The organism is Pseudomonas sp. TE3895 (assembly GCF_056278855.1).
In genome coordinates, this window is sequence record NZ_JBWBQE010000001.1 from 2845833 (window position 1) to 2961175 (window position 115343).

A 115343-nucleotide genomic window follows, 5' to 3' on the forward strand; every position below is an offset into this window, starting at 1 on the left:
AGCTGCTGCTTGGCCAGGGTCAGGCTGTAGGGGTCGAACTCGGTCGCACGGGCAGGGTAGTCCTTGCGCAGCGGGTGACCTTCCCAGGTCGGCGGCATCATGATGCGGCTGAGGTGCGGGTGGCCGGCAAAGTCGATGCCGAACATGTCCCAGACTTCGCGCTCGTACCAGTTGGCGTTTGGCCAGATGCCCGTCACGGTCGGCAGGTTCAGGTCGCCTTCGCTGAGCGACACCTTGATCATCACATCGCTGTTACGCTCGATCGACAACAGGTGGTAGAACACGCTGAAATCGGCGGCTGGCAGGCCGCGGCGCTGGGTGCGCAGGCGCTCGTCGACGCCATGCAGGTCGTACAGCATGCTGTAAGGCTTGGCGACGCCGCGCAGGAAGCTGAGCACCTCTTTGAGCTGGGCGCGTTTTACCCACAGCACGGGCATGCCGGTGCGGGTCTCCTGGGCGACGAATGCTTCGGCGCCAAAACGGTTGTTCAGTTCGACGACCACATCCTGGTCGTCAGCCTTGTAGGGCGGAATGAAAATAGCGTTGTCCGCTGTCATGGTCTCGGTCGCTTTGGGTCAACGTTAAGAATGAAGCCAGGCCGCCGGCTCCTTCGGGAGCGGGCGGCAGGTCGCTGGATCAGACTTCGTCGGGGCTGCGCAGGTTGGTTACTGCAATGCGCTGCTCACGACGCAGGTCTTTCTGGGCTGGCATCTCGGCACGGTAAATACCTTGATCACCAACAACCCAGGAAAGCGGGCGTCGTTCTTGGCCGATCGACTCCTGCAACAGCATCAAGCCTTGCAGGAAAGCCTCAGGGCGTGGCGGGCAGCCAGGCACATAGACGTCCACGGGGAGGAACTTGTCGACCCCCTGAACGACCGAGTAGATGTCGTACATGCCACCGGAGTTGGCGCACGAGCCCATGGAAATGACCCATTTTGGTTCGAGCATCTGCTCGTACAGGCGCTGGATGATCGGCGCCATCTTCACGAAGCAGGTACCGGCGATGACCATGAAGTCGGCCTGACGCGGCGAGGCCCGGATGACTTCGGCGCCGAAGCGGGCGATGTCGTGGGGTGCCGTGAAGGCCGTGGTCATTTCCACGTAGCAGCAGGACAGGCCGAAGTTGTACGGCCAGAGGGAGTTCTTGCGGCCCCAATTGACCGCGCCACGCAGCACATCTTCAAGTTTGCCCATGAAGATGTTCTTGTGGACCTGGTCCTCTAGCAGTTGATCGGTGACGGTTTCCCGTTCACCGACCGGGTACTGCTCGTTGGGCGCATCCGGATCGATTCTGGTGAGATTGTATTGCATGCCAAAGCCTCATTGTTTCAGCTTCGCTTGCCGCTTGCGGCGACCTTCGGGAGCCCAATCAAGTGCCCCGACGCGCCATAGGTAGACAAGACCTGCCAACAGAATTGCTATGAAAACGAGTGCTTCGACGAATCCGGTCCAGCCGCTTTCGCGGACGGACACAGACCATGCAAAGAGAAAGAGGGCTTCGATATCGAAGATCACGAACAGCATCGCGACCAGATAGAATTTGGCGGACAGGCGCAGGCGCGCGCTGCCGACGGGCAGCATGCCGGATTCGAAGGGTTCGTTCTTGGCGCGGCCCCAAGCCTTGCTACCGAGCAGGCTGGACAGGCCGAGCATGAAGGCGCACAGGCCGACGACACCCAGGAGGAAGATGGCAAAGCCCCAGTTGTGGGCGATGAGTCCTGCCGAATCGGACATGCTAGAAATCCTTATACAGAGACCCAGCTCTGCAGTCTGAAATAAGTGTAGAGCGGCGACTTGGCGTCGCACATGCAGTGACCAAATGTCGCAGCCGGATCAATCGCGCTGATTTTATGGGTAAACCTGGTGCAAGTAAAATTTCTGTCGCAAATTTATTCGTAGGATTAAGTACAAAAACCGTTCGTAACTGGCTGAGAGCCTTGAAATTCGGGCATTACGCGCGGTTTTGTTAATTATGTTTCTTGCTGCAGGTAACGAATTGCAAGTCCTGTAATGATAATTAATATCATTTGAGCTGCTGCCGTTGAATTTGGCTCTTCTGTGCCTTGTAAAGTTCACCTGGCGATTCCCCCTACTTGCAATTGCAAAAAACCCTTGTTCTAGCAGCTCTCGGTCCTGCGCGCACCGCTCTGGGTCAATACTTTATCGGTTGAGCGATGACCGACTGATGAAGCGATGGCCCATTGGCCGAGCCAGTAGGCGAGGATGATCAGGTACGGTGCGGCGGCGAACGGGCTGACGAAGCGGTCGATGCCGATCAGGCTGTCGGAGAACACGAACAGGCCGGCACCCAGTGCTGCCACTCCCCCGCAGGCCAGTGCGCGCCAGAGCATGGCGCTGATGGCCAGGGCGTAGAGTGCTACCGGGATCAGCAACGGGCCGAGGCCGTGGCTGGCCAGTACACCGAGCAGCGCGATGCCTGTGATTGCGCTGAAGATCAGTGCGGGCAGGGCGGGGCGCAGGGTAATGCCGCAATAGCCGCGCAGGTAAGCAAGGTGGGCACAAAGGAAAGCAGCCAAGCCGAATACGAACAGGTCGGCGGGGATGGCCAGCAGGATGTCGCCGAGTACCGAGAAGGCCAGGCCGATCGAGATCCATGTGCGATAAGGCGAAACCGGGGTGCTGCGCAGCCAGGCAATCAAGGCCAGCACCGGGATGGGTTTGGTCATGAGGGCGAGCAGGGTGTTGTCGCTGGCCAGTGCATATAGATAGAGGGCAGCGGCGGTCAGGGCGAGAATCATCAGGTGGCTTGGACGAGGCATGGGTGGTCCTTGCTGCTGGGCTGCCACAAGCATAGCCCTGATCCGGGGTTTTGTTGTGGCCTGTACCGGCCCTTTCGCGGGTGAACCCGTTCCTGCAGCGGCCTGCGCCCAATCGCCGATGTGTGTCTCCTCCCGATCAGCGTAGGAGCGGGTTTACCCGCGAATACGGTAGCGGCGGCAACGGTGAACGGCTGGTAAAAATTGGCCAGCAGGCCCGGCCCTTGCTCGGGTAAAAACAAAGGCCCGGAGCTTTTACAAGTCCCGGGCCTTTGTTCAACCGCAACCCGCTATCAGTGGAACTGCTCTTCCTCGGTCGAGCCGGTCAGTGCAGTCACCGACGAAGCGCCGCCCTGGATCACGGTGGTCATGTCGTCGAAGTAGCCAGTGCCCACTTCCTGCTGGTGCGCCACGAAGGTGTAGCCCTTGCTGGCGTCAGCGAATTCCTGCTCCTGCAGCTTCACGTAGGCGGTCATGTCGTTGCGGGCGTAGTCGTGCGCCAGGTTGAACATGCCGTGCCACATGTTGTGGATGCCAGCCAGGGTGATGAACTGATGCTTGTAACCCATGGCCGACAATTCGCGCTGGAACTTGGCGATGGTGGCGTCGTCCAGGTTTTTCTTCCAGTTGAAGGAAGGCGAGCAGTTGTACGACAGGATCTGGTCCGGGTACTCCTTCTTGATCGCCTCGGCGAAGCGGCGGGCTTCGTCCAGGTCTGGCTTGGCAGTTTCGCACCAGATCAGGTCGGCGTACGGGGCGTAGGCCAGGCCGCGGGCAATGGCCTGATCGAGGCCGGCGCGTACCTTGTAGAAGCCTTCGCGGGTGCGCTCGCCAACCACGAACGGCTGGTCGTACGGGTCGCAGTCGCTGGTCAGCAGGTCGGCGGCGTTGGCGTCGGTACGAGCCAGGATGATGGTCGGCACGCCCGATACGTCAGCGGCCAGGCGCGCTGCTACCAGCTTCTGTACGGCTTCCTGAGTTGGCACCAGCACCTTGCCGCCCATGTGGCCGCATTTTTTCACCGAGGCCAGCTGGTCTTCGAAGTGCACGCCGGCGGCGCCTGCTTCGATCATGTTCTTCATCAGCTCGTAGGCGTTCAGTACGCCACCGAAACCGGCTTCGGCGTCGGCCACGATGGGCGCGAAGTAGTCGATGTAGCCTTCGTCGCCCGGGTTTTTGCCGGCTTTCCACTGGATCTGGTCGGCGCGGCGGAATGCGTTGTTGATGCGCTTGACCACGGTCGGTACCGAGTCGACCGGGTACAGCGACTGGTCAGGGTACATCGACTCGGCCGAGTTGTTGTCGGCGGCAACCTGCCAGCCGGACAGGTAGATGGCCTGGATGCCGGCCTTGACCTGTTGTACAGCCTGGCCGCCAGTCAGGGCGCCCATGCAGTTGACGAAATCTTTTTCGGGGCGGAAGGACGGGTGGGCACCTTCGGTGACCAGCTTCCACAGTTTTTCTGCGCCCTGACGCGCAAAGGTGTGCTCAGGTTGCACGGAGCCACGCAGGCGAACGACATCAGCGGCGGTGTAGGTACGGGTCACGCCTTTCCAGCGCGGGTTTTCGGCCCAGTCTTTCTCGAGGGCTGCAATTTGCTGTTCGCGTGTCAGTGCCATGGAAATAAACCTCGTCGCATCGATCTTGGGTTAATTGTGCTGATGCTCGGAGCAGATCAGGTGCCTGGCGGCTGTCCTGTTCGCAGGAATGCGGCGGCGAACGCGAAGGCTCGAAGGGGAAGGGTGGGCAGACCAGGCGAAGGTGTGCTCCGGCAGGTCGGCTCGTGGTTGCCTTGCTGCGGTGCGACGCGATTGCCAGTACTGCGGTGATGCGCTTCCGTCCCTCGGGACAACTTCTTCGTTGCAGTCGCAATCCCGTCGAACCGCCTTGTGGGCCGTATAGACACGAGGCGCCTCCAGGGGTGGGAGGAGTACGCCTCGAAGGCCCTTGCCAGGGCCCCTGATTAGCGGGAGCGAGGCCATCATGCCCTTGGGAAAAAGACCCTGTCAAATGTTTTGTAGTGCTTTTTTGTACTTACTACATCTTTGGTCTAATGCGACTTGGCAGTCAGTTTCAAGGCCTTTGGTCGAGGCCTTGAATTGCCTGGTATCAGTCGACAAGGTCGACTTTGACCCGCAATGTCATGTTTTCACCCCGTTGGGTGCTGTACGTATGGCTTGATGCGCTGCGATCGGCTTGGCTCTGCTGGTTGAACCCCGCCAGGGTGATCCACTCGCCGAGCTTGCCCGTGACTGTCGTGTCGGTACTTTGTACTTTCACTACATCTGCACGTTCGTGGCTGATGCGGTCATTATTACTGCTTATTTGCAGACGAACCGTTTCGCCGCTCAGGCTGGGGGTCACGTAGAAGCCTTGGGTCACGTTGCGGTATTCGGTGTTGCTCTGAATGCGCCCATAGCCGTCTGTGCTGGTGCTGGTAATGGGGATGCTCTGGCCCACCTGGATCAGTGCCGGTTGCCCTTCGCTGGCTTGTACCTGCTGCATGCCGCCGTCGCGGTTGCTGGTGCCGTAGTGAATGACGCGTGCGTTGCCGCGGTTGTCCTGGAAGTTGCTGTCGTTGTTGTCGACGCTGATCAGCAGGCGCTTGGGCGCGGTATCCAGCTGTTGCAGCAGGGCGCGCAGGTCGTCGATGCGCTCGGGGCTGGCGTTGACGATCAGTTTGTTCTCGAAGGCGCTGACCGTGCCGTCCTTGCCGATGAACGCCTGCAGGGCGGGCAGCAGTTCGGCGCTGCTGCGATGCTGAAGTGGCACCACCTCGGTGGCGGCATGGGCGGTGAGGCTGGCGACCAGCAACAGGGAGGTGAAAAGGGGGCGTAGCGGCATGTCCATGATCTCCGCAGGTGGAATCAACATGATGGCAAATTTGCTGACTTTTTGCCGGATCTGGATCACGCCGGCACTGTTGCTGACGGTCGTATTATCCTGGTTTATCTTGTAGGCTATAAATTATAGTAGGCAAGATAATTGAGGTTAATTGCATGTCTCCCGTTCGCCCGCTCCTACGCCGTCATCAGTTGGCCACCGCACTGGCCCAAGACCTGGCCGGCGAGTCGTTGGTCGATTACAGCTCGGGCATGTTCCTGGCCGCGCCCCGGCGTACGGGCAAGAGCACCTTCCTCAACAACGACTTCATACCGGAATGCGTACAGCGCGGCTGGCTACCGGTTTACGTCGACCTGTGGTCGGATCGCGACGCCGCCCCTGCGCAGCTCATCAGTGGCGCCATCGGTACTGCGCTGGCCAGATTCGAAGGTGCGCTGGCCAGGACGGCGAAAAAGGCCGGTGTCGACAAGATCAACCTGCTGCGCACCCTGAGCTGGGATTTCACCCGCCCGCAACTGCCTGCGGGTACTACCCTGGCCCAGGCGCTTGCCGTGTTGCATCAAGTGTCAGGGCAGTTGGTAGTACTGATCATCGACGAGGCTCAGCACGCCCTTAACAGCGAAGATGGCCTCAATGCGATGTTCGCGCTGAAAGCCGCGCGTGACCACCTTAACCGTGGCGACCGTCCGGACGGTTTGCGCCTGGTGTTCACGGGCTCTAGTCGCGACAAGCTGGCCAACCTGGTACTCAAGAGCAAGCAGCCATTCTTTGGTGCCAGCATCACGCCTTTTCCGTTGCTGGGGCGTGAATATGTCGAATTCATCACCGCCTTGTGGAACCGTCGCCTGGCCGACAGTAACCAGTTCAAGGTAGAGGACCTGGCATACGCGTTCGAATTGGTCGGCCGGCGCCCGGAAATGCTCAACAAACTGTTGGCCGAAGTCAGTGTCGGCCTGGGGGAGGCGGGCAACCTGGGTGAACTGCTGCGCAATGGGGCGCTGAACCATCAAGCCGGGGTGTGGAGCGACTACGAAAGCGCTTGGAACGAACTTACGCCGTTGCAGCAGGCAGTGCTAGAGGTCATGGCTGAGCGCACGCTGGGCCGGCAGCCGTTTTCCCCGTTTACCGAGCAAACCCTGGTTGAGCTCAGCCGCAAGCTGGAGCAGGCCCAGGCGGTAGCCAACGTCAACACGGCAAACGTACAGAAGGCCCTCGATGCCCTGCGCGACAAGGAGCTGGTATGGAAGGCCAATCGTGGCGAGTACGCGTTGGAGGATACTGCCATGGCCGAATGGCTCGCCCGCGACCAGGCAGTCGCCGGCCACAGGTGAACTTTGAGGTGCCCCGTAAGTCGCACTCACAGGGAGCGCGTGGGGTGATTGCATGAAGGGTGTCCTGATCTTGCTGTTATGGCTTTGCAGTCTGGGTGCACAGGCTGCAGCGGACACGCTGCGCATCAAGCAGCTGCAGCGTTGCGGCGACTTGTTCAGCGATAGCCAGCAGCGATGGTGCCTGCGTGCCGAAGGGCTCCGGGCAAATCTGCCAACGGTATGGCTCGGCGGTGCGCGGCTGTCAGAAGCCGATATCGAGCGCCAAGGTGACCGGCTAACGCTGAAACTGGCGAGACAAGCCCAGCGCAGTGCCCCGCTCTGGCTGGCCGATGGCGGCCGCACCAGCAACCCGGTATGGCTGAGCCGCCAACGCAGTCATGTGATCGCCGCAGGGCCCGATGAAGTGGCGAAGAACATGGATGGCCTGATCACCTATGTCGATCTGGTCAGCCTGTTGATCGAAGAAAAATACGACGGCCTCGGCGAGGCCCGGCGCATCGCCGGCAAATACGGCGCCCAGGTTGTCGGTGCCATACCGCCGCTGAATGTCTACCAGTTGCGCTTGCCGGTAGATGACCTGGTGCAGCGCGATGCGATGGTCCTGCGCATGGGCAGTGAAGTCAGCGTGGATGCTGTGATTGTCGAAGAGTCCGCCCCCGAGCGCGGGGAGGAGGGCAATGGGCGCAGCACCCGGGCCATCGACCAGGCGGACGAATGGGCCGCCAACCGCTTCATGGACGCGCTGTATTTCTACCGGCGCCGGATTGCCGCATCTGGCTTGCCGGTGAAGCCCGTGCGGGTCGGGGTAATCGAGCGCGAAGTGGACTTTGACGCCCCGGGGTTCAGCCATTATCGAGGGGGCTGCGAACAAGGCCAGACATGCCTCTACGCTCGCGACGGTAATCGCCCGGCAAGCCACGGCAGCCATGTCGCAGGCATTCTCGCTGCGCAGGGTGAGGGCTTTTTGCCAGGGCTGGGCAAGCACAGCCCTGGCTTCGAGGTGGTGGTAGAGCGCAACTCGGATGCCGGTATCACCGCCAACATCGCTGCCTCGGTGAACCTGGTCGAAGATGGCGTGCGGGTGCTGAACTGGAGCTGGGGCATTCACCGGGTCGGGGCACGCAATGTGAAGGGTGATGAGGTCGATTCGCTGGTGCGCTCCGGGCTGGCAATGAGTGGCTACGAGGAGTTACTTGAGGAGTTCTTCCTCTGGCTGCGCAAGGAGCACCCTGATGTGGTGGTGGTGAATTCGGCGGGCAATGGTGCGTCCTGGTCGGGGACCGATGAATATCGCCTGCCTTCGTCGTTTATCACCGAGCAATTGCTGGTAGTAGGCGGGCATCAGCGCAGTGACAAGGCTACGGCAGTTGAAGCCCACGATCACGTGCGCAAGCGTCACAGTTCCAATATCGACATGCGCGTGGACGTCAGTGCTGCTGCCTGCATACGCCCAGTGTCTGCCGAGGCTGCGCATTGCGGCACGTCGTACGCAACACCCTTGGTGACTGCCACTGTGGCGACGATGCTGTCGATCAACCCGGCACTTACCCCGGAACAGGTGCGCATGCTGTTGCGGCGCAGTGCCTTGACCCTGGGCGCCGAACAGGATTTTGAAGCGATGGATGCCGAAGACCTGACGGCGCCGATCCTGCCCTCAGAGCGTGGTGGCCGCCTGAACGACCCGGACCTGGGCCGTTCGGCGCGCCTGGACATGCAGCGTGCGCTGGACCTGGCCGTGCAGAGCCTGGAACGGGTGCGTTGAGCGGTGGCCGCTGTCAGACAAATTCCGTAACATCGCGCCCCTCGTTTTTCTATCGTCCGTCAGGACTGCACCACAGGAAGCCCATGAAGCCCGCCCGACTACGCGCCGACCTGCTCGCCGGCCTCACCACCTCGTTTGCCTTGGTCCCCGAGTGCATCGCCTTTGCTCTGGTGGCCCATCTCAACCCGCTGATGGGCCTGTATGGCGCGTTCATCATTTGTACCCTGACGGCGCTGTTCGGCGGGCGGCCGGGGATGATCTCAGGCGCTGCCGGCTCGATGGCGGTGGTGATCGTCGCCTTGGTGGTGCAGCACGGCGTGCAGTACCTGCTGGCCACGGTGCTGCTGGGCGGTGTGGTGATGATCCTGTTCGGCCTGCTGCGTCTGGGCAAACTGGTGCGCCTGGTGCCATACCCGGTCATGCTTGGCTTCGTGAACGGCCTGGCCATCGTCATCGCCATGGCTCAGCTGGAGCATTTCAAGGACGGCGAACACTGGCTCAGTGGCACGCCGCTGTACCTGATGATCGGCCTGGTCGCGCTGACCATGGCGGTGGTTTATGTGCTGCCGAAACTGACCCGTGCGGTGCCGCCGGCCCTGGTGGCGATCCTCGGTGTTGGCCTGCTGGTGTACGTGCTCGGGCTGCCTACCCGCACCCTGGGCGACATGGCGCACATCGCCGGTGGCCTGCCGGGGCTGGCACTGCCGGATGTGCCCTGGAATCTGGAAACCCTGAAGATCATCGCCCCCTACGCGGTGCTGATGGCCATGGTCGGCCTGCTGGAAACCCTGCTCACCCTCAACCTGACCGATGAGATCACCGAGAGCCGTGGCTTCCCGGACCGCGAGTGTGTGGCATTGGGCGCTGCGAACATGGTGTCGGGCCTGTGCGGCGGCATGGGCGGCTGCGCGATGATCGGGCAGACGGTGATCAACCTCAGCTCCAATGGCCGGGGCCGGTTGTCGGGGGTAGTGGCCGGGGTGATGATTCTGCTGTTCGTGCTGTTCCTGTCGCCGCTGATCGAGCGCATTCCCCTGGCGGCGCTGGTTGGGGTGATGTTCGTGGTGGCCCAGCAGACCTTTGCCTGGGCGTCGTTGCGGGTGTTGCACAAGGTGCCGGTGAATGATGTGCTGGCGATCGTTGCGGTGACTGTGGTCACGGTGCTCACCGACCTGGCCATGGCAGTGCTGTTCGGTATCATCATCGCGGCGCTCAACTTTGCCTGGCAGCATGCGCGGGAGCTGTATGCCGACACCCATGAGGACGCGGAGGGCGGCAAGCGTTATCAACTGCATGGCACGCTGTTCTTTGCCTCGACCACCTCGTTCCTCAACCAGTTCGACACGGCCGGGGACCCGGCCCAGGTCACGCTGGATTGCCAGCATTTGAGCTTTGTCGACTATTCGGCGGTTGCGGCGCTGAAAACCCTGCGCGAGCGCTATGCCAAGGCGGGCAAGCATTTGCGCGTGGTGCATTTGTCCGAGCGGTGCAAGAAGCTGTTGAAGCGGGCGGGCGAGCAGCACTGAAAACTGTTGGTGTCTGTGTCGGTTTCTTCGCGGGTAAACCCGCGCCTACGGGGGATCGCATACCCCTGTAGGCGCGGGTTTACCCGCGAAGAGGCCGGCACAGGAGAACCACTTACTCTCCGCGGCTCTTCTTGACGATGCCATCGGCAATGCTCGCCGGGGCCTCGGCATAGCGGGTGAATTCCATCGAGAAGCTGGCCCGGCCCTGGGTCATCGAGCGCATCGAGGTGGCGTAGCCGAACATTTCACCCAGCGGCACTTCGGCACGTATCACCTTGCCAGCCGGTGTTTCATCACCGTCCTGGATCATGCCGCGACGTCGGCTCAAGTCGCCGAGGATGTCGCCCTGATATTCCTCGGGCGTCACCACCTCTACCTTCATCACCGGCTCCAGCAACACTGCGCCGCCTTTCTGCGACAACTGCTTGGTGGCCATTGACGCGGCGATCTTGTAGGCCATCTCGTTGGAGTCGACATCGTGGTACGAGCCATCGAACACGGCGGCCTTGAGGTTGATCAGGGGGTAGCCGGCAAGCACGCCGTTCTTCATTTGCTCTTCGATACCCTTCTGGATTGCCGGGATGTACTCGCGGGGTACCACGCCGCCGACGATCTCGTTGATGAACTCCAGGCCTTCTTTGCCTTCATCACCGGGGGCGAAACGGATCCAGCAATGGCCGTATTGGCCACGGCCACCGGACTGGCGCACGAAACGCCCCTCGATCTCGCAGGTATTGCGGATTTTTTCCCGGTAGGCCACCTGCGGCTTACCGATGTTGGCCTCGACGTTGAACTCGCGGCGCATGCGGTCGACGATGATATCCAGGTGCAGCTCGCCCATGCCCGAGATGATGGTCTGGCCAGTCTCTTCATCGGTACGCACGCGGAATGAGGGGTCTTCCTGGGCCAGCTTGCCCAGCGCGATCCCCATTTTTTCCTGGTCGGCCTTGGTTTTCGGCTCTACTGCGACGGAAATCACCGGGTCGGGGAAGTCCATGCGTTCGAGAATGATCGGCTTGTCCATGTCGCACAGGGTGTCACCGGTGGTCACGTCTTTCATGCCGATCAGCGCGGCGATATCGCCGGCACACACGTCCTTGATTTCTGCGCGCTGGTTGGCGTGCATCTGCACCATGCGGCCGATGCGTTCCTTCTTGCCTTTGACCGAGTTGAGTACCGCATTGCCTGAACTGAGCACGCCGGAATAAACGCGGGCGAAGGTGAGGGTGCCGACGAACGGGTCGGTGGCGATCTTGAAAGCCAGTGCCGAGAACGGCTCTTTGTCGTCGGCGTGCCGTTCCAGGTGCTTTTCTTCATCATCCGGGTCGGTGCCGCGGATGGCAGGAATTTCCGACGGGGCGGGCAGGTAGTCGATCACCGCGTCGAGCATCAGCGGCACGCCCTTGTTCTTGAACGATGAGCCGAGGATGGTCGGCACGATTTCGTTGGCGATGGTGCGCTGGCGCAACCCGGCCTTGATCTCTTCGATGCTCAGCTCCTCGCCATCGAGAAACTTCATGGTCAGCTCGTCATTGGCCTCGGCCGCAGCTTCGATCATGTGCGCGCGCCATTCGTCGGCAAGCTTCTGCAGATCGGCGGGAATATCTTCTTCGCGGTAACTGGTGCCCTGGTCGGCATCGTTCCAGTAGATGGCCTTCATCTTCACCAGGTCGATCTGGCCCATGAAGTTTTCTTCGCTGCCGATGGCCAGCTGGATGGGTACCGGGTGGTGCCCCAGGCGCTGATCGATTTGCTTGACCACGCGCAGGAAGTCGGCCCCCTGGCGGTCCATCTTGTTGATGTAGGCCAAGCGTGGCACGTGGTACTTGTTGGCCTGGCGCCAGACTGTCTCGGACTGCGGCTCGACGCCGTCAGCGCCGCTGAATACCACGACCGCGCCATCGAGCACGCGCAATGAACGCTCCACCTCGATGGTGAAATCGACGTGGCCTGGGGTGTCGATGATGTTGAAACGGTACTTGTGGGCGAACTGCTTGGTCGAGCCTTGCCAGAACGCTGTGGTCGCCGCCGAGGTGATGGTGATGCCGCGTTCCTGCTCCTGGGCCATCCAGTCCATGGTCGCCGCGCCATCGTGCACTTCGCCCATCTTGTGGTTGACCCCGGTGTAGAACAGGATCCGCTCGGTGGTCGTGGTCTTGCCGGCATCCACGTGGGCGACGATGCCGATATTGCGGTACAGCTCGATGGGCGTTGTGCGGGCCATGGCGGACTACCTGTGGGTGGACGGATTCCACCAAGTTAGCAGACCGGTGGAATCCTGCCCTGCCACCGGGCCGTCAGTCGGCCTGGGCTTGCAGCATCCACTGGCCATCCACTTCACGGGCCAGGCCGCTGGCCGGCAGCAAGGCTAGCAGGCGCGTGTGCAGGGCGGCCTCGGTGAAGGTCTTGAGGGTGGTCAGGTCCAGCGCGCCGACCAGGTTGAGATCAGCCTTGGTGTACGACAGCCAGGCTTTTTTCAACACCTGGGCGACGTCGCTGCCGGCGGTAGTGGCGAACCGGCGGTGCCACTGGCGGCCTTCGAAGGTGAAGTTGTGCGCGTGGCTGTAGGTGCTTTGGTCGGCGCCTTCTACGCAGCGGTGGCAGCGGCATGGGCCCTCGCCGAAGGCATTGCGCAGGTAGCTGTTGAAGTCCACGACGGGCTTGAGGGACAGGCGTTTGTCGACTTCGAACAGGTCGGCGATCAGGGGTTCTTCGGCGCTCACTCGGGATCCTCGTGTGGTGTGGCGTGCATCGGCCGGCACCCTAACAGATCGGGGCATTCAGATCACCTGTTGCAGGCCCGGCTCTTCCCAGGCAGACCCGCCCCGCACAGGTACCCTGCATACCCCAAGCAACATGCGATCCCTGTGGGAGCGGGCGTGCCCGCGAAGAGGCCAGTAGAGACAACAGAGACGGCCTGCCGTACTCTACGCGCCCGTACGCCTATACACCCACCGAGGTAACCCCGTTTGAGCATCAAGTACCCGTACATCGCCACCGTGACCATCAGCGCTGAAGACCGTGGCGGAGATACCGAGGCTTCGGAAAACCCCAGGATGCGCGTGGGCCTGGAAGCGGTGACCGAAACCCTGAAGAAGGTGCATTTCGTCGGTACGCTCGCGGCCCCTGAGAAACCGGCCACGCACATTTGCGTAACCCTGGAGAACGGCCTGACCTATTACGGCCCGATCGTCAACGGCCATGCCGAACTGGAAGGCGGCTGGATCGCCTTCGAGTCCGACATGCTTACCCCGGAAGAACTCGGCCTGTAAGCCTCAGTTCAGTTCTGCCAGGCACTGCTCGAGGATATCCAGCCCTTCCTCGAGCACCTCGGCCTCGATGGTCAACGGTGCCAGCAGGCGAATGATGTGCCGCGCCTTGCCGCTGGGCATCAGCAGCAGGCCCTTGGCGCGGGCCGCTTCCATCACCTTGGCCAGTTGTGCCGGTGCCGGGCTGCCATCTGCATTGGCGAACTCGATCCCTCGCATGGCGCCCACGCCGGTCAGGCGGCCGATGTACGGGCTCAGGCCCGAAGCCTTCCAGCGCTCATAACGGCTGACGATGGCCTGTTCCTGCCGTTCACCCCAGGTTGCAACGTTTTCGTCGGTCATCTGCGCCAGGCTGGCCAAGGCCGCCGCACAGGCAATCGGGTTGCCCGAATAGGTGCCACCCAGGCCGCCCTTGGGCAGCGCCGCCATCAATTCCTTGCGCCCGACCACTGCACCCAGCGGCATACCGCCAGCGATGCTCTTGGCCAGCAGCAGCAGGTCGGGCTCGATGCCCAGGCGCGGAAACGCGAAGCGCTGGCCGGTGCGGCCGAAGCCCGACTGGATCTCGTCGATGATGATCAGGATGCCACGCTCGTCGCAGAAGCGGCGCAGGGCCTGGGCGAAGGCCGGGTCCAGGGCAAGGAAGCCGCCTTCACCCTGCACCGGCTCGAAGATGAACGCCGCGACGTCCTCCACCGCCAGCTCGACGCTGAACAGGCGGTCCATGGCCTTGAGCGCTTGCTCGCAGGTAACTCCGGTATCCGCGCTGGGGTAGGGCAGGTGATACACCGGCCCGGGCAGTTCGCCGACCCGCTGCTTGTAGGGGGCGACCTTGCCATTGAGGTTCAGGGTGGCCAGGGTGCGGCCATGGAAGCCGCCGTCGAACGCGATGATGGCGCGTTTGCCGGTGGCGCCGCGGGCCACTTTCAGGGCGTTTTCCGCCGCTTCCGCGCCGCTGTTGGTGAGCATGCCGGCCAGTGGGTAGCTGACTGGCACAAACTGGCTCAGTTGCTCCATCAGGGCCAGGTACGGGCCGTGAGGGGCCGCGTTGAAGGCGTAGTGGGTCAGGCGGGTGGCCTGAGCCTGGATGGCCTCGACCACAGCGGGGTTGCAGTGGCCCAGGTTGAGCACGCCGATACCGCCGACGAAGTCGATGTAACGTTTGCCGTCAGTGTCCCAGACTTCGGCATTACGGCCATGGGAAAGTGTGATCGGGTGAACGATGGCAATGGATTGGCTGATACTTTCCTGGTTCATGGGGCACGCGGACCTTGTTCGAGTTTCTTATTATCCAAGCGTGTCGGCGGGTTATTCCGCAAACGAATTATTCGATTGCGATCATTCCATGGATTCGTGATCTGGGCGGTTTTTTGGGTCGGCTGTGCCGGCCTCTTCGCGGGCAAGCCCGCTCCTACGGAGGGCGCATGACATCAGGGCTGTGGCAGGTCTGCAGGAGCGGGCGTGTTTGCGAGAAGGCCGGGGCAGGTCAAATCAGTCCCCTTCAGCCACCCGTTCCCGAATCCACTGCACGAAGGCCCTGATCTTGGGCACTTCGGCCGCATGCTCGGCATGCGCAATGAAGTGCCTCCCGTTGCTTGCCACAGGGTGGTCCCAGGCCACCACCAGCTTGCCTTCGCTCAGCTCTTCGGCCACCAGATAGCGGGGAATCAGGGCTATGCCGCAGCCGGAGATGGCCGCGCGGATACACAGGTAGAACGTGTCGAAGCGCGGCCCGTGGTAGCTGTTCTGGCTATGCAAGCCAAGCCCCAGGAACCACTCATGCCAGGCCTCCGGCCGTGACACGCATTGCAACAGGCGGTGCTCAGTCAGCGCCTGGGCGCTGTCGAAACGGTGACTGGCCAGCAGCTGCGGGCTGCACACCGGCACCACTTCTTCGCTGAACAACTCGATGCAGGTCGCCCCGGGCCAGGTGCCCTGGCCGAAGAAAAAGGCGACGTCAGCCTTGGCCTGTACCAGGTCGAATGGCTCCAGCTCGTTGCGCACATCCAGGTGAATGCGTGGGTAGCGGTCACCAAAACCCTTGAGCCTGGGCACCAGCCAGCGGGCGCCGAAGGTCGGCTGGGTGGCGATGCGCAGCACTTCGGTTTCGTCGCCGTAGCTGAGGATGTAGCGGCTGGATATGTCGATCTGGGTGAGGATCTTGTTCACTTCGGTGAGGTACAGCGCGCCGGCCGGGGTCAGGTGCAGGCGCCGGCGAATGCGCTGGAACAGCGAGTGCGAAAGCATGTCCTCAAGCTGCGCGACCTGCTTGCTGACGGCGCTCTGGGTCAGGTGCAGTTCCTGGGCCGCGCGGGTGAAGCTGAGGTGGCGAGCGGCCGCTTCGAAGCACTGAAGGGCGGTGGTCGAAGGCATCAGGCGTTTGGACATGACGGGCGAATACCGAGCAAAAAAGGAAGGAGTTCATTCCATAAAGGAATTATGTGGTTCGAAAAGGTCGTTTGTTGACCCCGGCCTATAGATTAATACTGACCTGGATCAACGATTACAACCGGTCATGCGAAGAGGAGGTCAATACCCGCTTCGGTCATCTGCAAAACAACAACAACACACATCAGAAATTTATAAGAATTCTGCTCAGACCTTCAGCCGCTTTGCTGCGGCCGACCCATTCGAGGGTTCTTCATGGCTTCGCAAGACAACAAGAAACAGCGCTCACTGCAGCACGGCCTGACTTCCCGTCAGGTTTCCATGATCTCCATTGCCGGCATCATCGGCGCCGGGCTGTTCATCGGGTCCTCCAACGCCATTGCCACCGCCGGCCCGGCCATCCTCATCTCCTACGCCATGACTGGCCTGCTGGTCTTGCTGGTGATGCGCATGCTGGGTGAAATGGCCATCGCAAACCCCAACAGCGGCTCTTTTTCCACCTACGCCTCGGAGGCCATCGGGCCTTGGGCGGGCTTTACCATTGGCTGGCTGTACTGGTGGTTCTGGGTGTTGATCATTCCGGTGGAAGCCATTGCCGGTGCTGACATCCTGCATGCCTACTTCCCTGGCGTGCCGTCCTGGCTGTTCGCCTTCCTGATCATGCTGGTGCTGTCGGGCACCAACCTGGTCAGCGTGAAGAACTTCGGTGCTTTCGAGTACTGGTTCGCGTTGGTCAAGGTGGTCGCGATTATTGGCTTCATCGGGGTGTGCACCTTGGCGGTGTTCGGTTTCTGGCCGCTGGCCGAGGTCTCCGGGGTCAGCCGACTGTGGGACAGCGGTGGTTTCATGCCCAATGGGTTCGGGACGGTGCTTGGGGGCGTGCTGATCACCATCTTCTCGTTCTTCGGTGCCGAAATCGTCACCATCGCGGCGGACGAAACCGCCAACCCGAAAGACAAGATTCGCCGCGCCACCAACCTGGTGGTGTACCGCATCGCCATTTTCTACCTGGCGTCGATCTTCCTGGTGGTGTCGCTGGTGGCCTGGAACGACCCCGGGCTGAAAGCAGTAGGGTCGTTCCAGCGTGTACTGGAAGTGCTGAACGTGCCGGGCGCCAAGTTGCTGGTTGACCTGGTGGTGCTGGTGGCGGTGACAAGTTGCATGAACTCGGGGCTGTACACGGCGTCGCGCATGCTCTATTCGCTTGGCGCGCGTGGCCAGGCGCTGAGCGTGACCAAGCGCATCTCCGGTTCCGGCGTGCCGACCGTGGCAGTGATCTTCTCGACCCTGGCGGGTTTCGCTGGCTGCCTCGTCAACTATGTGTTCCCGGGCAAGGTGTTTGGCTTCCTGCTGTCGACCACTGGCGCCATCGCTTTGCTGGTGTACCTGGTCATTGCCGTGTCGCAGCTGCGCATGCGTGCCCGTGCCGAGCGTGAAGGGCGCCCGCTGGAACTGAAGATGTGGCTGTTCCCATGGCTGACCTGGCTGGTGATCGGCACCATCGTCATGGTGCTGGGCTACATGCTGTTCAGCGATGCCTACCGCTATGAGACGCTGATGACTGCCGGGGTGACCGCGTTCATCCTGCTGGTTTCGCTGACCCAGCGGCGTACGAAGATGGTTGCCCAGACGGTCTGATGTTTCTGCTTTAATGGGGGCGTTGCGCGCCCCCATTCCAACAAGCACAGGAAGCGTATGACTGATCACACACTTTCCCTTCAAGCCCTCGCGGCCCCTGAGGGTACTTGCTATGGCTGCGGCTGTTCCCACCCCAGCGGCCTGCACCTGCAAAGCCACTGGGACGCCGACGGTGTTCACCTGGTGTGCCGGCACTCGCCCGACAGCACCTTCATTGGCTGGCCTGGCCTGGTTTACGGTGGCCTGCTGGCGATGCTGGTCGACTGCCACTCCAACTGGACGGCGATGGCCTACCACTACCGTAACGAAGGCCGAGAACCGGGCAGCCTGCCGCGTATCGACTGCGTTACCGGCACGCTCAACCTGACCTACCTGAAACCTACGCCGATGGGTGTCGAGCTGTTGCTCAAGGCGCGTGTCGAAGGCGAAGTGGGGCGCAAGAGCCGGGTCATCTGCGAAGTCTGGGCAGAGGATGTACTGACGGTGACGGCCGACTCCGTGTTTGTCCGCGTCGATACCGAAAAGCTCAAGCTCAAGGCCCACGGCCAGGCCTGAGCTGCCAACGCTGATGAGTGGTCGGTGATGGTCAGCGGCTGGGGATGTCTCTAGAGTGACAGGTTCATTCCCTTGGCAAGGTTGATCATGACCGAACTCAGTGCTTTCCCCATTACCCGCAAATGGCCCGCCAAACATCCCGAACGCCTGCAGTTGTACTCGCTGCCGACGCCCAACGGGGTGAAGGTGTCGATCATGCTCGAAGAGATTGGCTTGGCTTACGAGGCGCACAAGGTCAGCTTCGACAACGATGACCAATTGAGCCCCGAGTTCATCTCGCTCAGCGCGAACAACAAGATCCCCGCCATCCTCGACCCGAACGGGCCGGGCGGTCAGCCGCTGCCGCTGTTCGAGTCGGGGGCGATCTTGCAGTACCTGGCGGAGAAGAGCGGCCAGCTGCTCAGCCAGGACCCCGCCCAGCGCTACCAGACCCTGCAGTGGCTGATGTTCCAGATGGGCGGCATCGGGCCGATGTTCGGCCAGGTCGGGTTCTTCCATTTCTTTGCGGGCAAGGAATATGAAGACAAGCGCCCGCGCGACCGCTATGTCAACGAGTCCAAGCGGCTGCTGGGCGTGCTGGATCGGCATTTGAAAGGTCGGCAGTGGATGGCTGAGGAATACAGCATCGCCGACATCGCCATCTTCCCTTGGGTGCGTAACCTGGTGGAGCGCTACAACGCCCGTGACCTGGTGGGCTTCGACCAGTTCAAGGAAGTGCAGCGCGTGCTGGCGAATTTCCTCGAACGGCCAGCCGTGCAGCGTGGCCTGAAAATCCCGGGCTGATCAACCTGTGTAGGGACAACTGCCTTGTGCAAACGTTGAAAGGCCTGCGCGGTCGCCCGTAGGCGCGGGTTCGCCCGCGAAAGGGCCGGGCCTGCTGGCCAATCTCCACCCGCCGTTCACCGGTGCCGCCGCTACCGTATTCGCGGGTAAACCCGCTCCTACGCAGATCGGTGGTGGACACGCATCTGGGGTCGGACTCAGGTCGTCGTAGGAGCGGGTTCACCCGCGAAAGGGCCGGGCCTGCAGGCCAATCTCCACCCGCCGTTCACGGTTGCCGCCGCTACCGTATTCGCGGGTAAACCCGCTCCTACCACGGTGGCGGACACATGCCGGAGATTGGGCGCAGGTCGTCGTAGGAGCGGGTTTGCCCGCGAAAGGGCCGGGCCTGCTGGCCAATCTCCACCCGCCGTTCACGGTTGTCGCCGCTCCCGTATTCGCGGGTAAGCCCGCTCCTACCACGGTGGCGGACACATGCCGGAGATTGGACGCAGGTCGTCGTAGGAGCGGGTTTACCCGCGAAAGGGCCGGGCCTGCTGGCCGATCTCCACCCGCCGTTCACCGTTGCCGCCGCTACCGTATTCGCGGGTAAACCCGCTCCTACAGAAGGCGGCGTACAGATTTAGAAGATGTGGTTCAGCAACCAGTACAGGCTGCCAGCCAACAGCATTGCCGCTGGCAGGGTCAGCACCCAGGCCATCAGCAGATTGAACAACGTGCGTTTCTGAATCCCCGACCCATTGGCGACCATGGCGCCGGCCACCCCCGAACTCAGCACATGCGTGGTCGACACCGGCAACCCGAACATATCCGCCGCGCCAATGGTGCACATCGCCACCACTTCAGCCGATGCGCCTTGGGCATAGCTGAGGTGGGTCTTGCCGATCTTCTCGCCAACGGTGACCACAATACGCCGCCAGCCAACCATGGTCCCCAGCCCGAGCGCGATGGCTACAGCCACCTTCACCCACAACGGAATATAGCGGGTGGCGTCGTCCAGCTGGGCCTTGAACAACAGCACTTGGCTGCGGGTGTCGGCATCGAATGTCACCAGGTGGTTTTTCTCCATGAGGCGGATGGCTTCACTGGTCAGGTACATGTCGTTGCGCACGTTGGCCATGGCTGCAGCCGGTACGCGTTTGAGCGAGCCATAGCCTTTGACCTCTTCGCCGATCATCCCGGTCAGCGCCGCCAATGCCGGTACCAGGTGCGGGCTGGCCTTGGGCTGGGCAATGAACAGGGTAAGCACCTGGCGCGGGTCATCCGGGGCCGCTTGCGGGTTGCTGCGCACCAGTGCCTGGCGGGTCACCTCGGCGACGGCGGAAAACTGCAGGGCCTGCGCGTTGGGCATGGTCTTGTTCAGCGCATAGGCCATCGGCAGGGTGCCGACCAGAATCAGCATGATCAGCCCCATGCCTTTCTGGCCATCGTTGGAGCCGTGGGCAAAAGAGACCCCGGTGCACGTCAGAATCAGTAGGCTGCGGATCCACCACGGTGGCGGTGTTTGGCCTTCCGGTGCCTGGTAAAGCGCCTTGCGTTTGACCAGCGCGCGCAGGGCCAGCAGCAGCAGGGCTGCACAAGCAAAACCGATCAGCGGTGAGAACAGCAGGGCATAACCCACCTTGCTGGCCTGGGCCCAGTCCACGCCGCTGGTGCCGTCACGCCCATGCATCAGCGCATTGGCCACGCCCACGCCGATGATCGAGCCGATCAGGGTGTGCGAGGACGATGCCGGCAGGCCCAGCCACCAAGTGCCAAGGTTCCAAATGATCGCCGCCAGCAGCAGGGCGAAGACCATGGCGAAGCCGGCCGAAGAACCCACCTGTAGAATCAGTTCTACCGGTAGCAAGGCGATGATGCCGAAGGCCACCGCGCCACTGGAAAAAAGCACGCCCAGGAAATTGCACAGCCCAGACCACACCACTGCGACCGGCGCCGGCAATGAATGGGTGTATATCACGGTGGCTACCGCGTTGGCGGTGTCGTGGAAGCCGTTGACGAACTCGAAGCCCAGGGCAATCACCAGCGCCAGGCCCAGCAGAAGGAACGGTGTGGCTGTGGTGATGACCGTACCGCTTGCGGTCACATCCTGCTTGAGGCTCCAGGCGGTGTAGGCGATACCCGCCAGCAGCAGGCTGAAGAACAACGTTAAGGTGGCACGCCCAGGTTTGTGGGAGAGCTGCGGGCGAGCGTCGTGTTTGGCCAGTAGTGGGCCGCTGGCCACTGACGGGGTTGCCATGGGGGCTCCGGTTGGCGTTGGGCGAAAGTGCCGAAGGCCTTGAGCATAGAAACAATTCGTAACCCGGCCGTGACCTCGATCAATGAATTATCTAGGCTCAAGACGGACGGTAATGGCAGGAGACGCCCATGATTCGCTGCAAACGTGTCTATGATGCGGTTGAGGATGAAGATGGCCAGCGTGTGCTGGTCGACCGCCTTTGGCCGCGCAACAAGCGCAAGGAAGACCTCCATGGGCAGTGGTTGCGCGAAGTGGCACCTTCGAATGAATTGCGTAAGGCGTTCCATCAGGGTGAAGTGGATTTCGCCGGTTTTACCCAGCGGTACCAGCAAGCGCTGGCGGCCCACCCCGAACACTGGTACCCGCTGCTGGACATGGCCAGGAAGGGGACGCTGACATTGCTTTATGCCGGCAAGGACAGCGAGCACAACAATGCCCGGGTGCTGGCCGACTGGTTGGAAAACGAACTGGACAGGAGTGGCCCTGGCAGTTCGCCAGTTTGTTATGCCCAATGAGCGCGATGCGATGCCCTTACAGTTGATTCCCGCCCAAGACATCCACTGCACCTTCGCCCGTAACCTTACGCGCCGCGCCATGTTGCCCTACTACCGTGAATTCGACCTGCTGTGGATCGAGGACGCCTTCGACGCGGCCTGGGGCTGGCGCGAGCAGTGGCTGGTGATCGAAGGCGACACGCTGTTGGGTTTTTGCAGCCTCAGCCAGGACCGCCAGGCGCTGTTCATCCGCGAGTTGCACCTGTTGCCTGAGTACCGTGGGCGAGGGGTCGGTAGCTGGGTGCTGGAAGAACTGGCGCTGTGGGCCAGGCAGCGGCGCCTTCCCCTGTTGCGGCTGATGGTGTTCCGCAGCAACCCGGCCCGCCTGCTGTACCAGCGCCATGGCTTCATCGAAATGGGTGAAGACGAATGCTTTGTGCGGATGCAGCGGGATATCAACGTAGTAGCTAAATGATGGCTTGTCGCGACCGCAGAGCATGGGCATAGTGGATCCACACCTTTACGGCTGCCTGCAGGCGGGCAGGCCGTACTTGAGAGGATAAGGGAAAAGGAGAAGCCCCTATGAACGGAATCGGTCCACGGCTGCGGGAAGAGCGTGAGCGGCTGGGTATGACCCAGCGTGTATTTGGCGATATCGGTGGCGTCGAGCCCAACGCTCAGGGCAAGTACGAAAGCGGTGAGCGCACGCCGCGGCTAGATTACCTGGCGGCATTGGCGACCCGGGGCGTGGATGCGTTGTATGTCCTCAGCGGCCTGCGCACCCCGGCAGCGCACGAAGGTTTGAACACGGATGAGTCCGGTTTGCTGGGGGCTTTTCGGAAATTGCGGTCGGATGATCAGGCGGCGCTCTTGCACCTTTTGGGGCGGTTGGCCAACGACGCCAAGCCCCGGCAAATAGTGCGGCCGCTTACTGTCGAACGTCAGTCGTTTCTGAAGGAAGCAATGCGTTAGGCCCACCGTGAAAAATTTTGTTAAGGTGGCGGGATCCAATCGCCCTGCTGACGAGGTGTGTGCTTGATTAGGGTCTTAGTGGTCGATGATCACGATCTGGTACGAACCGGTATTACACGCATGTTGGCCGACATCGACGGCCTGCAGGTGGTGGGTGAGGGAGATTCCGGCGAGTCGGCGCTGAAACTGGCCCGGGAGCTGAAACCGGACGTTGTGCTGATGGATGTGAAAATGCCCGGCATCGGCGGCCTGGAGGCCACCCGCAAGCTGCTGCGCAGCCACCCTGACATCAAGGTAGTGGCGGTGACGGTGTGCGAGGAGGACCCGTTCCCCACACGCTTGTTGCAGGCCGGCGCTGCCGGCTACCTGACCAAGGGTGCAGGCCTTGACGAAATGGTCCAGGCCATTCGTCTGGCCTTTGCCGGCCAGCGCTATATCAGCCCGCAGATCGCCCAGCAGTTGGCGCTGAAACCGTTCCAGCCGCAGGGCTCGCCGTTCGACGCGCTGTCCGAGCGGGAAATCCAGATTGCCCTGATGATTGTCGGCTGCCAGAAAGTGCAGATCATCTCCGACAAGTTGTGCCTCTCGCCCAAGACCGTCAATACTTACCGTTATCGGATCTTTGAAAAACTCTCGGTCACCAGCGACGTCGAATTGACCTTGCTGGCCGTTCGCCACGGTATGGTTGACGCAAGCCTGTAAAACCTCATGTCCCAAGTCTTTGATGCCAGCGCATTCCTGGCGACCTGCAGCGGTCGCCCGGGCGTTTACCGGATGTTCGACGGCGAAGCCCGGCTACTTTACGTGGGCAAGGCCAAGAACCTGAAGAAGCGCCTGGCCAGCTATTTCCGCAAGGCTGGCCTTGCGCCCAAGACCGCCGCGCTGGTTGCGCGCATCGCCCAGGTTGAAACCACCATCACCGCCAACGAAACCGAGGCGTTGCTGCTGGAGCAGAACCTGATCAAGGAGTGGCGGCCGCCTTACAACATCCTGCTGCGCGACGATAAGTCCTACCCCTACGTGTTTCTGTCCGATGGCGAGTTCCCGCGCCTGGGCATTCACCGTGGGGCGAAAAAGGCCAAGGGCCGTTACTTTGGCCCGTACCCCAGCGCCGGGGCCATTCGCGAAAGCCTCAGCCTGCTGCAAAAGGCTTTTTCTGTGCGTCAATGCGAAGACAGCTACTACGCCAACCGCACCCGGCCATGCCTGCAGTACCAGATAAAGCGCTGCAAAGGGCCCTGCACCGACCTGGTGACTGCCGAGGAATACGCAGAAGACGTGCGTCATTCGGTGATGTTTCTGGAAGGGCGTAGCCAGCAACTGGGCAATGAGTTGAACGCCGAGATGGAAAAGGCCGCCATGGCCCTCGATTTCGAAAAAGCCGCCGAGCTGCGCGACCAGATCGCCTTGTTGCGCCGCGTGCAGGACCAGCAGTACATCGAGGGCGGCAGCGGCGATGTCGACGTCATTGCCGCCTTCGTCAACCCGGGTGGTGCCTGTGTGCACCTGATCAGCGTGCGCGGCGGGCGAGTACTGGGCAGCAAGAACTTCTTCCCGCAGGTGGGCATCGAGGAGGAGGTGGCCGAGGTCATGGCCGCATTCCTGTCCCAGTACTATCTGGGCAACGCAGAGCGCGAGCTGCCCGGTGAGTTGATCGTCAACGTTGTTCACGAAGACTTCAACGCCATCACCGAAGCGCTGCACACGCTGCGTGGCCGCGAACTGACCATCAGCCACCGGGTGCGCGGCACCCGCGCCCGCTGGCAGCAACTGGCCGTGACCAATGCCGAGCAGGCGCTGAATGCCCGCCTGGCCAACCGCCAGCACATGGCTGCGCGCTTCGAAGCCCTGGCCGAAGTGCTGGGCCTGGATGAAGTGCCGCAACGCCTGGAATGCTACGACATCAGCCACTCCAGTGGTGAAGCTACCGTGGCCAGTTGCGTGGTGTTCGGCCCCGAAGGGCCGATCAAGTCCGACTACCGCCGCTTCAACATCGAAGGCGTCACCGCAGGTGACGATTACGCGGCCATGCATCAGGCCCTGACCCGCCGCTATGGGCGCATCAAGGACGGCGAGGGCAAGCTGCCCGATGTGCTGCTGGTGGACGGCGGCAAGGGCCAGCTGAACATGGCCCGCGATGTGATGCAGGAGCTGGGGTTCACCGACCTGACCCTGCTGGGTGTGGCCAAGGGCGTCACACGCAAGGCGGGTTTCGAAACCCTGTACCTGAACGATGTGCATCACGAATTCACCCTCAAGGGCGATTCATCGGCGTTGCACCTGATCCAGCAGATCCGCGACGAAGCCCACCGCTTCGCTATCACCGGCCACCGCGCCCGCCGTGGCAAGGCCCGTCGAGTCTCCAGCCTTGAAGATGTGGCCGGGGTAGGGCCCAAGCGCCGCCGCGACCTGCTGAAACATTTCGGCGGCCTGCAGGAGCTCAACCGCGCCAGTATCGATGAAATCGCCAAAGCCCCCGGCATCAGTAAAAAGCTTGCCGAGTCGATTTATGCCAGCCTGCATAGCGAGTAGAATGCCGGGCTCAACTTGCAGCCAGTCGTACCGATGAATATTCCAAACCTGCTCACCGTTCTACGCGTCCTGCTCATTCCGTGCTTCATTCTGCTGTTCTACATGCCCTATCAGTGGAGTTACATGGCCGCCAGCAGCGTATTCGCCGTAGCCGCCGCCACCGATTGGCTGGACGGCTACCTGGCGCGTCGACTGCAGCAGAGCACGCCGTTCGGCGCCTTCCTCGACCCGGTGGCCGACAAGCTGATGGTGGCAGTGGCCCTGGTGCTGCTGGTGCAGACCCACGCCAACTTTTGGCTGACCCTGCCCGCCGCGGTCATCATCGGCCGCGAGATCGTGGTGTCTGCGCTGCGCGAGTGGATGGCTGAGCTAGGCGCGCGGGCGCATGTGGCGGTGTCCAACCTCGGTAAGTGGAAGACTGCGGCGCAGATGCTGGCGCTGGTGATCCTGCTGGGCAACCCACCGGCGGTGACCTTCTGGGTGATCCTGGGCTACGGGCTGCTGCTGGTGGCAGCGGGGCTGACGCTGTGGTCGATGGTGCACTACCTGTTGGCCGCCTGGCCGCACCTGCGCGAAGGCTCGGAAAAAAAATAAAAGTTTTTTGAATCAAGGGGTTGACGCTGTTTTAGAAATCGCTAGAATGGCACCCATCACGACGCGGGAATAGCTCAGTTGGTAGAGCACGACCTTGCCAAGGTCGGGGTCGCGAGTTCGAGTCTCGTTTCCCGCTCCAAATAAAGATCTACAGGTTTCAGTCGAAGTCTGTAAGTCGTTGAAAAAAGGCCCTTCGGGGCCTTTTTTCGTTCGAATGCATTCTGCCTCAATCCCCTCCCTCCACGAAATTCAAGTACAAACACCACAACGCGGCGCCCTGGCCGTGACGCCGTGGGCTACCTGGACATATCGCTGATCACGTCAGCGGGCATTTCAAAAATCTCGGGTGCGCTCAACAGGTCCACTGCGGACAGCAAGGCATCGGGATCGATTGGGTCTTCCAGGATCAGGGTGTGCTGGGTGTGATTGTCGGTCAGGCGCAGCGTGGGGGTGGCGTTGAATCCGTTCTCCAAGGTTTGCGCTTTTTGCGTGTCCACGACTTGGGCAGCCCGTTCGCCGGCCAGGCAGCGTTGCAGGGACGGGCCGATGTCCGGATAGTCGTGTCCAGCAGCCAACCCACGGCCGTTGCCTTGAGTATGCAGGTAGACCCAGAGCACCGCCCCCCAAACGCCTTCGCGCCCCTCACGCTGGCCCATGCATTCGATCAGTCGCGCTTCCCGACTGGCGGCCGGTTCATGCTGGGGGAGGGGCAGGTGATGCCAGGCCAGGTTGACGTGATCGTTGGTGACGATCCAGCGCTGCAATTGCGGCAGGTAGGCCTGGCAGTGCGGGCATTCGAGGTCGGCGTAGAGGGTGAGGGTGAAGCGCGCTTTGGGGTTGCCGTAGATCCGCGGCGGGCCATCATCGGCGGTGGAACGAAAAGGTAGCGGCAGCCACCAGCACAATGCCAAAACCGCGGCTGCGAGCCAGCCGCAGGCCCACTTTAGGTTGGTTGCACTCATCCGTTTGCGCATGTTGTTGCTCCTGGCAATTCCAGATCGAACGGCTCGAAACCGGTGCGCCGTTTCCATCCTGAGTCATGCGGAGGGCGGCATCGAGTCCACTGATGCCGAGTTGCTGCATGAGGCTATGACGCTGGCTTCCTCTACAGGTTCCGTCCTTGCCAGTGCCAGATATGAACGGGTGGCACGGTGCGGAACAACGGCTCCACCTTTGTTTCAACGATGGACGCCGCGGGGTTAAACGCTTTCGATCGAAGTGGCGCCGCGGCGGTTTGGAAGTAAATTCACACAATGTCCCTCTACCCCTTGAAACGCATAGCCTGCAGGCAGCATGCGTCAGCGCAGGTGCAAGCCTGAACCTGGAAGCCCTGCTCAATCAGCTAGCTTTTCTGAGCTTCGGTTTTGCTCGCGAGGGGATTCGCGGTTTGATTCCTCAGGTAGGCCAAGGCGAATCGGGCAAGCGGCTGAAGCGTTACTCTCTGGTCCTGGGCCCTTGTCTTGCGTATCTGGATTGACGCACGAATCAACGGATTTTCCAGGCGATGACGGCGAGCAGATGATTGTGCAGGTTCTTAAGGAGCATGGCATTCTCGCTGACGTTTGCCATTTCCACTTTGGACCGCCCCCCTATCCTGAACGAGTTTACTGGATGCAGTACGGAGAGTCCGACTTGCCTAAGCGCTGATCAAGCCCAGAACCCAACCAGCACCAACGCCGCCACACCCAGCCCGACCGCAACCGAGCAGCCACCCAGCGACAGCGCCGCCCGGCCTTGCCGATACCAGCCGTCATGGCCCAGTTGCCGTGCCGGCGCCAGCAGGCTGCGCCACCGCAGTTCCGTATCGTGAAACGCCTGCAAGTTCGCTGTATCGGCATCCAGCCAGCGGCGGAAGTCGATACGCTCGCACGCCGTCACCTGCGGGCTCTGCAAGCGCACATACCATTGCCCGGCCACGCTCGCCAGCACATCCCGGCGCGAGCGGCCAGCCTGCAGCGCCTGGCCCATGTTGCGCTCGATACTCGCCAGTGGCAGGTCAAGGCGCACAGCAATGCTGGCGAAGTCCATCTGATCGAGGCGGTTAAGCAAAAATACTTGCTGTACGCGCCGTGGTAGCCGCTTCAGTGCATGCAGCAGGGCATCGTCGGCATCGTGCTCGGCAGCAGGAGTGGGGTGCTCAAGGGGCAGCAGCAGACGGGTCATGGACAGCTCCTTGCTCTATAAAGGGGATGAGGGGGCATCTTCCTTGATGCGGAAACAGCGTAGGCGAAACGAGATTGATTCTCAAGTGCTGATTCCGCAAAGTTTTGTAACGAGCGTTCACGCCCTGAAACACCTTTGCTATCATGCGCGCCATCACGATCTTCATTAGCCTGAAGAGCCAAAAAAAAGACCCGGCAAAAAAGCCGGGTCAAAAACCGTGATTAGCCTGATGAGGAGATAATCTGAGAGCGACCTAAGCTTTCAGGTTATCCAGCGGATCTCGCGATCAGCTGAGTGCAATAATAATCGTTATCATTTGCCAGTCAAATGAATTTTCGCTAATCCGGTAAAAAAGTTTTACCGGCGCGCTTCCTTGTCCCGGCAATCGGGGCCTTTGCCGTTACCTGGCCATCACGTTCTCTCCCTTCTTTTTTGTCTATAAACCCGCTCACTCGGTGCGTTTGTGCTCCAGCAGTGCGCGAGCCATGTCCATCATGTGCATCAACGCGAACGTCAGTTCGCGCTGGCTGCCGTGCTGGTGGGTGGCGGTTTCCTGGGCGGTGGCCGCAGCGCAGCGCAGCAGGGCGATGGCGTGTTCCTGGGCCTGGTCGCCGGTTACGCCTTCGTGCAGGGTCCAGATTCTGTTGTCCAGGGTGGGCCGCGGTGGGTTGGGGTTGAGGTAATAGTCGAGCGCGCGGCGTGCGGCTTCGCTGTCGAGATCTGTTTCGTCGTTTTTCGATGGTTTCATGGCAATACCTGCTGATTTCCCTTCAAGCACACTGGAATCACAGAATAGGTCAAGCTGTACTATGTAGTGCCAAATAAATAATTCAGATTGTGTATTGCAGCGGTTAATACAGTCCGTATTGTTGCCGCTCATGGAAAACTGGAACGCATTTCTCAAGCGCTACAAGCGCGAACATAACCTCAGTCAGCTCCAACTGGCCGAGCGCCTGGGCATGACGCAGGGGGGCGTGGGGCATTGGCTGCGTGGCACGCGTCGGCCGACGCTGGAAACCATCAATGAAAAGCTGGAGAAGCTTGGGCTGGTGTTTCTGGAAGCCCAGGTCATGGTGGTCGAGCGCGACATCGTGCGTGAAGCGCAAGGGCTCTATACGGCCGAGCAGCCGGTTTCAGCCGAGGCGCTGCTCTATGCCAGCTTCCGCTTCCCGGTGCTGAGTTGGGCTGACCTGCAGGGGCCATTGCCTGAAACGAGCACGTCCCATGAGCAGACGGACTATATGCCCGCCGGCAATGCGTTCTGGCTGGTGGTGGAAAACGACTCGATGAACGCGGCCAGTGGTAAGAGCGTGCCCGAGGGCATGCGCGTGCTGGTGGATACCGGGTTGGAGGCACAGCCCGGCAGGTTGGTCATTGCACGGCAGCCGGGGCGCCCGGCGGTATTGCGGCAGTTGGTCGAAGAGGGTGGAGACAAGATGCTCAGGCCACTGAATACGCGCTATCCGACGGTTTTGTGTGAAGAAGGCTGCGCGTTTCTGGGAGTGGTGGTGCGGGTACATGGGGCCTTCTAGGCTGCCGGGTTGCTGCGAAGCTGTGTCACGCCACAAGGCCGCTATACGTGAGGGGCATGCCAGCCATGAACATGGATAAGTGGATTGCCCTCGTTCGCGACCGGATGGAGGAATTAGGGCTTACCCAAGAGCAGCTTGCCGAGCGCGTAGGCGTGTCGCAAGGCAGTGTAGGACATTGGGTGAACAAGCGGCGTCAGCCGAAAATCGAATCGATGAACCGCACGTTCGTCGAGATTGGCATGCCTCATTACAATGTCAGCCTGCAGCTGCGTATCCAGGGGCAGGTTGGCGAGGAGCGTAGTGTTTACGAGATAGCAGACGATGATGAACTCGACCTCATGCGGTACATCGTTTGCTTCCGTTACCCGGTGCTGGGTTGGAGTGAGTTAGAGGCTGCGACGGCTGTAGAGCCTGCTGTTTTCGAGCAGACTGACTACCTGGCACAGGGCAAGGCGTTCTGGCTAACCGTGGAAAACGATGCCATGAGCGCTGTCAGTGGCCGCAGTGTGCCGCAGGGCATGCGGATGCTGGTGGACCCAGGTGTAGAGGCTGAGGCGGGGCGTTTGGTTATCGCTCGTCAGCCGGGCAAGCCGGCGATTTTCCGCGAGCTGGCCGAGGAAGGTGGGCAGCGTTATCTGAAGGCATTGAACAGTAACTACCCGGCGCTGTTGTGCGAAGAGGGTTGCGAATTTCTTGGGGTGGTCGTGCGGGTGCATGGGGCCTTTTGAAAGGGTTTGAGTAGCGGCGGCAACGGTGAACGGCGGATGGAGATTGGCCAGCAGTCACGGCCTCTTCGCGGGTGAACCCGCTCCTACAGGACGGGCTGTGTCCAACCTCCGGTGTGTGTCCACCACCAATCTGCGTAGGAGCGGGTTTACCCGCGAATACGGTAGCGGCGGCAACCGTGAACGGCGGGTGGAAATTGGCCAGCAGGCACGGCCTCTTCGCGGGTGAACCCGCTCCTACGTGCTGTTGCAGGGGCGGCCTTGTGTTGTGTTAGGGCCGCAAAGCGGCCCTACGGCACCGTTATTCCACCAGTTCGACCAGCACAGTCCCTTCGCTGACCATGTCCCCCTCCAGGCAGAACAGCGCCTTCACTGTGCCGGCATGCGGCGCACGAATGCTGTGCTCCATCTTCATGGCCTCCAGTACCACCAGCGCAGTACCGGCTTCCACCACCTGCCCAGGTTCGACCAGCACCCGCACGATACTGCCGTTCATGGGCGCACCCAGCCCACCCTGATGGCTGTGGCTGGCTTCGGCCTCGGCAATCGGGTCGAAGGCTTCGATGGCATGCATTTCGCCATCCCAGTGCAGGTACAGCGTGCCACCCCGACGGATTGCCAGATGCTGGCGACGCACGCCGTTCTGGTCATGCACCAACTGCTCACCTTGCAGCTGCCAGGTAGAAGCAGCGCTGCGTTCCAGGGCCACTGCCTGATCGTGCCCAGCACTCACCAGATGCAAGCTGCTGCGTGCCGGCAGGCCCAAGCGCAGTCCATTACGCCCGCTCCACGGCGAATGGCGATCGTCTTCGCGCTGATGCCCCGCCTGGCCCTGCAGCCAGGCTTCGGCTGCCGCCTCCCAAAAGCCAGCCGGCAGCGCACGTGCCGCCGGCAGCAGCACATCCTGGTGGCGGGGAATGAAGCCGGTGTCCAGCTCTGCCGCCGCGAACGCAGGGTGCGCGAGAATGCGGCGCAGGAAGGCGATGTTGGTCTTTAGCCCGCCAATGGCAAACTCGTCGAGCATGGCCAGCAAGCGCAGGCGTGCCTGTTCGCGGTCTTCACCCCAGGCAATCAGCTTGCCCAGCATCGGGTCGTAGAACGGCGACACCACATCGCCTTCGCTGACCCCGCTGTCCACCCGCCGACCTTCGCCAGGTGCCGATTCACGGTACAGCGCCAATTTGCCGGTCGCGGGTAAAAAATCGTTGGCCGGGTCTTCGGCATACAGGCGTACTTCGATGGCATGGCCGATCAGCGGCACCTGTTCCTGTGTGATCGGCAGGGCATCGCCGCAGGCTACGCGAATTTGCCAGGCAACAAGGTCCAGGCCGGTTATGGCCTCGGTGACCGGGTGTTCCACTTGCAGGCGAGTGTTCATCTCCATGAAGAAGAATTCGCCACGGGCATCGAGCAGAAACTCCACGGTGCCAGCACCCACGTAACCGATAGCCTGGGCGGCACGCACCGCCGCTTCGCCCATGGCCCGGCGCAGTTCGGGCGACAGGCCGGGGGCCGGGGCCTCTTCCACCACCTTCTGGTGGCGGCGCTGAATGGAACAGTCGCGCTCGTTGAGGTATAGGCAGTTGCCGTGCTGGTCGGCGAACACCTGAATCTCCACGTGGCGTGGCTTGAGCACGTACTTTTCCACCAGCATGCGCGCATCGCCGAACGACGACTGTGCCTCACGCTGGGCCGAAGCCAGGGCGTCGGCCAACTGGCTTTCTTCCTCGACCACTTTCATGCCCTTGCCGCCGCCGCCAGCGCTGGCCTTGAGCAGCACCGGGTAGCCGATGCGCTCGGCCGCGGCGCGGAAGGTGTCCAAGTCTTGGGCCTCGCCATGGTAGCCCGGTACCAACGGCACGCCGGCGGCCTCCATCAGCGCCTTGGCTGCCGATTTGCTGCCCATGGCGTCGATGGCGCTGGCCGGTGGGCCGAGGAATATCAGCCCGGCCTGCTCGATGGCGCGGGCGAAACCTGCGTTCTCGGACAGAAAGCCATAACCTGGGTGGATGGCCTGGGCGCCGCTGGCCTTGGCGGCGGCCAGCAGCTTGTCGACCAGCAGGTAGCTTTCGGCAGCCTTGGTGCCGCCCAGGTCGACGCGGATGTCGGCTTCGCGGCTGTGACGGGCGTCACGGTCGGTGGCGCTGTGCACGGCGACAGTGGTCAGGCCCATGGCCTTGGCGGTGCGCATCACCCGGCAGGCGATTTCGCCGCGGTTGGCGACCAGCAGGGTGGTCAAAGCGGGGCGGCTCATGGGCGCGGCTCCTTCTTGTCAACGGTTTGCCAGGCGGGACGGCGTTTTTCCAGGAAAGCGCGCAGGCCCTCCTGGCCTTCGGCGCTGACGCGGATGCGGGCGATGGTGTTTTCGCAGTAACGGCGCAGGGCCGGGCTGAGTTCGCCGTCGTCCACTTCGCGCAGCAAGTCCTTGGTGGCGCGCAATGCTTGTGGGCTGTTCTGCAGCAGGTTGCTTATCCAGGCTTCCACGTGGTCGTCCAGTTCGCTGGCCGGGTATACCTCGGCCAACAGGCCCAGCTCGCGGGCGCGCACGCCAGTGAAACGCTCGGCGGTGAGGGCGTAGCGGCGCGCGGCGCGTTCGCCAATGGCCTTGACCACGAACGGGCTGATCACCGCCGGGGCCAGGCCGATGCGTACTTCCGACAGGCACAGCTGGGCGTCTTCGGCGCCGATGGCCATGTCGCAGCAACTGATCAGGCCCAGCGCGCCGCCGAAGGCTGCGCCTTGCACCACGGCCAGGGTCGGGGCCTTGAGGCGGTGCAGGGCGTACATCAGCTCACCCAGTTCGTGGGCGTCATCCAGGTTGGTGTTGAAGTCCAGTTGTGCCGACTGCTGCATCCAGGCCAGGTCGGCACCGGCGCTGAAGTGCCGGCCACGGCCGCGCAGCAGCACAAAGCGCAGGCTGGCGTCTTCGGCCAACTGGTCGATGGCCACGATCAGCTCGCGGATCATCTGCGCGTTGAAGGCGTTGTTCTTGTCCTCGCGGCTTAACCACAGGGTGGCGAAGCCGCGTGGGTCGCGGATCACTTCGAGGGTGCTGAAATCGCTCATGGGTCACATCCGGAAAATGCCGAAGCGGCTCTGTTCGATCGGCGCGTTCAGCGCGGCAGACAACGCCAGGCCGAGGACGTCGCGGGTCTGTGCCGGGTCGATGACGCCGTCGTCCCACAAGCGGGCACTGGAATAATAGGGGTGGCCCTGACGCTCGTACTGGTCGAGGATCGGCTGCTTGAGCCTGGCTTCGTCTTCGGCACTGAATGGCTGGCCGCTGCGTTCGCTCTGCTCGCGCTTGACCTGGGCCAGCACCCCGGCGGCCTGTTCGGCGCCCATCACGCCAATCCGTGCGTTGGGCCACATCCACAGGAAGCGCGGGTCGTAGGCGCGGCCGCACATGCCGTAGTTGCCGGCACCAAAGCTCCCGCCGATGATCACCGTGAACTTCGGCACCTGGGCGCAGGCCACGGCGGTGACCAGCTTGGCGCCGTGCTTGGCGATGCCGCCTTCTTCGTACTTCTTGCCGACCATGAAACCGGTAATGTTCTGCAGGAACAGCAGCGGGATGCCGCGTTGGCAGGCCAGTTCGATGAAGTGCGCACCTTTTTGCGCGGCTTCGGCGAACAGGATGCCGTTGTTGGCCAGAATCGCCACCGGGTAGCCATGCAGGTGGGCGAAGCCGCACACCAGGGTGGTACCGAACAGCGCCTTGAACTCATCGAACACCGAGCCATCGACCAGGCGGGCGATCACCTCGCGCACGTCGAACGGTTGCTTGGCATCGGCCGGCACCACGCCGTACAGCTCATCGGCCGCATACAGCGGTGCCACCGGTGCCAGGCGTTGTAGCTTGCCCTGCTTGTGCCAGTTGAGGTTGGCCACGCTGCGCCGGGCCAGGGCCAGGGCATGTTCGTCGTTGTCGGCATAGTGGTCGGCGACGCCGCTGGTGCGGCAATGCACATCGGCGCCGCCGAGGTCTTCGGCGCTCACCACTTCGCCGGTGGCGGCTTTCACCAGCGGCGGGCCGGCGAGGAAGATGGTCGCCTGCTGGCGCACCATGATCGCTTCGTCGGCCATGGCCGGCACGTAGGCGCCGCCAGCGGTGCACGAGCCCATCACCACGGCGATCTGCGGGATGCCTTGCGCGCTCATGTTGGCCTGGTTGAAGAAGATGCGCCCGAAATGCTCGCGGTCGGGGAACACTTCGTCCTGGCGTGGCAAGTTGGCGCCGCCGGAGTCCACCAGATAGATGCACGGCAGGCGGTTCTGCAGGGCGATGGTTTGTGCACGCAGGTGCTTCTTCACCGTCAGCGGGTAGTACGAACCGCCTTTTACCGTGGCGTCGTTGGCCACGATCATGCATTCCACGCCTTCCACGCGGCCGATGCCGGCAATCACGCCCGCCGCTGGCACGTCTTCGCCGTACACCTCATGGGCGGCCAACTGGCCGATTTCGAGGAACGGCGAGCCCGGGTCCAGCAGGCGGTCGATACGCTCGCGCGGCAGCAGTTTGCCACGCGAGGTATGCCGTTCCTGGGCCTTGGGCCCGCCGCCCTGGGCAACCTGGGCGAGCAAGCCGCGCAGGGCCTGGACCTGTTCGAGCATGGCCGCGCTGTTGACGGCAAATTCTGCCGAACGCGGGTTGATCTGGGTGTGCAAGGTAGCCATGTGCGCCCGTCCCTTATGTTCAGCGGGTTTCGTTGAACAGTTCGCGGCCGATCAGCATCCGGCGGATTTCGCTGGTGCCGGCACCGATTTCGTACAGTTTGGCGTCGCGCAACAGGCGCCCAGCCGGGAATTCGTTGATATAGCCGTTGCCGCCAAGAATCTGGATCGCCTCCAGGGCCATTTGCGTGGCGCGCTCGGCGGTGTACAGGATCACCCCGGCAGCATCCTTGCGGGTGGTCTCGCCACGGTCGCAGGCCTGGGCCACGGCATACAGGTAGGCGCGGCTGGCGTTCAGCTGGGTGTACATGTCGGCAATCTTGCCCTGGATCAGCTGGAACTCGCCGATGCTCTGGCCGAATTGCTTGCGGTCGTGGATATACGGCACCACCAGGTCCATGCAGCTTTGCATGATGCCGGTCGGGCCGCCGGACAGCACCACACGTTCGTAGTCCAGGCCGCTCATCAGGACGCGCACGCCGCCGTTAAGCTGGCCCAGAATGTTCTCTGCCGGCACTTCCACGCCGTCGAAGAACAGCTCGCAGGTGTTGGACCCACGCATGCCCAGCTTGTCGAACTTGTTGCTGCGGCTGAAGCCTTTCCAGTCACGCTCGACGATGAACGCGGTGATGCCGTGCGCACCCTTGTCCAGGTCGGTCTTGGCGTAAATCACGTAGGTGTTGGCGTCGGGACCGTTGGTGATCCAGGTCTTGCTGCCGTTGAGCACGTAGTGATCGCCGCGTTTTTCTGCGCGCAGTTTCATCGACACCACGTCGGAGCCGGCATTGGGCTCGCTCATGGCCAAGGCGCCGATGTGCTCGCCGCTGATCAGCTTGGGCAAGTACTTGAGCTTCTGCTCGTGGGTGCCGTTGCGGTTGATCTGGTTGACGCACAGGTTGGAATGGGCGCCGTAGGACAGCGCCACCGAGGCGGAGCCCCGGCTGATTTCTTCCATCGACACCACATGGGCCAGGTAGCCCAGGCCAGCGCCACCGTACTCTTCCGGTACGGTGATGCCCAGCAGGCCCATGTCACCGAACTTGCGCCACATGTCGGCGGGGAACAGGTTGTCGTGGTCGATCTGCGCGGCACGCGGGGCCAGTTCGGCGGCGACGAAGGTGCGCACCTGGTCGCGGAGCATGTCGATGGTCTCGCCCAGGGCGAAGTTCAGGGAGGGGTAATGCATGCTGGGGCACCTTCTTGTTCTTGGAAATTGGGTAACACCGTAGCTCAAAGGCTAACCGCTGACCCCTGTAGGAGCGGGCTTGCCCGCGAATGCGTCAGCAGGACCACCGTCATTGCCTGGGTGATCGCATTCGCGGGCAAGCCCGCTCCTGCAAGGGTCGGCGTCATGCCGGAGGTTCCGGTATCGTTCATCACCTTTACGTTAACGTAAACCTGCGGGAAGGCACTGTCAATCCACTCGTCACCTTTACGTAAACGTAAATCTGCGCCAGAGTATTCCCGCTTGCTTCAGCCGTGCCCAAAACAACCACAAGAAGGGACACCCATGAGTCAACCGAGCTATACCCGCGGTCGCCAGGACCGACCCTTGCTGACCCAGACCATCGGCCAGGCCTTCGATGCCACCGTGGCCCGCTGTTGCGACAGCGAGGCCCTGGTGTCCCGCCACCAGGGCCTGCGTTACAGCTGGCGGCAGTTGGCTGAACAGGTCGAAATATACGCCCGCGCCCTGATCGCACTGGGCGTGAACACCGGCGACCGTGTTGGCATCTGGTCGCCCAACTGCGCCCAGTGGTGCATCTTGCAGCTGGCCAGTGCCAAGGTCGGCGCCATCCTGGTCAACATCAACCCGGCCTACCGTGTGGGTGAGCTGGAATACGTGTTGCGCCAGTCCGGCTGCCGCTGGCTGGTCTGCGCTGAAGCCTTCAAGACGTCTGATTACCACGCCATGGTGCAGGCGCTGGTGCCTGAACTGGCCAGCGCCCGGCCTGGTGAGCTGGCCAGCGAATGCCTGCCCGAGTTGCGTGGTGTCATCAGCCTGGCCGCCAACCCGCCTGCCGGCTTCCTGCCCTGGCACGCCTTGGCCGAGCGGGCAGGGCAGACGTCTGTTGAGGCCTGCACAGCCCGTCAGCAAAGCCTGCAATTCGACCAGCCGGTGAACATCCAGTACACCTCCGGCACCACCGGTGCGCCCAAAGGTGCCACGCTCAGTCACTACAACATCCTCAACAACGGTTTCATGGTGGGTGAAAGCCTTGGCCTGACGGCCCGCGACCGTATGGTGATCCCGGTGCCGCTGTACCATTGCTTCGGCATGGTCATGGCCAACCTCGGCTGCATCACCCACGGCAGCACCATGATTTACCCCAACGACGCTTTTGACGCCGAACTCACCCTGCGCGCCGTGGCCGAGGAGCGCGCCACCATCCTCTATGGCGTGCCGACCATGTTCATCGCGATGCTCGATCACCCCTCGCGTGCGCAGATGGACCTGTCGACCCTGCGCAGCGGCATCATGGCCGGCGCCACCTGCCCGATCGAGGTGATGCGCCGGGTCATCGACCAGATGCACATGGCTGAAGTGCAGATCGCCTACGGCATGACCGAAACCAGCCCGGTGTCGCTGCAGACCGGCCCGGACGATGACCTGGAGCTGCGCGTGACCACCGTCGGCCGCACCCAGCCTCAGCTGGAAAACAAACTGGTGGACACTGATGGCTGCATCGTCGCGCGCGGTGAGATCGGCGAGCTGTGTACCCGCGGCTACAGCGTGATGCTTGGCTACTGGGACAACCCCCAGGCCACGGCGGATGCCATCGACCCGGCCGGCTGGATGCATTCGGGTGACCTGGCGGTGATGGACGAGCAGGGCTATGTGCGCATCGTCGGGCGCAACAAGGACATGATCATTCGCGGCGGCGAGAACATTTACCCGCGTGAGCTGGAAGAGTTTTTCTACACCCACCCGGCAGTGGCCGATGCGCAGGTGATCGGCATCCCGTGTAGCCGCTATGGCGAAGAGATCGTCGCCTGGATCAAGCTGCACCCGGGGCATAGCGCCACGGTCGAGGAGCTGCAGGGCTGGTGCAAGGCACGCATCGCACACTTCAAGGTGCCGCGGTATATCCGTTTTGTCGACGAGTACCCGATGACCGTGACCGGCAAGGTGCAGAAGTTCCGCATGCGCGAGATCAGTGTGGCGGAGATTGCGGCTGCATCTGCGGGTTGATGTGCGGGCGCGGCCGGCCTCTTCGCGGGTAAACCCGCTCCTACACAGGGACAGCGCCGCATTCAAGGCCGGCACGGTCCCTGGCAGGAGCGGGTTTACCCGCGAAGAGGCCGGCCCGATCAATGCAAGATCTTCACCTTGCCAAGCACCCGGTCATCAACCTTTCAATGGAGCAGCGGAGATCAGCTGTTCATGCCGGTGCCGTGGTCTACCCTTAAGCCTTCACCGGTGGCTCCTGGCTCGGCGGGTCGCCCACTGTCGGCGGCACGGTCGGCTTGATCGGCAGCTCGTCCGGGTCTTCTTCCGGTACGGGTGGCGGCAAGCTCGGGTCGTCGATGTTGGGATCGGGTGTCTCCGGTGGAATGGGAATGTTCATGGCCTGACCTCGCGTGGGTGGGTGAAGAGGTGCTGTAGGCTCTGACCGCTGGCAGCTGCCGTTCGCTCAATTATTTTGAACCCCCCGCCTGTGCCCGGCTCTGAACCCTTACCGCCACCAGCCTGAGGGAGCAAGGTCGATGTCACGAAACGAGCCCTTTGAAAGCGTGCCCATGGCGAACGATCACCCCGACCAGGCCATTAGCCTGGCCCAGGCGCTGCTGGCGCCACGCATCGTGATCGAAGACACCCAACCCGTGCTCGACGCCGGCAGCTTCGCCGCCAAGGCCGTCAGCGGCCAGCCTGTGGCAGTCAGCACCAAGGCCTACAGCGACGGCCACGACCGCCTGGCGGTGATGCTCAACTGGCGCCAGGCCCACAGCAGGCGCTGGCATTGCGTGCCGATGCAGGCGGCGGGCAACGACCTGTGGCAGGCCGAATTCACCCCCACCGAGCTGGGCCCGCACCGGTTCAGTATCGAGGCCTGGATCGACCCGTTTGCCACCTATTGCCACGATCTGGAGAAGAAGTACCACGCCGGCGTCGAGGTGAAACTGGAGCTGGAAGAAGGCCGTTTGATGCTGGGCAAAGGCATCGAGCTGTGCAGCGGCGCCCTGCGCGAAGAGCTCGAGGCCGTGCAACACCGCCTGGCCACCCTCAGTACCGATGACCAGGTAGCCGTCTTTCTCGACCCGACCACCGCCCGCTTGATGGGCGAAGCCGAACACCGCAGCTACCTGACCCGCAGCCCTGAGTTTCCCCTTGATGTCGACCGCCCGGCCGCCCTGTTCGCCAGCTGGTACGAGCTGTTCCCGCGCTCGATGACCGACGACCCGCAGCGCCACGGCACCTTCAACGACGTGCACGAACGGCTGCCGATGATCCGCGACATGGGCTTCGACGTACTGTACTTCCCGCCCATCCACCCCATCGGCATGCAGCATCGCAAGGGCCGCAACAACGCCCTCAAGGCCGAGCCGGGCGACCCGGGCAGCCCTTATGCCATCGGCAGCCCGGAAGGCGGCCACGAGGCCATTCACCCGCAACTGGGCAGCCGCGATGACTTCCGCCGTCTGGTGGCCGCAGCGGCGGAACACGGCCTGGAAATTGCCCTCGATTTCGCCATCCAGTGCTCCCAGGACCACCCTTGGCTCAAGGAGCACCCGGGCTGGTTCAGCTGGCGCCCGGACGGCACCATCCGCTACGCCGAAAACCCGCCGAAAAAGTACCAGGACATCGTCAACGTCGATTTCTATGCGCCAGAGGCCGTGCCTTCGCTGTGGCTCGCCCTGCGCGATGTGGTGGTCGGCTGGGTCGAGGAGGGCGTCAAGACCTTCCGCGTCGACAACCCGCACACCAAGCCGTTGCCGTTCTGGCAATGGCTGATCACCAATGTGCGCAGCCAGCACCCCGACGTCATCTTCCTCGCCGAAGCCTTTACCAAGCCGGCGATGATGGCGCGCCTGGGCAAGGTCGGCTACGCACAGAGCTATACCTATTTCACCTGGCGCAACCACAAGCAGGAGCTGCGCGAATATTTCGAGCAGCTCAACCAGCCACCGTGGAGCCAGTGCTACCGGCCCAACTTCTTCGTCAATACACCGGATATCAACCCGTTTTTCCTGCACACCTCAGGCCGCGCAGGTTTCCTGATCCGTGCCGCGCTGGCGACCATGGGCTCAGGCTTATGGGGCATGTATTCGGGCTTCGAGCTGTGCGAGGGCACGCCGTTGCCGGGCAAGGAGGAGTACCTGGATTCGGAGAAGTACGAAATCCGCCCACGCGATTTCACCCAGCCCGGCAACATCATCGCCGAGATCGCCCAGCTCAACCGTATTCGCCGGCAGAACCGCGCCTTGCAAACGCATCTGGGCGTTGCCTTCTTCAATTGCTGGAACGACAACATTCTGTACTTCGCCAAGCGTACGCCCGAGCGTGACAACTACATCCTGGTGGCCGTCAGCCTCGACCCACACAACGCCCAGGAGGCGCACTTCGAGTTGCCGCTGTGGGAGTTGGGGCTGGACGACAACGCCGAAACCCAGGGTGAAGACCTGATGAACGGCCACCGCTGGTCGTGGTACGGCAAGACCCAGTGGATGCGCATAGAGCCCTGGCACCTGCCGTTCGGCATCTGGCGCATCGAAAAAGCCCGTTAACAAGGCTCAGACTGTGCCCCTGTAGGAGCGGGTTTACCCGCGAACACCGGCGAAGCCGGTGCCATGCACCTCGGCACCGCGGTGTCATCTTCGCGGGTAAACCCGCTCCTACGGGGGATCGAGCAAGCTCGGATGTCTGTGCATGCAATTGAAAGGAGTCGCACATGGCCAAGCGTTCCCGCCCGGCAGCCTTCATCGACGACCCGCTGTGGTACAAGGACGCCGTCATCTACCAGCTGCACATCAAGTCGTTCTTCGACTCGAACAATGACGGCATCGGCGACTTCGCCGGCCTGATCAGCAAGCTCGACTACATCGCCGAGCTGGGCGTCAACACCCTGTGGCTGCTGCCGTTCTACCCCTCGCCACGCCGTGACGACGGCTACGACATCGCCGAATACAAGGCCGTGCACCCCGACTACGGCAGCATGGCCGACGCCCGCCGTTTCATCGCCGAGGCCCACAAGCGCGGCCTGCGGGTGATCACCGAGCTGGTCATCAACCACACCAGCGACCAGCACCCGTGGTTCCAGCGCGCCCGCCACGCCAAGCGCGGCAGCAAGGCGCGCGAGTTCTACGTGTGGTCGGACGACGACCAGAAGTACGACGGCACGCGCATCATCTTCCTCGACACCGAGAAGTCCAACTGGACCTGGGACCCGGTCGCCGGCCAGTACTTCTGGCACCGGTTCTACTCGCACCAGCCGGACCTCAACTTCGACAACCCGCAGGTGCTCAAGGCGGTGATCGGCGTCATGCGCTTCTGGCTCGACCTGGGTGTAGATGGCCTGCGGCTGGACGCGATCCCTTACCTGATCGAGCGCGACGGCACCAACAACGAAAACCTCGCCGAAACCCACGACGTGCTCAAGGCGATCCGCGCCGAGATCGACGCCAACTACCCCGATCGCATGCTGCTGGCAGAAGCCAACCAGTGGCCGGAAGACACGCGCCCGTACTTCGGCGAAGGCGACGGCGACGAATGCCATATGGCCTTCCACTTTCCGTTGATGCCGCGCATGTACATGGCCCTGGCCATGGAAGACCGCTTCCCGATCACCGATATCCTGCGCCAGACCCCGGAAATCCCGGCCAACTGCCAGTGGGCGATCTTTTTGCGCAACCATGATGAACTGACCCTGGAAATGGTCCACCGACCGCGAGCGCGACTACCTGTGGAACTACTACGCCGAAGACCGCCGCGCGCGCATCAACCTGGGTATTCGCCGGCGCCTGGCGCCCCTGTTGCAGCGTGACCGTCGGCGCATAGAGCTGCTGACCAGCCTGCTGTTGTCGATGCCCGGCACGCCAACCCTGTATTACGGCGACGAACTGGGCATGGGCGACAATATCTATCTGGGTGACCGTGATGGCGTTCGCACACCCATGCAGTGGTCGCCAGACCGCAACGGCGGTTTTTCCCGCGCCGACCCGCAGCGCCTGGTGCTGCCGCCGATCATGGACCCGCTCTACGGTTACCAGACCGTCAACGTCGAGGCGCAAAGCCACGACCCGCATTCACTGCTGAACTGGACCCGGCGCATGCTGGCGGTGCGCAAGCAGCAGAAGGCCTTTGGCCGCGGCAGCCTGCGCACCCTCACGCCCAGCAACCGGCGCATCCTTGCCTATATCCGCGAGTACACCGATGCCGACGGCAATACCGAGGTCATCCTCTGCGTGGCCAACGTGTCCCGCGCCGCCCAGGCTGCCGAACTCGAATTGTCACAATACGCCGACAAAGTACCGGTGGAGATGCTTGGCGGCAGCGCGTTCCCGCCAATCGGCCAACTGCCGTTTCTGCTGACCTTGCCACCTTATGCGTTCTACTGGTTCCTGCTGGCCAGCCGCGATCGCATGCCCAGCTGGCACATCCAGCCCACCGAGGGGTTACCCGAATTGACCACATTGGTACTGCGCAAGCGCATGGAAGAACTGCTGCAAGCCCCCGCAAGCGATACGCTGCAAAGCACCATCCTGCCGCAGTACCTGCCCAAGCGCCGCTGGTTCGCCGGCAAGGAAGGGCCGATTGATGCCGTGCGCCTGTGTTACGGCGTGCGTTTCGGCACCGCCACCACGCCGGTGTTGCTCAGCGAAATCGAGGTACACAGCGACGGCACGGCCACCCGCTATCAGCTGCCTTTCGGCCTGCTGCGTGAGGAACAGATCCATACCGCGCTGCCGCAGCAGCTGGCGTTGTCGCGGGTGCGCCGTACCCACCAGGTTGGCTTGATCACAGACGCCTTCGTCCTCGAGCCGTTCATTCACGCCGTGATGCAAGCCTGCCAGGATGGCCTGCGTCTGCCGTGTGGCGACGCTGAGGGTGAATTGCGCTTCGAATGCACAGAGCAGCTGGCCGGCCTGGCGCTCGACGAGGAGAGCGAAGTGCGCTACCTCAGCGCCGAGCAGTCCAACAGTTCGGTGGTCATTGGCGACCGCGTGGTGCTCAAGCTGATCCGCCGGGTCAACCCGGGCATCCATCCAGAGCTGGAAATGAGTGCCTACCTGACCGCCGCCGGCTTTGCCAACATCTCGCCGCTGCTGGCCTGGGTCAGCCGGGTGGACGAACAACACGCGCCGCACCTGCTGATGATTGCCCAGGGTTACCTGAGCAACCAGGGCGATGCCTGGGGTTGGACCCAGAACACGCTGGAAAGGGCCATCCGCGACCAGATGGAGCCCACCCGCAACGACGCCGAAGCGCACACTGACGCATTGGCCGAACTCAGCGGCTTTGCGGCCTTGCTTGGCCAGCGCCTGGGCGAGATGCACCTGCTGCTGGCCGCACCCACCGAAGACCCGGCCTTCCAGCCGCGCCCCAGCGATGCGCAGGACAGCGAGCGCTGGCGTGCACAGATCAGCACTGAACTGACCCACGCCCTCGACCTGCTGGTCCAGCACCGTGACACCTTAGACCGCGACAGCCAGGCCTTGGTCGACGACCTGCAGCAACAGCGTGACGGCCTGGCCCAGCACATCGACAACCTCGCCGAGCAGGCTCAGGGTGGCCTGCTGATGCGTGTGCACGGCGACCTGCATCTGGGCCAGGTGCTGGTGGTGCAGGGGGATGCCTACCTCATCGATTTTGAAGGCGAACCCGCCCGGTCCCTTGAAGAGCGCCGGGCAAAACACAGCCCCTACAAGGATGTCAGCGGCGTGCTGCGATCCTTCGACTATGCTGCTGCGATGATCTTGCGCAGCGCGTCTGCGGTGGACCTTTCCGAGCCGGCGCGGCAAGCCCGGCAGCGGGTTGCCCGGCAGTACCTGCACCAGTCCCGGCATGCCTTTGTCGAAGCCTATGGCCTGGCCACCGCCGCCATGCCACACGCCTGGCAGCACGCCGAGGGCGAGCGCGCGGCGCTGGAACTGTTCTGCCTGGAAAAAGCCGCCTACGAGATTACATACGAAGCCGAAAACCGTCCGAGCTGGCTGGCCGTGCCTTTGCATGGTCTGCATGGACTGATCAGTACCTGGGGAGAGTCAGAATGAACGTTACAACGCGTGAAAACGGTGGCCTTCGGCAACGGGACCTCGACGCCCTGGCCCGCGCCGAACACGCCGATCCTTTTGCGGTACTCGGCCCCCACGGCGACGGCGCAGGCGGGCAGGTGGTCCGCGCCTTTCTGCCCAATGCCCTGAAAGTGCGCATTCAGGCCCGGGATGACGGGCGGGTCCTTGCCGAAATGGAGCAGGGCAGCCTGCCTGGGTTGTTCAGTGCGCACCTCGATGAGGCACAGCCCTACCAGTTTCATATCGTCTGGGCCGGTGGCGAACAGGTTACCGAAGACCCCTACAGCTTTGGCCCGCAACTGGGTGACATGGACCTTCACTTGTTCGCGGAAGGCAATCACCGCGATTTGTCCGGGCGCTTCGGTGCCCAGCCGACTCAGGTCGATGGCATCGACGGCGTGTGTTTCTCGGTCTGGGCGCCGAATGCCCGGCGGGTGTCGGTGGTGGGTGATTTCAACAACTGGGATGGCCGCCGCCACCCCATGCGCCTGCGGCATGGCGCGGGGGTGTGGGAGCTGTTCATTCCGCGCCTGGGCGTGGGCGAAACCTACAAGTTCGAAGTGCTTGGCAAGGACGGCATACTGCCGCTGAAGGCCGACCCGCTGGCCCGTGCCACCGAGCTGCCGCCGAGCACGGCGTCCAAGGTAGCCGGTGAACTCAGCCACGCCTGGCAGGATCATGACTGGATGGCGCAACGCGCCCAGCGCCATGCCTACAACGCGCCGTTGTCGATCTACGAGCTGCACCCAGGGTCATGGCGCTGCGAGCTGGACGAAGCGGGCGAAGTCGGGCGTTTCTACAACTGGCGCGAACTGGCCGAACGGCTGGTGCCCTATGTGCAGGAACTGGGCTTTACCCACATCGAACTGCTGCCGATCATGGAACACCCGTTCGGCGGCTCCTGGGGCTATCAACCACTGTCGATGTTCGCGCCCACCTCGCGCTATGGCAGTGCCGAGGATTTCGCCGCGTTCATCGACGCCTGCCACCAGGGAGGCATTGGTGTGCTGCTGGACTGGGTGCCGGCGCATTTTCCCACCGACGAACATGGCCTGGCGCGCTTCGATGGCACTGCGCTGTACGAATACGACAACCCCCTGGAGGGCTACCACCAGGACTGGAACACGCTGATCTACAACCTCGGGCGCAATGAAGTGCGCGGCTTCATGATGGCTTCGGCGCTGCACTGGTTGAAGCATTTCCACATCGACGGCCTGCGCGTCGATGCGGTGGCCTCGATGCTGTACCGCGACTACTCGCGCAAGGCTGGCGAATGGGTACCCAATCGCCACGGCGGGCGCGAGAACCTGGAAGCCATCGACTTCATCCGCCACCTTAACGGCGTGGCTGCCCACGAGGCCCCGGGTGCGCTGATCATCGCCGAAGAGTCCACCGCCTGGCCTGGGGTCAGCCAGCCTACCCAACAGGGCGGCCTGGGTTTTGCCTACAAGTGGAACATGGGCTGGATGCACGACACCCTGCACTACATCCAGAACGACCCGGTGCACCGCACCTACCACCACAACGAGATGAGTTTCGGGCTGATCTATGCCTATTCCGAGCACTTCATCCTGCCCATTTCCCATGATGAGGTGGTGCACGGCAAGCATTCGCTGATCGACAAGATGCCCGGCGACCGCTGGCAGAAGTTCGCCAACCTACGTGCCTATCTCACCTTCATGTGGGCACACCCGGGCAAGAAGCTGCTGTTCATGGGCTGCGAGTTCGGCCAGTGGCGTGAGTGGAACCACGACAGCGAACTGGACTGGTACCTGCTGCAGTATCCCGAGCACCAGGGCGTGCAGCGCCTGGTGGGCGACCTCAACCGCCTGTACCGCGAAGAGCCGGCGTTGCACGAGCAGGATTGCCAGCCGCAGGGCTTCCAGTGGCTGATCGGTGACGACGCGCAGAACAGCGTGTACGCCTGGCTGCGCTGGAGCAGCAGCGGCGAGCCGGTGCTGGTGGTGGCCAACTTCACACCGGTACCCCGTGAGGGTTACCGCATTGGCGTGCCGTTCGGCGAGCGTTGGCAGGAGCTGCTGAACAGTGATGCCGAGCTGTATGCCGGGTCGAACGTGGGTAATCTGGGGGCGGTGGCCAGTGAGGCAGTGGCCAGCCACGGGCAGCCATTATCGCTGGCCCTGAACCTGCCGCCGCTGGGGGTGTTGATCATGAAGCCCGCCTGATCGGTTGGCTGTACTGGCCCTTTCGCGGGTAAACCCGCTCCTACGCAGGTACCGCACCCGGCGGTGATCGTTGTAGGAGCGGGTTTACCCGCGAAGAGGCCGGCCCTGCCTACCACCGCATCCGCACCCCAAGGCTGCCAATCAACCCGTTCAGGTCATTGTCATCCACATCGCTGCTGTAATCGGCGCTGACGAACATGGCCACCGAAGGCGTCACCCGCGCCACCAACCCCAACCCTAACTCCACGGTAGTCGAGTAGCGCGAGCTGGAAATCTTGTCGACCTGGTCCAGCTTCACCTCATCGGCATTGCTGAAGTCATACCACACGTTGGTCCGCACATAGGGTTCGATGGGCATGCCGCGCACTTCGTAGCGCCCGGACAACTTGGCACCGACCCGGCCGCTCCAGCTCGGCTGGCTGTCAAAGGCTTGCAAGGTCTCCTCCTGCACCTGGTTGCCAGGGAAGAATTGCTGGTTGATCAACTGTGCCTGGGGCTCGATGACCCAGTTGCCACCCAGGCGGATCGGGTAACCGCCCTCTACCGAGAAGGTCATTGCGTGGCCACTGTCGTCCAGGCGCTGGCCGTTTTCGCCACGGCCCATCACGTCGATCCGCGAGCCCATGGCCACGGCATCCAGGTGCCAACCCTGTTCATGGGTCATGCTCCAGTACACCCCCAGGCTTTCTCCGCTCAAGTTCACCGCTTTGCGCTGCTTGTCGCCCAGCAGAGGGCGCGCGCCTTTGAAGCTGCTTTGCAGGTTGTTGTGCCCCACGAAAATCCCTGCGCGGTGCACATCGCCCGCTGCAGTTTCACGCACGAACAGGTCCGGGCCGATCATCAGTTGCTGGCTGGGCGCCTCCAGCTGTGCCGGGGGCAGCGCGCGGCCGCGCGCACTGGTGGGGAAGAACTGCGCCCACTGACTGGCAATCAGGTCCGGTGCCGGCTGCTGGTGGCGTTCGCTCATCTGCTGCGAAAACGCATTGAGGGTGCCGAGGCTCAACCCACTGGCACTGAGCGGGTCGAGCGACAGTTGCGCCGCCACGGGTTGCTGCAGAAAGCCGGGGGAGGTGGGGTCACCCTGCAGTTCGTACGCGATCGTTTCCACTGGGGTTGCCAGAAGCAGCGACGTGGAAACCGCGTAGAAAATGCTTTCGAAGCGCAAGGGGTTCGAGGTGCTTTTCATGGCGGATCTCCTTTGTTTTTGTGGTGCAGCCCGAGAACCTGGCCTGTTGTCACGAGCTGTACGACAAAAACAGTGGGCGACCCAAACCAGCACGCCAGTTATCGCAAGCGCGCAAGAAGGCGCGAGCTAGAGGCCCGGCGCAAGTTTTTTACAGCTTGGTACTGTTCAGCTAAGGAGAGGTCGCCGCTTGCGTCAAGAAAGCGTGAAGGAAGTGTTCAAGGTGCGTCGTAACGCTCAACCTGTTGTTTTATCGGTAAAAACAGCAGGGTATAGCGGGGATCGCTATTTGCCGTGCCGTGGCTATGAAGAATGATTGCTAAAGTCGCACTTCAACAGCCAACGGCAGGTGATCTGACAGGTGTGACCAAGGTTTGTGCCCCAGAATCCGCGGCCCATGGCTTTCGGCATTACGCAGGTAGATGCGGTCCAGGCGCAGCAGGGGCAGGCGGGCCGGGTAGGTGCGAGCAAGGTGGCCGTGGTGGCGCTCGAAGGCTTCGTGCAGGTCGCGTTGCAGGCCAAGGGTGCGGTTGCCATGGCTTTTCCAGTCGTTGAAGTCGCCGGCGATGATCACCGGGGCGTTGGCCGGCAGGGCGTCCAGCAGTTTACGCAGCAACTGCAGCTGCTTTTGCCGGTGGCTTTCCAGCAACGACAGGTGCACGCAGACCGCATGCACCTGGCCTTGCCCCGGCACCTCCAGCACACAGTGCAACAGGCCGCGGCGTTCGGGGCCGGTGATCGACACGTCCAGGTTGCGGTGCTCGATGATCGGGTATTTGGACAGCAGCGCATTGCCGTGGTGGCCGTCAGGGTAGACCGCGTTGCGGCCATAGGCAAAGTCGCTCCACATGCTGTCGGCGAGGAATTCGTACTGCGAAGTCTGTGGCCAGCCGGGGTAGCGCGCGGCGTGGCGGTCGTGGCTGCCGAGCACTTCCTGAAGGAAGACAATGTCGGCCTGTGTGCTGCGCACGGCCTCGCGCAGCTCCGGCAAGATAAAGCGCCGGTTGAAGGCGGTGAAGCCCTTGTGGGTGTTCACCGTCAGTACCCGCAGGCGTTTCACGGCCGGGGCCTGGCTGACGCTGGCGAAACCATTACTGCCGGCTTCGAGGCTCACGATTCCTCCTGAAGTTAACCCTGCCTCACTGTCGCCGCCAAACCCTGTGGGGGCCGATACACCGTTCCCACCGGGTTTGGCGTGGCGATTACAACGTAGGACCTGCCTGGGCTATCACCGTTCACTCCTCGTCGTACTGCAACACCATCAGCAGCATCGACCGACCCTTCACCTCGAAGGTACTGTCGAACTGCAGGTGCTGCCCCTTGCGCAACTCTGGCCGGTCGGTATCGACCAGGCAGCTCCAGTAATCGCCTTCGGGCACGGCCGGTAGCTTGAATGGCACGATGTCATGGTGGGCATTGACGATCAGCAACACGGTGGCCTCGGCACCTGGCCGGGCGATACCGCTGACCTGCGCGCGGCCATCTATCAGCATGCCCAGGCAGCGCCCGTGCGGGTCTTCCCATTGCTCAACGCTCATCTCGCTGCCATCGGGTGCCAGCCAAGTCACGTCCTTGACCCCAATTGCCTCATTGTAGTCACCCACCAGAAAGCGCGAGCGGCGCAGCACCGGGTAGGCCAGGCGCAGACGCGTCAGGCGCTTGACGAAGGCCAGCAGCTCTTGGCCTTCCTCGTCCAGGTCCCAGTTCACCCAGCCGATCTCGCTGTCCTGGCAGTAAGCGTTGTTGTTGCCGTGCTGGGTGCGGCTGAACTCGTCGCCGGCAACGATCATTGGCGTGCCCTGGGCCAGCAGCAAGGTGGCGAAATAGTTGCGCATCTGGCGCATGCGCAGGGCATTGATCGCCGGGTCGTCGGTCGGCCCTTCGACGCCGCAGTTCCACGACAGGTTGTTGTCGGTGCCGTCCTGGTTGTTTTCGTCGTTGTCTTCATTGTGCTTGTGGTTGTAGGACACCAGGTCGCGCAGGGTGAAACCGTCGTGGGCGGTGATGAAGTTGACCGAGGAATAGGGCCGGCGCCCGCGGTTGTTGAACATGTCGCCCGAGGCGGTCAAGCGTGCGGCAAAATCGGCCAGCTGGCCTTCGTCGCCTTTCCAGAAGGCGCGTGCGGTATCGCGGAAGCGGTCGTTCCATTCTGCCCAGCCCGGGGCGAAGTTGCCCACCTGGTAGCCGCCGGGGCCGCAATCCCACGGTTCGGCAATCAGCTTGACCTGGCTCAGCATCGGGTCCTGGCGGCAGGCGACCAGGAAGCCATGACGCTCGCTGTAGCCATCGTGGTAACGGCCAAGGATGGTCGCCAGGTCGAAGCGAAAGCCGTCCACGTGCATTTCGCCGGCCCAGTAGCGAAGCGAGTCGGTGACCAACTGCAGCACGCAGGGGTGGCTCAGGTCCAAGGTGTTGCCGGTGCCGGAGTCGTTGATGTAGTAGCGCTTGTCGTCCGGCATCAGGCGGTAGTACGAGGCGTTGTCGATGCCGCGCATCGACAGGGTCGGGCCGCGCTCGTTGCCTTCGGCGGTGTGGTTGTAGACCACGTCCAGGATCACCTCGAGCCCGGCGTCGTGCAGGTGCGCGACCATCTCCTTGAACTCGGCGATCTTGCCGCTGGCCAGGTAGCGCGGGTGCGGGGCGAAAAACGCGATGCTGTTGTAGCCCCAGTAGTTGTTCAGCCCTTTGTCCAGCAGGTGTTGGTCGTTGACGAAGGCGTGAATCGGCAGCAGCTCGATGCTCGACACGCCAAGGTCCTTGATGTGTTTGAGCAACTCGTCGTTGGCCAGGCCGGCGAAGGTGCCGCGCAGTTCTTCAGGCACTGCCGGGTGGCGCATGCTGATGCCGCGGGCATGCGCTTCATAGATGATCGTGCGCTCCCATGGGATCTGCACGCGCTGGTCGCGGCCCCAGGTGAACGCCGGGTCGATGACCTTGCATTTGGGCACGAAAGGCGCGCTGTCGCGCTCGTCGAACGACAGGTCACCATCGGGGTGGCCGATGGTGTAACCGAACAGCGCCTCGGACCATTTCAGGCTGCCGACCAGTTGCTTGGCATACGGATCGATCAGCAGTTTGTTGGGGTTGAAGCGGTGGCCGTTTTCCGGCTCGTAGGGGCCATACACCCGGTAGCCATAGACCAGGCCGGGGTGAGCGTCGGGGAGGTAGCCATGGTAGATCTCATCGGTGTATTCGGGCAGCTCTATGCGCTCGAGTTCCTGCTCGCCGGTGGAGTCGAACAGGCACAGCTCAACCTTGGTGGCGTTGGCCGAGAAGAGAGCGAAGTTGACCCCAAGGCCATCCCAGGTGGCGCCGAGGGGGAAGGGCATGCCTTCGCGGATGCGCGATGGTGCGACCGAGCGGGTTTTCTTTGGGGTGCGGGGGCTCATGACGATCCTCGAGTGGCCGTGATGGAAGGGGAATTGTGCTGTCCTGCATTGGCCTCTTCGCGGGTAAACCCGCTCCTACAGGCACCTGTGATGAACCTGTAGGAGCGGGTTTACCCGCGAAGAGGCCCGGACAGGCTTAACCGGCAGTAGGCTTTTTCACCGCCCGGGGCTTTTTCGCTGCAGCGGGTTTAACCCCCGGCAGGGCAGCCGCCTTGGGTTCTGCAGGCGCCTTCGGTTTGGCCGCTGCTTTCTTGCGCGGGGCTGCCTTGGGCGCCAGTGCTTCGGCCTCGGCCAGCTTGCGGGCCATTTCCCAGTGGCGTTCTTCCTCTCCTACGGGCTTACCTTCGGATTCCCAGATCTGGTAGGCAAATTCGCGAATACGCTTTTCATCGACACTCATCATGACGCTCCTGATGCTCAAGATTGTTGTATCAACACGTTGACCGGAAACTCCGCCAGCACGGCGCTCAACAGCAACTCCTTTGAAGAGCTGACCGCCGCACAGGCGAAAAGTCCCGTCGAGTTGGCAGGTGACAAGGCAAACGGCAATACCAGCCGGGTGTCGTCCCAGTTCTGTGCCGGGATCAACGGTGTAGCGGCACCTCCGAGCAGGCTGCTGGCCAGGCGCGGGGCGACGACGATGGCGTGCTCGCCTTCCCCCAGGCGAGCAAAGGCAATGACTTTGTCAGCGTGCCGGCCCTGTACGGTCAGTGGCAGGTAGGCACCGCGGCGGAACAGCTCGGCATGGGCCTGGCGGCAGTCCAGCACGCGGGCGATCAAGGCCTGTTTGACGCGGCCGTCGCGCCAGTGCGCCAGCAGCTCGGCTGCTGGCGTGGCGTCGTCCAGCGTGCGACGCCTCGAAGCGTAGTCCACGGCGCGGCGGTTGTCCGGGTCGACCAGGCTGAAGTCCCAGTATTCGTTACCCTGGTACAGGTCGGGCACACCGGGTGTGGTCATGCGCAACAGGGCCTGGACCAAGCCGTTGAGTGCGCCGGGGCAGGCCAGCAGCTGCGCCGCGTCGGCCAGCGACTTGCGCAGTTGCTGGTTCTCGCTGTCCAGCAGCAGGCCGTCGAGGTAATGAGCGCAGGCGCCTTCGTAGGCTTCGTTCGGCGCGCTCCAGCTACTGCGTAGCTTGGCCTCGCGCAGGGCCTTCTGCTGCCACTGGCGAACACGTTCGGCGTATTGACGCAGGGCATTGTCGTCGTTCAGGTCGAGGTCCAAGGGCCAACTGCCGAGCAGGGTCTGTAGCAGCATCAACTCGTCGCCGGGGCTGGGTGCCAGCCCGTCGTCCAACTGCGCGCGCAGGGGGGCGGCCAGCTCACGCCAGTGCTCTACCCGGCTGGCCAGCCACGTGCCGCGCTCGCTGAGTACAGCCAGGCGTGCACGCGTGTCTTCGCCGCGCTTGTGGTCGTGGGTGGCGGTGGCCAGCAGGTTGTCGGGGAAATCGCGCAGGCGCCGCTGGGCCTCATTGTGGAAATGCATGGGTGGGGCGCTGAAGCGCTCGGCCTCGAAACCCACGTCGTTACGCGACAGCAGCCGCGCGCTGCGGTAGAAGGCGGTGTCTTCCACGGCTTTGGCGGCGCTGGGCGCAGTCAGTTGCTGGAAGCGCACGCAGGCGTGGCGCAGTTGCTTGCGGGCGCGCCCCGGTGGCAGATGCCGCCAGGCTTGCCCGCCCAGCCACCGTTCAAGTTGGTCCAGTAGCGGCCAGTCGGCTTCGGCAAGGTCTTGCCGGGCGTTGGTCAAGGCCTGCTGGAAGAACGTTTCGTCCTGCGCCGGGCGCCCGCAGGCATTGAAGTAGGTTCGGTAAACCGGGTAATGCGCCACCAACGCCTGCAAGGCCCGGCGAATCGCGCCCAGGGTCAGGTCACGGGTCATCAGGTCGTTGCGCGCCACCTGCAACAGTGCCTGGGCCACCGACTCGCAGTCACCGGCCAGGCTGGCGTTGAGCACCAGGTGACGGGCCTGGCGCACTTCTTCGGTGAACGCCGGGCGCTCGCTGACGTTGCTCCACAGTTCGCTCAGCGGCGCTTCGCCGGCCGGATCATGCTGCAGCAGCGACACCTGGTTCATGAACTCGTAGCCGGTGGTGCCGTCGGTAAGCCAGTCGCGGTGCAAGTGCTCGTCGGCACCCAGGATCTTTTCCACGTACAGGGGGAAGTGCTCCAGCCCTGCATTCAGCGGCCGCCGCGCCAGCAGGCCATCAACCCGCCGGCGCAGTTTGCGGCAGTAGCCACGCGGGTCGGCAAGGCCGTCGATATGGTCGATGCGCAGGCCGTCCACCAGGCCGCGCTCGATCAGTTCGAACAGCTTGGCATGGGTGGCTTCGAACACCACGGCGCGCTCCACGCGCAGGCCGCCCAGCTCGTTGATGTCGAAGAAGCGCCGCCAGTTGATGTCGTCGGCGGCGGTGCGCCAGCTGGCCAGGCGGTAGGTCTGGCGCTCCAGCAGCAGGTGCAGGCGCTTGAAACCGGCCTCGCTGCGGCTGTCGAAGGCCACCAGGGCCGATTCGAGGTCGGCACCTTCGCGCACCAGGCGTGCCAGTTCGGCTTGTAGCGGCAGGCTATCGGCCAGCGGGGTGGCCGAGTCGCCCAATGCCGTGAAACGCTCGGCCAACACCTTGAGCGCAGGCTCTGGGCTGAGCGCGAGAATCCAGCCGTAATCGACCGGGCAGATCGGAAAACGATGCGCGTAATGGGCCACCTGCAGCAGCCCCTGCTGTTTGTCGAACTGCAGCGGTATCTCGCCATTCCTGAGCGCCACGCCATAGTCGCTGCCGAGGAACGGCAACAGCAGTTGCCCGGCCAGCAGTGGGTCGCTGGAGTGCCACTGGATGTCGAAGAACGCTGCATACGGGCTGCGCCGTCCCCAGGCCAGCAGGCTTTGCCACCAGGGGTTGTCGGCACCGCCCACGGCCATGTGGTTGGACACCGTGTCGAGGATCAGCCCCATGCCATGCTGGCGCAGGGCGGCAACCAGGCGCTCCAGCGCGGCCTCGCCGCCCAGCTCCGGGTTTACGCAGGTAGGATCGACCACGTCGTAGCCATGGCGCGAGCCAGCGCGGGCCTTGAGGATGGGCGAGGCATACAGGTGGCTGATGCCCAGCTGGGCGAAATACGGCACCAGCGGTACGGCGTGATCGAGGGTGAAGTCGCTGTGAAATTGCAGGCGCAGGGTCGCGGTCAGTGGCTTCATCGGTCACGCTCCCACGCCTGTTCGCGGGCCTGGGCCAGCAGCTCCAGGCGCCGTGCGGCGTCCTCATCGTCGAGCAGTTCGCGTACTGGAAGGGCAAAGCGCCGCCGCCAGTTGGGATGGCCATTGGTGGTGCCCGGCAGGTTGGGTTGCTCGTCGCAGCCCAGCAGGTCTTCCAGCGGTACCAGCACCAGCGGCGCACGGGTATGGCCAACGAAGCGGATGGCCGCATCGATCAGCGCGTCGTTGTCCTTCAGTTCGCCGTAGTTGGCCTCCAGAATGCGGTGCAGGCCGTCGCGTTCTTTCTGACGCTCGTGGCGCCAGTGCAATTCGGTCGCTGCGTCGATCAGTTGCAAACGGTGTCTCCAGTCGATGTCGCGGTTTGCCAGCCAGCCGGCCAGTGGCGCCAGGTCGTGGGTACCGGTTGTGGCCAGGGCATTGTCCGGCCAGTCGAGAATGGGCTTGAACTGGCCCGGCTGGGTCTGCTCGAACGGCAGCACGCGCATGCCCAGCACCGCTTTCTCGGCCAGCTTTTCGCGCAGGCTGTCGGGCACGGTGCCCAGGTCTTCGCCGAGGATGATCGCCTGGTGACGCACCGACTCCAGCGCCAACAGGCGCAACAGGTCGTCTAGCGGGTAATCGAGGTAGGCGCCTTCGCTGGGTTTGGCCCCCTGCGGGATCAGCCATAGCCGGCGCAGGCCCATCACATGGTCGATGCGCAGGCCGCCAGCGTGGGCGAGGTTGGCCCGCAGCATCTCGATGAAGGCGCGATAGCCATTGCGCTTGAGACCCTCGGGCGAGAAGGCGCAAATGCCCCAGTCTTGCCCGACGTGGTTGAGGATGTCGGGCGGCGCACCCACGCTCAGGCCGGCCAGCAGTTCGTCCTGGCGGCTCCAGGCCTGGCTGCCGGCACCGTCGGCGCCCACCGCCAGGTCGGCGATCAGGCCCACGGCCATGCCATTGCTGCGGGCCGCTTCGTGAGCACGTTGCAGGCCACGTTCGGTCAGCCACTGGCAGAACGCGTGGAACTCGACCTTGGCCGGGTAGGCATTGGCTAAAGCCTCCACTTCCGGGTGGTAGGGGTCATGCCAGGCTTTGGGCCAGTTGCGCCAGTCGGCACCAAGGCCGTGCTCCACCGCCTGGGCCTGCAGCACCTCGAAGCGGCAGTGGTGCTCCAGGGTCTGGCCGCCGGCTTCGCGGAAGCTGTCAAAATCAGTGCGTAGTGGGTGGTCGCCTTGGCTGAAGCCTTGGTAAAGCGCCTCAAGCAAGCGCAGCCGGGCGCTGGCGGCGCGTGGCCAGTCGACCAGAGGGCGCTGCTCCAGCTCTTCGAGTTGTTGCTCCAGCCCGCAGGCTTCGATGGCCATGCGCACCTCCCGTTCACCCAGCAGGGCTGCGGGGCTGGTATACAGGGTGTTGAGCAGCAGGCGACTGGAAGGTGAGTAGGGGCTGTAGTGTTCCTGGTCGATGGCCGACAGGGCGTGAATCGGGCTGATAGCCAAGGCATCGGCGCCGCGCTCGGCGGCCGAGCGGGCCAACTGCTCCAGCGCCAGGCAGTCGCCGAAGCCACCATCGCCGGGGCGGCGCAGGCTGTACAGCTGCACTGCCAGGCCCCAGTAGCGTGGTGGCGGCTGTTGCACCTTGTCTTCCAGGCTGTGGCAGCGTGTTGGCGCCACCGCCACGGTGAAGCGGCGGCTGTCGATTTCCACCTGGTGATAGCCGATGGGCAGCTCGCCGGGCAGGCGCGCCTGGTCATCGAGGCTGAGGGTGACCGAGGTGTGATCTTCCAGGGTGCAGTGGGCCACGCTGGCGGCACTGAAGTAGCGCGCCAGCGCTAGCGGCTGGCCTAGGTCGGCGGTCAGTAAAGGCGGCAGGTGTTCGCTGTCTTCGGCGGTTTCCACCGCACGCAGGCTGGCGGCAACGGCCGCGTCATCGCCGGCCGGGTGGCCAAGGCCTTCAAGGACGTTGCGCAGCACGTCGTCGCTGACACGCTGGGGCCTGGCATTGGCGTCAATCCAGTCGCGGTTCAGCCCGACGCTGGTTGCCAGACGGTGCAGGGCGGTTTCGCTCATGGGCGCTCCTGGGCAGGGGGAAGCAGGCTGACCACGCAGCTGTAGGCAGCCAGGTGGGTTTCCGGGTGGCGGGTGTCGCTGCTGTCGAACAGCCGTGTGGTTGGCGCGGGCAGTTCGACTGCCTGCGGGGTGTCGGCCAGGTTCAGGTCGATGCGCAGTGTGTTGCCATTGCCCAGCCGCCAGCGCGCGGTCAGCGCTTTGTCTGCGTGCACCTCGGCGCCCAGCGCACGGCTGCCGGGCAAGTGCGGGATGACGTGGCGGCGGCGCAGGTCGAGCAGTTGCTGGTAAAGGCCGTGCCAGCCGGCGATCACCGCCTTGTTTTGCGGGCGTGAGGACGCGAACGTCTGTTCGGCGTTTGGGTCGGGAATGTGCTCACGCTGCGTGGGGTCGGCGAACGCGGTGAAATGGGCGAACTCGCCACGACGGCCTTCGCGGACGGCGTCGGCCAACGCGTCATGGAAGTCGGTAAAGAACAGGAACGGCTGGCAGCTGCCGGCTTCGTCGCCCATGAACAGCAGCGGAATCATGGGGGCCAGCAGCAACAGGCCGGTGGCTGCACGCAAAGCTGGCGCGGGGCATAGGCGGGTCAGGCGCTCACCCAGCGCGCGGTTGCCGACCTGGTCGTGGTTCTGCAGGAACAACACGAAGGCGCTGGGCGGCAAATGCCCGCTGGGTTCGCCGCGTGGTTTGCCATGCCGGTTGGCCTGGCCCTGGAACACGAAACCTTCGCCAAGGCACCGGGCCAGTTGGTCGATAGGGCGATGCTGGTAGTCGGCGTAGTAACCTTCGGTTTCACCGGTCAGCAGCACGTGCAGGGCATTGTGGCCGTCATCGTTCCACTGGGCGTCGTAACCCTGTTCCAGCAGGCCTGCCTGGTTGTGCTCGTTCTCCAGCACCAGCCACACGTGCCGGCCCGGTTCTACGGCGGCGCGCACCCGTTGGGCCAGCTCGATCAGGAAGTCGGGCTGGTCGATGGCATGCACGGCATCCAGGCGCAGGCCGTCGCAGCGGTAGTCGCACAGCCACATCAGGGCATTCTGGATAAAGTACTCGCGCACCTGCGGGCGGCGAAAGTCGATGGCCGCGCCCCAGGGTGTCTGCCGGTCTTCACGGAAGAAGGGGCTGGCGTACTGGTGCAGGTAATTGCCGTCGGGGCCGAAGTGGTTGTACACCACATCGACCAGCACCATCAGCCCGTGGCCGTGGGCCTGGTCGACCAGTGCACACAGCTGCTCGGGGCTGCCGTAGGTATTCTGTGGGGCGTATGGCAGTACGCCGTCGTAGCCCCAGTTGCGTTCGCCGGGGAACTGCCCCAGCGGCATCAGCTCGATCGCGCTGATGCCCAGTTCGGCCAGGCGCGGCAGTTGCCGGGCAACCCCGGCGTAACCCTCGAGCAGGCCGACATGTACCTCCTGGATCACGGCCTCATGCCAAGGCCGGCCCAGCCACGGGTGTTGCCAGGCATAACCGGCCACATCCACTACCTGGCTTGGCCCGTGTACGCCGTCGGGCTGGTAGCGCGAGGCCGGGTCGGCCACCTGCAGCTCACCGTCGATACGGTAGTGGTAACGGTCACCGGCCTGGCATGGCACCACGCCGCTGTACCAACCCTCATCATCCGGCAGCAGTTCGATGGCTGGCTGCCGCTCCAGTTCCACGCTCACGCTGCGCGCATCCGGCGCCCAGAGGGCGAAGCGCGCCGACGTGGCGTCCAGCAAGTGTGCGCCATGTCTGTGCATCTTCTGACCCCCGCTCAGTAGTGGCTCAGTTGTGTCTGCTTGACCAGGTCCTCGTACAGGCGGGCATAGGGTTCAACCGCCTGGCACCAGTTGAACGGCTGGGTCATCGACAGGCAGCGCATGGCGTTCAGCAGGTCCTTCTTGCCGTAAACATAGAAGGCGCGGCTGAGTGCCTCGCGGTAGCTCTCGACGGTAGACTCGTTGAACAGGAAGCCCGTTACGCCGCACTCGATGGTGTCGGCCAGGCCGCCGGTATTACGTGCTACCGGCAGCGAGCCGAAGCGTTGCGCGTACATCTGGCTGAGGCCGCACGGCTCGTAGCGCGATGGCATCAGCAGGAAATCGCTGCCGGCGAACATGCGCCGAGCATCGGTTTCATTGAAGCCGATACGCACACCGATGCGGCCCGGGTGGCGCAGCGCCAGCTCGCGCATGGCCTGTTCCTCTTCCGGCTCGCCGCGGCCGATGATCGCGATCTGCCCGCCTTGCTCGACGATGTAGTCGGCCACGCCCAGGGTCAGGTCCAGGCCCTTTTGATAGACCAGCCGCGACACCACGGCGAATAGTGGGCCATCGGAATCGTCCAGGCCGAACAGTTCGCGCACCTCCTGGGTGTTACGCGCTTTGCCCTCCCAGTCGTTGATGCTGAAGTTGTGCTGCAGGTGCTTGTCGGTAGCCGAGTCCCAGCTTTCGTCGATGCCGTTGGGGATGCCACCGAGCAGGCCTTGCTGGGCCTTGCTGGCGAGGAAACCGTCCAGGCCGCAGCCGAATTCCGGGGTGGTGATTTCCCGGGCATAGGTGGCGCTGACTGTGGTGATGTGGCTGGAGTAGGCCAGGCCGGCCTTGAGGAACGACAGCTTGCCGTAGAACTCCATGCCTTCTTGCTGCATGGCATGTTCGGGTATCGCCAGCTCCGGGCTGCAACCGCGGCTGTACACACCTTGGTACGCCAGGTTGTGGATGGTGAACAGCGTGGGCGTATTCAGGCCGCGCCAGTGCATGTAGGCCGGGGCCAGGCCGGCGGGCCAGTCATGCGCGTGCACCACTTCCGGCGTCCAGTGGATCTTGCCTTCGCCGGCAGCGATTTCGGCGGCAGCCAGGCCCAGGCGGGCGAAGCGGATGTGGTTGTCGGGCCAGTCGCGGCCATTGTTGGCACCATAGGGTGTGCCGTCGCGCTGGTACAGTTCGGGGCAGATCAACACGTAGATGACCAGGCCGTCGGCCATGTCCATGCGGCCGATCTTGCAGGGCGGCAGGGCCGCATGGCCGCCCAGTTCACCCACGATATGTATAGGGTTGTCGCTTTCCATCACCTGGCGGTAGCCGGGGATGAGGACCCGCACATCGTGCAGGTGCGCCAGGGCACGGGGCAGGGCAGCGGACACGTCACCCAGGCCGCCGGTTTTCACCAGATCAGCGATTTCCGAGGTCACGAACAGAATCTTGCGCATGTTCGGGTTTTGCTGGCGCTGGGCGCCGGGTGCCTTGCCTGTCGTGGCGAAGTCCGGGGTGAGCGGCTCGCGGTTATCCGGTTTGAAAGCGTCTACGTGAGGCTCGACAGCGGCACTGATCATACTTCTCTCCGTCCCTATGCTTGGTCGGGTGCTGGCACCCGTGGCGATGTTTCGTGCTGGTTCTCTCTAGTTTGAATCTGCTTAGTGCGTTCCATGCCCCAGGGTCGTGCGCGCAGGCACTACGCGATCAGCATTCCGGCCGAAAGCGCTTGGACTGGTTGGGGTGTGTGGGCCGAGGATCGGGAATAGCCCGATGCGTCTGGCCTACTTATGTTCATGACCTGCCGGGTTTCCTGAAAGTTCGACTTTTTTGGGGTCACTCTTCCATTGAGCAAATGGCGGGCCGAAAACTGAGTGTAGGAGAGAAAGTGCTAAAAAGGTGACCCACTGGTCACTATTGTTATGTGCGCAATAGACGCAAACGTTGGCGTTTGTGACGGGTTGCGAAAAGGGGTGGGCGAGTGTGGGGCAGAGGGGTTTCGAGCTGCGCCAAATTGTGGCTCGTTACGCGCAATGCACCGTTTGGGTGCGTAGGCGTAAGCGTGGCTTTAGGCTGCGAAGAGGTGGGTATGGGCGGAGGATTCTGCTTTCAGTGCTGGCCCTTTTTGGGCACAAGGCTTCTTCGGTTGCCCGATAGGGTTCAAAGACGGCGACTGGATTCAGGATCGGGTGGGAGCCATGCAGCCCCCACAGGCGAAAAAGGAATCGATCAGAGGCTGACCGCTTTATCGCCAGCGCGCTGTTGCGCCAACAGCAGGTTCAACTGGGCGACCTGCTGACGCAGCTGGTCACGTTCGTCTTTAAGTTTACGCAGCTCATCACGGCGCACGGAGACATAGAGGGTCTGGGGTGGGGTTGCAGGCATCAATGTACCCATGAGCACACCTCGCGGTTTTGGCTGGTGACAAGTCAAAGCGTAGACGCTTCACGCGGGGCGCATTCTGAATTCTTTCACCGGGCTTGGGAACTTTTTTGTTTATTGTGGTCTTGCCGTTCGTCGCTGAACCCTCGGGCGGCATGCTGGACTAATCTGAAAAGCTGGACTGTCGTCATCCATTTCGAAAAGGGAGCATTGGCTCATGCAACTGGGAATCATCGGGCTGGGCCGTATGGGCGGCAATATCGCAAGGCGCCTGATGCGCGCCGGTCACCGCACCGTGGTGCACGACCGCAACCGTGAAGCCATCATCGGCCTGGAGGGCGAAGGCGCCCAGGGCGCGCATGACCTCGGTGCACTGGTACAAAAGCTGAAAGCGCCGCGCGCGGTATGGGTGATGCTGCCGGCTGGTGACGCCACCGAGCAGACCATCGCCCAACTGGCCGAAATGCTGGAGCCGGGCGATGCGATCATCGACGGCGGCAACACCTTCTACAAGGACGACATGCGCCGCGCCGCAGAACTGGCCAAGCGCGGCCTGCATTATCTGGACGTCGGGACTTCCGGCGGCGTGTGGGGCCTGGACCGCGGCTACTGCATGATGATCGGTGGCGAAAAGGACGTGTTCGAGCGCCTGGAACCGCTGTTCAAGGCGCTGGCGCCGGGCGTGGGCGACATCCCGCGTACCCATGGCCGCAGCGGCGAGCACCAGCGTGCCGAGCACGGCTACATCCACGCTGGCCCACCCGGCGCCGGGCACTACGTGAAAATGGTGCATAACGGCATCGAGTACGGCCTGATGCAGGCCTATGCCGAAGGCTTCGACCTGCTGCGCAGCAAGGGCGGCAACGAGCTGCCCGAAGACCAGCGCTTCGACCTGAACGTGGCCGAAATTGCCGAAGTGTGGCGACGCGGCAGCGTGGTGACCTCGTGGCTGCTCGACCTTACCGCCGATGCGCTGGTGGCCGACCCTCAGCTGTCGCAATTCAGTGGCTCGGTGTCCGACAGTGGCGAAGGCCGCTGGACCATCGACGCCGCCGTCGAGCAGGCGGTGCCGGTGCCGGTGTTGTCCAGCGCACTGTTCGCGCGCTTCCGCTCGCGCCAGCAACAGGGCACCTACGGTGACAAGATCCTCTCGGCCATGCGCCTGGGCTTCGGTGGCCACGTCGAGAAGAAAGGCGAATGACTAAACAGACCCTTGCGGCCGCCCCCCCTTGTACCCTGTTCCTGTTCGGCGCCAATGGCGACCTGGTCAAGCGCCTGCTGATGCCCGCGCTGTACAACCTCAGCCGCGACGGTTTGCTGGACCGTAACCTGCGCATCGTCGGCGTTGACCATAACCCGGCCAGCGCCGAGGACTTCGCCGCGCGCCTGCACGCGTTCATGGTCGAGCGTGACAAAGGAAGCGAGGGCAGCGCCAAGTGCCTGGACGAGAAGCTATGGGCCCGCCTGGCCAAGCGCCTGGATTACCAGACGGGCGACTTTCTCGATCCGGCCACCTACCAGGCCCTGGCCAGGCGCATCGACAAGACCCGCCACGGCAATGCCATCTTCTACCTTGCCACGTCGCCGCGCTTCTTCCCCGAGGTGGCGCAGCGTCTTGGGCAGGCCGGCCTGCTGGACGAGTCTGCCGGCGGCTTTCGCCGGGTGGTGGTTGAAAAACCGTTCGGCACCGACCTGGCCAGTGCCGAGGCGCTCAACGCCTGCCTGCTGAAGGTGATGGGCGAGCGGCAGATCTACCGCATCGACCATTACCTGGGCAAAGAGACGGTGCAGAATATTCTGGTCAGCCGCTTTTCCAACGGCCTGTTCGAATCGTTCTGGAACAATCACTACATCGACCACGTGCAGATCACCGCAGCGGAAACCGTCGGTGTCGAGACCCGTGGTGCGTTCTATGACAGCACCGGCGCCCTGCGCGACATGGTGCCCAACCACCTGTTCCAGTTGCTGGCGATGGTGGCCATGGAGCCGCCGGCCGCGTTCGGCGCCGATGCGGTGCGCGGTGAAAAGGCCAAGGTGGTCGGCGCTATTCGCCCATGGTCGGCAAAAATGGCCCTGAAGAATTCCGTACGAGGCCAGTACAGCGCCGGCAAGCAGGGGCGCAAGCCGTTGCCAGGCTACCGGCAGGAGGCCAACGTCGCGCCGGATAGCCAGACCGAGACCTACGTGGCGCTGAAGGTGATGATCGACAACTGGCGCTGGGCCGGCGTGCCGTTCTACCTGCGCACCGGCAAGCGCATGAGCGTGCGTGACACCGAGATTGCCATCTGCTTCAAGCCCGCACCGTATGCGCAGTTTCGCGAGTCGGAGCTGGAACGGCCCAAGCCCAACTACCTGAAAATCCAGATCCAGCCCAATGAAGGCATGTGGTTCGACCTGCAAGCCAAACGGCCCGGGCCAGAGCTGGTGATGGAGAATGTCGAGTTGGGTTTTGCCTACAAGGACTTCTTCAAGATGACCCCGGCCACTGGCTACGAGACGCTGATCTATGACTGTCTGACCGGTGACCAGACCCTGTTCCAGCGGGCTGACAACATCGAAAACGGCTGGCGAGCGGTGCAGCCGTTTCTCGATGCCTGGGCCCAGGGCGGCGAAGTGCATGAGTACTCGGCTGGCGAAGATGGGCCTGAGGCCGGCAATGAATTGCTGACCCGCGACAAGCGGGAGTGGCACCGGTTGGGGTGAGAGGTTTCAAGCCTGTGCCGGCCCTTTCGCGGGCAAGCCCGCGCCTACAGGGCATTCCATTCCCTCAGGCACCTGCGAAGCGGGCAGCACAGGCAACCACACAAAGGAGACTCAATGCCTGCCCACATCGAAGACTACGCCCTGCTGGGCAACTGCCGCAGTGCGGCGCTGGTCAGTCGCGATGGCGCGCTGGACTGGCTGTGCCTGCCACGCTTCGACGCCCCCGCCGTGTTCGCGGCCCTGCTGGGCAACGAAGAAAATGGCCGCTGGCGCCTGGCCCCTTGCGACCCGGTAACGCACAGCAGCCGCCAATACCTGGGCGACACCCTGGTGCTGGAAACCACCTGGGTCACCGCCAGCGGTCGTGCCCGGGTGCTCGACTTCATGCCCCTGGGCGAAGTCAATTCGGTGGTGCGCATCGTCGAAGGCTTGTCTGGCGAAACCCATTTCGAAATGGACCTGGTCATGCGCTTCGACTACGGCCGCAGCGTGCCCTGGGTGGAACGGCTTGACCCACTGACCCTCAGTGCCGTCGCCGGCCCTGACCGGTTGATCCTGTGCAGCACCGTGCCCCCGCAAGCCCGCGACCATCATACCGGCTGCCGCTTTCGCGTCAGCACGGGCCAGCGCCAGGTCTTCAGCCTGCGTCACCAGCCCTCGCACTTGCCGGTGCAGCCTGACTGCAACATCGACCATGCCCTGGCAAACACCTGCGAGCAATGGCAGGCCTTCGCCGACCGCTGCCCGCAGGTAGGGCCATATACCGCCCTGGTGCGTCGTTCGCTGCTCACCCTCAAGGCCATGACCTACGCCCCCACCGGCGGTATTGTCGCTGCCGTCACCACGTCGTTGCCTGAGCGTGTGGGTGGCGAGCGCAATTGGGACTACCGCTTCTGTTGGCTGCGCGACGCGACCATGACCCTGCTGGCCTTCATGAACCTTGGCTACTTCGACGAGGCCCAGGCCTGGCGCGAGTGGCTGCTGCGCTCGGTGGCCGGCAACCCCGAGCAGATGCAGATCATGTATGGCCTGGCTGGCGAGCGTGACCTGCAGGAGTACACCTTGCCGTGGTTGGCCGGTTATGAACATTCACAGCCGGTGCGGGTGGGCAACGCCGCCTCGGCGCAGACACAACTGGACATCTATGGCGAACTGGCCGATGCGATGACTCAGGCGATCAGGGGCGGGTTGCCCCGTCACCCGCGCAGCGCCGCCATTTCGCGCCTGATATTGCCTTATGTCGAACGCATCTGGCGCGAGCCGGACGAGGGCATCTGGGAAGTGCGTGGCGGCCGGCAGCAGTTCGTGCACTCCAAGGTGATGGCCTGGGTCGCCTTCGACCGCGCCGCAGGGCTGGCCGACACTACGGAAGAAGGCCGCGAGCGCGGGCAGCATTATCGCCAGGTGGCTGACGAGATTCACCGCGACGTGTGCGAGCACGGCCTGGACCCCAGCGGCCGGTTCTTCGTCCAGGCCTATGGTTCGACCGAAATGGACGCCAGCCTGTTGCAGATCGCCCTGACCGGCTTCCTGCCGGCGGATGACCCACGCTTCATGCGCACCCTCGAACAGATCGAACAGCGTCTGATGAAGAACGGCCTGCTGCTGCGCTATGACAGTGACAGCTGCAGCGACGGCCTGACGCCGGGAGAGGGCACCTTCCTGGTGTGTTCGTTCTGGCTGGCTGACGTTTATGTATTGCTGGGGCGCCAGGCCAAAGCCGAAGCGCTGTACCAACACCTGACCGGCCTGTGCAACGACCTCGGCCTGCTGGCCGAACAGTACGACCCGGCCGGCCAGCGCATGCTCGGCAACTTCCCCCAGGCCTTCAGCCAGATAGGCATCATCAACACCGCGCTGAATCTGCACCGCGCACAGTGCCCGGCGCGCGACCGGGCGCGTTGTGGGTAGCGAATGAGTAGGGCGACTGCCTTGACCGGAGTAGACTAGGCCAAACCCTTTCGGCACGGAGCATACATGGGCATTCGCGGTACTGACCGGCAGATCGACAACATCGAGTTCAATGTCAGCGACATCTCACGGAGCAAGGCCTTCTATGGCAGTGTATTCGGCTGGGCGTTCACCGACTACGGGCCGACCTACACCGAGTTCAGCGATGGCCGGTTGACGGGGGGCTTCACCACGGGTGAGCCGGTGCGCCCGGGCGGGCCGCTGGTCATCTTGTACGCTGACGACCTGGAGGCCACGCAGCAACGGATCGAAGCAGCCGGGGCGAAAATCAGCCGGGCGACCTTTGCCTTCCCCGGCGGGCGGCGCTTTCATTTCATCGACCCGGACGGTTATGAGCTGGCGGTGTGGACGGCCCAAGCCTGATGGCCAATCACAAGATCGAAATCCGCCGACGCAATATCGAAAAAATCCTGCAAGCGGCGGAAAAGGTGTTTGCCGAGAAGGGCTATGGCGCCACCTCCATGGGTGATATCGCCGAGGAGGCTGAGCTGCCACGCTCCAACCTGCATTATTACTTCAGCACCAAGGACGAGCTGTTCCGCGCGGTGCTGCAGGACCTGCTGGATGTGTGGAAGCAGGACGCCCTGTGCTTCGAGAACTTCGACGACCCGCGTGTGGTGCTGACCAGCTACATCCGGGCGAAGATGGGCCATTCGCGCTCGCGGCCGTTGGGCTCGAAAATCTGGGCCGAAGAGATGCTGCACGGGGCGCCGGTGCTGGGGGTGAACCTCGACGAAAGCCTTGTGCCCTGGGCGAAGATGAAAGAAGCCAAGATCCGCTGCTGGGTGGAAGAGGGGCGTATTCTGCCGGTAGAGCCTTCGGCGTTGCTGTACATGATCTGGGCGTCTACCCAGCACTATGCTGACTTTGGTTACCAGGTGCAGTTGCTCAACGGCGGCGAGGTGCTGTCTGACATGGCCTTCGAGAATGCGGTGCAGACGGTGACCAGCGTGATCCTGCGGGGGATCGGGCTGGCGCCGTGAACTGGCATTCCAGGTGGACGTGGTCTTGTTGTGGGAACGGCCTTGTGTCGCGATCGGGCCGCGAAGCGGCCCCTCGATGTCTGCATTGCGGCAAAGATTGCGGGGGCCGCTGTGCGGCCCGATCGCGACACAAGGCCGCTCCCACAGGGGCCGCGTCAGCTGTTCAGGCGGTGACCCGCTTCAACTGGCCTCACGGTAGGGGTTACGCGGATCCTGCGTCCAGTTCAGGTACGGCTTGCCGGTGTCCTGTGCCTCCATTTCGATGCAGTTTTCCACCGGGCAGGTGATCTGGCATAGGTTGCAGCCTACGCATTCCTCTTCGATCACACTGTAGGTATGCGTGCCGTCAGCCTTCAGCGTGCTGGCAATCGCCTGGTGCGAGGTGTCCTCGCACGCAATGTGGCAGCGCCCGCAACCAATGCACGCCTCCTGGTCAATGCGCGCTACCGATTTATAGTTGATGTCCAGGTATTTCCAGTCGGTGGTATGCCCCACCGCTTGCCCGCGGAACGCTTCGATAGTGGGGTGCCCATGCTGGTCCATCCAGCGTGCCAGGCCGTCCTGCATGTCCTCGACGATACGGAAGCCATGCAGCATCGCCGCCGTGCACACCTGCACGGCGCCACTGCCCAGGGCCATGAACTCGGCGGCGTCACGCCAGTTGCCGATGCCGCCAATGCCACAAATCGGCAAGCCCCGCGTTTCCGGGTCACGGGCGATTTCCGCCACCATGTTCAAGGCGATCGGCTTCACTGCCGAACCGCAGTAACCGCCATGGGTGCTCTGGTCTCCGACAATCGGGTGGGCCACCATGCGGTCCAGGTCGACGCTGGTGATGGAGTTGATGGTGTTGATCAACGACACCGCATCGGCCCCGCCCCGGTGCGCGGCGCGGGCCGACTGGCGGATATCGGTGATGTTCGGCGTAAGCTTCACGATCACCGGCAGCGCGCAGTACGTCTTGCACCAGCGGGTGACCATTTCCACATATTCCGGCACCTGGCCGACGGCCGCCCCCATGCCGCGCTCCGGCATACCGTGCGGGCAACCGAAGTTCAGCTCGATGCCATCAGCCCCGGTGGCTTCCACCAGCGGCAGGATGAACTTCCACGATTCCTCTATGCACGGCACCATCAGCGACACGATCAGTGCGCGGTCGGGCCAGTCCTTCTTCACCTGGGTGATTTCACGCAGGTTGATTTCCAGGGAGCGGTCGGTGATCAACTCGATATTGTTGATCCCCTGTACCTGACGGTTGGGGCCATAGTGCGCCGAGTAGCGCGACGACACGTTGACCGCCGCAGGGTCTTCGCCCAGGGTTTTCCAGACCACGCCGCCCCAGCCGGCCTCGAAGGCGCGGACCACGTTGTAGGCCTTGTCGGTTGGCGGTGCGGAGGCCAGCCAGAAGGGGTTGGGTGCCTTGATGCCGGCAAATACGATAGACAAGTCGGCCATTTACGCTGCCTCCACGTTGAGCATGAGTTGGGCATGGATGGCTTCGGCGGCCAGCTTGCCGTGTTGCACGGCCTGCACGGTAAGGTCCTGCCCCAGTGCGGTGCAGTCGCCGCCTGCGTACACGCCCGGCAGGCTGGTCTGCAGGTTTTCGTCCACGCGGATGCGCTCACCCTCGCGGGCCAGTTGCGCAGCCACCGGGTCGCCGAGGCTGGCATCGTCAAAGCGTTGGCCAATGGCCTTGAAAATGGCGTCCGCAGCCAGCTCGAAGGTTTCGCCGGTATCGCGCAGGCGGCCTTCCGCCAGCTCGGTGCGGGCAAAGCGCATGCCGCGGACCCTGCCGGCGTCATCCAGCAGCACGGCATCAGGGCGGGCCCAGGTGTGCAGGCGTACCTGGTTGGCCTTGGCAATGTCCTGCTCGTGGCCGGTAGCGCCCATGTCGGCGTGGCCACGGCGGTACACCAGGTTGACGTCGCGGGCCCCCAGACGGCTCATCTGCACAGCCATGTCGATGGCCGTGTTGCCAGCACCGATCACCAGGCAGCGGTCGGCCAACGGTAGCTGGCTCAGGTCATCGGCCTGGCGTAGCTCACGGATGTATTCGGTGGCGGCGACCACACCGGGTGCTTCCTCGTCGGGCAGGCCCAGCTGGCGCACGGCATTCAGGCCGAGGCCCAGGAACACCGCGTCGTACTGATCGCGCAGTTCGCCCAGGCTGAGGTTGCCACCCAGGCGCTGGCCATGGCGGACTTCGATACCGCCAATGCCCAACAAGAAATCCACTTCACGCTGGGCATAGTCGTCTACCAGCTTGTAGCGGGCGATGCCGTACTCGTTGAGGCCGCCGGCTTTGTCGCAGGCCTCGAACACCACCACGTCATGGCCGTGCATGGCCAGGCGGTGGGCGCAGGACAGCCCTGCCGGGCCGGCGCCGACCACGGCGATTCGCTTGCCGGTGGCTGCCGAGCGCTTGAACGGGTGTGCGCTGAACTGGGCGTTGTCCAGGGCGTAACGCTGCAACTGGCCGATCAGCACCGGCGCGCATTCCTGGGCATTGTTGCGCACGCAGGCTTGCTGGCAGAGGATTTCGGTGGGGCACACGCGGGCGCAACTACCGCCCAGAATGTTGGCCGAAAGAATGCGCTCGGCGGCGCCTTGCAGGTTTTCGTCACTGATGCGGTGTATGAACGAGGGGATGTCAATTTCGCTGGGGCAAGCGTTGACGCAGGGGGCGTCGTAGCAGTACAGGCAGCGTGCACTTTCCAGGGCGGCCTGACGCGCGGTGAGGGGTGGGGCCAGGTCGCTGAAGCGCTCGGCCAACTGGTCGGCGCCGGCCCGTGGGCGCGGCAAATGGTTCAGGGCGTTGGTCACGGTTGTAGCCTCTCTATTTTTTTTGGTGCAGGCGACAGGTATTGCGGTCGATTCTGGGGCCGCTCCCACAGGCGATCGCGGTCCTTGTGGGAGCGGCCTTGCGTCGCGATGGGCTGCACAGCAGCCCCAATGACTTCAGCGCTGAACAGGCATCGGCCGCTGATGCTCGGCCCGGCGCCCCAGCACCTCATACACCGCCGGGTACGCCGGCCGTTCCACGTAGCGCCCCGCGCCCGGCTCGGCGCGCAGGTCGCCATCGGCCCAGAGCACCTTGCCCTGGCTGATGGTGTGGCTTGGGATGCCGCGCACGGTGCGGCCTTCGAAAATGTTGAAGTCCACCTGCTGGTGGTGGGTTTTGGCGGAGATGGTGCGGGTGCCCTGCGGGTCCCACAGCACCAGGTCGGCATCGGCACCCACGCGGATAGCGCCCTTGCGCGGGAACAGGTTGAAGATTTTCGCCGTGTTGGTAGAGGTCAGCGCGACGAATTCGTGCATCGACAAACGCCCGCTGTTGACCCCGGCATCCCACAGTACTGCCATGCGGTCTTCGATGCCGGCGGTGCCGTTGGGGATGCGGCTGAAGTCGTCGCGGCCCATGGCTTTCTGCTCGGCGCAGAAGCAGCAGTGGTCGGTGGCGGTGGTGTGCAGGTTGCCCGACTGCAAGCCGCGCCACAGCGCCTCCTGGTGCTCGCGTGGGCGGAACGGCGGGCTCATCACATAACCGGCGGCGGTGGCCCAGTCCGGGTCACGGTAGACACTGTCGTCCAGCAGCAGGTGGCCGGGCAGCACCTCGCCATACACCGGCTGGCCCTTGCCTCGGGCATAGGCGATTTCATCCAGTGCCTCGCGGCTGGAAATGTGCACCAGGTACAACGGCGTGCCGAGGGTTTCGGCAATGCGGATGGCGCGGCTGGCCGCTTCGCCTTCAACCTGCGAGGGGCGCGACAGCGGGTGGGCTTCCGGCCCGGTCATGCCCTGGGCGAGCAGTTTTTTCTGCAGGTGGTACACCAGCTCGCCGTTTTCGGCATGCACGGTGGGCACCGCGCCCAGTTGCAGGCAACGCTCGAAGCTGGCTACCAGGGTATCGTCGGCGGCCATGATCGCATTTTTGTAGGCCATGAAATGCTTGAAGCTGTTCACCCCGTGCTTGGCCACCAGCTCGCCCATCTCTTCGGCCACCTGCTCGCTCCACCAGGTGATGGCGACGTGGAAGCCATAGTCGCTGGCGCTTTTCTGCGCCCAGCCACGCCAGGTGTGGAAGGCCTCCAGCAACGACTGCTGCGGGTTGGGAATGACGAAGTCGATGATCGAGGTGGTGCCGCCAGCCAGGCCTGCAGCGGTGCCGCTGAAGAAGTCCTCGCTGGCCACCGTGCCCATGAACGGCAACTGCATGTGGGTGTGTGGGTCGATGCCGCCGGGCATCAGGTACTGGCCGCTGCCGTCGAGGATCTCGCAGTCGGTGGGCGGTTCGAGGTTTTGCCCGATGGCACGGATCAGGCCATCGGCACACAGGACATCGGCGGGGTAACTCTCTTCGTGGGTAACCACGGTGGCGCCACGGATCAACAGGGACATGCCGTTTTCCTCGCAGGCTGACCGGTCTTGGCCGGTTCTTTGCATTGTCATGGATGCAGGGCGGGCAGGGCGGTCAATCCTGTCAGTCCTGACAAGATTCGAGGCTAGATGCTGACTCTGGATTCAGCAAGAAAATTTTCCCATTAAATTTGTGGTTTTTAAGTTGTTGATACCAAAAGGAAAAAATTAAAACGCGAATGGGCGACGGGGTTTTCAGGGTATTTGACTAACTTGACAAGATGAAAATCTGGTCGAGATTTCTAAGCACAATTCCGCGTGCGAACTCCGGTCATCGAATCAGCCTGATGAGCGAAAAATAGAAGAAAAACTGGAGAAGGGCCTATGCAACAGAGCAGATCGGAAGTGGTCGAGCAAGATGGCCTGTTCGAGCTGTCCGAGGGCAGCGATGTCCTCGACAGCCCGCGCTACAACCCCGACATAGCACCGACCAAGGTGCACCAGCGCACCTGGAACAAATGGCACATCACCGCCCTGTGGGTGGGCATGTCCATCTGCGTACCCACCTACACCCTCGGCGGTGTCCTCACCGCCTACTTCGGCCTCAGTGTTGGCGAAGCGCTGCTGGCGATCCTGCTGGCCAACGTTATCGTGCTGATACCGCTTACCCTCAATGCCTTTCCCGGTACCAAGTACGGCATCCCGTTTCCGGTGCTGCTGCGTTCGTCGTTCGGCATTCTCGGCTCCAACGTACCGTGCCTGATCCGCGCGGTGGTGGCCTGTGGTTGGTTCGGTATTCAGACCATGTTCGGCGGGCTGGCCATTCACCTGTTCCTGGGTTCGGTGTTCGACGGCTGGAAGGCGCTGGGCGGTACAGGCGAGGTGATTGGCTTCATGATCTTCTGGTGCCTGAACCTGTGGGTGGTGCTGCGCGGCGCCGAGTCGATCAAGTGGCTGGAAACGCTGTCGGCACCGCTGCTGGTGGCGGTGGGCGTCGGTCTGCTGTTCTGGGCCTTGCCGCACATGTCGATGACCGAGCTGTTGGCACAGCCGCCCAAGCGCCCGGAAGGGGCGAGCGTGGTCAGTTACTTCTGCGCCGGGCTTACGGCCATGGTCGGTTTCTGGGCCACACTGTCGCTGAACATTCCCGACTTCAGCCGCTACGCCCGCAGCCAGAAGGATCAGATTCTCGGGCAGATCTTCGGCCTGCCGCTGACCATGTTCCTGTTCGCTGCGCTGGGTGTGGTGCTGACCGCCGCTTCGGCGTCGCTGGTGGGCGAGACGGTGTCCGACCCGGTCAGCCTGATCGGCAAGATTCAAAGCCCCTTCTGGGTGGCCCTGGCCATGGCGCTGATCGTGATCGCCACGCTGTCGACCAACACCGCGGCGAACATCGTATCGCCCACCAATGACTTCCAGAACATTGCCCCACGCCTGATCGGCCGAAGCCGCGCGGTATGGCTGACCGGCTTTATCGGCCTGGCGCTGATGGGGCATGAACTGCTGAAGAAGCTGGGCCTGATTGTTTCCGACCTTAGCCTGGAGAGCGTGTATTCCAACTGGCTGCTGGGCTATTCCAGCTTGTTGGGGCCCATTGCCGGCATCATGGTGGTGGACTACTTCCTGATCCGTCGGCAGAAGCTGGACCTGGCCGGGCTATACCGTGACGACGTGTATCCCGCGTGGAACTGGGCCGGTTTTGCCGCCTTCGCCTTGCCAGTAGGGCTGACGGTAATGGCGATTGGCAACAGCAGTTTCAGCTGGTTCTACGACTACGGCTGGTTCACCGGCTCGCTGCTGGGCGGTGCACTGTACGCCGTGCTTGGCGGTTTGGCGGCACGCAACCCGGTGCGGTTGGCCAAACCCTTGCCTTGAGGCCTCGAAGAGGCCCGTACAAACAATAAGAAGCCTGAAGGAGAAGCCCGTGACCCCCGTCAAAGAGATCCTGAAGACCAACGCCCGTCACGTCGACAGCACCCGCCTGTGGCAGTCGCTGATGGACCTGGCCCGGCTCGGCGCCACTGCCAAGGGCGGTGTCTGCCGCCTGGCCTTGACCGACCTCGACCGCCAGGCCCGCGATCTGTTCGTGCAGTGGAGCGAGGCGGCCGGTTGCTCGGTCAGCATCGACGCCGTCGGCAACATATTCGCCCGCCGCCCGGGCCGTAACCCCAAGCTGCCGCCGGTGATGACCGGCAGCCATATCGACACCCAGCCCACAGGCGGCAAGTTCGATGGCTGCTTCGGGGTGATGGCTGGGCTGGAGGTGATCCGCACCCTCAACGACCTGGGCGTGGAAACCGAAGCGCCGCTCGAAGTGGTGGTGTGGACCAACGAAGAAGGTTCGCGTTTTGCGCCATGCATGATGGGGTCTGGGGTGTTCGCCGGCAAGTTCACCCTGGAAGACACCCTGGCCAAGCGCGATGCCCAGGGTGTCAGCGTTGGCGAAGCGTTGAACACCATTGGCTACGCCGGTCCGCGTGCCGTGTCGGGGCACCCGGTGGGGGCGTATTTCGAAGCGCATATCGAGCAGGGTCCGATCCTTGAGGACCAGGCCAAGACCATCGGCGTGGTCCTCGGCGCCCTGGGCCAGAAGTGGTTCGACCTGACCCTGCGCGGTGTTGAAGCCCATGCCGGCCCTACGCCGATGCACCTGCGCAAGGACGCCCTGGTGGGGGCAGCCGCTGTGGTAGAGGCGGTCAACCGCACGGCGCTTGCCCACCAGCCCCACGCCTGCGGCACGGTGGGTTGCCTTCAGGCGTACCCGGGCTCGCGTAACGTGATCCCGGGCGAAGTGCGCATGACCCTGGACTTCCGCCACCTGGAGGGCGAGCAGCTGAATGCGATGATTGCCGATGTGCGCGGGGTGATCGAGGCGACCTGTTCCAAGCATGGCCTGAGCCATGAGTTGGTGCCCACGGCAGACTTCCCGGCGCTTTACTTCGACAAAGGCTGTGTCGACGCCGTGCGCGAGTCGGCCAAGGCGCTGGGCCTGCCGCACATGGACATCGTCAGTGGCGCGGGGCATGACGCGATCTTCCTGGCCGAGCTGGGGCCGGCGGGGATGATTTTCGTGCCGTGCGAAAACGGCATCAGCCATAACGAGATCGAGAACGCCACGCCCGATGACCTGGCGGCAGGCTGCGCGGTGTTGTTGCGGGCGATGCTGGCAGCGTCGGAGGCAATTGCCAGCGGGCGCCTGGCGGCCTAGGCACTGGTCTCAAGAAGGCCGTTACGGCCAAGGTGATAGCGCTGCAGGTCCCGCGCCAGGGTCAACTGCCCGTTGTAATGGGCGAGGGCCTCGTCGCGCACGTTGTCGATGTGCGGGCTGCGTCGCGGGTCGTTCTGGTAGCGGGCGCTGAAATGCGTCAGTACCAGGTTGCGCACGCCAGCGGCCTCGGCAAAGCGTGCCACCTCAGCGGCGGTGCTATGGCCGAACGTGCCCCCGGTGCGTTCGACCACCGCCTGGGTGAAGGTGGCTTCGTGCACCAGTACATCCGCACCCCTGGCGACGGCTGCCAGCAGCGCTGGTTTGTCGTTGTCCCCGCACACGATCACCCGCTGGGGCGGACGCGAAGGGCGCAGGTAGTCGTTGCCGTTCAGGAGTTGCCCATTGAACGTCACGGTCAACCCCTTGGCCAGCTCGCCCCACAGCGGACCACGCGGTATGCCCTCGGCGTCCAGGCGCTGGATGTCCAGGCGTGGCTCAGGGTTGATTTCAGTGAATACGAAACCCACGCTGGGCACCCGGTGCGACAGTTGCACGGTGGTCACCTGCAGGGTCTCGCTGCGCCATGCGATCAGCTCTTCCACGGGCAACAGGCGTAGCTCGAACGGCAGGAAGGTGTCGCTGGCAACCAGGCCCTGGCGTACCCAATCGTGCAGTACGGCGGGCAGGATCACTTCCAGCGGCTGGGTGCGCCCGCTCATGCCCGCGCTGGCCAGCAGGCCAGGCAGGCCGAAGCAATGGTCTCCATGCACGTGGGTGATGAAGATCGCGCGCAGGTCGCGGATCGAAAGCGGGGTGTGCAGCAGGCGGTGCTGGGTGCCTTCGCCGCAATCGACCAGATACCAGTGGCTGCCACTGGCTTCGATCACGGCAGTGGCGCTGACATTGCGTGCCTTGGTGGGCACCCCGGCGGAGGTGCCGAGGAACAGCAGGTCCATGCTCAGGCTCCTGTTTCAGGCCAGAAGCGGCCAAGGTGATACGGGGCGCACACCTTAGCCGGATTGCCATCCGCCGTCGACGGCCCGCTAGTTATCCTGTCGCCAGATGAGCTTGCTGGTGTCATACCCTTGCTCTCGGGCGATTGTCAGCAGTTGCTCGCGCTGCTGGTCGGTGACCGCTGGCGTGCGCGAAAGCAGCCACAGGTACTCGCGGTTGGGGTGGCCGACCAGTGCCACGCGGTAGTCCTTGTCGTGGTACAGCACCCAGTACTCGCCCTTGGTCAGGCCCGGTGCCAGGCGGCTGAACCAGTTGTCGAAGCGCACCCACAGCTTGTCGGTACTGCCCGGTTGCTGAGCCTCGGCGATGCCCTTGGCTTCATTCCACTGGCCGTCCTTTTCCTGGCAGCGGTTGGTTACATCGATACGGCCGTCCTCGCGCAAGCCATAGCGCGCTTCGGACTTCACGCAGTTACGCTGGAAGAACATCGGCAGTCGCGCCAGTTCATACCAAGTGCCCTGGTAGCGTTGCAAGTCGACCTGCTGGGTGCGCGGCGGTGCCGGGTGATCGTTGCCGGCGCAGCCGAGCAGGGCCAGGGTCATGCAGGAAAGCAGCAGTGTAGTGCGCAGCGCCATGGGTGACCTCCTTGGAGCGGATGGGGCGTACCTGTGTTTCGACGCCTGTGCGGGGAAAAAGTTGTAGACGATATTGCCTGCGGCGAAACCCGTGCAGGAGCGGTTTTACCCGCGAAAGGGCCCGCACAGGTCCGCACAGGCCTGCCTCACAGCCAGTACGTCACCGCCCACCATCCCAACCCGCCCATCACCACGGTATAGGGCAGCGCCATCCACACCATCCGCCCATACGACAGCCGGATCAGCGGCGCAATGGCCGAGGTCAGCAGGAACAGGAACGCCGCCTGCCCGTTCGGCGTCGCCACGCTTGGCAGGTTGGTGCCGGTGTTGATCGCCACCGCCAGTGTTTCGAAATGCTCGCGGCTCATGCTGCCGTTGAGAAATGCCTGCTTCACTTCGGTGATGTAGATGGTGGCAACGAACACATTGTCGCTGATCGCCGACAGCAAACCGTTGGCCAGATACAGCATGCCCGGTTGCTGTTCGGCCGGCAGCGTCAGCACCCAGCTGATCAATGGGCTGAACAATTGTTGCTGATGAATCACCGCGACCACGGCAAAGAACACCACCAACAGCGAGGTGAATGGCATGGCGTCCTGGAAGGCACGGCCCAGGCGGTGCTCGTCGGTGATGCCGGTGAAGGCCGTGATCAGTACGATCACCATCAGGCCGATCAGGCCGACCTCGGCCACATGCAGCCCCAGGCAGATGATCAGGATCAGGGCAGCAAGCCCTTGTACCCACAGCGCGATGCGCTGGGCCTGGGTACGTGCGGCATCGTCCTCGGCGGCATAGGCAGCCAGTACCTGGCGCACTGTCTCAGGCATCAGCGTGCCGTAGCCGAACAGGCGCAGCTTCTCCAGCAACACGCAGGTCAGCAGGCCGGCACCCAGCACCGGTATCGACACGGGCGCCACCTTGAGGAAGAAGTCAGCGAAGTGCCAGCCCATCTCGTGGCCGATCAGCAGGTTCTGCGGCTCGCCCACCAGCGTGCACACGCCACCCAGGGCGGTACCCACTGCGCCGTGCATCAGCAAGCTGCGCAGGAACGCGCGGAACTGGTTCAGGTCGTCACGGTGTAACTGCGTCACTTGCTGGTCGCTGTCCAGTGCGCTGTCTTCACGCGGGTTGGCGCCGGACGCCACGCGATGGTAGACCGCATAAAAGCCGACCGCGGCGCTGATGATCACGGCCGTCACCGTCAGCGCATCGAGAAACGCCGAAAGGAATGCCGACAGTACGCAGAACAGTAGCGACAGCATGGCTTTCGAGCGCACACCCAGCAGAATGCGCGAGAACAGGAACAGCAGCAGTTCCTTCATGAAATGGATACCGGCGACCATGAACATCAGCAGCAGGATTACCGGGAAGTTGTGCTGCAGTTCTTCGTACAGTGCCTGCGGCGTGGTCATCTGCAACAGCAGGGCTTCGATCAGCAACAATCCGCCGGGCATCAGCGGGTAGCACTTCAGCGCCATGCCCAGGGTGAAGATGAACTCGATTACCAGCGCCCACCCGGCTGCAGCCGGGCCAATGGTTGCCAGCAGAAGCGGATTGAGCACCAGGAACAGGCAGATGACCGCTTTGTACCAAAGCGGCGACTGGCCCAGGAAACCGTGAGCGAGGGCGCCGGTCAGGGAACGCGACATGAATATGTATCCTTATGATTCAGCGATGGCGCACGGTGCCGGATCATTGCGCCTTAGGCAAGGCATACAGTCCCGTTTTTGGCACAAGTACGGTCATCGGCATGAGTTAACATCCGGGCTATGAACTTTTCGCCCGCAGGAGTGCCGCCCGTGACCGAGTACAGTGCATTAAAGGTCGAACTGACCGACAGCGTCGCCCATGTTCAGATCAATCGCCCAGAGAAGGTCAACGCAATGAATGCGGCCTTCTGGGAGGAAATCGTCGACATCTTCCAGTGGATCGATGACACCGATGCCGTGCGCGCGGTGGTGATCAGTGGCGCTGGCAAGCATTTTTCCGCCGGTATCGACCTGATGATGCTGGCCTCGCTGGCCGGGCAGATGGGCAAGGACGTGGGCCGCAATGCACGCTTCCTGCGCAAGACCATCCAGCGGCTGCAGGCCTCGTTCACCGCTGTAGACACGTGCCGCAAACCGGTACTGGCGGCCTTGCAGGGCTACTGCATCGGCGGCGCCATCGACCTCATCTCGGCGTGCGACATGCGCTACTGCAGCAGTGACGCGCAGTTCTCGATCAAGGAAATCGACATGGGCATGGCTGCCGATGTTGGCACATTGCAACGTTTGCCACGCATCATTGGCGACGGCATCATGCGTGAGCTGGCGTTTACCGGGCGCAATGTCGAGGCCGACGAGGCGCTGCGCATCGGCCTGGTCAACCGAGTCTATGATGATCAGGCCGCACTGATGGACGGCGTCTTTGCCATCGCCCACGAGATTGCCGCAAAATCGCCGATCGCTGTGGCCGGCACCAAGGAAATGCTCAGCTACATGCGTGACCATCGCATCGACGATGGCCTGGACTACATTGCCACCTGGAACGCCGCAATGCTGCAGTCCGAAGACCTGCGCGTGGCTGTGGCCGCGCACATGAGCAAACAGAAACCGACGTTCGCCGACTGATCGGGCCGGGGGACGCGCAGTAAAGGAACCCCCGACATGTCAGCACGCTGGACTACTGCAGTACTCGACCCACAGATGACCGGGGGGCTGGCCGTGGCCCGCAGCCCTGAAGGGTTTCTGGTGGACGCCAACGGCGCGCTGTTCCCCCGCGACTGGCTCAAGCGCCAGGACCTCGACGTGCTGTGCGAGCACGGCATCGGCCACTTTGACGGCCAGCCGGTGTTCCTGCTGGAACTGCGCAGCGCCACAGATGTGCCTGGCTGCAGCTGGCGCGGCCTGCGTGCGTTCATGCTCGAAGGCGACTTCGACACCTACAAGGTGCTGGGCTATGCGGCACAAATCGGCACCTGGGCCCGCGAGCATCGCTTCTGCGGCAGTTGCGGCCAGGCGATGACGCAAATTCGCTGGGAGCGGGCGATGTATTGCCAGCCCTGCGACCTGCGCAGCTATCCGCGCATTTCACCCAGCATGATCGTGCTGGTGACCCGCGGTGATGAAATCCTGCTGGCGCGTTCGCCACGCTTCGTTACCGGGGTGTACAGCACCTTGGCAGGTTTTGCCGAGCCGGGTGAATCGGCCGAAGACTGCCTGGTGCGCGAAGTGCGCGAAGAAGTGGCGGTGGAGGTGAAGAACATCCAGTACATAGGCAGCCAGTGCTGGCCGTTCCCGCATTCGATGATGCTCGGTTTTCATGCTGAGTACGCCGGTGGCGAGATTGTCATGCAACCGGACGAGATCGAGGACGCCAAGTGGTTCAGCGTCCACGACCTGCCGCCGCTGCCGGCCGGGCGGTCCATCGCCCGGTACCTGATCGATCTGTATGTTGCGCGGCGGCTGGGCTGTGATATCCCTGCTTTCCCGTCCTAGCTGCAGTGAACAATGTGCTCCGACTAGGCGCAGGGCGCAGGCAATGGTCATTCCATTGCCAAAGCCCCTCAGGCCTGCCCGAACCAGTGTTGCCACGCTAAGCGCACGGTCAACGCCAGCACCACGGTGATGAACACTGGGCGGATGAACTTGCTGCCGCCGCTGATCGCCGTGCGTGCGCCGAAAAAGGCGCCGACCATGACCGACAGGCCCATGCACAGGCCGACGATGTAGTCCACCTGCCCGGAAATGATGAACACCGTCAGCGCCGCGATGTTGCTGACGAAGTTCATGCTGCGCGCCACGCCGCTGGCGCGTACCAGGTCGATGGGGTACAGCAGCAGGGTACTGACCGTCCAGAACGCACCGGTACCCGGGCCAGCTACGCCGTCGTAGAAGCCCAGGGTGAAGCCTTGCGGCACTTGCCACTTTTTCTTGATCGGTGCATCGGCATCCAGCGGCGCCTTGGGCGTGCCGCCGAACAACAGGTAGATGCCACAGGCGAAGACGATCACTGGCAGCATCTTGTTCAGCCATTCGGCTGGCATGTAATGGGCGATGACGGCGCCGAGCAACGCCCCGGTCAGGGTGGCGAACAACGCCGGGCGCCACTGCGCCGGATGGAACAGTTTGCGTTTGTAGTAAGTGAAACCTGCAGTGGCCGAGCCGAAGGTGGAACTGAGCTTGTTGGTGCCCAGTACCAGGTGCGGTGGCATGCCGGCGGTGAGCAGGGCCGGGGTGGTGAGCAGGCCCCCGCCACCGGCGATGGCATCGATGAAACCGGCGACGAAAGCGACCAGCGCCAGGATGAGTAGGGTTAGGGGTTCTACGGTGAGTTCGAAGGGCATGGGTTTTTGGCAGGCGGGGAGGCAAGGAGGCGGCAAAGTGCTGCACTAGAAGGGACACATGGTAATCCTGGGGAAGGTGTGTTGCCAGTGCCGGCCCTTTCGCGGGCAAGCCCGCGTAATCCCGTAGGAGCGGGTTTACCCGCGAAAGGGCCGGTACTGGCGAAAACATCAACTACGGATAAACGCCAGCAAATCCGCATTGATCACATCGGCATGGGTGGTGGGCATGCCATGCGGGTAGCCTTTGTAGGTTTTCAGCGTGCCATTGGGCAGCAGCCTGGCCGACAGTACCCCGGAATTTTCGTATGGCACGATCTGGTCATCGTCGCCGTGCATCACCAGCACCGGCTGCTGGATGCCCTTCAGGTCCTCGGTGAAATCGGTCTGGGAAAACGCCACGATGCCATCGTAATGGGCCTTTGCACTGCCGATCATGCCTTGGCGCCACCAGTTGCCGATGATGCCTTCGCTGGCTTCGACCCCTGGGCGGTTGTAGCCGTAGAACGGCCCTGCAGGTACATCCCGGTAGAACTGCGCCCGGTTGCTGGCAACCTGGGCCTGGAAACCGTCGAATACCGACTTGGGCAGGCCACCGGGGTTGCCGGGGGTTTGCACCATCAAAGGGGGTACGGCCGCGATCAGCACGGCCTTGGCCACCTTGTCTTCAGGGTGCCGTGCCATGTAGCGCACCACTTCGCCGCCGCCGGTCGAGTGGCCGACATGCACGGCGCTCTGGGTGCCCAGGTGGGCGACCACGGCGGCTACGTCGTCGGCATAGTGGTCCATGTCGTGGCCGTCCCATACCTGGCTGGAGCGGCCATGGCCCCGCCGGTCGTGGGCGACCACGCGGTAGCCTTCAGCGAGGAAGAACAGCATCTGCGCGTCCCAGTCATCGGCACTGAGCGGCCAGCCGTGGTGGAAGTGGATCACCGGTGCATCGCGCGGGCCCCAGTCCTTGTAGAAAATCTGTACGCCGTCCTTCGTGGTTACATAGCTCATGGTCGTGTCTCCTGGGTGCAGGAAGCGAAGGGAGCTATTGAGAATAGGAGGAATTTTGGCGGGTATCGGGATGTTGTGTTGCCTGTGCGGGCCTCTTCGCGGGTTCACCCGCGAAGAGGCCCGCACACGCAAGAGTCATGCCCTTCAGACGCGGTCGCGCATGCGGTACCAGGCCTTTGCCGCCGCTTCCAATGGCGCAGCCAGCAGGTCGCCACCGGGAAAGCGGCCGTTGTCGATGCCTTGGTACAGCGCCAACAGGTCTTCATCGCCGAGAATGGCATCGCTGACCGCACGCGCCGCCGCCAGGGTCGGCAATACGCCATGGCCGGAGAAACCCTGCAGCCAGTAGCGCTGGCCCTCGCGGCCGACGTCCGGGGTTGCGCTTGATGCTGCAATCGATGTGGCCACCCCATGCATAGTCGATGGCCACCCCGGCCAGTTGCGGGAATACCCGCTCCAGGTACGGGCGGGTGGCGCTGGCGACGTCCTTGGGAATGCCGCCCAGGTAAGTGCAGCCACCGCCGAACAGCAGGCGGTGGTCTGGGGTGAGGCGGAAGTAGTCGGGTACGAACTGGTTGTCGATCACGCAACTGTTGCGAGGTAGTAACGAATGGGCCAAGTCGGCATCCAGAGGCGCAGTGGCGACCTGGTAGGAACCGACTGGCAACAGGCGACGCGACAGGCTGCGGTCAAGGCGGTCGATGTAGGCGTTGCAGGCCAGCACCAATACCTGGCAGCGAACTTCGCCACGGTCGGTACGGGCGACATAGCCGTCGCGAGCCTGCTGGTAGCTGAGCACCTGGCTCTGTTCGTAGATTTGCCCGCCGGCAGCCTCGATGGTACTGGCCAGGCCCTGTGCCAGTTTCAGCGGGTTGAGGTGGGCACCTTTGGCGTCGTACAGCGCGGCCTGGTAGCGCGGGCTGTCGATCCATTGCGGCAACTCGTCACGGCCGATCAGGCGCAGGGCGTCGTAACCCCATTTATGCTCGGCATCATGCAGGGCCTCTTCGAGCATTTTTACCCGGCGCGGCAATACCGCAGTCCACAGGCTGCCCTGCCGGTAGTCGATGTCGAAGCCGTGGCGTTGGGGCAGTTCGCGCATCTCGTCGGCGGCCCAGCACATGCTGGCCCATAGCCGTTGGGTGCGTTCAATGCCAAGGGCCTGCTCCAGCGGCGGCATGTCGCACGACCAGCCCAACAGCGCCTGGCCACCGTTACGTCCGGAGGCCGCCCAGGCAACCCGGCTGGCTTCCAGCAGCGTTACGCGTTTGCCGGCCTGGGTCAGGCGCAGGGCAGTGTGCAGGCCGCTGAAACCGGCGCCGATGATCAGCACGTCGGTGTCTTGAGCGCCTTGCAGGGTAGGGCGTAATGGGATGTTGGCGGGGTAGGTCTGGGCGTAGTAACTGGCGACGTGCTGGGCGGATTGTTTGAACATGCAGGATTTTCCGTGAAAATTATTATGTTTATTTTCATGAAAAGTTAGCAGTTAAATTTCACGTTGCCAATGTGTTGGTCGGGGTTTGTGGTTTGCCTGTGGTTAATGTGTTGCCTGGGCTGGCCTCTTCGCGGGTGAACCCGCTCCTACAGGGGGGCTCGCTTTTTCCGCGCCTGACGTGGCTTGCTCGGAGTTGCCTTGTTTCCGGCCGCTTTGCTTTTGCCACCTCCACCGCGACGTTTCTTCTTCCAGGGCGGGGCCGCCCCGGCCGCTGGCCCGCTGATGGTCATGCGCATGCCGCTGCAACGCTCGACCAGCTTGCCCATCCACGCCGACTGCCGGGCAACGAACTCTTCCAGGGTCATCTCGCCATTTTGCACCATGTCCAGCGCCTGCTCCCAGATCGCCGTGGTGCCGGGGTCGGCAATCGCGCGGGGAACGGCGTCGATCAGGCTGAAGGCCGCAGGTGTGGCCGACAGCGCCTTGCCGTTCTTTACCAGGTAACCGCGGTCGAGCAGACCCTGGATAATGCTGGCGCGGGTGGCCTCGGTGCCGATGCCGGTGGTTTCCTTGAGCTTTTGCTTCAGCCGAGGGTCATCCACCAGCTTGGCCACGTTTTTCATCGCTTTGATCAGGTCGCCTTCGGTAAACGGCTTGGGCGGCTGGGTCCACAGGTCTTTCAGTTGCAGGCCGTGTACGTTGCAGTCCTGGCCTTCGCGCAGCGCCGGCAGCACCTGGGCTGGTGCTGCCTCGCGGCCTTTGGCCGGGGTCAGCGCCTCGGGCAAGGCGCGGCGCCAGCCCGGCTCGACGATCTGCTTGCCCACAGCACGCAGCGCATGACCGGCGCAGTCGAAGTCGGCCTGGGTGCGGTCGTACTCATGGTTGGGCAGGAACTGCGCCAGATAGCGGGCGCGGATCAGGGTATACACGGCCTTGTGCTTGGCCGGCAGGCGCGAGGGGTCGCTAGCGGCGGCGGTGGGGATGATGCCATGGTGAGCGCTGACTTTGGCGTCGTTCCACGCCCGCGAGCGGCGTTGCGGCTCCAGGTAGGGCTGCAGCGGTGCCAGGCTGGCATCGGCCCGTTGCAGGGCGGCGAGGATGGCGGGTGCCTCGGCGTGCTGGCTTTGTGGCAAATAGCCGCAATCGCTGCGCGGGTAGGTGATCAGCTTGTGTGTTTCGTACAGTGCCTGGGCAATGTCGAGGGTTTCCTGGGCGCCGAGGCCGAACTTTTTCGAGCACAGCTCCTGCAGGGTGCCAAGGTCGAAGGGCAGCGGTGCTGCTTCGCGCACACGCTCGGTCGCTACCTTTACCGCTCGGGCAGTGCCGGCATGGCCGATGTCGGTGGCGGCCCGCTGTGCCAGGTCTTGCTTCAGGCAGCGGCCTTGGTCATCGCAGGCGTCTTCGGGGGCGCGCCATTGGGCATTGAAGTGTTGGCCGGCGTGTTCCAGCTGTACGTCGATGGCCCAGAACGGCACCGGCACGAAGTTGGCGATGCTGCGGTCGCGGTCGACCACCAGGCGCAAGGTGGGCGTTTGCACGCGGCCTACCGGCAGCACACCCTGGTAGCCGGATTGGCGGCCCAGCAAGGTGAACAGCCGGCTCATGTTCATGCCGATCAGCCAGTCGGCGCGCGAGCGGCCCAGCGCCGAGTGGTACAGGTTGAACGTCTCGTGGCCTGGCAGCAGGCGTGCCAGGGCCTTGCGGATGGAGGCGTCGTCCAGTGCCGACAGCCACAGGCGCTGCACCGGGCCTCGGTAGCGGCAGTGCTCGACCAGCTCGCGGGCAATCATTTCGCCTTCGCGGTCGGCGTCGGTGGCAATCACCAGCTCCCGCGCTTCACCGAGCAGGCGCTTGACCGCCTTGAACTGGCTGGCGGTCTTGGGCTTTACCAGCATCTTCCACTTGTCTGGAATGATCGGCAGGTCGGCCAGGTTCCAGCGCTTGTAACGTTCGTCGTAGCTGTCGGGCGGGGCGGTTTCCAGCAGGTGGCCAATGCACCAGGTGACGCAGATGTCGGTGCCTTGCCAGCAGCCGTCGCCTTTGCGGTTGGCGCCGAGCACTTTGGCAATGTCTTTTGCCTGGGAGGGTTTTTCACAGAGGAACAGGCGCATGGCCGGGACGCTTCATCGGGGTGGTGGGCCATAGGATGCGCAAGCGGGGGCGCAGAGGCAAGTTTTATCTGGATGGATGTACAGGTTTTTTGTCAGCGGGGATGTATATCGCCTGAGCCGGCCTCTTCGCGGGTAAACCCGCTCCTACAGGGACGCGTGGTGCTTGTAGGAGCGGGTTTACCCGCGAAGCGGCCGGCTCAGGTGATGGATCAGGCGCGCGAGTCGCGCACCATGTCGACATGCGGGATGCCAGCTTCGAGGAATTCCTCGCTGACTACGCGAAAGCCCAGCCGCTCATAGAACGGCGTGGCGTGCACCTGGGCGCTGAGCATCTGCTGTTTCAGGTCGCGGTTCTGCGCTTCGACGATGACCGCATTGACCAACGCATCGCCCACCTTCAGGCCACGCCAGTCCTTGAGCACCGAGATGCGCCCGATGGTACCGTCGGCCAGCAGGCGCGCAGTACCGATCGGATAGTCGCCTTCCAGGGCCAGGAAGTGCAGGGCATCCTGGTCTTCCGAATCGAACTCCAGCTCTGGCGGAATGTGCTGCTCGGCGACGAACACGGCTTCACGGATACGGCGGATGTCGGCGTTGTCTTTGTGCCAATCGGCGAGGCGAACGCTGATCTTATTCATTGGCGAATCCCAGGCTCCCTTGTTTGACCAGCTGCTGTACCAGCATCAGGCCATCCTCATCCTGCAGCCACTCGGCCAGGTTGTCGATGTGCAGGGCGTCGGCCGCACATACCAGCTTCAGCAGCTCTCGCAGTTTGCCGGGCAGTGGGCAACTACGGCCACTGGCGAACAGCAGCAGGTCGTCTTCGAATTCGGACCAGGCCAGGCGTGCGCTGGGGTTGCGGATCAGGATGGCGCCTTGCTCAAGGGCATTGATCAGCTCTTCCTCGCTCAGCTCTTCGCCAACGATCTGCTCGGGGTAGCGCGGCTCGGTCATGAACTGGCCGAACCAGGTCAGCAGCAGGTCCTTGTCGCCCATGTGCTTGTCGAGCAGCGCCTTGAGGCGGTCGAGGGCATCGTGCTGGATTTGGTGCGGGTCGCTGACCGGCTGGGCGTCGGCGTCGCTGTAGCGCTCTTCGTCGGGCAGGAACTGGCCGAGGAAGTCGGTGAAGTGGGTCAGCACTTCGGCTGCGCTCGGTGCGCGGAAGCCGACCGAATAGGTCAGGCAGTCATCCACGGCCACGCCGTAGTGGGCCAGGCGCGGTGGCAGGTAGAGCATGTCGCCGGGCTCCAGGGTCCACTCGCCGCTCTGCTCGAACTCGGCCAGGATACGCAAGTCGGCGTGCTCCAGCAGCGGGCTGTCACTGCTGCACATCTGGCCGATCTTCCAGTTGCGCTGGCCGTGGCCTTGCAGCAGGAACACATCGTAGTTGTCGAAGTGCGGGCCGACGCTGCCACCCGGGGCGGCGAAGCTGATCATCACGTCATCGATACGCCAGCTGGGCAGGAAACGGAAGTTTTCCAGCAGTTCGGCCACTTCCGGAACGAACTGGTCAACGGCCTGTACCAGCAGGGTCCAGTCTTTTTCCGGCAGTTCGGCGAAGGTGTCTTCGTTGAACGGGCCGCGGCGCAGCTCCCACGGATGTGCGCCGTGCTCCAGCACGATACGCGACTCGACTTCGTCTTCCAGGGCCAGGCCGGCGAGCTCGTCGGGGTCGATCGGGCTGATGAAGTCCGGGAAGGCCTGGCGTACCAGCAGCGGCTTCTTCTGCCAGTAGTCGCGCATGAATTCGCGGGCCGAGATGCCGCCGAGCAGCTGCAGTGGAGTATCAGGATTCATGTTCAACCTATTGAAAAAACGTAATTTTCGTACGGGAATAAAAACGCCCGGCCAGGCCGGGCGTTGTACGCGACGCTCAGCTTAGATGCGTTTGGCCTGGGCCGCCGCGTTACCGATGTAGGTAGCGGGGGTCAGCTGCTTGAGCTCGGCCTTGGCTTCGGCTGGCATGTCCAGGCCGTCGATGAAGGTCAGCAGCGCTTCTGGGGTGATGCCCTTGCCACGGGTCAGCTCTTTGAGCTTCTCGTAGGGGTTTTCGATGTTGAAGCGGCGCATCACGGTCTGGATCGGCTCGGCCAGCACTTCCCAGCAGGCGTCCAGGTCGGCGGCGATGCGAGCTTCGTTGACTTCCAGCTTGCCGATGCCTTTCAGGCTGGCCTCGAAGGCGATGACGCTGTGGGCAAAGCCCACGCCCAGGTTGCGCAGCACGGTGGAGTCGGTCAGGTCACGCTGCCAGCGCGAGATCGGCAGCTTGCTGGCCAGGTGCTGGAACAGCGCGTTGGCGATACCCAGGTTGCCTTCGGAGTTTTCGAAGTCGATCGGGTTGACCTTGTGCGGCATGGTCGACGAGCCGATTTCGCCAGCGACGGTCTTCTGCTTGAAGTAACCCAGCGAAATGTAGCCCCACACATCACGGTCGAAGTCGATCAGGATGGTGTTGAAGCGGGCGATGGCGTCGAACAGCTCGGCGATGTAGTCGTGCGGCTCGATCTGGGTGGTGTACGGGTTGAACTGCAGGCCCAGTTCGTCTTCGATGAAGGCGCGGGCGTTCTCTTCCCAGTCGATCTGCGAGTAGGCCGACAGGTGGGCGTTGTAGTTGCCCACGGCGCCGTTGATCTTGCCCAGCAGCGGCACGGCGGCAACCTGGGCGATCTGGCGCTCCAGGCGGTACACGACGTTGGCCAGTTCTTTACCCAGGGTGGTCGGGGAAGCCGGCTGACCATGGGTACGCGACAGCATTGGCACTTCGGCGTGGGCGTGGGCCAGGGCGCGGATGGCGTCGGCGACCTGGCGCATCAGCGGCAACAGCACTTCGTCACGGCCAGCGCGCAGCATCAGGGCGTGGGACAGGTTGTTGATGTCCTCGCTGGTGCAGGCGAAGTGGATGAACTCGCTGACCTTGGCCAGCTCAGGCAGCTTGGCGGCCTGCTCCTTGAGGAGGTATTCAATGGCCTTGACGTCGTGGTTGGTGGTGCGCTCGATTTCCTTGACGCGCTCGGCGTGCTCCAGCTTGAAATCGTTGGCCAGGCTGTCCAGCAGGGCGTTGGCTTCGGCGGAGAACGCCGGCACTTCGCCGATTTGCGGGTGGGCGGCCAGGCGCTGCAGCCAGCGCACTTCGACCAGGGCGCGGAAACGGATCAGGCCGAATTCGCTGAAAATGGGGCGCAAGGCCTGGGTTTTGCCGGCATAACGGCCGTCTACAGGGGAAACCGCAGTGAGCGAAGAAAGCTGCATGGGGTGTTCTCGGACAGTCAGGCTTTTGGAAGGGCGCATATCATACATGAAAATTGCGCCTGGGTCGGGTGGCTGACCAAAGGTCGGCCCAATTTGGATCTGGTGGCAGCCCCTGTGGGAGCAGGCGTGCCCGCGAACACCGGCGTAGCCGGTGCCATACACCGCGTCGCCTGCTTCGCGGGCACGCCCGCTCCCACAAAGGGCAGCCCAGCCCGTCAGGTGGGGCTGCGCATCATGTCGTACAGTTCGTTCAGCAACTTGCGCCGGCTAAACACCAGCTGCCAGCGGTGCCCGCCCAGCTGCCGCCACAGTCGCGCGGCGCGGATGCCGGCCAGCAGCAAGGCGCGGATCTTCGAGGCGTTGTTGGGCTGCTGCAGGAAGCGCATGTCGCCGTGCACCTGAATGCGCTGGCGCAAGGTGCTCAGGGTGTCTTGATACAAGGCTCCACTGGAAGCGATGACGTTTTCGTGAACCAGGCCGAAATGCTCGGCCTGCGACTGGATTTGCGGCAGGCGGTTGCCGATGGTGTCCAGCAGGTCGCCACGCTTGTTCAGCTGGCGCTCCAGGCCCAGCATCGACAGGGCGTAGCGCAGCGGCTCGCGTTGCAGGCTGTTGGGGTCACGCTCGAGGGCGCCGATCAGCGCTCGGTAGCCGTCGCGCAGGTTCAGGTCATCACCGCCGAACACCTCCAGGGTATCCTTGGGGTCGCGCACCAGCAGGCTGCCCAGCATGCAGCCGATATTGGCTTCACTGGCCTGGCCGGTGCGGGCGATGCGGTCGACAAGCACGGCGGCCTGGAACACACCACCCAACGCGATCAGCTGCTCCTGCAGGTTGCTCATGCGCGCGGGCTCCACGGCTCGGCAGCCTCGATCACGCCGCCGCCCAGGCACACTTCGCCGTCATAGAACACCACCGACTGGCCCGGCGTCACGGCGCGCTGAGGCTCGTCGAACACGGCGCGGTAGCCGCTGGCGGTGCGTTCCAGGGTGCATCGCTGGTCGCTCTGGCGGTAGCGCACCTTGGCAGTCAACTGCCGTGGGCTGCCGAGGTCGACCGGGTTGACCCAGAAAATTTCCGAGGCCAGCAGGGCGCGGGAGAACAGCCAAGGGTGCTCGTTGCCCTGGCCGACCACCAGCACGTTGCGGGCCAGGTCCTTGTGCAGCACGTACCACGGCTCGTCACTGGCATCCTTCAGGCCGCCAATGCCCAGGCCCTGGCGCTGGCCGATGGTGTGGTACATCAGGCCATGGTGGCGGCCGATCACTTCACCTTCGGTGGTTTCAATGTCGCCTGGCTGGGCCGGCAGGTACTGCTTGAGGAAGTCGCTGAAGCGGCGCTCGCCAATGAAGCAGATGCCGGTGGAATCTTTCTTCTTGGCGGTGGCCAGGCCGTGCTTTTCGGCGATGGCGCGTACTTCGGGCTTTTCCAGTTCGCCGACCGGGAACAGCGTGCGGGCGATTTCCTGGCCGCCGACGGCGTGCAGGAAGTAGCTCTGGTCCTTGTTCGGGTCCAGGCCCTTGAGCAGTTCGGTGAGCGCGCCAGTATCGCGGCGGCGCACATAGTGGCCGGTGGCGATCAGGTCGGCACCCAGCGACAGGGCGTAGTCGAGGAACGCCTTGAACTTGATTTCGCGGTTGCAGAGGATGTCGGGGTTGGGGGTGCGGCCAGCCTTGTATTCTTCAAGGAAGTGCTCGAACACGTTGTCCCAGTATTCGGCGGCGAAGTTGGCGGTGTGCAGCTTGATGCCGATACGGTCGCACACGGCCTGGGCGTCGGCCAGGTCTTCACGGGCGGTGCAGTATTCGGTGCCGTCGTCCTCTTCCCAGTTCTTCATGAACAGCCCTTCCACCTGGTAGCCCTGCTCGATGAGCAGAAGGGCTGAGACGGAAGAGTCCACGCCGCCGGACATGCCGACGATGACGCGGGTCTTGGCGGGGTCTTTAAGTGCTGGGCTGGTCATGGGTACCGGTGTGTATCAAGGGGGAAAAACGCCGATTCTATCAAACCCGTGGCGCCGCGTCAGTCGCGTAGCAGGTCGAGGCTGTGCAGCGGGCCTTTGAGGTAGTCATCCAGGCAGCGCGGCACCAGCTCGCTGCGCCAGCGAGTGGGGTCGGCCAGCAGTTCGTCGCGGGTCAGCCACACGGCGCGGACGATGTCGCTGTCCAGTGCCAGGTCGGCGTGATGGTGCACGGGGCGGGCGGCGAAGCAGATGCGCTGGTAGGTCACGCCGTTGCTGGGGGCGGTGTACAGGTAGATGCCGACCACGCCGGTCAGCTCGACTTCCCAGGCGGTTTCCTCCAGGGTTTCGCGCAGGGCGGCCTGGGGCAGGGTCTCGTTGGGCTCGAGGTGGCCGGCCGGCTGGTTGAAGACGTGCTGGTTGGCTTTGAATTCCTCGACGAAGAGGAACTTGCCTTCGTGCTCGACGATGGTCGCTACGGTGATGTGGGGTTGCCAGGTCATGAGCATCTCCTCAACGGTCTGCAGGGCCCTGTAGAAGCGGGTTAACCCGCGAATAGGTCAGTGGTTTCACCACCGTATTCGCGGGTAAACCCGCTCCTACAGGGACCGCGCTTGTTTTCCAGAAAGCACAAACCCCGGTGCGTGGCCGGGGTTTGTGCTGTTACTTCAAGCGAACCTTACAGGGCAGCGATGGCGCTGTTCAGGGTCTGGCTTGGGCGCATCACCTTGGCGGTCAGCTCGGCATCCGGGGCGTAGTAGCCGCCGATGTCGGCTGGCTTGCCCTGAACGGCGTTGAGCTCGGCGACGATGGTCGCTTCGTTCTCGGCCAGGGTTTTTGCCAGTGGTGCGAAGCGTGCCTGCAGGGCAGCGTCGTCCGTCTGAGCGGCCAGGGCCTCGGCCCAGTACAGGGTCAGGTAGAAGTGGCTGCCGCGGTTGTCGATACCGCCGACTTTGCGCGACGGCGACTTGTTGGTGTCGAGGAACTTGCCGGTAGCTTGGTCCAGGGTGTTGGCCAGAACCTTGGCGCGCGGGTTGTCGTAGGTGTTGCCCAGGTGCTCCAGGGAAGCGGCCAGGGCCAGGAATTCACCCAGCGAGTCCCAACGCAGGAAGTTCTCTTCAACCAGCTGCTGCACGTGCTTCGGAGCCGAACCGCCGGCGCCGGTTTCGAACAGGCCACCGCCGCTCATCAGCGGTACGATCGACAGCATCTTGGCGCTGGTGCCCAGCTCCATGATCGGGAACAGGTCGGTCAGGTAGTCACGCAGCACGTTGCCGGTCACCGAGATGGTGTCCTTGCCTTCGCGGATGCGGGCCAGGGAGAACTTGATGGCGTCGACCGGTGCCAGGATGCGGATGTCCAGGCCGGTGGTGTCGTGATCTTTCAGGTACTTCTGCACCTTCTCGATCATGACGCCGTCGTGGGCGCGAGCCGGGTCCAGCCAGAACACCGCCGGGGTGTTGCTCAGGCGGGCACGGTTGACGGCCAGCTTGACCCAGTCCTGGATCGGCGCGTCTTTGGTCTGGCACATACGGAAGATGTCACCGGCTTCGACGTTCTGCTCCAGCACCACGTTGCCCTTGCCATCGACTACACGAACCACGCCGTCAGCCTTGACCTGGAAGGTCTTGTCGTGGGAGCCATACTCTTCGGCCTTTTGCGCCATCAGGCCAACGTTCGGCACGCTGCCCATGGTGGTCGGGTCGAAGGCACCGTTGACCTTGCAGTCTTCGATGGTGGCCTGGTAGATGCCGGCGTAGCAGCGGTCCGGGATCACGGCCTTGGCGTCTTGCAGTTCGCCTGCGGTGTTCCACATCTTGCCCGAGTCACGGATCATGGCCGGCATCGAGGCGTCGACGATCACGTCGCTCGGCACGTGCAGGTTGGTGATGCCTTTGTCGGAGTTGACCATGGCCAGGGCCGGGCGCTCGGCGTACAGGGCCTGGATGTCGGCTTCGATCTCGGCCTGCTTGTCAGCTGGCAGGTCCTTGATGCGGGCGTACAGGTCGCCGATACCGTTGTTGGCGTTGAAGCCTACTTCGGCCAGGGCAGCGGCGTGCTTGGTCAGCACGTCGTTGTAGAACTCTTCGACGATGACGCCGAACATGATCGGGTCGGAGACCTTCATCATGGTGGCTTTCAGGTGCACCGACAGCAGCACGCCGGCGGCCTTGGCGTCGGCGATCTGCTCGGCGATGAAGGCTTTCAGGGCCTTGCGGCTCAGGGTGGCGCAGTCGATGACTTCGGCGGCTTTGACGGCGGTCTTTTCTTTCAGCACGGTGGTGCTGCCGTCTTTGGCGACCAGCTCGATGCGCAGGCTGTCGTCAGCTTCGATCAGCGCGGCCTTTTCGCTGCCGTAGAAGTCGCCTTGAGTCATGTGGGCAACGTGCGACTTGGAGTCGGCGGCCCAGGCACCCATCTTGTGTGGGTGCTTGCGGGCGTAGTTCTTGACCGACAGCGGCGCGCGGCGGTCGGAGTTGCCTTCGCGCAGCACCGGGTTCACGGCGGAACCCTTGATGCGGTCGTAGCGGGCACGGGATTCTTTTTCTTCCGCGGTGGCCGGCTCGTCGGCGTAGTCAGGGATGTTGAAGCCCTTGCCTTGCAGTTCCTTGATCGCGGCTTTGAGCTGCGGTACCGAGGCGCTGATGTTCGGCAGCTTGATGATGTTGGCTTCAGGGGTGGTAGCCAGCTGGCCCAGTTCCGCCAGGTGATCGCCTACTTGCTTCTCTGCGCCCAGTTGCTCCGGGAAGGCGGCAAGGATACGGCCAGCCAGGGAGATGTCGCGAGTTTCGACAGCGATGTCAGCCGAAGCGGTGAACGCTTCGATGATCGGCAGCAGCGAGTAAGTGGCGAGGGCGGGGGCTTCGTCGGTGAAGGTATAGATGATCTTGGAACGGGTGGGCATGCGGGTTAACTCTCTGTGTGCTGAGCGTGCTCGAGTCTCGTGGTGCGCAGGGTAGGCGCATCGCCCTGGCAGCGCCATGAGCGGAAAGTCGAGAGGCTGCGAGCGGTGATGGTGGATGCATCAGTCGAGCGTCAAGTGCTGAGCTGCGGTAACAACCCAGGCTTTATGGCCATTCATGGCCTAGGGCGGTCCGCATTTTCCTGGGATTCGCCCCGATGACCCTTCGGTCGCGGCGGAGTATACCAAACCATTCGGGCTAATCAGCAAGGCCAAGTGATATCGGCCCATTTATAAGACCAAAGACTAAGCGGCAATGCGGCGGGTTGTCGCATGCCTTGCAGGTCGGCAGATGTGGTTTAGGCTCAGTGGATCGCACGATGTCCAAACCACACCCGACAGCGGAGTAGTGCAAGCATGGGATACCAGAAAATCAAGGTTCCGACCGACGGCACCAAAATTACCGTCAATGCAGACCATTCGCTTAACGTGCCTGATCATCCGATCATTCCTTACATTGAAGGCGACGGGATCGGCGTCGATGTCTCGCCGGTGATGATCAAGGTGGTCGATGCCGCCGTGCAGAAGGCCTACGGCGGCAAGCGCAAGATTGCCTGGATGGAGGTGTACGCTGGCGAGAAAGCCACCCAGGTGTATGACCAGGATACCTGGCTGCCACAGGAAACCCTCGATGCCGTGCGGGATTACGTGGTATCGATCAAGGGACCGCTGACCACCCCGGTCGGTGGCGGCATCCGCTCGCTCAACGTAGCCTTGCGCCAGCAACTGGACCTGTATGTGTGCCTGCGGCCGGTGCTGTGGTTCCAGGGTGTGCCGAGCCCGGTGAAAAAGCCGGGCGACGTCGACATGGTGATCTTCCGCGAGAACTCCGAAGACATCTATGCCGGCATCGAGTGGAAGGCCGGGTCGCCCGAGGCGAACAAGGTGATCAAGTTTCTCAAGGAGGAAATGGGGGTCACCAAGATCCGCTTCGACCAGGATTGCGGCATTGGCATCAAACCGGTGTCTAAGGAGGGTACCAAGCGTCTGGTGCGCAAGGCCCTGCAATACGTGGTGGATAACGACCGCGAATCACTGACCCTGGTGCACAAGGGCAACATCATGAAGTTCACCGAGGGTGCCTTCAAGGACTGGGGGTACGAGGTGGCGCGTGACGAGTTCGGCGCTGAACTGCTCGATGGCGGCCCTTGGATGAAGTTCAAGAACCCCAAGACCGGTCGCGAGGTCATCGTCAAGGACGCCATCGCCGACGCCATGCTGCAGCAGATCCTGCTGCGCCCGGCCGAGTACGACGTGATCGCCACCCTCAACCTCAACGGTGACTACCTGTCCGATGCCCTGGCGGCGGAAGTGGGCGGTATCGGCATTGCCCCGGGCGCCAACCTGTCCGACACCGTGGCCATGTTCGAGGCCACTCACGGCACGGCGCCCAAGTATGCCGGGCAGGACAAGGTCAACCCGGGCTCGGTGATCCTCTCGGCCGAGATGATGCTGCGCCACATGGGGTGGACCGAAGCCGCCGACCTGATCATCAAGGGCACCAATGGCGCCATTGCGGCCAAGACCGTGACCTACGATTTCGAGCGGTTGATGGAGGGCGCGAAGCTGGTAAGCAGCTCAGGCTTTGGCGATGAAATGATCAAACACATGTAAGGCAATAGAAAACCGGTCGCCTCCGGTAAAGAGGCGGCCGGTTTTTTCGTCTATCGGCACAGCGCAGGCAGTCAGGCTTTTGCAGTTTCGCTTTGCGGCTCGCCCAGGGTTCTGGCAGCCTCTGCCGCAGCGGCCGCGGCATCTTTGATTTCGATGGCGTGCAAGCCTTTGGGGCCCTGGACGATGTCGAATATCACGGCCTGGCCAGCCTTCAGGGTCTTGTATCCGTCCATTCGGATGGCGGAATAATGGGCGAACAGGTCATCGGATTTACCTTCCTCATTGATGAATCCATAGCCCTTGGCATTGTTGAACCACTTGACTTTACCGCTTGCCATCCCTATGTCCCTCTGCAAAGGACTCCATCACTGGAGTATCATCCACTTCATCCGCATACGAACCTTGCGAAAAATCTGGTTGACTGCGCGGATCTTTATCGACCACGGTGGGTTCTTATTGGTTGTAACACCGTTTTGCCGATAGTCAAGGTCACGCGGCGCCTGCGCTGGCGGTGGCCTGTGCAGTCAACCCGCAACCTTAACCTGACGCTCATGATGAAATTCTTTCCATGCATGCACCTAGTGAGATTCGACTAACATTCAATCAGGATCGCCCGCAATCGAATGAGGACGACGGCTCAGGTCTTGCAGTTCAGGAAGCCAAGCCGATCCTGCAGGCGCCACCGATGTACAAGGTGGTTTTGTTCAACGATGACTACACACCAATGGATTTCGTCGTCGAAGTGCTCGAGACGTTCTTCAGTCTGAACCGCGAGCTGGCGACCAAGATCATGCTGACCGTCCATACCGAGGGGCGGGCAGTGTGCGGATTGTTTACCCGTGACATCGCCGAAACAAAGGCCATGCAGGTCAACCAATACGCCAGGGAAAGCCAGCATCCGCTACTCTGTGAAATCGAGAAGGACGGTTAATCGCCGACCACTTGGGTATGAGGTGAAGCTATGTTAAACCGCGAGCTCGAAGTCACCCTCAATCTTGCCTTCAAGGAGGCCCGTTCGAAGCGTCATGAGTTCATGACCGTCGAGCATCTGCTGCTGGCACTCCTTGACAATGAGGCTGCCGCGACCGTTCTGCGCGCCTGTGGCGCCAATCTCGACAAGCTCAAGCATGACCTGCAAGAGTTCATCGACTCCACCACGCCGTTGATCCCTGTCAACGACGAAGACCGTGAAACCCAGCCGACCCTGGGCTTCCAGCGCGTGCTGCAGCGTGCCGTGTTCCACGTGCAAAGCTCTGGAAAGCGCGAAGTGACCGGCGCCAACGTGCTGGTGGCGATCTTCAGCGAACAGGAAAGCCAGGCCGTGTTCCTGCTCAAGCAGCAGAGCGTGGCCCGTATCGACGTGGTCAACTACATCGCCCATGGCATCTCCAAGGTGCCAGGGCATGGGGCGCAATCTGAAAGCGAGCAGGACATGCAGGACGAAGAGGGCGGCGAAACCTCCTCTTCGAGCAACCCGCTGGACGCCTACGCCAGCAACCTGAACGAGCTGGCCCGTGCCGGCCGTATCGACCCGCTGGTCGGTCGCGAGCAGGAAGTGGAACGCGTGGCGCAAATCCTGGCCCGTCGGCGCAAGAACAACCCGCTGCTGGTGGGTGAGGCTGGCGTGGGCAAGACGGCCATCGCCGAAGGCCTGGCCAAGCGCATCGTCGATGGTCAGGTGCCTGACCTGCTGGCACAGAGCGTGGTGTACTCCCTCGATCTGGGCGCCTTGCTGGCCGGTACCAAATACCGTGGTGACTTCGAGAAGCGCTTCAAGGCGCTGCTCGGTGAGCTGCGCAAGCGTCCGCAGGCCATCCTGTTCATCGACGAAATTCACACCATCATCGGCGCCGGTGCGGCGTCGGGCGGGGTGATGGATGCCTCCAACCTGCTCAAGCCGCTGCTGTCGTCGGGTGAAATCCGCTGCATCGGTTCGACCACGTTCCAGGAGTTTCGCGGCATCTTCGAGAAGGACCGTGCCCTGGCGCGTCGCTTCCAGAAGGTGGATGTCAGCGAGCCATCGGTTGAAGACACCGTGGGCATTCTGCGCGGCCTGAAAGGGCGTTTCGAAAGCCACCACAACATCGAGTACAGCGACGAAGCCCTGCGCGCCGCTGCCGAACTGGCTTCGCGCTACATCAATGATCGGCACATGCCTGACAAGGCCATCGATGTGATCGACGAGGCTGGCGCCTACCAGCGCCTGCAGCCAGAGGCCAGTCGCGTCAAGCGCATTGATGTGCCGCAAGTGGAGGACATCGTCGCCAAGATTGCGCGAATTCCGCCGAAGCACGTCACCAGTTCCGACAAGGAGCTGCTGCGCAACCTTGAGCGCGACCTGAAACTGACCGTGTTTGGCCAGGACCAGGCAATCGACTCGCTGGCCACCGCGATCAAGCTGTCCCGTGCCGGCCTCAAGTCGCCAGACAAGCCGGTGGGTTCGTTCCTGTTCGCCGGCCCTACCGGCGTCGGCAAGACCGAAGCGGCGCGGCAACTGGCCAAGGCGCTGGGTGTGGAGTTGGTGCGTTTCGACATGTCTGAGTACATGGAGCGCCACACCGTGTCGCGTTTGATTGGTGCGCCGCCGGGTTATGTCGGTTTCGACCAGGGTGGCTTGTTGACCGAGGCGATCACCAAACAGCCGCACTGCGTATTGTTGCTCGACGAAATCGAGAAGGCCCACCCGGAAGTCTTCAATCTGCTGCTGCAGGTGATGGACCACGGTACCCTGACCGACAACAACGGGCGCAAGGCCGACTTCCGTAACGTGATCCTGATCATGACCACCAACGCCGGTGCAGAAACCGCGGCGCGGGCGTCGATCGGCTTCACTCATCAGGACCACACGTCCGATGCCATGGAAGTGATCCGCAAGAGCTTCACGCCAGAGTTCCGCAACCGTCTGGATACCATCATCCAGTTTGGCCGCCTGAGCACGGAGACGATCAAAAGCATCGTCGACAAGTTCCTTATCGAATTGCAGGCGCAGCTGGAAGACAAGCGTGTGCTGCTGGAAGTCAGCGATGAGGCACGCGGTTGGCTGGCGGTTTCGGGCTATGACGTGCAGATGGGCGCGCGGCCAATGGCGCGGCTGATCCAGGACAAGATCAAGCGGCCGCTGGCCGAGGAGATCCTGTTTGGCGAGCTGGCCGAGCATGGTGGCGTGGTGCATGTCGACCTGCGCGATGGCGAACTGGTGTTCGACTTCGAAACCACGGCTGAGGTCGCGTGATGTGCAGGGGCTGCCTTGCAGCCCCTTGCAATTCCGTAAGGCACAAAAAAGCCCGGCACCTGGCCGGGCTTTTTCATGGCTTGAGCTTAGCGCGCACGGTAGGTGATGCGGCCCTTGCTCAGGTCGTACGGCGTCAGCTCGACGCGGACCTTGTCGCCAGTGAGAATACGGATGTAGTTCTTGCGCATCTTTCCGGAGATGTGCGCGGTTACGACGTGCCCGTTTTCCAACTCCACGCGGAACATGGTGTTGGGCAGGGTGTCGACGACAGTACCTTCCATTTCGAAGCTGTCTTCTTTCGACATGCAGTTGAGCCCTCGGATCCAGTGTTAGCCCGACGCATATCCGCACCGGGCAAAAAAGTGGCGTGGATTATGCCGGAAAACTGCGTGTCAAGCCAATGCTTTCAGTTGAGGGTGACCCAGCGCTGGTTTATCAGCAGCTCGATAGGTCGGTACTGCGTCTTGTAGTTCATCTTCTTGCAGTTCTTGATCCAGTAGCCCAGGTAAACCGCCTCCAGGTTCTGGCGCAGCGCTTCGGTGATCTGCCAGAGAATGGCGAAACGGCCGAGGCTGCGGCGCTCCTCGTCCGGCTCGTAGAAGGTGTACACCGCTGACAGGCCATTGGGCAGCAGGTCGCACACTGCCACCGCCATCAACCGGCCTTCCAGGCGAAATTCGTAGAACCAGCAGAACGGCAGGTCGCGTACCAGGAAGGTGGAAAACTGATCGCGGCTGGGCGGGTACATGTCGCCATCGGCGTGGCGCGTTTCGATATAGCGCCGGTACAGCTCGAAGTACTCTTCCTTGAACGCCGGGCGCGCTGCGGTTACGGTCAGGTCGGCGTTACGTTTGAGTATGCGACGCTGCTGGCGGTTGGGGATGAAACGCGCCGCCGGGATGCGCGCCGGCACGCAGGCGTTGCAGTTCTGGCAGTGTGGGCGGTACAGGTGGTCGCCACTGCGGCGAAAGCCCATTTCCGACAAATCGGCGTACACGTGCACGTCCATCGGCTGGCTGGGGTCGAGGAACAGCGTGGTCGCCTGCTCCTCCGGCAGGTAGCTGCAGGAGTGGGGCTGAGTGGCATAGAACTTCAACCGCGCCAACTCTGTCATGATCAACCCCTTCGGTGAGACTTTGTTTTAAGTGTAAGCCAGCTACGGGAACTCGCCTAGGCAACCCATGAAGCACTGTTGGGTTGGTCAAGGTGGCGTGCCAGGTAGCTGGCGAACTCGGCACGGCTGATGGCGTGGGCGCCCAGGCTGTGCAGGTGGTTGGTCGGCATCTGGCAGTCGATAAGCACGAAGCCGGCGTCTCGCAGGTGGTTGACCAAGGTCACGAAGCCGACCTTGGAGGCGTTGTCGGCGTGGCTGAACATCGATTCGCCAAAGAACAGCTGGCCCATGGCGAGGCCGTACAGGCCCCCGACCAGTTCGCCGTCCTGGCGAACTTCGACCGAATGAGCGATGCCGCGGCGGTGCAGCTCGCAGTAGGCGTTGCGCATGGTGTCGGTGATCCAGGTGCCGTCAGCGTAGTCGCGAGGCGCGGCGCAGGCGGCGATCACGGCCGGGAAGTCGGTGTCGAAGCTGACCTGGTAGCGGCCTTGGCGCATCAGCTTGGCCAGCGAGCGTGACACATGCAACTGGTCAGGCAACAACACCGTGCGCGGGTCGGGTGACCACCACAGGATCGGTTGGCCGTCCTGGTACCACGGGAAGCAGCCATGGCGATACGCCTGGACCAGGCGCTCGGGGCTCAGGTCGCCGCCGGCGGCCAGTAGGCCGTTGGGGTCGTGCAGCGCCTTTTCCAGGGGCGGGAAGGTCAGCGAGTCGCGGGTCAGCCAGGTGAGCATGGTCTATCGTGCGGTGGGGGAGGGGAGAGGGCAGCATGGCTTGGGTGAAAAGCGGGGTCAATCTCTTTGGGTTCCTCAAAGCCTGCGCGGTAATCTGCACAAGGCTACCCCCTACAGGGAGGTGAGGCCGTTTTGCGGCAATTCAGGGCAATTTCCTACGCATTCATCAAATCGCAGGCACCATCCGCTACATTTGCTGTCACACCTGTGCAAAAACACAGCATAAGCCTTTGTCACAAAAGAAAATGCATGCTCAAATTGCAGCTATATGAATTCGCCCTCGGCCAAATCCCCCATACGGCGTGCCGCCATGGCGGCTGGCGGGCAGTAATGTTAAAAGTAGTGGTTCGTTGGTCGCGCAGCGGCCGATCACTATTGGACGCGCACCACGCGCAGGAATAGACGCGTTTTGAAGAAATCCACCGCAACTCCAGCTCCATTGCCTGTGCCACTGTGGCGGCAGCAGCTGCATTATCGCCTCAAGGAAGGTGCGTTGATCGCTGTCGGCGCGCTGTGCCTGTACCTGTGGATGGCGCTGCTGACCTACGATACGTCGGACCCGGGCTTCAGCCACACCAGCAACGTCGACCAGGTGCAGAATGCGGCCGGGCGTGCCGGTGCCTACTTCGCCGACATCCTGTTCATGGTGCTGGGTTACTTCGCCTATATTTTCCCGCTGCTGCTGGCGGTCAAGACCTGGCAGATTTTCCGCGAACGCCACCAGCCGTGGGATTGGAGCGGCTGGCTGTTCTCCTGGCGGCTGATTGGCCTGGTGTTCCTGGTGCTGTCGGGGGCAGCGCTGGCGCATATCCACTTCCACCCGCCCGCCAGCCTGCCGTTCTCCGCCGGTGGTGCACTGGGCGAAAGCCTGGGCGACCTGGCGCGCAACCTGCTGAACGTGCAGGGCAGCACGCTGATGTTCATTGCCCTGTTCCTGTTCGGCCTGACCGTCTTCACCGACCTGTCGTGGTTCAAGGTGATGGACCTGACCGGCAAGATCACCCTCGACCTGTTCGAACTGGTGCAGGGGGCTGCCACCCGCTGGTGGGAAGCGCGCAACGAGCGCAAGCGCCTTGAGGCACAGCTGCGCGAGGACGAACCGGTGTTCAAGGCCGCGCCGATGGCTGCCGAGAAGCGCGAGCCGGCCAAACCGTCACTGCGCGAGCGCATCCTCAAGCGTGAAGAGCCACCCGCTCAGCCGGTCGAGCCACGTGAGCCAACCCTTGCACGCGAACCGATTGTGCCGCCACGTGAAACGGCGCCTGAGGCATTGGCGCCGCGTGAAACCGTGGTGCCCCGCCAGCAGCACGCAGCGCCCACCATTGTGCCGCCGTCAGCCGCCAAGGCGCCGGAGCCGAGCAAGCGGGCGATGAAGGAAAAGCAGGCGCCGCTGTTCGTCGACAGCGCCGTGGAAGGCACCTTGCCCTCGATTTCCATCCTCGACCCGGCCGAACAGAAAAAGATCGAGTATTCGCCAGAGTCCCTGGCCGGCGTCGGTCAGCTGCTGGAAATCAAGCTCAAGGAATTTGGTGTGGAAGTGGCGGTGGACTCGATCCACCCCGGCCCGGTAATTACCCGTTACGAAATCCAGCCGGCCGCCGGCGTGAAGGTCAGCCGCATCGCCAACCTGGCCAAGGACCTGGCGCGTTCGCTGGCCGTGACCAGTGTGCGAGTGGTTGAGGTTATCCCTGGCAAGACCACGGTAGGTATCGAGATACCCAACGAAAACCGCCAGATGGTGCGCTTCTCCGAAGTGCTGGCCACGCCGCAGTACGACGAGCAGAAATCGCCCGTCACGCTGGCGCTGGGCCACGACATTGGCGGCAAGCCGGTGATCACTGACCTGGCCAAGATGCCACACCTGTTGGTGGCCGGTACTACCGGCTCCGGTAAGTCGGTGGGTGTGAACGCGATGATTTTGTCGATCCTGTTCAAGTCCAGCCCGGAAGACGCGCGGCTGATCATGATCGACCCGAAAATGCTTGAACTGTCGATCTACGAAGGCATCCCGCACTTACTGTGCCCGGTGGTCACCGACATGAAGGACGCCGCCAACGCCCTGCGCTGGAGCGTGGCCGAAATGGAGCGGCGCTATAAACTGATGGCGGCCATGGGCGTGCGTAACCTGGCCGGTTTCAACCGCAAGATCAAGGACGCCCAGGAAGCGGGCGAAATCATCCATGACCCGCTGTATCGCCGTGAGAGCATGGACGATGAGCCACCTGCGCTGAAAACCTTGCCGACCATCGTGGTGGTGGTGGACGAATTCGCCGACATGATGATGATCGTCGGCAAGAAGGTCGAAGAGCTGATCGCCCGTATCGCGCAGAAGGCACGGGCGGCCGGTATTCACCTGATCCTCGCGACCCAGCGCCCGTCGGTGGACGTGATCACCGGCCTGATCAAGGCCAACATCCCGACCCGTATGGCGTTCCAGGTGTCGAGCAAGATCGACTCGCGTACCATCATCGACCAGGGCGGTGCCGAACAGCTGCTGGGCCATGGCGACATGCTGTACATGCCGCCGGGCACCAGCCTGCCGATCCGGGTGCACGGCGCATTCGTGTCCGACGACGAAGTGCACCGCACGGTCGAGGCGTGGAAGCTGCGTGGCGCCCCGGACTACAACGACGACATCCTCAACGGCGTCGAAGAAGCCGGTAGCGGCTTTGAAGGCGGCGGCGGCGGTGGCGAGGGTGACGATGCCGAAACCGACGCCCTGTATGATGAAGCGGTGCAATTCGTGCTTGAGAGCCGTCGCGCCTCCATTTCTGCCGTGCAACGCAAGCTGAAGATCGGCTACAACCGTGCCGCGCGCATGATCGAGTCGATGGAGATGGCCGGCGTTGTTACCCCGATGAACAGCAACGGCTCGCGGGAAGTGATAGCCCCGGGCGGCCCGCGCGACTGATGAACACCCTGCCGGGCGCCAACGGTGGCGCCCGGCCTTTTCAACGCTCAATGAGGATTCCCATGCGCGCGATTCGCATGCTGTTGGTTTCTGCCCTTACCCTGGGCTCGGTTACTGCTTATGCCGGTGAGCAAGACGTACAACGCCTGACCCAGTTGCTGGAAAAGTCGCAGACCATCGAGGCCAACTTCTCCCAGCTGACCCTGGGCGCCGATGGCACCAGCCTGCAGGAAACCTCGGGCAAGATGACGGTCAAGCGCCCGGGCCTGTTCTACTGGCACACCGATGCACCGCAGGAGCAGGTGGTGGTGTCGGACGGCAAGAACGTCACCCTGTGGGACCCGGACCTGGAACAGGCCACCATCAAGAAGCTCGACGTGCGCCTGAACCAGACCCCGGCGCTGCTGCTGTCGGGTGATGTGTCGAAGATCAGCCAAAGCTTCGACATCGCCTCGAAGGAGCAGGGTGAAGTGATGGACTTCACCCTCAAGCCAAAGACCAAGGACACCCTGTTCGACTCGCTGCGCGTGTCGTTCCGCAAAGGCCTGATCAATGACATGCAGCTGATCGACAGCGTCGGCCAGCGTACCAACATCCTGTTCAATGGCGTCAAGGCCAACCAGGCGGTGCCGGACAGCAAGTTCAAGTTCGACATCCCCAAAGGCGCGGACGTGATCAAGGAGTAACCAGAGCTCGCCATGGACCTGTTTCGAAGCGAACCTGTCGCCCAGCCCCTGGCCGCCCGTCTGCGCCCGTCCAGCCTGGATGAGTACGTCGGCCAGGAGCACCTGCTGGCGCGCGGTAAACCGCTGCGCGAAGCGCTGGAACAAGGTGCGCTGCACTCGATGATCTTCTGGGGGCCGCCCGGGGTCGGCAAGACCACGCTGGCGCGGTTGCTGGCGCAGTTCTGCGATGCGCACTTCGAAACGGTGTCGGCGGTGCTGGCCGGGGTGAAAGAGATCCGCCAGGCGGTGGAGGTGGCCAAACAGCAGGCTGGCCAGTATGGCCGTCGTACCATCCTGTTCGTTGACGAGGTGCACCGCTTCAACAAGTCGCAGCAGGACGCCTTTTTGCCCTATGTCGAGGACGGCACCCTGCTGTTCATCGGTGCCACCACCGAAAACCCGTCGTTCGAGCTGAACAACGCGCTGCTGTCACGGGCGCGGGTGTATGTGCTCAAGAGCCTGGACGAAGCCGCCCTGCGCAAGCTGGTCAACCGTGCGCTGACGGAAGAGCGTGGCCTGGGCAAGCGCAACCTGCGGGTGGGCGACGACGCCTTCAAGATGCTGATGGCCGCTGCCGACGGCGATGGCCGGCGCATGCTCAACTTCCTCGAGAACGCCTCGGACCTGGCTGAAGACGGTAGCGAAATCGACGTCGAGATGCTACAGAGCCTGCTGGGTGACAGTCGCCGCCGCTTCGACAAGGGCGGCGAGGCGTTTTACGACCAGATATCCGCGCTGCACAAGTCGGTGCGCGGCTCCAACCCCGATGGCGCCCTGTACTGGTTTGCACGCATGCTCGACGGCGGCTGCGATCCGTTGTACATCGCCCGCCGCGTGGTGCGCATGGCCAGCGAGGACATCGGCAACGCCGACCCGCGTGCGCTTAGCCTGTGCCTGGCTGCCTGGGATGTGCAGGAGCGCCTTGGCAGCCCCGAGGGCGAGTTGGCGGTGGCACAGGCCATCACCTACCTGGCCTGTGCACCCAAGAGCAACGCGGTGTACGTGGGGTTCAAGACCGCCCTGCGTGAAGCGGCCGAGCACGGTTCGCTGGAGGTGCCGTTGCACTTGCGCAATGCCCCGACCAAGCTGATGAAGCAGTTGGGCTATGGCGACGAGTACCGCTATGCCCACGATGAACCTGACGCCTACGCCGCCGGTGAGGATTACTTCCCCGACGAACTGGAACCGCGCCAGTACTATCAGCCGGTGCCCCGTGGCCTGGAACTGAAAATTGGCGAGAAGCTGCGCCACCTGGCCGACCTCGACCGCAACAGCCCCCGCCAGCGGAGAAAACCATGATTGCACTCATCGCCGCGGTCAGCGCCGGTGGTATTGCGGGTACCTTGTTGCGCTTCGCTACTACCAACTGGGTGGCGGCCCACTGGCCACGGCACTTCTATGCCGGTACGCTGGCGGTCAACCTGGTTGGCTGCCTGCTGATCGGCTTGCTCTATGGCTTGTTCTTGCACAAGCCGCTGGCGCCGGTCGAATTGCGCGCCGGCCTGATTGTCGGCTTTCTCGGTGGCCTGACGACCTTTTCCTCCTTCTCGCTCGATACCGTGCGCCTGATGGAAAGCGGGCAAGTGCCCCTTGCCTTGGGCTATACCAGTATCAGCGTGGTGGGCGGGCTGCTCGCAACCTGGGCTGGCCTGTCCCTGACCCGATTCTGAACCAACACCTACATATAACGAGAGAACGATATGCTCGATTCCAAACTGTTACGCGGCCAACTTCAGGAAGTGGCGGACCGCCTGGCCTCCCGTGGCTTCAGCCTGGATGTCGCGCGCATCGAATCACTGGAAGAGCGCCGCAAGGCGGTGCAGACCCGCACCGAACAACTGCAGGCTGAGCGTAACGCCCGTTCCAAGTCCATCGGCCAGGCCAAGGCCAAGGGCGAAGACATCGCCCCGCTGATGGCGGACGTCGAGCGCATGGCCAACGAACTGGCTGCCGGCAAGGCTGAGCTGGACGCCATTCAGGCCGAGCTGGATGGCATCCTGCTGACCATCCCCAACCTGCCGGACGCCAGCGTGCCGGTCGGCGCCAGTGAAGACGACAACGTCGAAGTGCGCCGTTGGGGCACGCCGAAGGCATTCGACTTCGAAATCAAGGACCATGTGGCCCTCGGTGAAATCAGCGGCGGCCTGGACTTCGAAGCAGCTGCCAAGCTGTCCGGCGCCCGTTTTGCTGTGCTGCGTGGTCCGGTTGCCCGTCTGCACCGCGCCCTGGCGCAGTTCATGATCAACCTGCACACCGGCGAACATGGCTACGAGGAACACTACACCCCGTACATGGTGCAGGCGCCGGCGCTGCAGGGCACTGGCCAGTTGCCGAAGTTCGAGGAAGACCTGTTCAAGATCACCCGCGAAGGTGAGGCAGACTTCTACCTGATCCCGACTGCCGAAGTGTCGCTGACCAACCTGGTGGCGGGTGAAATCCTCGACGCCAAGCAGCTGCCGCTGAAACTGGTTGCCCACACCCCTTGCTTCCGCAGCGAAGCTGGCGCTTCTGGCCGTGACACCCGCGGCATGATCCGCCAGCACCAGTTCGACAAAGTCGAGATGGTGCAGGTGGTAGAACCGTCCAAGTCGATGGAAGCCCTGGAAGGCCTGACCGCCAACGCCGAGCGCGTGCTGCAGTTGCTTGAGCTGCCATACCGCGTGCTGGCCCTGTGCACTGGCGACATGGGCTTTGGTGCGGTGAAAACCTACGACCTGGAAGTGTGGGTGCCAAGCCAGGACAAGTACCGCGAAATCAGCTCGTGCTCCAACTGTGGTGATTTCCAGGCGCGCCGCATGCAGGCTCGCTGGCGCAACCCGGAAACCGGCAAGCCAGAGCTGGTACACACGCTCAACGGCTCCGGTCTGGCCGTAGGCCGTACCCTGGTTGCTGTGCTGGAAAACTACCAGCAGGCCGACGGTTCGATCCTGGTGCCGGAAGTGCTGAAGCCTTACATGGGCGGCGTCGAGGTCATCCGCTAAATGGATTACCTGCCGCTGTTCCACAAGCTGCAGGGCGGCCGCGTGCTGGTCGTCGGTGGCGGTGAGATCGCCTTGCGCAAGGCACGCCTGCTGGCCGATGCCGGCGGTGTGCTGCGCGTGGTGGCGCCGGACGTCGACGGCCAGTTGGCGGCGTTGGCCCGGGAAGGTGGCGGTGAGGTGCTGGTGCGTGGCTATCAGGCAGCCGACCTGGTCGGTTGCCGGCTGGTGATCGCGGCGACCGACGACCCTGGGCTGAATGCCCAGGTGTCGGCTGATGCGCAGGCCCTCAGCGTGCCGGTCAATGTGGTGGATGCGCCGGCCCTGTGCACGGTGATCTTCCCGGCGATCGTAGACCGCTCGCCGCTGGTTATTGCTGTTTCCAGCGGCGGTGACGCCCCGGTACTGGCACGCCTGATTCGCGCCAAGCTCGAGGCATGGATCCCTTCGGCCTATGGTGAACTGGCCGGGCTGGCGGCACGCTTCCGGCACAAGGTCAAATCCCTTTACCCGGACGTCAACCAGCGTCGTGGCTTCTGGGAAACCGTGTTCCAGGGGCCGATCGCCGAGCGTCAGCTGGCCGGGCAGGGCGCGGAAGCCGAACGTCTGTTGCAGGCGATGGTAGACGGCGCACCGGTGCAGCAGGGCGGTGAGGTGTACTTGGTTGGTGCCGGCCCGGGTGATCCGGACTTGCTGACCTTCCGTGCCTTGCGCCTGATGCAGCAGGCCGACGTGGTGCTGTACGACCGCCTGGTCGCACCCGCCATCATCGATATGTGTCGTCGTGATGCCGAGCGCATCTATGTAGGCAAGCGCCGCGCTGATCATTCAGTGCCGCAGGACCAGATCAACCGCCTGTTGGTCGATCTGGCTCGACAGGGCAAGCGGGTGCTGCGCCTGAAGGGTGGCGACCCGTTCATCTTCGGCCGGGGCGGCGAAGAGATCGAAGAGCTGGCCGAGCATGGCATTCCGTTCCAGGTGGTGCCGGGCATTACCGCGGCCAGCGGCTGCTCGGCGTATGGCGGCATTCCGCTGACTCACCGCGACTATGCCCAGTCGGTGCGCTTCGTCACCGGGCACCTCAAGGACGGCACCAGCAACCTGCCGTGGAATGACCTGGTGGCGCCGGCGCAGACCTTGGTGTTCTACATGGGGTTGGTGGGCTTGCCGACCATCTGTGCCGAGCTGATTCGCCACGGGCGTGCCGCGAGTACCCCGGCGGCGTTGGTGCAGCAGGGGACCACGCGTAATCAGCGAGTGTTCACCGGCACCTTGGCGGACTTGCCAGACCTGGTGGCCCAGCACGAGGTGCATGCGCCGACCCTGGTGATTGTGGGGGAGGTGGTGCAGTTGCGTGACAAGCTGGCCTGGTTCGAAGGTTCGCAGAACAGCTGAAATCGTTGGGGCCGCTTTGCGGCCCATCGCACATGCCCCAGGCATTGCAAGGTCCTTGTGTGTGGGCCTTGTGTCGCGATGGGCTGCAAAGCAGCCCCGGCTTTCTCAAGCCTGCCAAATCCCTTTGCCCACCAACCGCTCTCGATCATGCGGCAAGCCAAAGTCCTGCAAAGGCCCTTTAGGCACAATCCCGTTCGGGTTGATGGTCTTGTGGCTCATGTAATAGTGCTTCTGGATATGCTCCATGTTCACCGTGCCCGCCACCCCAGGCCACTGGTACAGCTCACGCAGCCAGTTTGACAGGTTGTGGTAGTCGCTCAGGCGGCGCAGGTTGCACTTGAAGTGCCCGTGGTACACGGCATCGAAGCGCACCAGTGTAGTGAACAGGCGTACATCAGCCTCGGTCAGGTACTCACCCGCCAGGTAGCGATTGCGGCCTAGCAAGGCTTCCAGGTAATCCAGCTCGTTGAACACATCGTCGAAGGCAGCCTCGTAAGCGTCTTGCGTGGTAGCAAAGCCTGCGCGGTACACACCGTTGTTCACCGCCGGGTAGATGCGCTCGTTCAGTGCTTCGATGGTCGGGCGCAGCGATGCGGGGTAAAGGTCCAGGGTATTGCCGGTCAGCTCGTTGAACGCGCTGTTGAATATGCGGATGATTTCTGCCGACTCATTGTTGACGATGCGCTTCTCTTTCTTGTCCCACAGCACAGGCACCGTCACGCGCCCAGTGTAGTGCGGGTCATCCTGGGTGTAGCGCTGGTGCAGGTACTGCAGGGCGTCGAGGTGGTCCCCGCTGGAGCCTTGCTGCTGATCGAAGGTCCAGCCATGGTCCTGCATCAGCCAGCTGACCACCGACACGTCGATCAACGGCTCCAGGCCTTTCAGCGCGCGAAAGATCAGGGTGCGGTGGGCCCATGGGCAGGCCAGCGACACATACAGGTGGTAGCGGCCGGCCTCGGGGGCGGGCAGCTGATTGCGGCGCTGGGCATTCTCACGCTTGAACGTGCCGTCCTTGCCGTTTTCATACCACTGGTCGTGCCAGCGACCGTCGATCAATAGGCCCATGGTGAGCTCCTGAAACAAAGTTGTTTGTCGTTGGAGCCCAGTCTAGGCCAAATCGTTCGAAGAAATAGCGCAAAGATCGGGGTTCTATTATCGGCTAAATCGATCTATTTCGAGTATCCCAATAGCCTTGCGCTGTTACGAACGCCTGCTCGCGGTGCTGTCCCAAGCCACGCAGGGCCAGCGCCATGGTCGCAATCAGGGCCTTCTCGCCATAACTGTCTTCCACTTCGCCACGCCAGAACGCCAGCAAGTGCTCTGCCTGCAGGCTGGGCGGCTTGACATGGCGGCGTTCGCTCAACGCTGGCCACTCTTCATCCCATGCCTCACCCGCCGTGGTGCCGTAGAGATGGCTGATGACATCGGGATTGACCTCGATTTCGCCGCCATCACCCTTGATCACCACGGCATGGTCGCCCAGCAAGCGGCTGGCTTCGCGGTGCACGGCCTGGTAACCGGGGTGAAAGATGCTCTGCAATCCACAGCGAGCGCCCAGCGGGTTAAGCACTCGAGCCAGCGAGTGGATGGGCGAGCGCAGGCCCAGGGTATTGCGCAGGTCGATCATGCGTTGCAGCTGCGGCGCCCAGTCGTGCAGCGGGAAGAATGCCAGCTGGTGCTGGTCCAGCGCGTTGCCGACGGCGGCCCAGTCGCGGCACAGCGGAATCTGCAGCAGGTCGAGCAGTTGCTCTGTATACATACGCCCGGCAGTGTGTGCGCCACCGCCGTGCATCAGGATGCGCACGCCATTGTTGGCCAGGCACTTGGCGGCCAGCAGGTACCAGGGCAGGTGACGCTTCTTGCCGGCGTACGTGGGCCAGTCCAGGTCAACGGCGATGCACGGCGCCTGCAGGTGGGCGCGCAAGGCCTCGGTGAAGCCAGCCAGCTCTTCAGCGCTTTCTTCCTTGTGCCGCAGCAGCATGAGGAAGGCACCTAGCTGGGTGTCTTCAACCTTGCCTTCCAGCAGCAGGGTCATGGCTGCACGGGCCTCCTCGCGGGTCAGGCCACGCGCGCCGCGCTTGCCTTTGCCGAGAATGCGCACGAATTCGGCGAACGGGTGTTCGGCGGGGGTTTCCAGAGTGAGCGGACGAGGTTCGGTCATATGCAGTTGGTCGGCTTGGGCAGGCCCGCCAGCTTGGCGGCAAGTTTGGCGGGGGTGCCGTTGAACAGGCGGTTAAGGTGCGGGCTGTTGCCCTTTTCAGGGCCCAGCTTGAGGGCCGTGTACTTGATCAGCGGGCGGGTGGCCGGAGACAGCTGGTATTCCTGGTAGAACTGACGGAGCAGTTCGAGGATTTCCCAGTGGTCCGCCGTCAACGGGATACCCTCGCGCTTGGCCAAAGCCTCGGCGGCGTCGTGGGACCAGTCTTGCAGGTCGACCAGGAAGCCATCCTTGTCCAGGGCGATCACCTGATCGCCAACGGTGAGCGTATTCATAGCCAGCTGTTGACCTTATCGTATTGCAGCGACAGTTCGACGAACCCGGCGTAGTCCACGGCCGTTGCCAGGTCGTTGCCGACCGCGCGGGCCTGTACATCCTCGTCCAGGGCGAACAGGCGCTGGGCCAGGCCGGCGGCTTGCAAATGGCCGTGCGGCTCGCTGCCGGTGCGCAGGGCATACACGGCATCACCGCACAGCAGCAGGGCATCTTCGGCACCGAGCAGGCGCAGGCAACTGGCCAGGCGCTCGTCGCCAAACGGGGAATGGGCAATTACATGCAGGGTTTTCATCAGAGCGTTATCACCTGGTCGAAACGGGCTATCAGCGCGGCCAGCGCTGCGTCATCGAGCACTTGCACCGGCAGCGCCAGGGTCTCGGCTGCCAGGCCGCGGCGGGCCAGGCTGTGGTTGCAGGCGAACAGTTCTTCGACACCGAACATCGGCAGCGCCTGCAGGTTGGCGGCCAGGTTCTTCTGTTGCACGGCGGCGGGTTGCTGGTCCGGCGCGAGCTGGAACACACCATCGTCGAGGAACAGCATGCCCAACGGCAGGTCGAACGCGCCGCCGGCCAGGGCGATGTCCAGCGCCTCGCGGGCAGAGGGGCCATTCCACGGTGCCTGACGGCTGATGATCAACAAAGACTTGGCCATATCAGTCGCCTCCGAAGCAGACAAGGCGATCGGCCACTTGCGCGGCCTCGTGCAGCTGGCCCAGCCCCGACAGTTCCCAGGGCTTGGGCAGGTTCACGGCTGGGCGCTGGTAGCGGTTGGCCTCGGCTTCGTCGAGCACGCCACGGCGCAGGGCGGCGGCGATACACACCACGGCGTCCAGCTGATGGGTCTGTATGAACGTGCGCCACTGGCCAGCCACGTCCAGTTCGTCCTGGGGGGCGACGACGTTGGCCGAGGCACTGTGCACCCCGTCCTGATAGAAGAACAGCCGGGCAATCTCATGCCCGCCGGCCAGCACCGCCTCGGCGAAGCGCAGGGCGCGTCGCGAAGAGGGCGCATGGGCCGGGGAGAACACCGCGATAGCGAATTTCATGGCTAACTCATGCAAAGGAATGGTGCCATGATAAAGCAAAAAAGCCCGCGCCCGCTTGTGCAAGCGGGCGCGGGCTTTTCATTCAAACGCCAGGTTCAAGCCTGCTCCTTGCTCTCCGGCAAGAACCAGTTCAGCACCAGCGCACAAATCCCCCCGGTAGCCACACCCGACTCCAGCACATTGCGAATCGCCGCCGGCATATGCGCCAGGAACTCCGGCACCTGCGCCACACCCAACCCAAGCGCCAACGACACGGCGATGATCAGCAGGGCGCGACGGTCGAGGTGCGTGCTGGCGAGAATATTGATACCCGACGCCGCAACCGCCCCGAACATCACCATCGCCGCGCCGCCCAGCACCGGCTCCGGCACTGCCTGAATCACCCCAGCAACACTCGGGAACAGCCCCAGCAACACCAGCATCACGGCAATCCACATACCGATATGACGGCTGGCGATACCGGTCAGCTGAATCACCCCGTTGTTCTGGGCAAAGATCGAGCTAGGGAAGGTGTTGAACAGACCGGCCAGCAGCGAGTTGGCGCCGTTGACCAGCACGCCCCCCTTGATCCGCTGCATCCACACCGGCCCTTCGACCGGCTGGCGCGACACCTTGCTGGTGGCGGTAACGTCACCGATGGCTTCCAGCGAAGTGACCAGGTAAATCACCAGCATCGGAATGAACAGCGCCCACGAGAAGCCCAAGCCAAAGTGCAGCGGTGTCGGCACCTGGAACAGCGCGGCCTCGTGCATGCCGGTAAAGTCCAGGCGGCCCAGGAAACCGGCCAGCGCATAGCCGACCGCCAGGGCGATAACGATGGCGCAGCTGCGCATCCACACCACCGGGATACGGTTGAGAACGACGATGATCGCCAGTACCACGCCCGACATCAGCAAGTTTTCGCCATTGGCAAAGGTGCCATTGGCCATGGCACCAAAGCCACCGCCCATGCTGATCAGGCCGACCTTGATCAGCGTCAGGCCGATCATCAACACCACGATGCCAGTCACCAGCGGGGTGATCAGGCGTTTGACGAAGGGCAGGATGCGCGACACGCCCATCTCGACGAACGAGCCTGCGATTACCACACCAAAAATGGCCGCCATTACGCCCTCAACCGGCGTACCTTGCTTGACCATCAGCGCACCGCCGGCAATCAGCGGGCCGACGAAGTTGAAGCTGGTGCCCTGAACGATCAGCAGCCCCGCGCCAAATGGGCCGAAGCGTTTGCACTGGACGAAGGTGGCGATACCCGAGATCACCAGCGACATCGAAACGATCAAATTGGTATCATGTGCAGATACACCCAACGCCTGGCAGATCAGCAGGCCAGGGGTGACGATCGGCACGATGATCGCCAGCAGGTGCTGCAGGGCTGCCAGCAGGCCGATCAACAGCCGTGGCTTGTCCTCCAGACCAAGCACCAGTTCATTGGCAGGCGCCGCTGCGCCTGGGCTGTGTTCGTGTGAGCTCATTGCTGAAAGCCGCCCCGGAAGAAAAAAGGAGCGCATTCTACGGGGTGATGGCGGATAGCGGTAGAGAAAACGGGATGACGGCACGAGCATCTTGCAGCTCAACCCATTTCCAGCGCCCACAAAAAAGCCCGCCGAAGCGGGCTTCTTGCGGTACAGCAATCAATCAGTCGTCACGACCCATGATGCCAAACAACTGCAGCAGGCTGACAAACAGGTTGTAGATCGACACATACAGGCTGATGGTTGCCATGATGTAGTTACGTTCGCCACCATGAATGATCGCGCTGGTCTGGAACAGGATGCAGACCGACGAGAACAGCACGAAGCCAGCGCTGATTGCCAGTTGCAGGCCGCTGATCTGGAAGAAGAAGCTGGCAACGACAGCACCCAGCAGAACGAAGAAACCTGCAGTGATGAAGCCACTCAGGAAGCTCATGTCCTTGCGGGTGATCAGCACGTAGGCCGACAGACCACCAAACACCAGCGCAGTCATGGCAAACGCGGAGCTCACTACCTCGGCGCCACCGGCCATGCCCAGGTAACGGTTGAGGATCGGGCCGAGGATGAAGCCCATGAAACCGGTGAGCGCGAAGGTGGACACCAGGCCCCAGGCCGAATCACGCAGTTTGTTGGTAAGGAAGAACAGCCCGTAGAAGCCGATCAGCACCACGAACACGTTCGGGTAGCCGACGCGCATCTGCTGGGCAACGAAAGCCATGACACCGCTGAAGGCGAGAGTAAGCGCCAGCAGGCTGTACGTGTTGCGCAGGACCTTGCTGATCTCCTGCTGCTCGACCTGCTGGCCGTGGTGGACGGCGTAATCCTGTTCGCGCATGGCGACACTCCTTGGTAAACCTGTGGTTTCGGACGTTCAGATGCTAGGAGTCTATCAGAGCTCCTGCAACCCGCGACACAGAGAGTTTGACAGCGTGTTTCATTAAGGTATTATGGCGGCCGCAAAACGAGCTGGAAGCGTGGCCGAGTGGTTTAAGGCAACGGTCTTGAAAACCGTCGATGGGCAACTATCCTAGAGTTCGAATCTCTACGCTTCCGCCATATTCAAAGCCCTGATTTTTCAGGGCTTTTTGCGTTTTTGGGGCATAGAAAATCTACCCATGGGAACACCCTTGGGAATGCTCTTGATGTAATGGAATTGGGACGCGTCCTAATAATCTGCTTATTTGGTCGGTTTGGCGAGCGCCCCGACGCGTTGGTAAACCCTCTCGGTAATGTCGCCCTTGTTGTGGCCGAGAAGCAGGCTGGCATGGTCGACGTCCTGAATCTTCCTGATGACGGCGCCCAGGCTGCTCTCCACGTCATTGACCTCAAGCATGGTCCGCAGCTTCTTGTGGGCCTCTTCTGCTTCACGCCGAGGGCCTTGGCGATCTCGCGTTCGCCCTGACGGGCGCAGTCCTGGCGTCGCGATACTTCGCCATGTGTGCAGGGGTAATCCCGTCGTTTGGCGCTTTGTCGAAGTAGTTGCGCAGCTGCCGGAACTCGGCCAAGTTGTCCCTCTGGGTGCGAGGCGCTTTGTCGAGATGATGTCGCGTTCGTACCGGTCGAAGATCGCTCCCTGCGTGATCAGATCCTTGGGTTTCTCTTTCGCCTCCAGTTCTGCCCACTTCAGCCTCGCCAAGCTCAAGTCGGTGCCGAGTGGCAATCCCCGGCATGATAATCAACTGAAGCTGCCCTCGTCGCGGATGCGACTGCTAGCGCAAAGCCAAGAGAAGCTAGGTGGGAAGCCATCATGCCAGGGTGGATTTGCTCCCAGGCCACTTTTGTTCAGGCAAGTCTTTCCAGGTAGCTAGGTGCATCAGGCTCTGGAAGGACTGAGAGCACCTTGAGTCGCTGGAGCGTGCGCTCGCGGGCTTTGGATAGATGATCGCGCAGGCATGAACAGGCAGATTCAACCGTTCCATACAACAATGCTTCGAAGATCAAGCGATGTTCCATCAGCATGGCTTCGTCGTTGCTGGACTGCAGTGCTTCATGCAGTACGCGTCCGACATTCATCGGGATCTGACATTGGCGAATCACTGCTGCCATACGGGTATTACTCACCCCGGCTATGCAGGTGACGTGCAGATCCTGCTCAAGCTGTTCGATGTCTGCTCGCTGAACCAGGCGACCGGCTTCCTGGGCTTTGACGATGCGGCTCAACATTGCTTCAAGATCGCTCCGAGGCATCTGATCGACACCTTGGCGCAGAGCATCGGGCTCCAGGAGCATCCGTAGCTCGTAGTCATGCTTCACGGCCTGGGCTGTTAATGGCCCGGCCAACCAATGTGAGTACGGTTCTTTTTCTACTAGCCCTTTGTCCCGCAGTCGCATCAATGCCTCTCTGACTACGTTCCGGCTTACGTTCAATTCTTCGGCTGCGCTCTGTTCATCGATCCGGTAGTGGCCGAAGACCATGAAACGTATGACCGCCTGGGCGAGGTGGTCGTAAATCCGCTCACCCAGCGGACGGTAATCGATAAGGTCTTCTTGCGGCTCGATTCCCAAGAGCTTGCGAGTCAGGGGGACTCGGAGCGGTGTTTCGGTGGTGCCTTCAGGGTCGATCAGAAAACCCCGCCCATCAAATCGCCGTATCAGTCCTTCCTCATGGAGAAGATTGAGGGCCTGACGAACCGGCACGCGGCTTGTGCCGAAGAGCTCCGCTAACGGCCCCTCTACCAACACGAGTCCAGGAACCGTCTGCCCGCCGAGGATCGCATCGCGCAGCGTATTGCGGATTGTCTCGTAGCGAGAGGCTGGACGGTCTTCCGTTGGCTGTGTGGCAGACATCAAAGGGTTCTCATGAAGCGTGGAGGGTAAGTTTCTCACAAGCGAAGCGAGATGTGATCGAACACCGGTAACACTTCTATGAACGATTTTGGGGCAGGCTGTTACCGAAAAACCCAAAATGGATCATTTATTAAAACATACATTTTCAAGGCCGGCCTGACGTGTGGGGTCCTCTCACCCGTCTCCCTCAAGGCCCAGAGCTTTCAGGAGGTCGTAGAATACTCGCTACGAAAACTTGGCACGTTCGATGCTTTGTGAAATGTATGTATTATTAAAATGTACATTTTATAGGTGTGCCATGCTTGCCGATGCCCATTCCTTAGCTCAGCAATTCGCCGACGGAACGACCGACCCTGTCGCCGCCCTTGAAAATGCGCTTCTAAGGGCGGAGCGGGTGCCCGAAGCATTTATCACCTTATGCGAGGAGCGAGCGCTACGCGAAGCGGCTGCGGCTAAGGCGCGCTGGCAAGCAGGTCAACCCTTGTCACCTTTTGATGGCGTACCAGTAGCGTGGAAAGACCTCTACGACCTGGCCGGCTGTGTAACAACGGCTGGTGCGAAAGTACGTTTGCACGACCAACCGGCATCACGCGATTGCTCACTGGCGACAATGCTCAGCCGGGCGGGCATGGTGAGCATCGGAAAGACCAACCTCAGCGAACTGGCATACTCGGGGCTGGGCCTTAATCCCCATTTCGGAACGCCAGCCAACATTAGCTTTGTCGGCGAAGTACGTGCACCGGGAGGGTCGTCCTCCGGTTCGGCTATAGCCGTTGCGCAGGGGGGCGCGCCTATCGGTATGTCGACTGATACCGCTGGC

96 protein-coding genes, 2 tRNA genes and 2 pseudogenes (2 of these 100 cut by a window edge) are annotated in these 115343 nt (G+C 62.8%); 41 read left to right on the top strand and 59 right to left on the bottom strand.

All coding sequences use genetic code 11. The features are described from left to right. The 6 genes from nuoC to ACZ889_RS12735 all read right to left on the bottom strand — a co-directional run. Nucleotides 1–557, bottom strand: partial view of an NADH-quinone oxidoreductase subunit C/D gene (gene nuoC, locus ACZ889_RS12710; RefSeq protein ID WP_003251431.1) — the 5' portion only. Its footprint begins 1225 nt before the window's first position; 557 of the gene's 1782 nt are visible here — the first part of the coding sequence; the start codon lies at nt 555–557; the stop codon falls past the left edge of the window. Between the two features lie 79 nt (nt 558–636). Then, complete coding sequence (locus ACZ889_RS12715) at nt 637–1314, bottom strand: NuoB/complex I 20 kDa subunit family protein (protein ID WP_003251429.1); 678 nt, start codon at nt 1312–1314, stop codon at nt 637–639. Between the two features lie 9 nt (nt 1315–1323). Next, the gene (locus ACZ889_RS12720) at nt 1324–1737 is read right to left on the bottom strand and encodes an NADH-quinone oxidoreductase subunit A (protein ID WP_003251427.1); all 414 of its coding nucleotides are present in this window, start codon (nt 1735–1737) and stop codon (nt 1324–1326) included. A gap of 383 nt (nt 1738–2120) precedes the next feature. Then, nucleotides 2121–2783: a lysoplasmalogenase gene (locus ACZ889_RS12725; protein ID WP_047603429.1), complete on the bottom strand. Its 663-nt coding sequence runs from the start codon at nt 2781–2783 to the stop codon at nt 2121–2123. A 290-nt stretch (nt 2784–3073) separates the two neighbouring features. Then, on the bottom strand, nt 3074–4399 hold the full coding sequence (gene aceA / locus ACZ889_RS12730) for an isocitrate lyase (protein WP_012051772.1): 1326 nt from the start codon (nt 4397–4399) through the stop codon (nt 3074–3076). Between the two features lie 490 nt (nt 4400–4889). Continuing rightward, entirely contained in the window at nt 4890–5654 is a 765-nt protein-coding gene (locus ACZ889_RS12735) for a secretin N-terminal domain-containing protein (RefSeq protein WP_173879731.1), read from the bottom strand. Nucleotides 5655–5779: 125 nt separating this feature from the next. Here ACZ889_RS12735 and ACZ889_RS12740 point away from each other — a divergent pair, with 125 nt between their 5' ends. The 3 genes from ACZ889_RS12740 (at nt 5780) to ACZ889_RS12750 (ending at nt 10243) form a co-directional block, all read left to right on the top strand. Continuing rightward, nucleotides 5780–6955, top strand: coding sequence for an ATP-binding protein (locus ACZ889_RS12740; protein ID WP_476257422.1), 1176 nt, complete (start codon nt 5780–5782; stop codon nt 6953–6955). 52 nt (nt 6956–7007) lie between these two features. Beyond that, on the top strand, nt 7008–8717 hold the full coding sequence (locus ACZ889_RS12745) for a S8/S53 family peptidase (protein WP_476257423.1): 1710 nt from the start codon (nt 7008–7010) through the stop codon (nt 8715–8717). Nucleotides 8718–8800: 83 nt separating this feature from the next. Further along, the gene (locus ACZ889_RS12750; RefSeq protein ID WP_020191995.1) at nt 8801–10243 is read left to right on the top strand and encodes a SulP family inorganic anion transporter; all 1443 of its coding nucleotides are present in this window, start codon (nt 8801–8803) and stop codon (nt 10241–10243) included. A gap of 112 nt (nt 10244–10355) precedes the next feature. Here ACZ889_RS12750 and fusA read toward each other — a convergent pair whose 3' ends face one another. Both fusA and ACZ889_RS12760 read right to left on the bottom strand, forming a co-directional pair. Next, nucleotides 10356–12467 carry an elongation factor G gene (gene fusA / locus ACZ889_RS12755; protein ID WP_020191994.1) on the bottom strand — a complete coding sequence of 704 codons (2112 nt, stop codon included), beginning with the start codon at nt 12465–12467 and terminating at the stop codon, nt 10356–10358. A gap of 73 nt (nt 12468–12540) precedes the next feature. After that, nucleotides 12541–12966 carry a hypothetical protein gene (locus ACZ889_RS12760; protein ID WP_014755923.1) on the bottom strand — a complete coding sequence of 142 codons (426 nt, stop codon included), beginning with the start codon at nt 12964–12966 and terminating at the stop codon, nt 12541–12543. A 246-nt stretch (nt 12967–13212) separates the two neighbouring features. Here ACZ889_RS12760 and ACZ889_RS12765 point away from each other — a divergent pair, with 246 nt between their 5' ends. Continuing rightward, a complete protein-coding gene (locus tag ACZ889_RS12765) occupies nt 13213–13515 on the top strand; it encodes a hypothetical protein (RefSeq protein ID WP_003251402.1) in 303 nt (100 codons plus the stop codon). A gap of 3 nt (nt 13516–13518) precedes the next feature. Here the strand turns inward: ACZ889_RS12765 and ACZ889_RS12770 are convergent, their stop codons facing one another. Next, on the bottom strand, nt 13519–14769 hold the full coding sequence (locus ACZ889_RS12770; RefSeq protein ID WP_047604833.1) for a 2-aminoadipate transaminase: 1251 nt from the start codon (nt 14767–14769) through the stop codon (nt 13519–13521). Nucleotides 14770–15003: 234 nt separating this feature from the next. Continuing rightward, complete coding sequence (gene gcvA / locus ACZ889_RS12775; RefSeq protein WP_003251398.1) at nt 15004–15900, bottom strand: transcriptional regulator GcvA; 897 nt, start codon at nt 15898–15900, stop codon at nt 15004–15006. Between the two features lie 255 nt (nt 15901–16155). Between gcvA and ACZ889_RS12780 the strand changes: the two genes are divergently transcribed. The 3 genes from ACZ889_RS12780 (at nt 16156) to ACZ889_RS12790 (ending at nt 18876) form a co-directional block, all read left to right on the top strand. Further along, nucleotides 16156–17538, top strand: coding sequence for an amino acid permease (locus tag ACZ889_RS12780; RefSeq protein WP_003251396.1), 1383 nt, complete (start codon nt 16156–16158; stop codon nt 17536–17538). A gap of 57 nt (nt 17539–17595) precedes the next feature. Beyond that, nucleotides 17596–18093: a PaaI family thioesterase gene (locus ACZ889_RS12785; protein ID WP_003251394.1), complete on the top strand. Its 498-nt coding sequence runs from the start codon at nt 17596–17598 to the stop codon at nt 18091–18093. A gap of 87 nt (nt 18094–18180) precedes the next feature. Then, nucleotides 18181–18876 carry a glutathione S-transferase N-terminal domain-containing protein gene (locus ACZ889_RS12790; RefSeq protein WP_003251392.1) on the top strand — a complete coding sequence of 232 codons (696 nt, stop codon included), beginning with the start codon at nt 18181–18183 and terminating at the stop codon, nt 18874–18876. Nucleotides 18877–19495: 619 nt separating this feature from the next. Here ACZ889_RS12790 and ACZ889_RS12795 read toward each other — a convergent pair. After that, nucleotides 19496–21112 carry an inorganic phosphate transporter gene (locus tag ACZ889_RS12795; RefSeq protein WP_476257424.1) on the bottom strand — a complete coding sequence of 539 codons (1617 nt, stop codon included), beginning with the start codon at nt 21110–21112 and terminating at the stop codon, nt 19496–19498. A gap of 128 nt (nt 21113–21240) precedes the next feature. Here ACZ889_RS12795 and ACZ889_RS12800 point away from each other — a divergent pair, with 128 nt between their 5' ends. From ACZ889_RS12800 to ACZ889_RS12830, 7 genes are all read left to right on the top strand, one after another. Continuing rightward, nucleotides 21241–21627, top strand: a complete 387-nt coding sequence (locus ACZ889_RS12800; RefSeq protein ID WP_070095834.1) for a DUF488 domain-containing protein — start codon at nt 21241–21243, stop codon at nt 21625–21627. 10 nt (nt 21628–21637) lie between these two features. Continuing rightward, entirely contained in the window at nt 21638–22081 is a 444-nt protein-coding gene (locus ACZ889_RS12805) for a GNAT family N-acetyltransferase (protein ID WP_012051782.1), read from the top strand. 107 nt (nt 22082–22188) lie between these two features. Next, nucleotides 22189–22578 carry a helix-turn-helix domain-containing protein gene (locus ACZ889_RS12810; RefSeq protein WP_180688574.1) on the top strand — a complete coding sequence of 130 codons (390 nt, stop codon included), beginning with the start codon at nt 22189–22191 and terminating at the stop codon, nt 22576–22578. Between the two features lie 63 nt (nt 22579–22641). Beyond that, nucleotides 22642–23280 carry a response regulator transcription factor GacA gene (gacA, locus tag ACZ889_RS12815; RefSeq protein ID WP_003251380.1) on the top strand — a complete coding sequence of 213 codons (639 nt, stop codon included), beginning with the start codon at nt 22642–22644 and terminating at the stop codon, nt 23278–23280. A 6-nt stretch (nt 23281–23286) separates the two neighbouring features. Next, nucleotides 23287–25110, top strand: a complete 1824-nt coding sequence (uvrC, locus tag ACZ889_RS12820; protein ID WP_108191249.1) for an excinuclease ABC subunit UvrC — start codon at nt 23287–23289, stop codon at nt 25108–25110. A 33-nt stretch (nt 25111–25143) separates the two neighbouring features. Beyond that, nucleotides 25144–25704, top strand: coding sequence for a CDP-diacylglycerol--glycerol-3-phosphate 3-phosphatidyltransferase (gene pgsA / locus ACZ889_RS12825; RefSeq protein ID WP_003251374.1), 561 nt, complete (start codon nt 25144–25146; stop codon nt 25702–25704). A gap of 63 nt (nt 25705–25767) precedes the next feature. After that, a tRNA-Gly gene (locus tag ACZ889_RS12830) sits at nt 25768–25843 on the top strand. A gap of 157 nt (nt 25844–26000) precedes the next feature. On the opposite strand, the gene ACZ889_RS12835 is transcribed toward ACZ889_RS12830, so the two are convergent. The 3 genes from ACZ889_RS12835 to ACZ889_RS12845 all read right to left on the bottom strand — a co-directional run bounded on the left by ACZ889_RS12835 (nt 26001) and on the right by ACZ889_RS12845 (nt 28615). Continuing rightward, nucleotides 26001–26678, bottom strand: coding sequence for a DsbA family protein (locus ACZ889_RS12835; protein ID WP_476257425.1), 678 nt, complete (start codon nt 26676–26678; stop codon nt 26001–26003). Nucleotides 26679–27351: 673 nt separating this feature from the next. After that, nucleotides 27352–27867 (bottom strand): DUF4880 domain-containing protein, encoded by a 516-nt coding sequence (locus ACZ889_RS12840; RefSeq protein ID WP_476257426.1) that lies wholly within the window; start codon nt 27865–27867, stop codon nt 27352–27354. Nucleotides 27868–28315: 448 nt separating this feature from the next. Then, the gene (locus ACZ889_RS12845; RefSeq protein ID WP_003251328.1) at nt 28316–28615 is read right to left on the bottom strand and encodes a DUF6124 family protein; all 300 of its coding nucleotides are present in this window, start codon (nt 28613–28615) and stop codon (nt 28316–28318) included. Between the two features lie 130 nt (nt 28616–28745). Here ACZ889_RS12845 and ACZ889_RS12850 point away from each other — a divergent pair, with 130 nt between their 5' ends. Continuing rightward, on the top strand, nt 28746–29399 hold the full coding sequence (locus tag ACZ889_RS12850; protein WP_003251326.1) for a LexA family protein: 654 nt from the start codon (nt 28746–28748) through the stop codon (nt 29397–29399). Between the two features lie 65 nt (nt 29400–29464). After that, complete coding sequence (locus ACZ889_RS12855; RefSeq protein ID WP_180690142.1) at nt 29465–30127, top strand: LexA family transcriptional regulator; 663 nt, start codon at nt 29465–29467, stop codon at nt 30125–30127. Nucleotides 30128–30425: 298 nt separating this feature from the next. On the opposite strand, the gene ACZ889_RS12860 is transcribed toward ACZ889_RS12855, so the two are convergent. The 4 genes from ACZ889_RS12860 to ACZ889_RS12875 are packed head-to-tail and all read right to left on the bottom strand — an operon-like array spanning nt 30426 to nt 35984. After that, on the bottom strand, nt 30426–32378 hold the full coding sequence (locus tag ACZ889_RS12860; RefSeq protein ID WP_180688530.1) for an acetyl/propionyl/methylcrotonyl-CoA carboxylase subunit alpha: 1953 nt from the start codon (nt 32376–32378) through the stop codon (nt 30426–30428). Further along, entirely contained in the window at nt 32375–33190 is an 816-nt protein-coding gene (locus ACZ889_RS12865; protein WP_070095827.1) for a gamma-carboxygeranoyl-CoA hydratase, read from the bottom strand. The genes ACZ889_RS12860 and ACZ889_RS12865 overlap by 4 nt, the downstream gene beginning before the upstream one ends. Before the next feature lie 3 nt (nt 33191–33193). Then, nucleotides 33194–34801 carry a carboxyl transferase domain-containing protein gene (locus tag ACZ889_RS12870; protein ID WP_004576464.1) on the bottom strand — a complete coding sequence of 536 codons (1608 nt, stop codon included), beginning with the start codon at nt 34799–34801 and terminating at the stop codon, nt 33194–33196. Between the two features lie 19 nt (nt 34802–34820). Next, the gene (locus ACZ889_RS12875) at nt 34821–35984 is read right to left on the bottom strand and encodes an isovaleryl-CoA dehydrogenase (RefSeq protein WP_003251317.1); all 1164 of its coding nucleotides are present in this window, start codon (nt 35982–35984) and stop codon (nt 34821–34823) included. 324 nt (nt 35985–36308) lie between these two features. Here ACZ889_RS12875 and ACZ889_RS12880 point away from each other — a divergent pair, with 324 nt between their 5' ends. Further along, nucleotides 36309–37991 (top strand): AMP-binding protein, encoded by a 1683-nt coding sequence (locus ACZ889_RS12880; RefSeq protein ID WP_476257427.1) that lies wholly within the window; start codon nt 36309–36311, stop codon nt 37989–37991. A gap of 214 nt (nt 37992–38205) precedes the next feature. Here ACZ889_RS12880 and ACZ889_RS12885 read toward each other — a convergent pair whose 3' ends face one another. Then, the gene (locus ACZ889_RS12885) at nt 38206–38367 is read right to left on the bottom strand and encodes a hypothetical protein (protein WP_003251307.1); all 162 of its coding nucleotides are present in this window, start codon (nt 38365–38367) and stop codon (nt 38206–38208) included. A 139-nt stretch (nt 38368–38506) separates the two neighbouring features. On the opposite strand from ACZ889_RS12885, the gene ACZ889_RS12890 reads away from it, so the two are divergent. The 3 genes and pseudogenes from ACZ889_RS12890 (at nt 38507) to glgB (ending at nt 46218) form a co-directional block, all read left to right on the top strand. After that, entirely contained in the window at nt 38507–40525 is a 2019-nt protein-coding gene (locus tag ACZ889_RS12890) for an alpha-1,4-glucan--maltose-1-phosphate maltosyltransferase (protein WP_476257428.1), read from the top strand. 164 nt (nt 40526–40689) lie between these two features. Next, nucleotides 40690–44011 (top strand): annotated as a pseudogene (treS, locus tag ACZ889_RS12895) (maltose alpha-D-glucosyltransferase). Then, nucleotides 44008–46218 (top strand): 1,4-alpha-glucan branching protein GlgB, encoded by a 2211-nt coding sequence (gene glgB, locus ACZ889_RS12900; RefSeq protein ID WP_476257429.1) that lies wholly within the window; start codon nt 44008–44010, stop codon nt 46216–46218. The pseudogene treS and the gene glgB overlap by 4 nt, the downstream one beginning before the upstream one ends. Nucleotides 46219–46327: 109 nt before the next feature. Here the strand turns inward: glgB and ACZ889_RS12905 are convergent, their stop codons facing one another. Continuing rightward, the gene (locus tag ACZ889_RS12905; RefSeq protein WP_180688524.1) at nt 46328–47404 is read right to left on the bottom strand and encodes an autotransporter domain-containing protein; all 1077 of its coding nucleotides are present in this window, start codon (nt 47402–47404) and stop codon (nt 46328–46330) included. Between the two features lie 187 nt (nt 47405–47591). On the opposite strand from ACZ889_RS12905, the gene ACZ889_RS12910 reads away from it, so the two are divergent. Next, on the top strand, nt 47592–47717 hold the full coding sequence (locus tag ACZ889_RS12910) for a hypothetical protein (protein WP_257645116.1): 126 nt from the start codon (nt 47592–47594) through the stop codon (nt 47715–47717). 3 nt (nt 47718–47720) lie between these two features. Here the strand turns inward: ACZ889_RS12910 and ACZ889_RS12915 are convergent, their stop codons facing one another. The 8 genes from ACZ889_RS12915 to ACZ889_RS12950 form a co-directional block, all read right to left on the bottom strand. Beyond that, on the bottom strand, nt 47721–48515 hold the full coding sequence (locus ACZ889_RS12915; protein WP_003251297.1) for an endonuclease/exonuclease/phosphatase family protein: 795 nt from the start codon (nt 48513–48515) through the stop codon (nt 47721–47723). 121 nt (nt 48516–48636) lie between these two features. After that, nucleotides 48637–50790: a glycogen debranching protein GlgX gene (gene glgX / locus ACZ889_RS12920; RefSeq protein WP_010954850.1), complete on the bottom strand. Its 2154-nt coding sequence runs from the start codon at nt 50788–50790 to the stop codon at nt 48637–48639. A 136-nt stretch (nt 50791–50926) separates the two neighbouring features. Beyond that, nucleotides 50927–51193 carry a DUF2934 domain-containing protein gene (locus ACZ889_RS12925; RefSeq protein ID WP_012051796.1) on the bottom strand — a complete coding sequence of 89 codons (267 nt, stop codon included), beginning with the start codon at nt 51191–51193 and terminating at the stop codon, nt 50927–50929. Nucleotides 51194–51207: 14 nt separating this feature from the next. Further along, a complete protein-coding gene (locus ACZ889_RS12930; RefSeq protein ID WP_180688523.1) occupies nt 51208–53982 on the bottom strand; it encodes a malto-oligosyltrehalose synthase in 2775 nt (924 codons plus the stop codon). Beyond that, complete coding sequence (gene malQ, locus ACZ889_RS12935; protein ID WP_100774395.1) at nt 53979–56048, bottom strand: 4-alpha-glucanotransferase; 2070 nt, start codon at nt 56046–56048, stop codon at nt 53979–53981. Before malQ ends, ACZ889_RS12930 begins: the two co-directional genes overlap by 4 nt. Continuing rightward, a complete protein-coding gene (treZ, locus tag ACZ889_RS12940; RefSeq protein ID WP_476257430.1) occupies nt 56045–57787 on the bottom strand; it encodes a malto-oligosyltrehalose trehalohydrolase in 1743 nt (580 codons plus the stop codon). The genes malQ and treZ overlap by 4 nt, the downstream gene beginning before the upstream one ends. A 14-nt stretch (nt 57788–57801) precedes the next feature. Then, on the bottom strand, nt 57802–59361 hold the full coding sequence (gene glgA, locus ACZ889_RS12945) for a glycogen synthase GlgA (protein WP_180688520.1): 1560 nt from the start codon (nt 59359–59361) through the stop codon (nt 57802–57804). Between the two features lie 649 nt (nt 59362–60010). Beyond that, nucleotides 60011–60178, bottom strand: coding sequence for a DUF6026 family protein (locus tag ACZ889_RS12950; RefSeq protein WP_003251280.1), 168 nt, complete (start codon nt 60176–60178; stop codon nt 60011–60013). Nucleotides 60179–60356: 178 nt separating this feature from the next. Between ACZ889_RS12950 and gnd the strand changes: the two genes are divergently transcribed. The 5 genes from gnd (at nt 60357) to ACZ889_RS12975 (ending at nt 65820) form a co-directional block, all read left to right on the top strand. Beyond that, nucleotides 60357–61364: a phosphogluconate dehydrogenase (NAD(+)-dependent, decarboxylating) gene (gnd, locus tag ACZ889_RS12955; RefSeq protein WP_289624977.1), complete on the top strand. Its 1008-nt coding sequence runs from the start codon at nt 60357–60359 to the stop codon at nt 61362–61364. Then, nucleotides 61361–62866: a glucose-6-phosphate dehydrogenase gene (zwf, locus tag ACZ889_RS12960; protein ID WP_012051802.1), complete on the top strand. Its 1506-nt coding sequence runs from the start codon at nt 61361–61363 to the stop codon at nt 62864–62866. Before gnd ends, zwf begins: the two co-directional genes overlap by 4 nt. A 114-nt stretch (nt 62867–62980) precedes the next feature. After that, nucleotides 62981–64777, top strand: a complete 1797-nt coding sequence (locus ACZ889_RS12965; RefSeq protein WP_019750903.1) for a glycoside hydrolase family 15 protein — start codon at nt 62981–62983, stop codon at nt 64775–64777. A gap of 66 nt (nt 64778–64843) precedes the next feature. After that, entirely contained in the window at nt 64844–65200 is a 357-nt protein-coding gene (locus ACZ889_RS12970) for a VOC family protein (protein ID WP_003251273.1), read from the top strand. Then, on the top strand, nt 65200–65820 hold the full coding sequence (locus tag ACZ889_RS12975) for a TetR/AcrR family transcriptional regulator (RefSeq protein ID WP_180688519.1): 621 nt from the start codon (nt 65200–65202) through the stop codon (nt 65818–65820). The genes ACZ889_RS12970 and ACZ889_RS12975 overlap by 1 nt, the downstream gene beginning before the upstream one ends. Nucleotides 65821–66000: 180 nt before the next feature. Here ACZ889_RS12975 and preA read toward each other — a convergent pair whose 3' ends face one another. The 3 genes from preA to hydA form a co-directional block, all read right to left on the bottom strand. Continuing rightward, entirely contained in the window at nt 66001–67275 is a 1275-nt protein-coding gene (gene preA / locus ACZ889_RS12980) for an NAD-dependent dihydropyrimidine dehydrogenase subunit PreA (RefSeq protein WP_476257431.1), read from the bottom strand. Then, on the bottom strand, nt 67276–68643 hold the full coding sequence (locus ACZ889_RS12985; protein WP_267828073.1) for an NAD(P)-dependent oxidoreductase: 1368 nt from the start codon (nt 68641–68643) through the stop codon (nt 67276–67278). A 135-nt stretch (nt 68644–68778) separates the two neighbouring features. Further along, complete coding sequence (gene hydA / locus ACZ889_RS12990) at nt 68779–70218, bottom strand: dihydropyrimidinase (protein ID WP_014590358.1); 1440 nt, start codon at nt 70216–70218, stop codon at nt 68779–68781. A gap of 342 nt (nt 70219–70560) precedes the next feature. On the opposite strand from hydA, the gene ACZ889_RS12995 reads away from it, so the two are divergent. Next, nucleotides 70561–72051 (top strand): NCS1 family nucleobase:cation symporter-1, encoded by a 1491-nt coding sequence (locus ACZ889_RS12995; protein WP_020190489.1) that lies wholly within the window; start codon nt 70561–70563, stop codon nt 72049–72051. 49 nt (nt 72052–72100) lie between these two features. Next, nucleotides 72101–73384 (top strand): Zn-dependent hydrolase, encoded by a 1284-nt coding sequence (locus ACZ889_RS13000; RefSeq protein ID WP_180688516.1) that lies wholly within the window; start codon nt 72101–72103, stop codon nt 73382–73384. Here ACZ889_RS13000 and ACZ889_RS13005 read toward each other — a convergent pair. The 3 genes from ACZ889_RS13005 to nhaB form a co-directional block, all read right to left on the bottom strand. Then, nucleotides 73381–74340 (bottom strand): ribonuclease Z, encoded by a 960-nt coding sequence (locus ACZ889_RS13005; RefSeq protein WP_476257432.1) that lies wholly within the window; start codon nt 74338–74340, stop codon nt 73381–73383. The two genes, ACZ889_RS13000 and ACZ889_RS13005, sit on opposite strands and share 4 nt — an antisense overlap. A gap of 87 nt (nt 74341–74427) precedes the next feature. Next, nucleotides 74428–74973 (bottom strand): lipocalin family protein, encoded by a 546-nt coding sequence (locus ACZ889_RS13010; protein WP_003251256.1) that lies wholly within the window; start codon nt 74971–74973, stop codon nt 74428–74430. A 146-nt stretch (nt 74974–75119) separates the two neighbouring features. After that, entirely contained in the window at nt 75120–76622 is a 1503-nt protein-coding gene (gene nhaB / locus ACZ889_RS13015; RefSeq protein WP_476257433.1) for a sodium/proton antiporter NhaB, read from the bottom strand. A gap of 150 nt (nt 76623–76772) precedes the next feature. On the opposite strand from nhaB, the gene ACZ889_RS13020 reads away from it, so the two are divergent. Together ACZ889_RS13020 and nudC are read left to right on the top strand one after the other, a co-directional pair. Beyond that, nucleotides 76773–77585, top strand: a complete 813-nt coding sequence (locus ACZ889_RS13020; RefSeq protein WP_476257434.1) for a crotonase/enoyl-CoA hydratase family protein — start codon at nt 76773–76775, stop codon at nt 77583–77585. A gap of 36 nt (nt 77586–77621) precedes the next feature. Beyond that, on the top strand, nt 77622–78452 hold the full coding sequence (gene nudC, locus ACZ889_RS13025; protein WP_409262629.1) for an NAD(+) diphosphatase: 831 nt from the start codon (nt 77622–77624) through the stop codon (nt 78450–78452). Nucleotides 78453–78520: 68 nt separating this feature from the next. On the opposite strand, the gene ACZ889_RS13030 is transcribed toward nudC, so the two are convergent. The 11 genes and pseudogenes from ACZ889_RS13030 to ACZ889_RS13080 all read right to left on the bottom strand — a co-directional run bounded on the left by ACZ889_RS13030 (nt 78521) and on the right by ACZ889_RS13080 (nt 91959). Further along, on the bottom strand, nt 78521–79300 hold the full coding sequence (locus ACZ889_RS13030) for a TSUP family transporter (RefSeq protein ID WP_003251244.1): 780 nt from the start codon (nt 79298–79300) through the stop codon (nt 78521–78523). A gap of 168 nt (nt 79301–79468) precedes the next feature. Next, nucleotides 79469–80299, bottom strand: a complete 831-nt coding sequence (locus ACZ889_RS13035) for an alpha/beta fold hydrolase (protein ID WP_476257435.1) — start codon at nt 80297–80299, stop codon at nt 79469–79471. A gap of 144 nt (nt 80300–80443) precedes the next feature. Then, nucleotides 80444–81734 (bottom strand): annotated as a pseudogene (locus tag ACZ889_RS13040) (NAD(P)/FAD-dependent oxidoreductase). A 146-nt stretch (nt 81735–81880) separates the two neighbouring features. Further along, complete coding sequence (locus ACZ889_RS13045; RefSeq protein WP_476257436.1) at nt 81881–83845, bottom strand: DNA topoisomerase III; 1965 nt, start codon at nt 83843–83845, stop codon at nt 81881–81883. Nucleotides 83846–84054: 209 nt separating this feature from the next. Further along, nucleotides 84055–84483 (bottom strand): GNAT family N-acetyltransferase, encoded by a 429-nt coding sequence (locus ACZ889_RS13050; protein ID WP_003251237.1) that lies wholly within the window; start codon nt 84481–84483, stop codon nt 84055–84057. After that, on the bottom strand, nt 84476–85642 hold the full coding sequence (locus ACZ889_RS13055; RefSeq protein WP_014590368.1) for a ribosomal protein uL16 3-hydroxylase: 1167 nt from the start codon (nt 85640–85642) through the stop codon (nt 84476–84478). The genes ACZ889_RS13050 and ACZ889_RS13055 overlap by 8 nt, the downstream gene beginning before the upstream one ends. A gap of 81 nt (nt 85643–85723) precedes the next feature. Next, nucleotides 85724–87094 carry an adenylosuccinate lyase gene (purB, locus tag ACZ889_RS13060; protein WP_003251234.1) on the bottom strand — a complete coding sequence of 457 codons (1371 nt, stop codon included), beginning with the start codon at nt 87092–87094 and terminating at the stop codon, nt 85724–85726. A 215-nt stretch (nt 87095–87309) separates the two neighbouring features. Beyond that, complete coding sequence (hflD, locus tag ACZ889_RS13065; protein ID WP_003251232.1) at nt 87310–87936, bottom strand: high frequency lysogenization protein HflD; 627 nt, start codon at nt 87934–87936, stop codon at nt 87310–87312. Further along, nucleotides 87933–89057, bottom strand: a complete 1125-nt coding sequence (gene mnmA, locus ACZ889_RS13070) for a tRNA 2-thiouridine(34) synthase MnmA (RefSeq protein ID WP_010954817.1) — start codon at nt 89055–89057, stop codon at nt 87933–87935. The genes hflD and mnmA overlap by 4 nt, the downstream gene beginning before the upstream one ends. A 59-nt stretch (nt 89058–89116) precedes the next feature. Further along, entirely contained in the window at nt 89117–89557 is a 441-nt protein-coding gene (locus ACZ889_RS13075; protein WP_180688508.1) for an NUDIX hydrolase, read from the bottom strand. Nucleotides 89558–89733: 176 nt separating this feature from the next. Beyond that, complete coding sequence (locus tag ACZ889_RS13080) at nt 89734–91959, bottom strand: NADP-dependent isocitrate dehydrogenase (RefSeq protein ID WP_003251225.1); 2226 nt, start codon at nt 91957–91959, stop codon at nt 89734–89736. Nucleotides 91960–92373: 414 nt separating this feature from the next. On the opposite strand from ACZ889_RS13080, the gene icd reads away from it, so the two are divergent. Further along, nucleotides 92374–93630 (top strand): NADP-dependent isocitrate dehydrogenase, encoded by a 1257-nt coding sequence (icd, locus tag ACZ889_RS13085; RefSeq protein WP_047604806.1) that lies wholly within the window; start codon nt 92374–92376, stop codon nt 93628–93630. A gap of 71 nt (nt 93631–93701) precedes the next feature. Here the strand turns inward: icd and cspD are convergent, their stop codons facing one another. Next, a complete protein-coding gene (cspD, locus tag ACZ889_RS13090; RefSeq protein WP_180688506.1) occupies nt 93702–93968 on the bottom strand; it encodes a cold shock domain-containing protein CspD in 267 nt (88 codons plus the stop codon). A gap of 230 nt (nt 93969–94198) precedes the next feature. Between cspD and clpS the strand changes: the two genes are divergently transcribed. Both clpS and clpA read left to right on the top strand, forming a co-directional pair. Beyond that, the gene (clpS, locus tag ACZ889_RS13095; RefSeq protein WP_003251220.1) at nt 94199–94561 is read left to right on the top strand and encodes an ATP-dependent Clp protease adapter ClpS; all 363 of its coding nucleotides are present in this window, start codon (nt 94199–94201) and stop codon (nt 94559–94561) included. Nucleotides 94562–94591: 30 nt separating this feature from the next. Next, a complete protein-coding gene (clpA, locus tag ACZ889_RS13100) occupies nt 94592–96862 on the top strand; it encodes an ATP-dependent Clp protease ATP-binding subunit ClpA (protein WP_180688505.1) in 2271 nt (756 codons plus the stop codon). Nucleotides 96863–96948: 86 nt separating this feature from the next. Here the strand turns inward: clpA and infA are convergent, their stop codons facing one another. The 3 genes from infA to aat form a co-directional block, all read right to left on the bottom strand. Next, nucleotides 96949–97167 (bottom strand): translation initiation factor IF-1, encoded by a 219-nt coding sequence (infA, locus tag ACZ889_RS13105; RefSeq protein ID WP_002553999.1) that lies wholly within the window; start codon nt 97165–97167, stop codon nt 96949–96951. A gap of 101 nt (nt 97168–97268) precedes the next feature. Further along, on the bottom strand, nt 97269–97976 hold the full coding sequence (locus tag ACZ889_RS13110) for an arginyltransferase (protein ID WP_003251215.1): 708 nt from the start codon (nt 97974–97976) through the stop codon (nt 97269–97271). A 56-nt stretch (nt 97977–98032) separates the two neighbouring features. Further along, nucleotides 98033–98713, bottom strand: coding sequence for a leucyl/phenylalanyl-tRNA--protein transferase (gene aat, locus ACZ889_RS13115; protein ID WP_476257437.1), 681 nt, complete (start codon nt 98711–98713; stop codon nt 98033–98035). 409 nt (nt 98714–99122) lie between these two features. Here aat and ACZ889_RS13120 point away from each other — a divergent pair, with 409 nt between their 5' ends. The 6 genes from ACZ889_RS13120 to cysG all read left to right on the top strand — a co-directional run bounded on the left by ACZ889_RS13120 (nt 99123) and on the right by cysG (nt 106722). Next, nucleotides 99123–101624 carry a DNA translocase FtsK gene (locus ACZ889_RS13120; protein ID WP_180688503.1) on the top strand — a complete coding sequence of 834 codons (2502 nt, stop codon included), beginning with the start codon at nt 99123–99125 and terminating at the stop codon, nt 101622–101624. 62 nt (nt 101625–101686) lie between these two features. Beyond that, a complete protein-coding gene (lolA, locus tag ACZ889_RS13125; protein ID WP_003251209.1) occupies nt 101687–102310 on the top strand; it encodes an outer membrane lipoprotein periplasmic chaperone LolA in 624 nt (207 codons plus the stop codon). Between the two features lie 12 nt (nt 102311–102322). Then, nucleotides 102323–103648 (top strand): replication-associated recombination protein A, encoded by a 1326-nt coding sequence (locus ACZ889_RS13130; RefSeq protein WP_010954809.1) that lies wholly within the window; start codon nt 102323–102325, stop codon nt 103646–103648. Next, complete coding sequence (gene crcB / locus ACZ889_RS13135) at nt 103645–104019, top strand: fluoride efflux transporter CrcB (RefSeq protein ID WP_003251205.1); 375 nt, start codon at nt 103645–103647, stop codon at nt 104017–104019. Before ACZ889_RS13130 ends, crcB begins: the two co-directional genes overlap by 4 nt. A 30-nt stretch (nt 104020–104049) precedes the next feature. Next, the gene (serS, locus tag ACZ889_RS13140; RefSeq protein ID WP_010954808.1) at nt 104050–105330 is read left to right on the top strand and encodes a serine--tRNA ligase; all 1281 of its coding nucleotides are present in this window, start codon (nt 104050–104052) and stop codon (nt 105328–105330) included. Further along, on the top strand, nt 105331–106722 hold the full coding sequence (gene cysG / locus ACZ889_RS13145) for a siroheme synthase CysG (protein WP_003251202.1): 1392 nt from the start codon (nt 105331–105333) through the stop codon (nt 106720–106722). Nucleotides 106723–106827: 105 nt separating this feature from the next. Here cysG and ACZ889_RS13150 read toward each other — a convergent pair whose 3' ends face one another. The 8 genes from ACZ889_RS13150 to ACZ889_RS13185 all read right to left on the bottom strand — a co-directional run bounded on the left by ACZ889_RS13150 (nt 106828) and on the right by ACZ889_RS13185 (nt 112571). After that, nucleotides 106828–107787: a glutathione S-transferase family protein gene (locus tag ACZ889_RS13150; RefSeq protein ID WP_476257438.1), complete on the bottom strand. Its 960-nt coding sequence runs from the start codon at nt 107785–107787 to the stop codon at nt 106828–106830. A 94-nt stretch (nt 107788–107881) separates the two neighbouring features. Next, on the bottom strand, nt 107882–108883 hold the full coding sequence (locus ACZ889_RS13155; RefSeq protein ID WP_180688501.1) for a glycosyl transferase family protein: 1002 nt from the start codon (nt 108881–108883) through the stop codon (nt 107882–107884). Then, nucleotides 108880–109215, bottom strand: a complete 336-nt coding sequence (locus tag ACZ889_RS13160) for a TusE/DsrC/DsvC family sulfur relay protein (protein ID WP_010954804.1) — start codon at nt 109213–109215, stop codon at nt 108880–108882. Before ACZ889_RS13160 ends, ACZ889_RS13155 begins: the two co-directional genes overlap by 4 nt. Continuing rightward, complete coding sequence (gene tusB / locus ACZ889_RS13165) at nt 109212–109508, bottom strand: sulfurtransferase complex subunit TusB (protein ID WP_144000312.1); 297 nt, start codon at nt 109506–109508, stop codon at nt 109212–109214. The genes ACZ889_RS13160 and tusB overlap by 4 nt, the downstream gene beginning before the upstream one ends. Then, complete coding sequence (gene tusC / locus ACZ889_RS13170; protein WP_180688500.1) at nt 109508–109867, bottom strand: sulfurtransferase complex subunit TusC; 360 nt, start codon at nt 109865–109867, stop codon at nt 109508–109510. The genes tusB and tusC overlap by 1 nt, the downstream gene beginning before the upstream one ends. 1 nt (nt 109868) lies before the next feature. Beyond that, the gene (tusD, locus tag ACZ889_RS13175; protein WP_003251188.1) at nt 109869–110261 is read right to left on the bottom strand and encodes a sulfurtransferase complex subunit TusD; all 393 of its coding nucleotides are present in this window, start codon (nt 110259–110261) and stop codon (nt 109869–109871) included. 95 nt (nt 110262–110356) lie between these two features. Then, nucleotides 110357–111736, bottom strand: coding sequence for a nucleobase:cation symporter-2 family protein (locus ACZ889_RS13180; RefSeq protein WP_476257439.1), 1380 nt, complete (start codon nt 111734–111736; stop codon nt 110357–110359). Between the two features lie 163 nt (nt 111737–111899). Next, on the bottom strand, nt 111900–112571 hold the full coding sequence (locus tag ACZ889_RS13185) for a Bax inhibitor-1/YccA family protein (protein ID WP_003251184.1): 672 nt from the start codon (nt 112569–112571) through the stop codon (nt 111900–111902). Between the two features lie 133 nt (nt 112572–112704). Between ACZ889_RS13185 and ACZ889_RS13190 the strand changes: the two genes are divergently transcribed. Next, nucleotides 112705–112792 (top strand) — tRNA-Ser (locus ACZ889_RS13190). A gap of 121 nt (nt 112793–112913) precedes the next feature. Here ACZ889_RS13190 and ACZ889_RS13195 read toward each other — a convergent pair. Together ACZ889_RS13195 and ACZ889_RS13200 are read right to left on the bottom strand one after the other, a co-directional pair. Continuing rightward, the gene (locus ACZ889_RS13195; RefSeq protein WP_003251181.1) at nt 112914–113069 is read right to left on the bottom strand and encodes a hypothetical protein; all 156 of its coding nucleotides are present in this window, start codon (nt 113067–113069) and stop codon (nt 112914–112916) included. A gap of 449 nt (nt 113070–113518) precedes the next feature. After that, nucleotides 113519–114523, bottom strand: coding sequence for a GntR family transcriptional regulator (locus ACZ889_RS13200; RefSeq protein WP_003251179.1), 1005 nt, complete (start codon nt 114521–114523; stop codon nt 113519–113521). Between the two features lie 298 nt (nt 114524–114821). Between ACZ889_RS13200 and ACZ889_RS13205 the strand changes: the two genes are divergently transcribed. Next, nucleotides 114822–115343 carry the start of an amidase gene (locus ACZ889_RS13205; RefSeq protein ID WP_476257440.1) on the top strand. It continues 837 nt past the right edge of the window, so only the first 522 of its 1359 coding nucleotides appear in the window; it begins with the start codon at nt 114822–114824; its stop codon lies beyond the right edge, outside the window.

Excerpts from the sequence above, each read along its gene's own strand:
- cspD (WP_180688506.1), bottom strand. The coding sequence starts at position 93,968 with ATGGCAAGCGGTAAAGTCAAGTGGTTCAACAATGCCAAGGGCTATGGA.
- malQ (WP_100774395.1), bottom strand. The coding sequence starts at position 56,048 with ATGAGCGAAACCGCCCTGCACCGTCTGGCAACCAGCGTCGGGCTGAAC.
- aceA (WP_012051772.1), bottom strand. The coding sequence starts at position 4,399 with ATGGCACTGACACGCGAACAGCAAATTGCAGCCCTCGAGAAAGACTGG.
- ACZ889_RS12780 (WP_003251396.1), top strand. The coding sequence starts at position 16,156 with ATGGCTTCGCAAGACAACAAGAAACAGCGCTCACTGCAGCACGGCCTG.
- fusA (WP_020191994.1), bottom strand. The coding sequence starts at position 12,467 with ATGGCCCGCACAACGCCCATCGAGCTGTACCGCAATATCGGCATCGTC.
- uvrC (WP_108191249.1), top strand. The coding sequence starts at position 23,287 with ATGTCCCAAGTCTTTGATGCCAGCGCATTCCTGGCGACCTGCAGCGGT.
- ACZ889_RS12785 (WP_003251394.1), top strand. The coding sequence starts at position 17,596 with ATGACTGATCACACACTTTCCCTTCAAGCCCTCGCGGCCCCTGAGGGT.
- icd (WP_047604806.1), top strand. The coding sequence starts at position 92,374 with ATGGGATACCAGAAAATCAAGGTTCCGACCGACGGCACCAAAATTACC.
- ACZ889_RS12870 (WP_004576464.1), bottom strand. The coding sequence starts at position 34,801 with ATGGCTACCTTGCACACCCAGATCAACCCGCGTTCGGCAGAATTTGCC.
- zwf (WP_012051802.1), top strand. The coding sequence starts at position 61,361 with ATGACTAAACAGACCCTTGCGGCCGCCCCCCCTTGTACCCTGTTCCTG.
- tusB (WP_144000312.1), bottom strand. The coding sequence starts at position 109,508 with ATGAAAACCCTGCATGTAATTGCCCATTCCCCGTTTGGCGACGAGCGC.
- ACZ889_RS12890 (WP_476257428.1), top strand. The coding sequence starts at position 38,507 with ATGTCACGAAACGAGCCCTTTGAAAGCGTGCCCATGGCGAACGATCAC.
- ACZ889_RS12965 (WP_019750903.1), top strand. The coding sequence starts at position 62,981 with ATGCCTGCCCACATCGAAGACTACGCCCTGCTGGGCAACTGCCGCAGT.
- crcB (WP_003251205.1), top strand. The coding sequence starts at position 103,645 with ATGATTGCACTCATCGCCGCGGTCAGCGCCGGTGGTATTGCGGGTACC.
- ACZ889_RS12950 (WP_003251280.1), bottom strand. The coding sequence starts at position 60,178 with ATGGGTACATTGATGCCTGCAACCCCACCCCAGACCCTCTATGTCTCC.
- ACZ889_RS12845 (WP_003251328.1), bottom strand. The coding sequence starts at position 28,615 with ATGAAACCATCGAAAAACGACGAAACAGATCTCGACAGCGAAGCCGCA.
- ACZ889_RS12800 (WP_070095834.1), top strand. The coding sequence starts at position 21,241 with ATGATTCGCTGCAAACGTGTCTATGATGCGGTTGAGGATGAAGATGGC.
- ACZ889_RS13110 (WP_003251215.1), bottom strand. The coding sequence starts at position 97,976 with ATGACAGAGTTGGCGCGGTTGAAGTTCTATGCCACTCAGCCCCACTCC.
- ACZ889_RS12735 (WP_173879731.1), bottom strand. The coding sequence starts at position 5,654 with ATGTTGATTCCACCTGCGGAGATCATGGACATGCCGCTACGCCCCCTT.
- ACZ889_RS12975 (WP_180688519.1), top strand. The coding sequence starts at position 65,200 with ATGGCCAATCACAAGATCGAAATCCGCCGACGCAATATCGAAAAAATC.
- preA (WP_476257431.1), bottom strand. The coding sequence starts at position 67,275 with ATGGCCGACTTGTCTATCGTATTTGCCGGCATCAAGGCACCCAACCCC.
- ACZ889_RS13185 (WP_003251184.1), bottom strand. The coding sequence starts at position 112,571 with ATGCGCGAACAGGATTACGCCGTCCACCACGGCCAGCAGGTCGAGCAG.
- aat (WP_476257437.1), bottom strand. The coding sequence starts at position 98,713 with ATGCTCACCTGGCTGACCCGCGACTCGCTGACCTTCCCGCCCCTGGAA.
- ACZ889_RS13200 (WP_003251179.1), bottom strand. The coding sequence starts at position 114,523 with ATGTCTGCCACACAGCCAACGGAAGACCGTCCAGCCTCTCGCTACGAG.
- ACZ889_RS12850 (WP_003251326.1), top strand. The coding sequence starts at position 28,746 with ATGGAAAACTGGAACGCATTTCTCAAGCGCTACAAGCGCGAACATAAC.
- ACZ889_RS12745 (WP_476257423.1), top strand. The coding sequence starts at position 7,008 with ATGAAGGGTGTCCTGATCTTGCTGTTATGGCTTTGCAGTCTGGGTGCA.
- ACZ889_RS12840 (WP_476257426.1), bottom strand. The coding sequence starts at position 27,867 with ATGACCCGTCTGCTGCTGCCCCTTGAGCACCCCACTCCTGCTGCCGAG.
- ACZ889_RS13050 (WP_003251237.1), bottom strand. The coding sequence starts at position 84,483 with ATGAATAAGATCAGCGTTCGCCTCGCCGATTGGCACAAAGACAACGCC.
- ACZ889_RS13150 (WP_476257438.1), bottom strand. The coding sequence starts at position 107,787 with ATGGGCCTATTGATCGACGGTCGCTGGCACGACCAGTGGTATGAAAAC.
- hydA (WP_014590358.1), bottom strand. The coding sequence starts at position 70,218 with ATGTCCCTGTTGATCCGTGGCGCCACCGTGGTTACCCACGAAGAGAGT.
- ACZ889_RS13075 (WP_180688508.1), bottom strand. The coding sequence starts at position 89,557 with ATGACCTGGCAACCCCACATCACCGTAGCGACCATCGTCGAGCACGAA.
- ACZ889_RS12995 (WP_020190489.1), top strand. The coding sequence starts at position 70,561 with ATGCAACAGAGCAGATCGGAAGTGGTCGAGCAAGATGGCCTGTTCGAG.
- ACZ889_RS12860 (WP_180688530.1), bottom strand. The coding sequence starts at position 32,378 with ATGAGCCGCCCCGCTTTGACCACCCTGCTGGTCGCCAACCGCGGCGAA.
- ACZ889_RS12810 (WP_180688574.1), top strand. The coding sequence starts at position 22,189 with ATGAACGGAATCGGTCCACGGCTGCGGGAAGAGCGTGAGCGGCTGGGT.
- nhaB (WP_476257433.1), bottom strand. The coding sequence starts at position 76,622 with ATGTCGCGTTCCCTGACCGGCGCCCTCGCTCACGGTTTCCTGGGCCAG.
- ACZ889_RS12970 (WP_003251273.1), top strand. The coding sequence starts at position 64,844 with ATGGGCATTCGCGGTACTGACCGGCAGATCGACAACATCGAGTTCAAT.
- ACZ889_RS12715 (WP_003251429.1), bottom strand. The coding sequence starts at position 1,314 with ATGCAATACAATCTCACCAGAATCGATCCGGATGCGCCCAACGAGCAG.
- ACZ889_RS13035 (WP_476257435.1), bottom strand. The coding sequence starts at position 80,299 with ATGAGCTATGTAACCACGAAGGACGGCGTACAGATTTTCTACAAGGAC.
- hflD (WP_003251232.1), bottom strand. The coding sequence starts at position 87,936 with ATGAGCAACCTGCAGGAGCAGCTGATCGCGTTGGGTGGTGTGTTCCAG.
- tusD (WP_003251188.1), bottom strand. The coding sequence starts at position 110,261 with ATGAAATTCGCTATCGCGGTGTTCTCCCCGGCCCATGCGCCCTCTTCG.
- ACZ889_RS13005 (WP_476257432.1), bottom strand. The coding sequence starts at position 74,340 with ATGGACCTGCTGTTCCTCGGCACCTCCGCCGGGGTGCCCACCAAGGCA.
- tusC (WP_180688500.1), bottom strand. The coding sequence starts at position 109,867 with ATGGCCAAGTCTTTGTTGATCATCAGCCGTCAGGCACCGTGGAATGGC.
- ACZ889_RS12740 (WP_476257422.1), top strand. The coding sequence starts at position 5,780 with ATGTCTCCCGTTCGCCCGCTCCTACGCCGTCATCAGTTGGCCACCGCA.
- pgsA (WP_003251374.1), top strand. The coding sequence starts at position 25,144 with ATGAATATTCCAAACCTGCTCACCGTTCTACGCGTCCTGCTCATTCCG.
- ACZ889_RS13195 (WP_003251181.1), bottom strand. The coding sequence starts at position 113,069 with ATGCTTGAGGTCAATGACGTGGAGAGCAGCCTGGGCGCCGTCATCAGG.
- ACZ889_RS12720 (WP_003251427.1), bottom strand. The coding sequence starts at position 1,737 with ATGTCCGATTCGGCAGGACTCATCGCCCACAACTGGGGCTTTGCCATC.
- ACZ889_RS13155 (WP_180688501.1), bottom strand. The coding sequence starts at position 108,883 with ATGACCGAACCTCGTCCGCTCACTCTGGAAACCCCCGCCGAACACCCG.
- ACZ889_RS12885 (WP_003251307.1), bottom strand. The coding sequence starts at position 38,367 with ATGAACATTCCCATTCCACCGGAGACACCCGATCCCAACATCGACGAC.
- gcvA (WP_003251398.1), bottom strand. The coding sequence starts at position 15,900 with ATGTCCAAACGCCTGATGCCTTCGACCACCGCCCTTCAGTGCTTCGAA.
- treZ (WP_476257430.1), bottom strand. The coding sequence starts at position 57,787 with ATGCACAGACATGGCGCACACTTGCTGGACGCCACGTCGGCGCGCTTC.
- ACZ889_RS13130 (WP_010954809.1), top strand. The coding sequence starts at position 102,323 with ATGGACCTGTTTCGAAGCGAACCTGTCGCCCAGCCCCTGGCCGCCCGT.
- ACZ889_RS12805 (WP_012051782.1), top strand. The coding sequence starts at position 21,638 with ATGCCCTTACAGTTGATTCCCGCCCAAGACATCCACTGCACCTTCGCC.
- clpS (WP_003251220.1), top strand. The coding sequence starts at position 94,199 with ATGCATGCACCTAGTGAGATTCGACTAACATTCAATCAGGATCGCCCG.
- mnmA (WP_010954817.1), bottom strand. The coding sequence starts at position 89,057 with ATGACCAGCCCAGCACTTAAAGACCCCGCCAAGACCCGCGTCATCGTC.
- glgB (WP_476257429.1), top strand. The coding sequence starts at position 44,008 with ATGAACGTTACAACGCGTGAAAACGGTGGCCTTCGGCAACGGGACCTC.
- ACZ889_RS13080 (WP_003251225.1), bottom strand. The coding sequence starts at position 91,959 with ATGCCCACCCGTTCCAAGATCATCTATACCTTCACCGACGAAGCCCCC.
- ACZ889_RS13045 (WP_476257436.1), bottom strand. The coding sequence starts at position 83,845 with ATGCGCCTGTTCCTCTGTGAAAAACCCTCCCAGGCAAAAGACATTGCC.
- ACZ889_RS12905 (WP_180688524.1), bottom strand. The coding sequence starts at position 47,404 with ATGAAAAGCACCTCGAACCCCTTGCGCTTCGAAAGCATTTTCTACGCG.
- ACZ889_RS12880 (WP_476257427.1), top strand. The coding sequence starts at position 36,309 with ATGAGTCAACCGAGCTATACCCGCGGTCGCCAGGACCGACCCTTGCTG.
- cysG (WP_003251202.1), top strand. The coding sequence starts at position 105,331 with ATGGATTACCTGCCGCTGTTCCACAAGCTGCAGGGCGGCCGCGTGCTG.
- infA (WP_002553999.1), bottom strand. The coding sequence starts at position 97,167 with ATGTCGAAAGAAGACAGCTTCGAAATGGAAGGTACTGTCGTCGACACC.
- purB (WP_003251234.1), bottom strand. The coding sequence starts at position 87,094 with ATGCAGCTTTCTTCGCTCACTGCGGTTTCCCCTGTAGACGGCCGTTAT.
- ACZ889_RS12930 (WP_180688523.1), bottom strand. The coding sequence starts at position 53,982 with ATGAAGCCACTGACCGCGACCCTGCGCCTGCAATTTCACAGCGACTTC.
- ACZ889_RS12865 (WP_070095827.1), bottom strand. The coding sequence starts at position 33,190 with ATGAGCGATTTCAGCACCCTCGAAGTGATCCGCGACCCACGCGGCTTC.
- ACZ889_RS13160 (WP_010954804.1), bottom strand. The coding sequence starts at position 109,215 with ATGAATACGCTCACCGTTGGCGATCAGGTGATCGCCCTGGACAAGGAT.
- ACZ889_RS13055 (WP_014590368.1), bottom strand. The coding sequence starts at position 85,642 with ATGAATCCTGATACTCCACTGCAGCTGCTCGGCGGCATCTCGGCCCGC.
- ACZ889_RS13030 (WP_003251244.1), bottom strand. The coding sequence starts at position 79,300 with ATGCCCTTCGAACTCACCGTAGAACCCCTAACCCTACTCATCCTGGCG.
- clpA (WP_180688505.1), top strand. The coding sequence starts at position 94,592 with ATGTTAAACCGCGAGCTCGAAGTCACCCTCAATCTTGCCTTCAAGGAG.
- ACZ889_RS12855 (WP_180690142.1), top strand. The coding sequence starts at position 29,465 with ATGAACATGGATAAGTGGATTGCCCTCGTTCGCGACCGGATGGAGGAA.
- ACZ889_RS12725 (WP_047603429.1), bottom strand. The coding sequence starts at position 2,783 with ATGCCTCGTCCAAGCCACCTGATGATTCTCGCCCTGACCGCCGCTGCC.
- glgA (WP_180688520.1), bottom strand. The coding sequence starts at position 59,361 with ATGATCAGTGCCGCTGTCGAGCCTCACGTAGACGCTTTCAAACCGGAT.
- lolA (WP_003251209.1), top strand. The coding sequence starts at position 101,687 with ATGCGCGCGATTCGCATGCTGTTGGTTTCTGCCCTTACCCTGGGCTCG.
- ACZ889_RS12795 (WP_476257424.1), bottom strand. The coding sequence starts at position 21,112 with ATGGCAACCCCGTCAGTGGCCAGCGGCCCACTACTGGCCAAACACGAC.
- ACZ889_RS12750 (WP_020191995.1), top strand. The coding sequence starts at position 8,801 with ATGAAGCCCGCCCGACTACGCGCCGACCTGCTCGCCGGCCTCACCACC.
- ACZ889_RS12835 (WP_476257425.1), bottom strand. The coding sequence starts at position 26,678 with ATGCGCAAACGGATGAGTGCAACCAACCTAAAGTGGGCCTGCGGCTGG.
- ACZ889_RS12925 (WP_012051796.1), bottom strand. The coding sequence starts at position 51,193 with ATGATGAGTGTCGATGAAAAGCGTATTCGCGAATTTGCCTACCAGATC.
- serS (WP_010954808.1), top strand. The coding sequence starts at position 104,050 with ATGCTCGATTCCAAACTGTTACGCGGCCAACTTCAGGAAGTGGCGGAC.
- ACZ889_RS13180 (WP_476257439.1), bottom strand. The coding sequence starts at position 111,736 with ATGAGCTCACACGAACACAGCCCAGGCGCAGCGGCGCCTGCCAATGAA.
- ACZ889_RS12875 (WP_003251317.1), bottom strand. The coding sequence starts at position 35,984 with ATGCATTACCCCTCCCTGAACTTCGCCCTGGGCGAGACCATCGACATG.
- glgX (WP_010954850.1), bottom strand. The coding sequence starts at position 50,790 with ATGAGCCCCCGCACCCCAAAGAAAACCCGCTCGGTCGCACCATCGCGC.
- ACZ889_RS12790 (WP_003251392.1), top strand. The coding sequence starts at position 18,181 with ATGACCGAACTCAGTGCTTTCCCCATTACCCGCAAATGGCCCGCCAAA.
- nudC (WP_409262629.1), top strand. The coding sequence starts at position 77,622 with ATGTCAGCACGCTGGACTACTGCAGTACTCGACCCACAGATGACCGGG.
- ACZ889_RS13010 (WP_003251256.1), bottom strand. The coding sequence starts at position 74,973 with ATGGCGCTGCGCACTACACTGCTGCTTTCCTGCATGACCCTGGCCCTG.
- ACZ889_RS12770 (WP_047604833.1), bottom strand. The coding sequence starts at position 14,769 with ATGAACCAGGAAAGTATCAGCCAATCCATTGCCATCGTTCACCCGATC.